Genomic DNA, 110443 nt, shown 5'->3' with positions numbered 1-110443 from the left:
CGCGCGACTTCTACTACAAGCTCGGCGAGCTGGGCGTCTTCGGCATCAACGTCCCCGAGGAGTTCGGCGGCGCCGGCCTGGACACCCACAAGTTCGAGGCCGTCCTGTACGAAGAGACCTCCCGCGCGGGCGTGAACTTCGGCGGCTCCGGCGTGCACGTGCTGCTCGCCCTCCCCTACATCAAGATGCTGGCCGACGACGAGCAGAAGAAGCGCTACCTGCCGAAGTTCGTCTCCGGCGAGGAGATGTGGGCCCTCGCGATGACCGAGCCGGGCACCGGCTCCGACGTCGCGGGCATGAAGACCACCGCCAAGCTCTCCGAGGACGGCACGCACTACGTCCTCAACGGCTCCAAGACCTTCATCACCGGCGGCGTGCACGCCGACCGTGTGATCGTCTGCGCCCGCACCGCCGCACCGCGCGAGGACGACCGCCGCTACGGCATCTCCCTGTTCGCCGTGGACACCAAGTCCGAGGGCTACTCCATCGGCCGCAAGCTCGACAAGCTCGGCCTGCGCACCTCCGACACGGCCGAGCTGGCCTTCGTCGACGTCAAGGTCCCGGTCGAGGACCTGCTCGGCGAGGAGGGCAAGGGCTTCTACTACCTCGGCCACAACCTGGCCTCCGAGCGCTGGGGCATCGCGTTCGGTGCGTACGCCCAGGCCGCCGCGGCCGTCCGGTTCGCCCAGCAGTACGTCACCGACCGCACCGTCTTCGGCAAGCCGGTCGCGCACTTCCAGAACACCAAGTTCGAGCTGGCCGCCTGCCAGGCCGAGGTGGACGCGGCCCAGGCCGTCGCGGACCGCGCCCTGGAGGCCCTGGACGCCGGCGAGCTGACCCCCGCCGAGGCCGCCTCCGCGAAGCTGTTCTGCACCGAGGTCGCGCACCGGGTGATCGACCGCTGCCTCCAGCTGCACGGCGGCTACGGCTACATGAACGAGTACCCGATCGCCCGTCTGTACGCCGACAACCGCGTCAACCGCATCTACGGCGGCACCAGCGAGATCATGAAGTCCATCATCGCCAAGTCGATGGGCCTCTAAGGGCCCTTCGGGACAAGGGACTTACCCTTCCCCTCATGAACGAGGCACTGACGACGCTCCTCGATCTGCTCGACCTCGAGCAGATCGAGGAGAACATCTTCCGCGGTACCAGCCGTTCGGCGCTGGTACCGCGCGTCTTCGGCGGACAGGTCGCGGCCCAGGCCCTGGTCGCGGCCGGCCGTACCGTTCCCGAGGACCGCACCGCGCACTCGCTGCACTCGTACTTCCTGCGCGCCGGGGACCCGGGCGCGCCGATCGTGTACGCGGTCGACCGGATCCGCGACGGGCGCTCCTTCACCACCCGCCGGGTCGTCGCCGTCCAGCACGGCCAGCCGATCTTCCACCTCTCCGCGTCCTTCCAGACGTACGAGGAGGGCCTCGACCACCAGGTCGCGATGCCGGACGCGCCCGATCCGGAGACCCTGCCGACGGCCGCCGAGTCCCTGCCCGCGTACCGGGAGATCTTCCGCGACCCGGGCACGGTGGAGCGGCTGATCGAGGCGCGCGGCGCGGTGGACCTGCGGTACGCGACCGTCCCGCCCTGGGGCAGCGTCGGCGAGCCGGTCGAGCCGCGCTCGCAGGTGTGGTTCCGTACGGCCGGCAAGCTGGAGAGCGACGACGCGCTCCTGCACACCTGCCTGGCCACGTACGTCTCGGACATGACCCTGCTCGACTCGGTGCTGCTCGCGCACGGCCGGGGCGGGTGGGCCGTCGGCGACGTCGTCGGCGCCTCGCTGGACCACGCGATGTGGTTCCACAGGCCGTTCCGCGCCGACGAGTGGCTGCTCTACGACCAGGAGTCCCCGTCGGCGGCCGCCGGGCGCGGCCTCGGGCAGGCCCGCATCTGGACGCAGGACGGGCGGCTCGCCGTGACCGTCATCCAGGAGGGCGTGGTGCGCGTCCCGCGCGCCTGACCCCGGATCACGACGTGGGCTCGGCCACAGTGCGGAACTGACCGCGCGGGCGGGGCGTCGGCTGGAAGCATGATCGCTTTGCTCTTCACCCTCGCCCTGGTCTCCCCGTTCGTGGGTGTCCTGATCCTCGGGCGGCTCGCCGTCCACCTGGTGGTCACGGTCCGGCGGCGCTCCGCCCCGGACCTGCTCGGCGCGGGCACCTTCCTGCTGGCCGCCCTCCTCGCCCTGTGCGCCGCGGGCTCGGTCTACATCTGGGGCGTGTCGTACGGGGTGTACGTCCTCGATCCCGACGAGGTGTGCGGGTACGCCCAGTGGGGCGAGCACGAGAAGACGGTCGTCTGGGAATCGTCGTTCCCGCTCTCCGTCCACTGCGCCGACCACCCCGGGGATCCGGGCGGGCGACAGCTGATCCCCGACTGGGTGAACCCGGCCTTCGTGGCCGCCGCCGTGACCGCCGCGGCCTGCACGTGCGCGGCGCCGTTCGCGGCCCTGCTGCGGCGCAAGGCGCTCGGGGGCCGGACGGCGGTCCCGTCGGGTGTCGCTGACCCCTCGGCCTGAGCGTCGGCCCTACCGTCACCTCATGCCCGAGGAATCCGAAAGCGTCGGTACGGTCGTCGTCGCCGTGGTCACCAATCTGGGGATCGCGGCGGCCAAAGCGTTCGGCGGCATCGTCAGCGGGTCGAGCGCGATGCTGTCGGAGGCCGCGCACTCGGTGGCCGACACGGTGACGGAGGTCCTGCTGCTGACCGCACTGAAGCGGAGCGCACGGCCCGCGGACGAGGCCCACCCGCTGGGCTACGGGCCGGAGCGGTACATCTGGGCGCTGCTCGCGTCGATCGCGACGTTCGCCGGCGGCGCGGTGTTCGCCGTGTACGACGGGATCCACACGCTGGTGCAGGGCGAGGAGCCGGGCGACCCCGCGCTCTCGTACGTGATCCTCGCCGTGGCGTTCGTACTGGAGGGCTATTCGCTGCTGGTGGCCTGGCGGCAGATGCGGGGCGAGGCGGCCCGGATGCGGGCCCCGCTGGGCGTGTACGTGAAGCACACCCCGGACACGGCGGTGAAGGCGGTGCTGCTGGAGAACGTGGCCGCGCTGATCGGGCTCGTCCTGGCGGCGGGCGGCCTGCTGGGGGCGCAGCTCACCGGGTCGGGGGTGCCCGACGGGATCGCGTCGCTGCTGATCGGGCTGCTGCTGGTGGCGGTGGCGTGGGAGCTGGGCCGCTCGAACGCCCAGTACCTGATCGGGCGGCCGCTGCCTGCGGCGATGCGGGCCGAGGTGCGGGAGGAGCTGCTGACCGTGCTGCACATCGAGGGCGTGCTGGAGCTGACGACGCTGGTGCAGGGGCCGTCGGAGGTGCTGATCGCGGCGAAGATCGACTTCCACGACCTGGCATCGGCCCGGCAGGTGGAGGCGGCGTGCGAGGACGCGGAGGACCAGCTGCGGGAGCGGTGGCCGGCCATCCGCCGGGTGTACCTGGACCCGACGCCCGGCCCCGGCCCCGACGCCGGCCCCGACGCCGGCCCGGACGCCGGCCCGGACGCCGAGGTCCGGCCCTAGGGCTGCTGTTCGTTCTCCGGGCGGGCCTTGAGTTTGGCCCAGATCGCCTCCAGTGCGGCTATGTCCGCGGCGTCGAGGCGGTCGTCGAAGACCTCGGCGAGGGCCTCGCGGCGGGTGGCGTCGGCTTCCGCGAAGGCGCGGCGGCCCGCCTCGGTGAGGGCGATCCCCACGGACCGGGCGTCCGTCGGGGACGGGACCCGTTCGACCAGGCCGCGGGCCCGGAGCGAATCGGCGACGCGGGAGACCTGGCTGCGGCTGAGCAGGGTCCTGGCACCCAGCTCCGAGGGCGCGACCGGCTCCTGCTGGACGCTCAGCCACAGCATGACCTCGAACCACGACAACGGCAGGTCGTGGCGGCGTGTGAGCACCTGGTCGACCCGGGCGGTGAGGGTGGTTCCGGCCCAGACCAAGCCGTAGAAGGCGTGGTCGCGGGGGGTGAGACCGTCCAAGTTGAGATTCGTGTGCGCCATACAGGAAGGATACCGGGTTGCGTGCACACGCACACATCGTTAATGTGTGTGTGCACGCACAAATCTAAAGGAGCCTTCAATGAGCACCAACACCGCCGCCAAGACCGTCCTCATCACCGGCACCTCCTCCGGCATCGGCCTGGCCGCCGCGGTCGCCGCCGCCCAGGCCGGCTGGCACACCGTCGCCACCATGCGGGACACCACCCGCGCCGACGCCCTGAACAAGGCCGCCGCCGTAGCCGGCGTCGCCGAGCTCGTCCAGGTCAAGCGGCTCGACGTGACCGACGCCGAGTCCGTGGCCGCGTGCGTGGCCGAGGTCGTCGCCGAACACGGGCACCTCGACGCTGTCGTGAACAACGCGGGCGCCGGCTTCGTGGGCACGATCGAGCAGCACGGCATGGAGCAGCTGCGGAACGTCATGGAGGTCAACTTCTTCGGCGTGGCCGAGCTCACCCGGGCGGCGCTCCCGCACCTGCGCGCCTCGGGCGGCCGGGTCATCACCGTGACGAGCGTCGGCGGCATGATCGGCCAGCCGTTCAACGAGTCCTACTGCGCGGCCAAGTTCGCCGTCGAGGGCTTCATGGAGTCCCTGGCTCCGGTCGCCGCGTCCGCGGGCGTCCAGGTGGCCGTCGTCGAACCGGGCGCCGTAGCCAGCGAGTTCGTGAACAACGTCGGGCTCGACATCCCGGCGCTGACCGCCCAGGTGGGTCCGTACGCCCCGGCGCTGCAGGGCTACATCAACCACGTCCTGGAGGTCTTCGGCAGCGACACCGCCCAGACCTCGGAGCAGGCGGCGGCGCCGGTCATCGAGGCGCTGACCGCCGAGAAGATGCCGTTCCGGATCCAGACCTCCGACTGGGCCCGCGACTTCGTGGGCATGAAGCTCGCCGACCTCGACGGCTCGGCCGTCCAGACGGAGATGACCGGCTGGCTGCGATAGCCCGACCGCGAACGCCGGCGGGGCCGGGACGAAGCCCCGCCGCGCAGGCTAGCGCAGGCCCGCCGCCGACAGCAGGTACGCCACCATCGGGTCGTAGAAGCGCGGGTCGCGGACGTGGTCGTCGAGCGGGACCGCCACCTGGAGGGTGCCCTCCGCCTCGCCCAGGAACAGCGCGGGGTCGTTGCAGTCCGCGTACCCCACCGCGTCCAGCCCGCGTTGCGCCGCGCACCCCGCCCAGCCGTGGTCGGCGACGACCAGGTCCGGCTGGGGGCGGTTCGCCGCCGCCAGGCCGTCCAGGATCGCGGCCATCGGCTCCGGGGAGTGCGTGTGCCACAGCGTGGCCCCGCGCTCCAGCACGGCGACGTCCGCGAACTGCCACACCGAGCCCTCGTCCGCGACCAGGCCGGGCGGGATCACCACGATCTCGCAGCCCGCGGCGCGCAGCGCGGCCGCCGTCGCCCGGTGGACGTCCAGCAGGCCGCCCGGGTGCCCCGTGGCCAGCAGCACGCTCTGCCGGTCCAGGGCCGCCTTGCGCAGCCGCGCCGCCATCCGGTCCAGGCCGGACACCGTCAGCTCCGGGTCGATCGTGTCCTGACCGAACCGGTACGCGGCGTCGTCGACGACCCCGCACCGCTCCGCCATCACGGCGAGCACGTCCTGCTCGTCCGCCCAGCGGTCGCCCAGCTCCAGGCCCAGCCAGTAGTGCCGGTCGCCGTTGGCGAGCTTGCGGTAGTGCGACAGGTTGTTCTCACGGGGCGTGGCGACCTGGCCCGAGATCCGGGTGCGGACCAGGTGGTCGACGAGTTCGGCGCGGCTCGGCGGTTCAACTGACAGGGCGGGCGTCTCTATCGGCTTCGGCATGCGGCCCATTCTGCCGCCGCCGGGCCGCAGGCGCCGGTTCCATTCCGACCAGCGGACGCGTCGTGTCACCCCGACAGCGCCCCGAACGCCCCGTGCGCCAGGCGCCGCAGCAGCGATTCCGTCGCCTCCCGGCCGAGCGCCGCCAGGTGCGGGGTGGAGTTGAGCAGGCCGAAGACGGCGTGGACGGACACCCGCACCTCCGCCTCGCCGACCTCCGGGTGCAGTTCCCGTACGACCTCCACCCACAGCTCCACGTACTTGCGCTGGAGCTGCCGTACGAGCTTGCGGTCGGTCTCCCGCAGCCGGTCCAGCTCCCGGTCGTGCAGGGTGATCAGCGCCCGGTCGTCGAGGGCGAAGTCGATGTGGCCGTCGATGAGCGAGGCCAGTACGCCCTCCGGGTCGCCCGCGGCCTCGGCCACCCGGTGGCGGCCGCCGGTCAGCAGCCGCTCGCTGATCCCGACCAGCAGCTCGGCGAGCATGGCGTCCTTGCCCGCGAAATGGCGGTACAGGCCGGGGCCACTGATGCCCACGGCGGCCCCTATCTCGTCCACGCCGACGCCGTGGAACCCGCGCTCGGCGAAGAGGCGGGCGGCCTCACTGAGGATCTGCTCGCGACGGGTCGGGGCAGCGGCTCTGGTGCTCATGGGAATCCATTCTAGACAGGGCCGTTAGCGCTCGTTAACCTAGGCGGTACATGCGTTAACGCTCATTAACAGCGTGCACCGAGCAAGGGAGCTCGACCGATGCAGCAGGCACCAGTGCTGACGAGCGCCGCGGACCCGGCGTCCGAGGCCTGGCGGACCAACGAGGCCGCCCACCGCGAGCTCGCCGAGGGGCTGCGGGCCCGGCTCGAAGCGGCCCGGCTCGGCGGCGGCGAGAAGGCCCGCGCCCGCCACACCGCCCGCGGGAAGCTGCTCCCACGCGACCGCGTGGACGCCCTCCTGGACCCCGGGTCCCCCTTCCTGGAGCTGGCCCCGCTGGCCGCCGAGGGCATGTACGGGGGCGCGGCCCCGGCCGCCGGAGTCATCGCAGGCATCGGCCGGGTCAGCGGCCGCGAGTGCGTGATCGTCGCGAACGACGCCACCGTCAAGGGCGGCACGTACTACCCGATGACCGTGAAGAAGCACCTCCGCGCCCAGGAGGTGGCCCTGGAGAATCGTCTCCCCTGCCTCTACCTGGTCGACTCGGGCGGCGCCTTCCTCCCCATGCAGGACGAGGTCTTCCCCGACCGGGAGCACTTCGGCCGCATCTTCTACAACCAGGCGCGCATGTCCGGCGCCGGCATCCCGCAGATCGCCGCCGTCCTCGGCTCCTGCACGGCGGGCGGCGCGTACGTCCCGGCGATGAGCGACGAGGCCGTCATCGTCCGCGGCCAGGGCACCATCTTCCTCGGCGGCCCGCCGCTGGTGAAGGCCGCCACCGGCGAGGTGGTCACGGCCGAGGAGCTCGGCGGCGGCGAGGTCCACTCCCGGGTCTCGGGCGTCACCGACCACCTCGCGGAGGACGATGCGCACGCGCTGCGGATCGTACGGAACATCGTGGCGACCCTGCCGGAGCGCCAGGCCCTGCCCTGGTCGGTCGAGGCGCCGGAAGAGCCGAAGGTGGACCCGTACGGGCTGTACGGCGCGGTCCCGGTCGACTCGCGCACCCCGTACGACGCCCGCGAGATCATCGCCCGCATCGTGGACGGGTCCCGCTTCCAGGAGTTCAAGTCGGAGTTCGGGCAGACGCTCGTCACCGGTTTCGCCCGGATCCACGGCCACCCGGTCGGGATCGTCGCCAACAACGGCATCCTGTTCTCCGAATCCGCCCAGAAGGGCGCGCACTTCATCGAGCTGTGCGACCAGCGCGGGATCCCGCTCCTCTTCCTCCAGAACATCTCGGGCTTCATGGTCGGCCGCGACTACGAGGCCGGCGGCATCGCCAAGCACGGCGCCAAGATGGTCACGGCCGTGGCCTGCACCCGGGTCCCGAAGCTGACCGTGGTCGTCGGCGGCTCGTACGGCGCGGGCAACTACTCGATGTGCGGGCGGGCCTACTCGCCCCGCTTCATGTGGATGTGGCCCAACGCCAAGATCTCGGTGATGGGCGGCGAGCAGGCCGCCTCCGTACTGGCCACGGTCAAGCGGGACCAGATCGAGGGCGCCGGCCAGGAGTGGCCGCTCGAGGACGAGGAGTCCTTCAAGGCCCCGGTCCGCGCGCAGTACGAGGAGCAGGGCAACGCCTACTACGCCACCGCGCGACTGTGGGACGACGGGGTCATCGACCCGATGGAGACCCGGCAGGTGCTGGGACTGGCCCTGACCGCGTGCGCGAACGCCCCGCTGGGCGACGCGGGCTTCGGCATCTTCCGAATGTGACGTGTGACGTGAGGACTTCTTCGATGTTCAGCACTGTTCTGGTCGCGAACCGGGGCGAGATCGCGGTCCGGGTCATCCGCACGCTGCGGGAGCTCGGGGTGCGGTCCGTGGCCGTCTTCAGCGACGCGGACGCGGACGCACGGCACGTACGGGAGGCCGACACGGCCGTCCGGATCGGCCCGGCGGCGGCCGCCGAGAGCTACCTGTCGGTGGAGCGGCTCCTCGACGCGGCCCGCCGCACGGGGGCCGAGGCCGTCCACCCCGGCTACGGCTTCCTCGCGGAGAACGCGGCCTTCGCGGCCGCCTGCGCGGAGGCGGGCCTGGCCTTCATCGGGCCGCCGGCCTCGGCGATCTCCCTGATGGGCGACAAGATCCGCGCCAAGGAGACCGTGAAGGCGGCCGGGGTCCCGGTCGTGCCCGGCTCCTCGGGCAGCGGCCTGTCGGACGCCGAACTCGTCGCGGCCGCCGAGGAGATCGGCATGCCGGTGCTGCTGAAGCCCTCGGCGGGCGGCGGCGGCAAGGGCATGCGGCTGGTCCGCGACGCCGGCCTGCTGGGCGAGGAGATCGCGGCGGCCCGCCGCGAGGCCCGCTCCTCGTTCGGCGACGACACGCTGCTCGTGGAGCGGTGGGTGGACCGGCCGCGGCACATCGAGATCCAGGTGCTGGCGGACGCGCACGGGAACGTGGTGCACCTGGGCGAGCGCGAGTGCTCGCTGCAGCGGCGCCACCAGAAGGTGATCGAGGAGGCCCCGTCGGTCCTGCTCACGCCGGAACTGCGGGCCTCGATGGGCGCGGCGGCGGTGGAGGCGGCGCGCTCGTGCGGGTACGTCGGCGCGGGCACGGTGGAGTTCATCGTCCCGGGCGGGGACCCGTCCTCGTACTACTTCATGGAGATGAACACCCGGCTCCAGGTGGAGCACCCGGTGACGGAGCTGATCACCGGGCTGGACCTGGTGGAACAGCAGCTGCGGGTCGCCTCCGGCGCCGAGCTGGGCTTCGACCAGTCCGGGGTCCGGCTGACCGGGCACGCGATCGAGGCCCGCGTCTGCGCGGAGGACCCGGCGCGGGGGTTCCTGCCGTCCGGCGGTACGGTCCTCGCGCTGTCCGAGCCGTCGGGTGGCTCTGTCCGTACGGACTCCGGCCTGACGGCGGGGGTGGACACCGGGTCGACGTACGACCCGATGCTGTCGAAGGTGATCGCGTACGGTCCGGACCGGGCCGCTGCCCTCCGGGTGCTGCGCAGTGCCCTCGCCGACACCGTGATCCTGGGCGTCCAGACCAACACCGGTTTCCTGCGGAGGCTGTTGGCGCACCCGGACGTGGTGTCCGGGGACCTGGACACCGGGCTGGTGGAGCGGGACCTGGCCGGCATGCTGCCGGAGGGCGTCCCGCCGGAGGTGTACGCCACGGCTGCGCTGCTGGCCAAGGACGGTGCGGCAGCGGCCGTGGACGGGTGGGTCGACCCGTTCGGGGCGGCCGACGGCTGGCGCCTCGGCGGTACCCCCGCCTGGACGGTCCACCACTTCCGTCTCCCGGGCCAGGACCCGATCATCATCCGCACCCGCCCCTCGGGCACCCAGACGGAGCTCCTGCTCACCGACGACGGGGACGATGCAGCCCCGCCGGCGAACGAGGCGCGGGGTCCGGGGCAGGGCCCCGGCGCACCGGCCCGCGGGCGGATCGTGGCCCGGACCGCCGACCGCGTCACCGTCGAGCTGGACGGGGTCACCCACACCTTCAGCCACGCCCGCTCCCCCGAGGGGACCTGGCTCGGCCGCGACGGCGACTCCTGGCACGTCCAGACCCACGACCCCGTCACGGCGAAGGGCGCGGCCGGCGCCGGCGCCGACACTCTCGCCGCCCCCATGCCCGGCACCGTCACCGTCGTCAAGGTCGCCGTCGGCGACCACGTCGTCGCCGGGCAGAGCCTGCTCGTCGTCGAGGCGATGAAGATGGAGCACGTCATCTCCGCCCCCCACTCCGGCACGGTCACCGAGCTGGACGTCTCCCCCGGCACGACCGTCGCCATGGACCAGGTCCTGGCCGTCGTCACCCCGGACGAGGAAGAGGAAAAGGAAGAAGGGGAGGCCAAGTGAACGGGCTGCCCATGACCGTCCCGGCCCCCGAGCTGCCGGCCCGCGTCCGCATCCACGAGGTCGGCGCCCGCGACGGGCTGCAGAACGAGAAGACGGCCGTACCCACCCACGTCAAGGCCGAGTTCATCCACCGGCTGGCCGCGGCCGGGCTGACCACCGTCGAGGCAACCAGCTTCGTGCACCCCAAGTGGGTGCCCCAGCTGGCGGACGCCGAGGAGCTGTTCCCGCAGCTCCGGGACCTGGCCGGGGTCCACCTCCCCGTCCTGGTCCCCAACGAGCGCGGGCTCGACCGCGCCCTGGCCCTCGGCGCGGGCCGCATCGCGGTCTTCGGCTCGGCGACCGAGACCTTCGCCTCGCGCAACCTCAACCGGACCGTCGCCGAGTCCCTCGCCATGTTCGAGCCCGTCGTGGCCCGCGCCAAGGAGGGCAAGGCGCATGTCCGCGGCTATCTCTCCATGTGCTTCGGCGACCCCTGGGAGGGCCCCGTCCCGGTCCACCAGGTGGTCCGCGTGGCCAAGGCCCTGCTCGACCTCGGCTGCGACGAGCTCAGCCTCGGCGACACCATCGGCGTCGCCACCCCGGGCCACGTCCAGACCCTGCTCAGCGAGCTCAACGAGGAGGGCGTGCCGACCGACCGGATCGGCGTGCACTTCCACGACACCTACGGCCAGGCCCTGTCCAACACCCTCGCCGCGCTCCAGCACGGAGTGACGACCGTCGACGCCTCCGCAGGCGGCCTCGGCGGCTGCCCGTACGCGAAGAGCGCCACCGGCAACCTCGCCACCGAGGACCTGGTGTGGATGCTCGACGGCCTCGGCATCGAGACAGGCGTCGACCTGGCCGCCCTCACCGCCACGAGCGTGTGGATGGCCGAACAGCTGGGACGCCCCAGCCCCTCCCGTACCGTCCGCGCCCTCTCCCACAAGGAGTAACGAAGACATGCCCCTCGACCACCGGCTCACCCCCGAGCACGAGGAACTCCGCCGTACCGTCGAGGCGTTCGCGCACGACGTCATCGCCCCCAAGATCGGCGACCTGTACGAGCGGCACGAGTTCCCGTACGAGATCGTCCGCGAGATGGGCCGCATGGGCCTGTTCGGCCTGCCCTTCCCGGAGGAGTACGGCGGCATGGGCGGCGACTACCTCGCCCTCGGCATCGCCCTGGAGGAGCTGGCCCGCGTCGATTCCTCGGTCGCCATCACCCTGGAGGCGGGCGTCTCGCTGGGCGCCATGCCCCTCTACCTCTTCGGTACCGAGGAGCAGAAGCAGCAGTGGCTGCCGAAGATGTGCGCCGGCGAGGTGCTCGGCGCCTTCGGCCTGACGGAGCCGGACGGCGGCTCCGACGCCGGCGGTACCCGGACGACGGCCGTCAAGGACGGCGACGAGTGGGTCATCAACGGCTCGAAGTGCTTCATCACCAACTCCGGTACGGACATCACCGGTCTGGTCACCGTCACCGCCGTGACCAGCCGCAAGGCGGACGGCCGCCCGGAGATCTCCTCGATCATCGTCCCGTCCGGCACCCCCGGCTTCACGGTGGCCGCCCCGTACTCCAAGGTCGGCTGGAACGCGTCGGACACCCGCGAGCTGGCGTTCGACAACGTACGGGTGCCGCTGGCCAACCTGGTCGGCCAGGAGGGCCGCGGCTACGCCCAGTTCCTGCGGATCCTCGACGAGGGCCGCATCGCGATCTCGGCGCTCGCCACGGGCCTCGCGCAGGGCTGCGTGGACGAGTCGGTGAAGTACGCGAAGGAGCGCAAGGCGTTCGGCCGGCCCATCGGCGACAACCAGGCCATCCAGTTCAAGCTGGCGGACATGGAGATGCGCGCCCACATGGCGCGGATCGGCTGGCGTGACGCGGCCTCCCGCCTCGTGGCCGGGGAGCCGTTCAAGAAGGAGGCGGCGATCGCGAAGCTGTACTCCTCGACGGTCGCCGTCGACAACGCGCGTGAGGCCACCCAGATCCACGGCGGCTACGGGTTCATGAACGAGTACCCGGTGGCGCGCATGTGGCGGGATTCCAAGATCCTGGAGATCGGCGAGGGCACCAGCGAGGTGCAGCGCATGCTCATCGCCCGTGAGCTGGGCTTCGCCGGCTAGGCACCGCAGATCGCAGTACGCACGAGGGGGCCCTGAGGAAACTTAGGGCCCCCTTACCGTTTTCGGCCAAGGTTAGGCTAACCTTCCCTCCGAACGGCCCAGTGGCCGCCCGGCGCGCACGAAAGCGGACATCGACATGCCCAAGTCCCGTACCTCCTACCTCTCCCGCCGCGGTCTCATCGCCGCCGGCGGCGCCCTCGGCCTCGTCGCGGCCCTCACTGCATGCGGCGGCTCCGACTCGGCGAAGAGCGGGGCGGGCGACAAGGACAAGGGCGCTGCGACCTCGGGCGCCTGGACCTTCAAGGACGACCTCGGCAAGGACATCGGCCTCAAGGCCAAGCCGAAGAACATCGTGGCCTACACCGGCACCGCCGCCGCGCTCTACGACTACGGCATCCAGGTCAAGGGCGTCTTCGGCCCGACCAGGACCGCCGACGGCAAGGCCGACACGATGGCCGGCTCGATGGACATCTCCAAGGTCGAGATCCTCGGCAACGTCTACGACGAGTTCAACGTCGAGAAGTACGCGGCCCTGCAGCCCGAGCTGCTGGTCACCAACACCTGGGACGGCAGCTACTGGTTCGTCCCGGAGGCCTCCAAGGACAAGATCCTGAAGCTGGCCCCGGCCGCCGCGATCGGCGTGGGCGGCGACGCCTCCCTCGACAAGGCGCTGGAGCGCACGGCCGACCTCGCCAAGTCCCTGGGCGCCGACCTGAACACCAAGAAGACCGCCGACGCCAAGGCCCGCTTCGAGTCGGCCGCCACCAAGGTCCGCGAGGCCACCAAGGCCAACCCGGGCATCAAGGTGCTCGTCGGCTCCGGCTCCGACGCCCTGTTCTACGTCTCCACCCCGAAGACCTCGGCCGACCTGAAGTACTTCGAGACCCTCGGCGTCGAGTTCGTCACCCCGGAGCAGGGCAAGCTGGACGCGGGCGGCTTCTTCGAGAGCCTCAGCTGGGAGAACGCCGGCAAGTACAAGGCCGACCTGGTCCTGCTCGACAACCGCACCGGCACCCTGCAGCCGGAGGAGCTGAAGGCCAAGCCGACCTGGGCCGAGCTGCCCGCCGTCAAGGCCGGCCAGGTCGCCCCGCGCGTGACCGAGCCGATCTACTCGTACGACAAGTGCGCCCAGATCCTCGAGGACCTCGCGAAGTCCATCCAGAACGCCAAGAAGGTCGGCTGACCCTCGGCGCCCCGACCAGGCGCCGTTTCCACTGACGAGGGGGGACTCTCCGCATGACCGCCACCGCACCCGACGCCATGGTGTCCGACGCCACCGCATCCGACACCGCCCCGGCCGCCGCCCACTTCCGGTTCTTCGCACTCGAAGTGCTGCGCACGCGCCGGCTCGGGCACTCGTTCCTGCGGGTCACGTTCGGCGGGGAATCCCTCTCGGGCTTCCGCTCGGGCGGCTACGACCAGAGCCTCTCGCTCTTCCTGCCGCCCGCCCACCAGCAGCACACCCTGCTCCCGTCCACGGACGAGGACACCTGGTTCGCGGCCTGGCGCGGAATGCCGGACGAGGAGCGGCCGGTGATGCGGTCGTACACCGTGCGCGAGCAGCGCCGTACGCCCGAGGGCGCCGACGAGGTCGACATCGACTTCGTGCTCCACGGGGACCCCGCCGCGGCAGCGGCTGATGTCACGGCTCCGGCCTCGTACTGGGCCGGGCGGGCGGTCACCGGCCGCCGGATCATGGCGATCGGCCCGGCCGTCGTGGAGAACAAGTCCGTACGGTTCCAGCCGCCGGCCGGCACCGACGCGCTGCTCATGTACGCGGACGAGACGGCGCTCCCCGCGGCCGCCGCGATCCTGGACCGGCTCCCCGCCGGGACCCGGGTCGCCGCGTGGTTCGAGGTCCCGCACGCCGCCGACCGGCTCGTCCTGCCGACGCTCGCCGACGCGGACATCACCTGGATCGTGCGGGAGAGCGGCGCGGGCAAGGAGCGCACCGAGCGCGTGCTGGAGGCACTCCGGGCGGCCGAACTGCCGGTCGCCGAAGCTCCGTACGCCTGGCTCGCGGGCGAGGCCGGCACGATTCGGGCGGTCCGCCGGCATGTCGTACAGGAACGTTCCATCGACCGGCGTGCGGTGCGTTTCACCGGTTACTGGCGGCTCGGCGCGAGCGAGGAGGAACTCCTCGCCGAGGCGTACGCGGGCCAGGCGGCCAGCGAGGAACCCACGTCCGAGCTGTAGCAACTCCCGCTCTCCCCAACCCTCTTCAGCGATGGGCCCCGGCTTCCGGCCGGGGCCCATCGCTATTTGGCCGAAAGATTAGGTTAGGCTAACCTAATAATCGCCTTCCCCACCCGCCTCTTTCCCTGCCCGGAGGAACGTTGATGCGCTCGCATCTGCTGAATGAGACGACCGCGGACCTGTACCGGCGTGCCGTCACCGAAGGCGTCGAGCGCATCGCTGCCAAACTCGCGACCACCGAGCGGCCGCACACCGGTATATCCGTCGATGAACTCGCCCCGGTCATCAACGGGATAGACCTGGACCGGCCCCTCGAAGACCCGGCCGCCGTCCTCGACGAGCTGGAAGAGGTCTACCTGCGCGACGCGGTGTACTTCCACCACCCGCGCTACCTGGGCCATCTCAACTGCCCTGTCGTCATCCCCGCCGTCCTCGGCGAGGCCGTCCTCTCGGCCGTCAACTCCTCCCTGGACACCTGGGACCAGTCCATAGGCGGCACGCTCATCGAGCGCCGCCTCATCGACTGGACCGCGCAGCGCATCGGTCTCGGCCCGGACGCGGACGGCATCTTCACCTCCGGCGGCAGCCAGTCCAACTTCCACGCGCTGCTGCTGGCCCGCGACGAGGCCTGCCGCAAGGTCATGCAGAGCAGCGAGCGGACGCTCCCGAAGTCCCAGGTCCTGCCCAAGCTGCGCATCTTCACCTCCGAGGCCAGCCACTTCAGCGTCAAGAAGTCGGCCGCCATGCTCGGGCTCGGCTACGAGGCCGTCATCGCCGTCCCCGTCGACCGGGGCCGCCGCATGGACACCTCCGTGCTCGCCCTCGAGCTGGAGAACTGCGCCGCCGAGGGCCTGTTCCCGATGGCCGTCGTCGCCACCGCCGGCACCACCGACTTCGGGTCCATCGACCCGCTCCCCGAGATCGCCCGCCTGGCCGCCGAGCACTCCGCGTGGATGCACGTGGACGCCGCGTACGGCTGCGGACTGCTGATCTCCCCCACCCGGCGGCACCTGCTCGACGGCATCGAACTGGCCGACTCGGTCACGGTCGACTACCACAAGTCGTTCTTCCAGCCGGTCAGTTCCAGCGCGATGCTGGTCCGCGACCGCGACACCCTCAAGCACGCCACGTACCACGCGGACTACCTCAACCCCCGCCGCATGGCGGAGGAGCAGATTCCGAACCAGGTCGACAAGTCCATCCAGACCACGCGCCGCTTCGACGCGCTCAAGCTCTGGATGACCCTGCGCACCATGGGCGCCGACGGTCTCGGCTCGCTCTTCGACGAGGTCATCGACCTGGCCGCCGCCGGCTGGGACATCATCGACGCCGACCCGCGCTTCGAGGTCGTCGTCAAGCCCCGGATCTCCACCCTGGTCTTCCGCTATGTGCCCTCCGGCGACGTCCGCAAGGACCTCGTCGACGAGGCCAACCTGCACGCCCGCAAGGCGCTGTTCGCCTCCGGCGAGGCGGTCGTCGCCGGCACCAAGGTGGACGGCGACCAGTACCTGAAGTTCACCCTCCTCAACCCGCAGACCACGACGGCCGACATCGCGGCCGTCCTCGACCTTCTCGCGTCCCACGCCGAGCAGTACCTGGGAGAATCCCTTGTCCACGCCTCGTGAGCCCCGCCGGCCGCTCGACTTCATCGGTATCGGCCTCGGTCCCTTCAACCTGGGACTCGCCTGCCTGACCGCTCCGATCGACGAGCTCGACGGCCTCTTCATCGAGACGAAGCCGCACTTCGAGTGGCACGCCGGGATGTTCCTGGACGGTGCGCACCTGCAGACGCCGTTCATGTCGGACCTGGTCACGCTGGCCGACCCGACCTCGCCCTTCTCCTTCCTGAACTACCTGAAGGACAAGGACCGGCTGTACTCCTTCTACATCCGGGAGAACTTCTACCCGCTGCGGACCGAGTACAACGACTACTGCCGCTGGGCCGCCGACCGCCTCGACAACGTGCAGTACTCCACCTCCGTCACGGAGGTCACGTACGACGAGCAGGCCGGCCTGTACGAGGTCCACACCGACCGCGGCGAAACCCACCTGGCCCGCCGCCTGGTCCTGGGAACCGGCACCCCGCCGTTCGTCCCGCAGGCCTGCGCCGGGCTCGGCGGCGACTTCACGCACAACTCCGCGTACATGCGACACAAGCCGGAGCTCCAGCAGAAGAAGTCGATCACGCTGGTCGGCTCCGGCCAGAGTGCGGCGGAGATCTACTACGACCTGCTCGCCGAGATCGACGTGTACGGCTACCAGCTCAACTGGGTGACCCGCTCCCCGCGGTTCTTCCCGCTGGAGTACACGAAGCTGACGCTGGAGATGACCTCCCCGGAGTACGTGGACTACTTCCACGCGCTGCCCGAGGAGACCCGCTACCGGCTCGAGCACCAGCAGAAGAACCTCTTCAAGGGCATCGACGGCGAGCTCATCAACGCCATCTTCGACATGCTCTACCAGAAGAAGGTCACCTCGCCGGGCCCGGTCCCGACCACCCTGTTGACCAACACCTCGCTGAACTCCGCGGCATACGACACCACCACGGGCACGTACACCCTGGGGCTGCGCCAGGAGGAGCAGGAGCGCGACTTCTCCCTCGCCACCGAGGGCCTGATCCTCGCGACGGGCTACAGGTACACGCTCCCGGAGTTCCTGAACCCCGTGCGCGAGCGCCTGTCCTTCGACGGCCACGGCCGCCCCGACGCGGCCCGCAACTACAGCATCGACGTGACCGGCCGCGGGGTCTTCCTGCAGAACGGCACGGTCCACAACCACTCCATCACCGCGCCCGACCTGGGAATGGCCGCATACCGCAACGCGTACATCATCGGAGAGCTCCTCGGCCGCGAGTACTACAAGGTCGAGAAGTCCATCGCGTTCCAGCAGTTCGCCGCCCCGGAAGGCCCGCACGCATGAGCACCACCGAAATCCTGTACAGCCGCGTCGACGGGGACCTCGGGGCCTTCTCCGTGAGGCCCCTGGATCCCTTCGCCGACGCGGAGCTGCTGCACGGCTGGGTCACCCACCCGAAGGCCTCGTTCTGGATGATGCAGGACGCCTCGCTGCCGGACGTCGAGCGCGAGTACATGCGGATCGCCGCCCATGAGCACCACCAGGCCTTCATCGGCCTGCACGAGGGCCGCCCGGCCTTCCTGATGGAGACGTACGACCCGAGCGAGCTGGAGCTGGTCGGCCTGTACGACGCCCGGCCCGGCGACGTCGGCATGCACTTCCTGGTCGCCCCGAGCGACCGGCCGCTGCACGGCTTCACGCGTGCGGTCATCACCACCGTGATGGCGGCCGTGTTCGCGGACCCGGCGACCGAGCGCGTCGTGGTCGAGCCGGACGTCGCCAACACCGCCGTGCACGCCCTGAACGAGGCCGTCGGCTTCGTATCGGAGCGGCAGGTCACCAAGCCGGAGAAGGAAGCCCTGCTGAGCTTCTGCACCCGCGCGCAGTTCGAGGCGGCCACCGGCCTGACGGGAGCCTCCATATGAGCCTCGCCGACGCGATCTCGCACCTCTCCCCCGAACTGTGGGCCCGCGCGAACCGCGCACTGGTCCGCAAGGCCCTGGCGGAGTTCTCGCACGAGCGCCTGCTGACCCCGAAGCCGCTCGGCGACTCGAGGTACGCGGTCCTGAGCGACGACGGCACCGTGGAGTACCGCTTCACCGCGGCCCTCCACGCCCTGGACCACTGGGCGGTCGACGAAGCCTCCGTCACCCGCCACCGGGACGGCGCCGAGCTGCCTCTGGACGCGATCGACTTCCACATCGAGCTGAAGGACGCCCTCGGTCTCAGCCCCGAGGTCCTGCCGGTGTACCTGGAGGAGATCTCCTCCACCCTGGCGGGCTCGGGCTTCAAGTACACGAAGCCGCAGGTCCCCGCCGCCGTCCTGGCGACGTCCTCCTTCCAGGACATCGAGACCGGCATGACCGAGGGCCACCCCTGCTTCGTCGCCAACAACGGCCGGCTCGGCTTCGGCGTGCACGAGTACCTCTCGTACGCCCCGGAGACGGCGAGCCCCGTCCACCTGGTGTGGGTGGCGGCCCGCAAGGACGTCTCCACCTTCACGGCCGGCGCCGGCCTGGACCACGACTCGTTCATGCGCGACGAGCTGGGCGAGGCCGCCATCGCGGGGTTCGAGGCCAGGCTGTCCGCCATGGGCCTGGACCCGGCGGACTACCACTTCCTGCCGGTCCACCCCTGGCAGTGGTGGAACAAGACCACGGTCACCTTCGCGGCCGAGATCGCGTGCCGCCGTCTGGTGCTGCTCGGAGAGGGCGAGGACGCGTTCCTCGCCCAGCAGTCGATCCGTACGTTCTTCAACACCACGACGCCGACGAAGCACTACGTGAAGACCGCCATCTCGGTCCTCAACATGGGCTTCATGCGCGGCCTGTCGGCGGCCTACATGGAGGCCACCCCGGCGATCAACGACTGGCTGCACCAGCTGATCGAGGGCGACGAGGTCCTGCAGTCGGTGGACTTCTCGATCATCCGCGAGCGCGCGGCCATCGGCTACCACCACCGCCAGTACGAGCGCGCCACCGACCGCTACTCCCCGTACCGCAAGATGCTGGCCGCCCTGTGGCGGGAGTCCCCGGTCAACCACCTCCGGGAAGGCGAGCGCCTGGCGACGATGGCCTCCCTGCTGCATGTCGACTCCGAGGGCAAGTCCTTCGTCGGCGCGCTCATCGAGGAGTCGGGCCTCACCCCGTCGCAGTGGCTGAAGCCGTACCTGAAGGCCTACCTCCTCCCGCTCCTGCACTGCTTCTACCAGTACGACCTCGCGTACATGCCGCACGGCGAGAACACCATCCTCGTCATCGAGAACGGCGTGGTGAAGCGGGCGATCTTCAAGGACATCGCCGAGGAGATCGTGGTCATGGACCCCGACGCGGTGCTCCCGCCTGCCGTCGAGCGCGTCAGGGCCGACATCCCGGAGGACATGAAGCTCCTGTCGATCTTCACGGACGTCTTCGACTGCTTCTTCCGCTTCCTGGGCTCGATCCTGGTCTCGGAGGGCATCTGCGAGGAGGAGACCTTCTGGAAGGCTGTCGCGGACTGCGGACACGACTACCAGGAGTCGATGCCGCAGCTCGCGGAGCGCTTCGAGCGGTACGACCTGTTCGCCGAGGAGTTCCAGCTGTCCTGCCTGAACCGGCTCCAGCTGCGCAACAACAAGCAGATGGTGGACCTCGCCGACCCGGCGGCCGCCCTCCAGCTGATCGGCACCCTCAAGAACCCCGTCGCGCCTCACGCATCGCGGCGGTGATCAAGGGGGTGGGTGCGCTGCCGAATACGGTCCCTCGGCAGCGCGCCCGCCCCTCCTGCCCGAGGTGTGTCCGCGAAGCCCTGACCGGCCCTCTTCGCGGACACGCCTCGGGCAGTCCCTTTTCCCGGCTACGGCCAGGGGACGTCCGGGGCCCGGTAGTACGTGATGTCCTGGGCCTCCAGCCTCGGGCCCTGGGCCGCCACGCGCTGCCGGTACTCGCTCCAGTTCCGCGGGCCCGGGCTCCAGCCCAGTTCCGCGAGGCCCAGCACCCGCGGGAACGCCATGAACTCCAGGTCGGACCGGGTCGCGATCGTCTCGGTCCACAACGGCGCCTCGACCCCGAGGACCGCGGACTCCGGGACTCCGGCCGCGGCCAGGTACGTCCCCGGGTTCCAGTCGTAGGCCCTGCGCACCGGGACGAAGCCCGCCCAGGCCAGTCCCGGCTTCGTCGTCAGGTCGTACTTCATGTCCAGGTACAGCCGGTCCGCCGGCGACAGGATCAGCGGGTGGCCCGCCTTCGCCGCCGTGGCCACCGCCGACTTCTCGGCGGCCGGGGTCCTGTCGTGGCCCCAGTACTGGAGCACCGCTCCCGGCGCCGGGCGGGCCGTCGCCAGCTGGTGCCAGGCCACCACCGTCTTGCCGTGGCGCCCCACCACCTCCTGGGCCCGGTCCATGAACGCCGCGTAGTCCGCCGCCGGAGTCGAGAGCGCCTCGTCGCCGCCGATGTGCAGGTAGCGGCCCGGGGTCAGTTCGGCCAGCTCGCCGAGCACCTCGTCGATGAACTCGTACGTCCGCTCCTTGCCGACGCACAGCGAGCTGAAGCCGACCTTGATCCCGGTGTAGCGCTCGCGCGCCTTGCCGTCGCAGTTCAGCTCCGCGTACGAGGCCAGGGCCGCGTTCACGTGCCCCGGCATGTCGATCTCCGGGACCACGTCCACGTACCGCTCCGCCGCGTACGCCACGAGGTCGCGGTACTGGTCCTTCGTCCAGTACCCGCCCGGCCCGCCGCCGACCTCGCTGCCGCCCCCGTACTCCGCCAGCCGGGGCCAGGAGTCGATCGCGATCCGCCAGCCCTGGTCGTCGGTCAGGTGCAGGTGCAGCGTGTTGACCTTGTACTGGGCGAGCTGGTCGACGTACCCCTTGACCTGCTCGGCCGTGAAGTGGTGGCGGGCGATGTCCAGCATGGCCCCCCGGTACGCGAACCGGGGCGCGTCGGTGATCTCGCCGCCGGGCACCGTGCCCGGACCGGCCACCGGCAGCAGCTGCCGCAGCGTCTGCCCCGCGTGGAAGAGCCCCGCCGGGGTCCGGGCGGTCAGCGTGACCCCGCCCGGGCCGGACTCCAGCCGGTACCCCTCGGCGCCGACGCCCTCGGCCGCCCCGTCCAGGCGCAGCCGGATCCCGTCGCCGTCGGCCCCGTCGACCACCGGCAGCGGGAGCCCGCTGGGGCCCCGGAGCTGCTGCGCGAGGAGCTCGCCGACCCGGCGGACCTCCTCGCCGCCGCTCGCGCCGGTACGGATGACCGTGCCCGCCCCGACGGCGTACCCGGGGCCTTCGGCGCGTGCGGATGCGGGCGCCGGCAGGAGCTGTTCGTAGGGGGCGAGGACGGCGGGGCGCTCGTCCCCCGGTCTGGCGTCGGCGCCGGGGGACGTTGCGCAGGAGACGGCCACGCCGAGGACGAGGAGGGTGCCGAGCGTGCGTCGCAGGACTCTCATAGGGCAGGTATAGGCCAACTGGCGTGCTGTGGCCGGTGCGAGAATCGATGGATGGCGGAAATCATCCAGAAGGACGGCACATGGACCTTCGACGGGGACGCGGTGCGTATCGTGCCCGGTCGCGACAAGGGGGTGGGGCTGCTGCGCCAGACGCTGGGCGAAGTGGTCGTACCGCTGCCCGCGCTCGCCGGGGTCAGCTACGAACCGGGCCGCAAGACAGGCCGGTTGAGGCTGAAGCTGCGTGACGGCGCCGACCCGCTGCTCCAGGTGACGGGCGGGCGGCTGCCGGAGGCCTCCGACCCGTACCGGCTGACCGTGGAGGCGGACCGGACGGGGGTGGCGGAGTATTTCGTGGACGAGGTCCGCAATGCGCTGCTGCTGGACCAGGTGGACCCCGGCCCGGCGGACGTGTACCTGCTACCGGGGCCGGCCGTGCCGATCACGGTGGCCGCGGGGGACGGCACGGTGGCCTTCGACGGGGACCGGGTGGCGCTGGACTGGAACTGGACGACGGAGGAGGCCAAGAGCTCCGGCGGACCGCGCGAGTTCCGGCTCGCGGACCTGCGGACGGTGGAGTGGTCCCCCTCGAAGGGCCTGGACAACGGATGGATCCGGTTCACGCTGGCAGGCGCCCCGGCGGCTCCGGCGCCCAAGTACGACCCGTACACGGTGGAGCTGTTCGGTTTCAAGAAGGACCCGCTGATGGCACTGGTCGCAGCGGCCGTGGCGGTGCGGATGCCCCATCCCCGCGGTGCCTCGGCGCCGGCCGAGGCCGCCACGGTCCGGTCCGCGGTGCCGGTGCCGGAGCTCGCGGCCTCGGCCCCCGAGCCGACGGCCCCCGAGGACCACGACGCCCTGCTGCGCCGGCTGCGCGAGCTCGGCGATCTGCATCAGGGGGGCATCCTCACGGCCGAGGAGTTCGCCGCAGCCAAGCAGGCCATTTTGCGTCGTTTCTAACCGCTTGGTGAGCGGATTTACGCATTCCGCTGGTCTGGACCAGATAGATCCTGCCCGATTCCGGGCAGGATCTTTGCGTTCCCGGCCGCGGCCCGTCAGTATCTACGAGTGCTCGACCGCCGCCCGTCTCATGACGATCTTGTCGACCACCTGGTGCGCAGCACCGCGCTGCAGCGCGGCGAGGCCGCCCGGGTGGTGCTCGACGTCCTCGCGTACTTCGATGAGACGACCGAGGAATTCGTGCGCCGCCGCCACCGGGAGCTCCAGTCCGGTGGCGCGGTCAACGCGGAGATCTTCGAACGGATCGCGGCCGAGCTGCCGCACCGCGCCGTGGCGCCGCCGGAGCTCTCGCTCCGGCAGCTGCGCCGCATCGTCTACGGCTGAGCAACAGGGCCTGCCGACGGCAGGGCGCGGCGACAACAGCGGCAAGAGCAACCGAACTTCAGGAGGGGCAAGACTTTATGTGCGGAATCGTGGGTTACATCGGCAAGCGTGACGTGGCACCGCTGCTGCTGGAAGGCCTGCAGCGACTGGAATACCGCGGATACGACTCCGCGGGCATCGTCGTCAACAGCCCGAAGTCCCCCGCGCTCAAGGTGGTCAAGGCCAAGGGTCGCGTCCGCGAGCTGGAGTCCCGGGTACCCAAGCGCTTCACCGGCACCACCGGTATCGCCCACACCCGCTGGGCCACCCACGGCGCGCCGAGCGACATCAACTCCCACCCGCACCTGGACGCCGAGAGCAAGGTCGCGGTCGTGCACAACGGCATCGTCGACAACGCCGACGAGCTCCGCGCCAAGCTGGTGTCCGAGGGCGTCGTCTTCGTCTCGGAGACCGACACCGAGGTGATCGTCCACCTGGTCGCCCGCTCCCAGGCCGACACCCTCGAGGAGAAGGTCCGCGAGGCCGTCAAGGCCATCGAGGGCACCTACGGCATCGCCGTCATGCACGCCGACTTCGCCGACCGCATCGTCGTGGCCCGCAACGGCTCGCCGGTCGTCCTCGGCATCGGCGAGAAGGAGATGTTCGTCGCCTCGGACGTCGCCGCGCTCGTCGCCCACACCCGCCAGGTCGTCACCCTCGACGACGGCGAGATGGCCACTCTCAAGGCCGACGACTTCCGCACCTACACCACCAGCGGCGCCACCACCACGGCCACGCCGGAGACCGTGGAGTGGGAGGCCGCCTCGTACGACATGGGCGGCCACGACACGTACATGCACAAGGAGATCTCCGAGCAGCCCGACGCGGTCGACCGCGTGCTGCGCGGCCGGATCGACGACCGCTTCAACACCGTGCACCTGGGCGGCCTGAACCTGGACCCGCGCGAGGCGCGCGGCATCCGCCGGGTCAAGATCCTGGGCTGCGGCACCTCGTACCACGCGGGCCTGATCGGCGCCGGCCTCATCGAGAGCATGGCCCGTATCCCCGCGGACGCCGAGCCGGCCTCCGAGTTCCGCTACCGCAACCCGGTCGTGGACCCCGACACGCTCTACATCGCCGTCTCCCAGTCCGGTGAGACGTACGACGTACTGGCCGCCGTGCAGGAGCTCAAGCGCAAGGGCGCCCGCGTCCTCGGCGTCGTCAACGTGGTGGGCTCCGCGATCGCCCGCGAGGCCGACGGCGGCGTGTACGTGCACGCCGGTCCCGAGGTCTGCGTCGTCTCCACCAAGTGCTTCACCAACACGGTCGTGGCCTTCGCGCTGCTCGCCGTGCACCTGGGCCGGATCCGGGACCTGTCGGTCACCGACGGCAAGCGGATCATCGAGGGCCTGCGCAAGCTGCCCGCGCAGATCCAGGAGATCCTCGAGGGCGAAGAGGACATCAAGAAGCTGGCGGCCGAGTACGCCGAGGCCAAGTCGATGATGTTCATCGGCCGGGTCCGCGGCTACCCGGTGGCCCTGGAGGCCTCCCTCAAGCTGAAGGAGATCTCCTACATCCACGCCGAGGCCTACCCGGCCTCCGAGCTCAAGCACGGTCCGCTCGCGCTCATCGAGCCGGCGATGCCGACGGTCGCGATCGTCCCGGACGACGACCTGCTGGAGAAGAACCGCGCGGCGCTGGAGGAGATCAAGGCCCGCAGCGGCCGGATCCTGGCGGTCGCCCACCGCGAGCAGGAGAAGGCCGACCACACCATCCTCGTGCCCAAGAACGAGGACGAGCTGGACCCGATCCTGATGGGCATCCCGCTCCAGCTGCTGGCGTACCACACGGCCCTGGCCCTGGGCCGGGACATCGACAAGCCGCGCAACCTGGCGAAGTCGGTCACGGTCGAGTAGTCGCACCGAGCACGCAGAACGGCCCCCGGGGGGATTCCCCCGGGGGCCGTTCCCGTATGTCCCTCAGCCCGCGGCGACCGCGCCGCTGCCGGAGGCCTTGCCCAGTGCGGTGGGCCAGTGGGCCAGCGCCGCGGTGGCGCCGTACCAGAACAGCAGCCCGGAGACCGCGGCCACCCAGCCGGCGACCTTGGCGAGCCCGCCGCTGTCGGCGAAGGAGCCGACCGCGAGGAGCAGCAGGGAGAGGGTGAGCAGGGCGTACGCGCCCTGACCGAACAGTCCGCTCGAGGCACTGACCGTGAGGGTCAGCGCGAGCAGGGCGAAGAGGACCAGGAACAGTCCGGCTGCGTGTGCCGAAACCTTTCCGTCCGCCCCTGAGGCCCAGGTGAACCAGAAGGCGCCGAGGCCCGCGTACGCCGTGCCGTTGAAGCCGTTGCCGCCGCGGAACTCGAGGATTCCGAGGACGAACAGGGCGAGACCGCCGACGTAGGTCGCGAGTGACACGGAGTTGGCGACGGACACGCCGCTGACGACGGCGGTGTGGCCGATACCGAATGCGAGAAGGGTGAGACCCAGGGCTATGTTCCCGAGGGTCGAAGTCGAGGCCGTGCTTCCCGCAGAGACACCATTGTCCACGGCGGGCTCCCTTCGATCTGCAGTTGTTTGCTGCGTCCCAGCAGCATTTATCTACCCTTTACATGAGGGTTCACAACCGCACAACCGAAGTACAGTGGGTTACGGAATGACAACAACCGGTCGCTGCGCCCGCTTGGCCAGCCGGCCCGCCACGGACCCGAAGATCCGGCCCACGATCCCGTGCGTGGAGCCCACCACGATGGCGTCCGCCGAGTACTCCCGGCCGACCTCCTCCAGCTCGTGGCAGATGTCCCCGCCCCGCTCGACCAGGATCCACGGCACCTCGGCCAGATAGTCCGCGCAGGCGAGCTCCAGCCCCAGCACCTCGGTGCGGTGGTCCGGTACGTCCACGAAGACGGGCGGCTCGCAGCCGGCCCACACGGTGGTGGGCAGCCGGTTGGCCACGTGCACGATGATCAGGCCGGATCCGGACCGGCGGGCCATCCCGATCGCGTACGCCAGGGCGCGCTCACTGGACATGGAGCCGTCGAACCCCACCACGACCCCGTGCCGGAAGGCCGGGTCGCAGGGATGACGTGTCTGTTCCGCCGCGCGCAGGTCGCTCGACGCGTGGTCGGCGAGGGGTTTGCGCTTGCGGTCCGCGGGTTCGGGGGATTCGTGACCGGCCATGGATGTCTCGGCGAAGGGGTCCTCGGGGGAAGGGACAGGGCGACGGGGCGACATTGGGCGTAAGCGACGATTGAAAAATGACGACTCAGGGTGACGGAGCTCTGTCCGGGAAGTATCTTTCCAAGCCCATACCCACCAGGGTACGGCGACACTCCTGTCCTGCACAGGGCATGCCGCCCTTGGAGAGCGTCCCAGGGAGCATGCCGGAGCGAGGGCTCCTTGGCAATGGCCGCTGGCCCCTACAGCCAGTGACGAGTGGCGACACGCGCCACCCGTGCGCGCAGTGACCGAGCACAGCCGCGCACCGTTGGACACGCGTCCGACCGTCCAGGAAGAGCCCGCAGGGAGCACGCCGTGCCCGGCCATCCGGTCCACCCCGTCCAGCCCGCTCAGCCGACCCAGTCCGTCCGCTCCGTCCGGACCGCGCAGCGCAACGACACGACCGCGCATTTCGCCCCCGCCGCCGTTCACCCGTCCGTGCACCCCGGCAGACGCCCCCATGACGACCCCGCGGGTGACGTGGTGCGCTGGGCCGCCTTCAGCTGCCTGCTCGTTCCCGTGGTCCTCGTCGTCTACGGGACCTCCTTCGACGGGGCCGCCGTCGCGACCCTCGGGCTGGCCGCCGTCACGGCCGCGTGCCGGGCGATGCTGCGCTACTCGGAGAAGGCGGAGCGGGCCGCCCTGGTCCTCGCCGAGGACCGGCTGCCGCGGGGCGGACACCGCCGGCGTTCGCGCGCCGGGGCCGGCGCCGGGGGCCGTGCACACCGCGGTTGTCACACGTCTGGTGGAATCTCCCCTGAGGACTGACTGATTCGTACACCCACACCCGCATATTTTCAGCCAACTTCCCGGCACAGTGGTGTTCTTGCCGGAATGCCCCGTCAACCCCCCTACCACCAGCGACTACACCGCCAGGGGGGCTCCGAGACCCTACGGGTACTGGCCATGGCCGGACGGCGAGCTTCCCACTCCGGTAGCGGAGTGGAACGCTTCCTGATCGAATGCTTTTCGCCAAGTTGCCAAGTCGACATAGCGCTGCGTGCTGAACTTGTCACGCCGACACCACGGGACGCAGTAGATTCGATCATGTATTTACGGCGGGGGATCCACGTGCAAGGCCGAGGGGAAACGTGCAGGTGCGACCAGACCAAGGAGTCGCGACACCCAAGGGGGGCTTAGCCATGAGCCAGGATTCCACCGCCGTCGTCGCGGACGCCGGCAGGAAGCTCGCGGGGCGTCGCCGCAGGGAGATCGTCGCGGTGCTGCTGTTCAGCGGCGGGCCGATCTTCGAGAGCTCCATTCCACTTTCCGTGTTCGGCATCGACCGGCAGGACGCGGGAGTTCCACGCTATCGACTGCTCGTGTGTGCCGGGGAGGACGGTCCGCTGCGGACCACCGGCGGACTCGAGCTCACCGCGCCGTACGGGTTGGAGGCGATCGCCCGGGCAGGCACGGTCGTCGTTCCGGCCTGGCGCTCGATCACTTCACCGCCGCCTCCGGAGGCGCTCGACGCACTGCGTCTGGCGCACGAGGAGGGCGCCCGGATCGTCGGACTGTGCACGGGAGCCTTCGTGCTCGCCGCCGCCGGTCTGCTGGACGGCCGGCCCGCGACGACGCACTGGATGTACGCGCCGACGCTGGCCAAGCGGTACCCGTCCGTCCATGTCGATCCGCGCGAGCTGTTCGTCGACGACGGCGACGTACTGACGTCCGCGGGCACCGCGGCCGGAATCGACCTGTGCCTGCACATCGTGCGCACGGACCACGGCAGCGAGGCGGCCGGGGCACTGGCCCGCCGGCTCGTCGTCCCGCCGCGCCGCACGGGCGGCCAGGAGCGCTATCTCGACCGGTCGCTGCCGGAGGAGATCGGCGCCGACCCGCTGGCCGAGGTCGTCGCCTGGGCGCTTGAGCACCTCCACGAGCAGTTCGACGTGGAGACCCTCGCCGCCCGCGCGTACATGAGCCGGCGCACGTTCGACCGGCGGTTCCGCTCGCTGACCGGCAGCGCGCCGCTGCAGTGGCTGATCACCCAGCGGGTGCTCCAGGCGCAGCGGCTGCTGGAGACCTCCGACTACTCGGTCGACGAGGTCGCCGGGCGCTGCGGGTTCCGCTCGCCGGTCGCCCTGCGCGGGCACTTCCGGCGGCAGCTGGGGTCCTCCCCGGCCGCCTACCGCTCGGCCTACCGGGCGCGCCGGCCGCAGGCCGACGTGTCCCAGGTGGCCGAGATCCAGGGGAACCCGGTACCGCACCAGCGCACTGCGCAGCCCCAGCGGGCCGCGGCGGCCCTGGCCGCGGCCGGCCCGACGGTGACCGAGCTGTACGCCCCGAACCGGGTCCTGCGCGAGCACGCGTAGCTCCCGCGACGGGCACTGCCTGACGAAGGTCTCCCGCATCGGTCGTCACCGATGCGGGGGACCTTCCGCGTAATCCGCATAAGCTGGGCCGCATGAACGATCGCATGGTGTGGATCGACTGCGAGATGACCGGGCTCTCGTTGACGGACGACGCACTTATCGAGGTGGCCGCACTGGTCACCGACTCGGAGCTCAACGTGCTCGGCGAAGGCGTGGACCTCGTGATCCGCCCGCCGGACGCAGCCCTGGAGACCATGCCCGACGTGGTGCGCGAAATGCACACCGCCTCCGGCCTGCTCGACGAGCTGGCCGGCGGGATCACGCTCGCGGACGCCGAGGCGCAGGTCCTGGCGTACGTACGGGAACACGTGAAGGAGCCCCGCAAGGCTCCGCTCTGCGGGAACTCGGTCGGCACCGACCGCGGCTTCCTGCTGCGTGACATGCCGGCGCTGGAGAGCCACCTGCACTACCGGATCGTGGACGTGTCCTCGGTCAAGGAGCTGGCCCGTCGCTGGTACCCGCGGGCCTACTTCAACAGCCCGCCGAAGACCGGCAACCACCGGGCGCTCGCGGACATCAGGGAATCCATCGCCGAGCTGCGCTACTACCGGGAGGCGGTTTTCGTGCCGCAGCCCGGGCCCGACTCGGACACCGCCCGGGCCATCGCCGCCAAGCACACCCTGTCCGCCGAATAGGACCCGGCAGGACCCTCCGGAGACGGGTCGGGGGAAAGGAAGGCGCGAGCACCCTCCCGGACCCTGTACCCTTTTCTTCGGCCGGTCGGTTCTCCGACCGGACATGGTGGGTGTAGCTCAGTTGGTAGAGCACCTGGTTGTGGTCCAGGTGGCCGCGGGTTCAAGTCCCGTCACTCACCCTGCGAGAGGGCCCCGGTACGCGAAAGCGGACCGGGGCCCTCTGCGTTTCCCGTGCCGCATCTCCCGGCACCCTGCGCAGGGGATCGCGGCGGTCAGGCGCGGAAGGCGTCCGCGTGGTCCTCGGCCCAGGTTTCGAAGGAGCGGGCCGGGTGGCCGGTGAGGCGCTCGACGGCGTCGGTGATCTCGACCGGGAGCCCGTCGCTCGCGGCCCAGTAGTCGAGGAGCGCATCGGCGTAGGGGCCGGGTATGTAGCCCTCGACCGCGGACTTCCACTGCTCGGCGGTGACGGACTCGAAGGGCACCGGGGCACCGAGTACCCCGCCGAGTATCGCCAGTTGGGTCGCGAAGGTCAGAGAGTGCGGGCCGGTGAGGTGGTACGCGCGGCCGCCGAGGGCGGGGTCGGTGAGGACGGCGAGGGCGGCCTCGGCGAGGTCGGCCTCGTGGACCGGGTCGCAGTGGGCGCCCGGGTAGGGCAGCTGGACCGCGCGGCCGGACTTCAGCGACCAGGCCCAGCCGAGGGCGTTGCTCGCGAACGAGCCGGGGCGCAGCAGGGTGGTGCGCAGCGGGGAGGCCAGCAGGGCCTCCTCGACGGCGAGATGGGAGGCCGACAGAGGGCTGTCGGCGGCGCCCGGCCCGAGCACCGACGAGGAGGACAGGAGCACGACGTGCTCGACTCCGGCGGTGACGGCCTCCTTGACGAAGGCGCCGATCGCGGCGGCCTCGGCGTAGAGGAAGACGGACCGGACGCCGGCCAGGGCGCCGGGGAAGGTCGAGGGATCGGTGAGGTCGCAGTGGACGGCATCGGGCGTGTCCGGCTCGCGGGAGGCGAGGCGGTGGGGGATGCCGCGGGCGGCGAGGAGGGAGACGAGGCCGCGGGCGACGGCGCCGCGGGCACCGGTGACGAGGATCGACATGGCGGGTTCCTGTTCCTGTTCTTGCTCGCTAGGATGGATACGCGGCGCAGATTCTGCACGATCAATATTCTGCGTCACGCAGATAAACTTCAGGCATGGAGAAGCCGATGTCAACCGATTCCCCTCGTTCGAGTGCGGCCCGTGCTGCTGAGTGGAGCCGCGCCGAGCTGCTCACGCGCATCGTCACCGAGAGCCAGCGGCACTACGCCGACTACTCGCTCTTCAACCAGGCCATGGCCGACCACGTCGGGCTGCACCCCACCGACATGCAGTGCGTCGCCCTCCTCGACATGGAGCCCGGCCCCGTCAGCACCGGCGACATCGCCCGCCTCACCGGCCTGACCTCCGGCTCCGCCACCCGCCTCGTCGACCGGCTGGTCAAGGCAGGCATCGTCGAGCGGAACGCCGACCCCCACGACCGCCGCCGCTCCCTCGTCTCCCTCGCCCCCGAGGCCCGCCGGCGCATCGGCGAGGCCTGGGACACCCCCGGCCGGGCCTTCGGCGCGGTCCTGGAGAGCTACTCCGACTCCGAACTCGCGGTCATCGCCGACTACCTGCACCGCGCCGCCGAGGTCGGCCGGTCCCAGGCCCAGCGCCTGAACTCCGGCGGCTGACCTCCGGGCCCCACCTCCCCGGCGAACACGCGGGTCTGCCGAAGCCCGCATTCCGCGGCTACCGTCCTGTCCGACGGGCAACGGTGCGCGCCGGAGACACGGGAGGGTCGGCGTGCGGATGGAGGTTGTCCGTGTCCCGATCCGACGCCGCCCCCGGCGGCTTGCGCGGAGTGCTCGCACTCGGCGGCAGCGCCCTGCCCGTCTACGCCTTCCTCGCGCGGCTGCCCGCCGCGCTGTGCCCCATCGGGACGCTCCTGCTCATCAACGAACGCGACGGCATCGGCGACGCCGGTACCGTCGCGGCCGCCCTCTGGCTCGGCCAGGCCGGCGGCGGCCCGGTCATCGGCCGGCTCGCCGACCGGCACGGCCACCGCCCCGTGCTCCTCGTCGCCTGCGTCGCGAACGCCGCCGTCCTGGCCGCCCTCGTCGCGGCCGTCCTCGGCGGGCTGCCGCTGCCCGCCCGGCTGTCCCTCGCCGTCGCCGCCGGGCTCACCGTCCCACAGGTCGGCCCGCTGGCCCGGGCCCGCTGGGCGCACCTGGCGGGCGGGGACAAAGCCCTGGTCGGTACGGCCCTGTCCTTCGACACCACCCTCGACGAGGTCGGGTTCATGGTCGGGCCCGCGCTCGCCGGGATCCTGGCCGTGACCGTGCACCCGGCCTCCGCGCTCGCGCTCGCCGCCGCCCTGATCCTGCTCTTCGGGACCCTGTTCGCCGTCCACCCGACCGCGCCCGGCCCCCTCGGCGCACCGGATGCCGGTGCACGTGCCGACGTACGACTGTGGTCGCCGGACCTCGTGCTGCTGTGCGCGATGGCCGTGCTGCAGGGCGCCGCGTGGAGCGGGGCCAACACCGGGGTCAACGCGCTCGCCGAGTCGCTGGGCGAGCCGGGAACGGCCGGGCTGGTGTGGGCGGCCATGGCCGTGACCAGCTCGATCGCCGGCTTCGTGACGGTCGCCCGCCCCGGGTCCGCGGACCTCGCCGTACGGCTGCGCCGGACCATCGGTGTACAGGCGCTGCTCACGCTGCCGCTGCTCGCCGTGTCGGGGCTGCCCGGCGCCGCCTTGGCCGTCGCCGGGATCGGGCTTGCCGTGGCCCCGCACCTGATCGCGCTGTTCGGGCTCGTCGAGCGGGCGGGCCCGGCGCAACGCATGGGCGAGGCCATGACCGTGGTGGGCAGCGGCCTGATCGTCGGTCAGGCACTGGCCGCGGCGGCCGCCGGACCGCTGGCGGGGGCCTACGGCCACCGGGCCGCGTTCGCCGTGTCGTGCACGGCGGCGGCCGCCTCCGCGGTGCTCGCGTGGGCGGCCGCCGGCCGGGGACGGGGCGGGGTACGGGGGCTGCCGACCCGCCCTACGAGGACTTCATCGCCCCGAGACCCTTCGCCAGGTCCTCGGCGTTCATCACCGGACCGACCTCGAGCTCGGCGTTGAACTGCAGGAACAGGTCCTCCATCAGCGGCGGCATCTGCGAACTGTCCTGGAGGTCGAAGACGATCCAGCAGGACCTGACGCCCTCGTGGAGCCCGAAGTAGGCGGCCTCCGGCTTGATGGTGTCCGTGAGCTTCTTCATGGCCTGTTGCAGGGTGCCGCTCTTGATGCCGTCATTCGTGGCCGCCGTGTCCAAGTGGGCCCGGAGCATGACTCTCATGCCTGACTCCTTCCGTCAGGCCCACACTCGGTGCGCCCACGACGACCGGCAACATCTCGGCGCCCATCCGGGACGGGCCCTCAGCCGCCCTGCTGCGTGCTCTGCTGCGCGCCCTGGATGTGGAAGTTGAAGTCCGTGTGGCCGAGGGCGCCCATCAGGCGGAGCCAGATGGGGAGGAGCATCTCGGTGCCGCGGGCCGTCTCGATGCCGCCGAGGTCCAGGACGCTCGCCTCCGGCCAGCCGAAGGAGTACAGCAGCTCGCGTACGGACTTCTTGGCGTCGGCGTCCTCGCCCGAGAGGAACACCGTGTGCTCGCCCGGCACACGCGCCGGGTCGACCATGATCCGGCAGTTCATCGTGTTCAGCGTCTTGACCACCCGCAGCCGCGGGAACGTCCGCTGGAGCAGCTCGCCCAGGCTGTCGTCGTCCACCGGGTCGAGGGTGGGCGGGAAACCCTGCGAGAGGTCCAGCGGGTTGGCGATGTCGATCAGCACCTTGCCATCCAGGTGCGCGGCGTCCGCCTCCGTCAGGGCGGCGACGCTGACCTGCCCGCCGGTGGCGTTGACCAGGGCTTCGCCCTGCCTGGCGGCTTCCGGGAAGGAGGCGAGGCCGACCTGCGGATGGGCCTCCTGCCATTCGGCGTACTCGGCACGGGCGAGGGTGGCCCCGGGGTCCCGGGTGCCGATGACCACCTCGTGTCCGAGCGAGACGAGGCGGCCTGCCACCGTACGGCCGACGATCCCGGTGCCGAGGACTACGTAGCGCATGACCAGTTCCATTCCGTTCGGGGGAAGGACAACCAACCACCCCGTACGGTATGCCGCCCGCGCCCGCCGTGGGCGAAGGCCGGCGAACCGGGCGAACCGGCGAACCGCCCGTCAGCCGCCGCGCCGCTTGCGGCGGCCGCGGCGCGTCCGCACTCCGCCCGCGCCGCCCCGCGCCCGGTCGTCGAGGGCGATCCACAGCCTGACCTCGGTCCCGCCGAGCATCGAGCGGCCGATCCGCACGTCGCCGCCCGTCGATTCCGCGACCCGGCGCACGATGTCCAGGCCGAGGCCCGTCGAGCCGTCCCGGCCGCCGTCGTTGCCGCGCCGCAGCGCCGCGTCCGGATCGGCGATGCCGGGCCCTGCGTCCGAAACGAGCACGATGACCGCGTCCCCCGCGTCGTGGACGTCCACCGCAAACGGGGTGCCCTCGGGGGTGTGCCGGAACACGTTGCCGAGCAGGGCGTCGAGGGCGGCCGCGAGCTCCGGCCGGGCGACCGGGAGCCGTACCGTACGGTCCACGCCCGCGAGCCGCACCTCGCGGCCCTCGTCCTCCGCCAGCGCCGACCAGAAGTCCATCCGGTCGCGGATCACCTCGGAGGCGTCGCAGCCCGCCCCGGCCCCGCCCGTGGCTGCCGCGGGTGCGCGCTGCTCGCGGGCCGTACGGATGATCGTGTCGACCTCCCGTTCCAGCTGCTCCACCGCTGCCCGGGTCTGCTCCGCGGCCGGCCCGTCGCCGAGCGAGGCCGTGTTGAGCCGCAGCACCGTCAGCGGCGTCCGCAGCCGGTGCGAGAGGTCGGCGGCCAGCTCCCGCTCGTTGGCGAGGAGTTCCACCACCTGGTCCGCCATCGAGTTGAACGCGACGGCCGCCGACCGGAGTTCCTTCGGCCCGTCCTCCGGCACCCGCGCCCCCAGCCGGCCCTCCCCCAGCTGGTGCGCGGCGTCCGCGAGCCGCTCGGCCGGCCGCACCAGCCGGGCGCCGAGCCGGTCGGCGACCGCCACGGAGCCCACGATCAGCGCCAGGCCGACGCCCGCGAGGACCACCCAGGCCGTCGCGACGCCGTTGCTGACCTCGCTCTCCGGTACGAAGATCTCCACGACGGCGATGTCCCCCGACCCGAGGGCGGTCGGCTGGAGCAGCGCCGAACCGCCGCCGGCCAGCGGGGCCGTCATCGCCCGGCCCATCCGCCGGGTCTCCGCCACGGCGTGCGCCCCGGCCCGGCCGGTGCCGATCTCCACCGGCGCGCCGCCGCCGATCGCGGGCACGTGGACCGCCATCCGCTGGGCGGCGCCCATCTGCGTGGACTCCACGGCCTTGCGCAGCTGCACGGGGTCGGTGGTGATGGACAGGGTCGGCCCGATGGTGGCCGCCTGCCGCTCGGCGTTGGAGAAGGCCCGGTCGCTGGCCATCTCCTGGACGACCAGCCCGAGCGGCACGGCGAAGGCCACGACCACCATGGCCGTGACCGCGAGGCACACCTTGACCAGCGCCCATCTCATCGCGCGCCCACCGCGCCCACCGTGTTCACCGCGCTCACCGGGGCGGCTCCAGCTTGACGCCGACCCCCCGCAGGGTGTGCAGATAGCGGGGGCTGGCGGCCGTTTCGCCCAGTTTGCGGCGCAGCCAGGACAGGTGCACGTCGATGGTCTGGTCGTCCCCGTACGACTGCTGCCAGACCTCGGCGAGCAGCTCGCGCCGGGCCACGACCACCCCTGGCCGCCCGGCGAGGAAGGCCAGCAGGTCGAACTCCCGCCGGGTCAGGTCCAGCACGGCCCCGTCCAGCTCGGCCTGCCGCCGCAGCGGGTCGATGGCCAGCCCGCCCACCCGCAGGACCCGCGAGGGCGGCTCGGCCCCGGCGGCCGCGCGGGCGCGGCGCAGGACGGCGGACATCCGGGCGGAGAGGTGCTCCACGGAGAAAGGTTTGGTCAGGTAGTCGTCGGCGCCGTCGTTGAGGAGCCGGACGATCTCGGTCTCGTCGTCGCGCGCGGTGGCGATGATCACCGGTACGTCGGTGATGCCGCGCAGCATCTTGAGCGCCTCCGACCCGTCGAGGTCGGGCAGCCCGAGGTCGAGGATGACCACGTCGAACCGGTGGTGGGCGACCTCGCGCAGCGCCTCGAGGGCCGTGCCGACGCTCCGCACGGTGTGCGAGGCCTCGGTCAGGTGCCGGATCAGGGCGGAACGTACGAACTGGTCGTCCTCGACCACGAGCACACTTGCCATGGGCGGCACCGTAGTCCATTCGGGGGACCACGCGGGTGTCGGGACGCCTCTGGGGCGAGTGGTGCAGTATGTGCCCTGATGCACCGAGGACTTGTTCATGCTCTCGCCTGGACGCTGGCGACCGGGGCGGCGGTGACGCTGTCCTGGTGGGGCGTGCACACCGTCATGTCCGGAACGGCCTACGATCCGCCGCTGGCGGTGCCGCTGACGACGCAGCCGCTGTCCTCCTCGACGCACAGCGCGGCGGCGCCGTCGCCCGAACCGGCCCCGGACTCCCCCTCCCCGTCCCCCTCGGCCTCGCCCTCCGCCGCCGCCTCCTCCGCGAAGCCGCCGCAGAAGGCGGCCCCGCCGAGCCCGCGCCCGGAGGAGCAGCAGGGCGACGGCGGGGATCCGGGCAAGGTGAAGGCCTACCCGGTCACGGGTGGCCGGGTGGTCTTCGACCTCGGAACGACCTCGGCCGAGCTGGTCTCGGCGACGCCGGACGCCGGCTGGCAGATGCAGGTGTGGAAGCAGCCGTACTGGATCCGGGTCACCTTCACCAAGGCGGGCCGGGAGATGTCGGTCTTCTGCACCTGGAACGGCCACCCGCCGCTGGTGGAGACGTACGAGGGCTAGCCGGCGCGCGTCAGGACATGACCTTGATGTTCGTCGCCTGCGGGCCCTTCGTGCCCTGGCCGAGGTCGTACTCGACCTTCTGGTTCTCCTGGAGCTCCCTGAACCCGCCCGACTGGATCTCGCTGTAGTGGGCGAAGACGTCCGCGCTGCCGTCCTCGGGCGCGATGAACCCGAAGCCCTTCTCCGCGTTGAACCACTTGACGGTGCCGTTGGCCATGTCCGTGTCTCCCTGCTGCCTGCAGATATCCGCTCGCCCCGACGGGGCGCTCAAGACGAAGGCCTACCCGCCCCCGCGGCGTTCGGAGCGCAAGGTCATCCGAACGAGGGCGTGTCGCGGCAGGTCACGACCCCTCAGTGGAAGACCGACGGCGGGGGTTCGGGCGAGGCCACCGCCGAGGCGTCGGCGACCGGGGCCGCGCCGCCCGCGAAGTCGGCGAGGGTCCTGCCGTGCTCGACCCGGCCGGGATGCGGGTCGCTCGCCACCCGGCGGGTGAACTCGGCGACCGGCAGCTCCCGGTCGGCGGCTGCCAGCACCGCATTGCCGAACCGTTTCCCCCGCCACACCACCGGGTCGGCGGCCAGCGCCAGGTGCTCGAAGCGGGACGCGGCCGTCGCGATCTGGCCCTTCAGATGCGCGAGCGGCGGGCCGTCCGCGAGGTTGGCCACGTACCACCCGCCGGGCGCGAGGGCACGGCGTACGTCGTCCAGGAACTCGGCGCTGGTCAGGTGCGCAGGGGTGCGCGCGCCGCTGAACACGTCCGCGATCACCAGGTCCGCCCAGCCGTCCGCAACCTTGGCCAGGCCCGCCCGCGCGTCCACCGCCCGGACCCGGACCCGCGCCTGCGGGTCCAGCGGCAGGTGTTCCCGTACGAAGGCCACCAGCGCGGCGTCGATCTCCACGACCTGCTGGGTCGAGCGGGGGCGGGCGGCGGCCGTGTAGCGCGCGAGGGTGAAGGCGCCGCCGCCCAGGTGCACCACGTTCAGGGGCTGCCGGGCGGGCGCGACGAGGTCGATCAGGTGGCCGATCCGCCGCTGGTACGCGAAGTCCAGGTACCCCGGATCGGCCAGGTCCACATGCGACTGCGGGGCCCCGTCGATGAGCAGGGTCCAGGCGTCCGCACGCTCGCGGTCGGGAGCCAGCTCCGCCGTGCCGCCGGCCACCTGCCCGACGACCGCCTCGGAGGTACCGCGCCCGCGCTGTCTGCTGCTGCCTCTGCCCTTGCCTGCCACCACCCCATTGTCGCCGGTCAGCGGCAGTTGTCCGCCGCCTCGATGAGGCGGGCCGCCTCGCCGAGCGCGGCACGCAGCACCTCCGGGTCCGTGACCGGACCGACGGCCTCCGGGGGGAGCAGCCAGCCGGTGTCGCCGGCGGTGGGCGACACGTCGACGTCGCCGAAGCGCATGCCGCGCCCGTTGGTCTGGGTGCACGCGCTGCCCGGCAGGTCCCAGGCGTCGGCGGTGCCGGGCGGGACGAGGAAGCCGAGGGTGTCGCCGGACCCGTCGTGCAGCACCGGTCCGACCCCGCCGGCCAGGCTGGCGGCGCGGCGGATGATGTCCACGGCCTCCAGGCCCTGCCGGGTGGGCACGGTCACCAGGTCCGGCGCCTCCGCCGGGACGGCGACCGCGACGGCCACGACGCCCGGGACGACCGCGGCGATCGCGACACCCGGGACGACCGCGACGGGGGTCGCGTCCGAAGACGCGGGCGCGGTGTTCATTCCAGTGCTCTCCATGCCGCCCTCCACCAAGGGAACCCCTCCTCGATCCGCGTACGAGCGGGGCGGGAATCAGCTCACACCCCGCATGGGCTCAACGCGCCAAAACGTCAACGGGTGCGGCGGCAAGACGCTGCAAAGGATGGCAGTTCATGGCGGATCGCGGGTGAGATATCCCTTTTGTAGCCAAACACCGCATGAGCCGTCCGCCGCTGGCGGTACGTTCATGCGCGCCGGGCCCGGCTCCATCCCGCGGAACCGGCGGTGCGTCCCTTGCCAGAGAGGCCACGTCCATGGCGGCGTTCCCCCACTCACCCAATCAGACGTTCCGGCGGCTGCGCGGGCAGCACTCCCCGGCCGAGTTCGCGGCCATGGTGCGCCGAGCCGCGAAGGAGATCGGAGAAACGGTTTCCTGCGACGCCCGCTACATCGGCCGGGTCGAGTCCGGCGAGATCCGCTGCCCCAACTACGCGTACGAGCGGGTCTTCCTCCACATGTTCCCCGGCCGGACTCTGGCCGACCTGGGCTTCTCCCCGCGCGAGGCGGTGCGCGGCCGGTCGGCGCAGCGCACCGGCCCCTTCACCCACAAGGAGAGCGACGTGCTGCGTCGCGCGTTCATGGCGGGCGGCTCCGCGACCGTGGCGGCCGCGACCATCGGCCTCCCCCTGCTCGGCGACACCCGCCGGACGCCCTCCCGGGCCGGCGAGTCCGAAGCGGCGGCGGTCGAGGAGGCCGTACGCCAGATCCGGCTGCTGGACGACCGGCACGGCGCCGACGCCCTGTACCGCAGGGCCGCCGAACCCCTGCGCGCCGCCTACGCGCTGCTGGATGCGGGAGCCACCCGGCAGTCCACCGAGGACCGGCTGCACGCGGGCGCCGGTGAACTGGCCATCTCGGTGGGCTGGCTGGCCCACGACTCCGGCCGCTTCGAGGACGCCCGCTCGCACTACGCGGAGGCCCTGGCGACGGCCCGGGTCTCGGGGGACGCGGGCCTGGAGGCGCACGCGTTCAGCAACATGGCCTTCCTGGCCCGGGACTGCGGGCGGCCGCGGGAGTCGGTACGGGCGGCCCAGGCGGGCCGCCGCGCCGCCCGCTCCCTCGGTTCCCCCCGGCTGCTCTCGCTGCTCGCCCTGCGCGAGGCGGGCGGCTGGGCGGGCCTGGCGGACCGCAAGGCCTGCGAGGAGGCGCTGACCCGGGCGCACACGGAGTTCTCCCGCGGCGAGGCGGGCGCGGACCCGGAGTGGATGTCCTTCTTCGGCGAGGCCGAGCTGGAGTCCCTGGAGTCGCGGTGCTGGGCGGCCCTCGGGGAGCACGCCCGCGCGGCCCGGCACGCCCGCCGCGCGGCGGACCTCCAGGATCCGCACTTCGCCCGCAACGTGGCCCTCTACGCCGCCGAGCTGGCCGACGACCTGGCCCGGGCCGGCGCCCCGGACGAGGCGGCCTGGGCGGGCGGGCGGGTCCTGGACCTGCTCACCGAGGTCCAGTCCACGCGCGTGCGGTCCATGCTGTCGGGGACGGCCCGCACCCTGGTCCCGCATCAGCGCAGCCCGCGCGTGGCGGAGTTCCTGACCCGCCACGCCACGGTCTGACGGGCCTCGCCACGGTCTGACGGGCCTCGCCCCGGCAGGACTGCCCGGTCCGGTCAGCCGCTGACGTACTCGTACACCGCGCCGTCCGGGTGCCGGAGCACCGCCCGCCGCCCGTTCGGCGTCTCGGCGGGCGCGGCGACGACCTCGGCCCCGGCCGCCTCGCCCTGCGCGACCGTCGCGTCCAGGTCCGCCACGCCCAGGGTCGCCGCCACCCCCGCGAACCGCTCCGCGACCGCGTCCGGTCCGCTGAAGAGGAGGAAGGGGCCGACGGCCGCCAGCTCCAGGCCGGCGAACGCGAACCGGTTCACCGGCTCGCCGGTCAGCTCTTCGTAGAAGGCCGAGGCCGTGTCGAGGTCGTCCACACGTCGTCGCAGCACCACGGAAGTGATCGTCACGGCCTCATCCTCGCAGCCACCCCGATTGCTCAACCACCCACCCTGATACGGGACTTCGGGCTGCGGTCAGAGGTCCAGGTGGCCCGTGTCGTTCCAGCGCTCCAGTGCGGGCGCCCCGTACGCCCAGCCCAGGACCGAGAGGGAGGTGGGCTCCAGGCGGATGCGGGCTCCGAAGGAGGCCTCGAAGCCGAGCCAGCGGGCGGCCAGGGTGCGCAGGATGTGGCCGTGGGCGAAGACCAGCACGTCACGCTCCGCCGCACGGGCCCAGGCGACCACCTCGTCCGCGCGGGCCGCGACGTCGGCGACGGACTCGCCGCCCGGGACGCCGTCGCGCCAGATCAGCCACCCCGGGCGGACCGCCTGGATCTCGGCCGGGGTCATGCCCTCGTACTCGCCGTAGTCCCACTCCATCAGCGCGTCCCACGGCTCCGCCCGGGCGCCGAAGCCCGCCAGGTCGCAGCTCTCGCTCGCGCGGGCCAGCGGGCTGGTGCGGACCTCCACGCCCGGCAGGCCGTTCCATGGGGCGCGGGCCAGCCGCTCGCCGAGCAGCTTCGCGCCCCGCTTGCCTTCCTCCAGCATGGGCACGTCCGTGCGTCCGGTGTGCTTGCCGAGCTGGGACCACGCCGTCTGGCCGTGACGGGCCAGGAGGATTCGGGGGGCCATAGGAGATTCTCCCGGTACGTAAGGGCGTAAGGGTTCGCGTGCTTATGCGACGGTTCGGGCGATTACGTCGTCCGTCCATCATCCATCACGTGAACACCAGGCAACCCACCCTGTCGCACAAGCGTCCTACACCGTATGACTGATCGGCAGAAGCCCACCCGCTGGTGGGCCGAACTGCTGCTCCTGGGGCTCGTCTACGGCGCGTACACCGGTGGCAGACTCCTCGCCCGGGGCGACGTGCACCTCGCCGTCGGCCACGGCCTCGCGATACTCCGGGCGGAGGAGCTGCTGGGGATCGACTTCGAACGGCCGCTCAACCGCCTGTTCTCCCACGAGGGACTGCTCGGCATACCCGCCGACTTCGTCTACGCCTCCCTGCACTACCTCGTCACCCCGGCCGTGCTGGTCTGGCTGTACCTGCGCCGGCCGCAGCACTACCGCAGCGCCCGCACCTGGCTGGTGGTCTCCACCCTCCTCGGGCTCGTCGGCTTCACCCTGATGCCCACCTGCCCGCCCCGGCTGCTGGACGCCGCGCACGGGTTCACCGACACCATGGCCCAGTACAGCGCGTACGGCTGGTGGGGCGCCGAGGCCAGCGCGCCGCGCGGGCTCGGGGGCCTGACCAACCAGTACGCGGCCATGCCGAGCCTGCACGTCGGCTGGGCCCTGTGGTGCGGGATCCTGCTGTGGCGGCACGGGCGCCACCCGCTGCTGCGAGCGCTCGGCATCGCCTATCCCGCCGTCACCACGCTCGTGGTCATGGGCACCGCCAACCACTACTTCCTGGACGCGGCCGCCGGGGCCGCCGTGATGGCCGCCGGGTACGCGATCTCGCGCCGGCTGTCCGCCCGTACGGCCGGATTCCGCGGTAAGACCACGATTGTCAGTGGCGGATGGGACACTTCCGCCCGTGAGCTCCTACCCGCCCAGCGGCCCGCCCCGGAAGACGACTCTGCGGCAGCGGCTCGCTGACCTGCGCGGCCCCGCCGTGCCGCCCCGCCCGCTCGACGCCCGCGCGCTGGCGGCGCTCGCCGCCAACCCCGGATGCGGCAGACGAGCCCTGCTCGACGGCGCCGGTGTGGACAAGACCGCCCTGGCCGCGGCCCTCGGCTCGCCCGCCGCCTTCGGCCAGTCGCAGTTCGCCATCGTCCGCGGGAACTCCTTCGAGGCCAGGGTCAAGGGCGACGGCGGAGCCGCCCTGCTGGAGCTGGTCCACCGGCACCTGGACGCCGGGGCCGAACCGCCCGGCCCGGGCGCCCGCGTCCCCGACCTGACCGCCGCCGGGCCCGAGGGCCGCGCCGCTCGCACCGCGCTCGCCCTGCGCGAGGCCACCGCCGCCGGGGCCGCCACCGGGGCCTGGACCCTGCTGGACCACCCGATGCTGGCCCTGGAAGTGGCGGGCACCCCCGCCTATCTGGAGCCGGATGCCGTCGTGGTGCACCCCGACGGCCGCTGGACCGTCGTGGAGATCAAGTCGTTCCCGCTGATCGACGGGGCGGCCGATCCCGCGAAGGTGGGCGCCGCCGCCCGGCAGGCCGCCGTGTACGTCCTGGCCCTGGAGAACACCGCCGAGAAGCTGGCCTCCGCCGTCGTCGGGCACACCGTGCTGCTCGTCTGCCCGAAGGACTTCTCCAACCTGCCGACCGCCGCGCCCGTCGACGTCCGCCGGGAGCGCGCCGTGACCCGGCGCCAGCTGGAGAGGCTGACGCGGGTCGAGGAGCTCGCCGCGGCCCTGCCCGAGGGGCTCAGCTTCGACCCGGCGCGGCCCGCCGAGGAGCTGACCGAGGCGGTCTCGGCCGTCTCCGCCGCCTACGCCCCCGAATGCCTCGCCGCCTGCGAACTGGCCTTCCACTGCCGGGAGCGGGCCCGCGCCGCCGCCGAGGTGACCGCCCTCGGCCGCTCCGTACGCGGGGAGCTCGGCGCGCTCACCACCGTCGAGGAGGCCCTCGCGGCCGCCGCCGGCGACGGGTGCCCCGACGACCCGACCGCGGCCGCGCTGCACCAGGCGGCCCGGCTGCGCGCCGAGGCGCTGGAGGCGGCCGCATGTCCCTCCTGAACACCCTCGCGCGCCTCGAAGCCGTCCGGACCGGCCGGGCCCGGGAGCTGGCGACCGTACGGCACCGGCATCTGAGCGAGCGCCCGCTGGTCCTCGTACCCCTGACGACGGCGGGCGAGGCCGGGGCCCCGCTCGGCGCGCTGATCGGCACCGATCCCGCGGAGCCGCGGCTCTTGGTGGTGGCGCAGCCGCGCGACCGGGACCTGCGCTGGACGTTCCTGGCGGAGCTCGCGGACGTGGTCCTGCCGTACGTGGACGGGTACGCCGACGACGTCGAGTACGTGGAGCGGACCGAGACCGATCCGGAGACCGGCGCGAAGAGCAAGGTCTCCGCCGAGCTGTGCCTGGACGCGCCCCAGGTGATCGTGCCGAGCCGGGCGGGCATCGAGTACGTCCGGCTGCTGGGGCGGTCGATGCGGTTCCGGCGGACGGCCGAGGAGGATCCGGAGAACCCGTATCCGGCGCCCACCCGGGTCCCGCTCCTGGGCCGCTGGTTCACGCACCTCGGCGAGCGCTCCCGGGTCCCGGGGGCCTCGATGCTGCTGTCGGCGACGGAGCTGCTGGGACGGCACTGGGCCACCGGCCAGAGCAACCTGGAGGACCAGCACCTGGGCGCACTGCTGTCGTGGATAGCCCCGCCGGAAGGGGAATCGGGCGCGGAGGCGGCCCTGCGGGCCGAACTGGGCCGCGACCGGGACGGACAGCTGCTGGTCCCGCCCGCCGGACCCGCCACCGACCCGGCCTTCGACAACAAGCTGCTCGCCCCGGCGATGGCCCGCTACGACGCGGCGCGCACCGCGGGCGACGGGCCGGCCCTGGACCGCGCCGAGGCAGCCGTCCGGGAGCTCGTCGCCGAGCAGATGCGGCCGACCTGGCGGGCGGTGTGGCAGTCGCTGGAGCTGCTGCGCGCGCTGCCGCCCGGAGAGCGGGCCGAGGAGCGCTGGACCCGCGACCGCTGGTCGTACACCGGCCACCGGGACCGGGTCCGGGCGGGCGAACCCCCGCAGCCGCGCCGCGACGACGCGGTGACGGCGGCCCGGAAGCTGGCGACGCGGGAGACCGAGCAGGTACGGCTCGACGCCCAGGAGGCGCTGGACGATCCGCTGGTGATGGCGGGCCGGCGGCTGTCGGGCGAGGCGTTCGCGGGCGAGGTCACCGAGGTGGTGATGGAGTGGACGGAGTCGAAGCGGCCGAGTCCGCGCCCGCTGGTGACGGTGGCCACGGAGGACCGTCCGCAGCTCGCGGAGGGCGGCGGGGGCAAGGTGTTCCGTTCGCTGGAGGGCCGCCCGCAGGCGGCGCAGTTCGTCCGCTTCGAGGAGGACGGCCGGCTCGTGCTGCGGCTGCTGGACAAGATGGGCCGCGGCCGGGAGCCGGAGCCGGGCTCGGTTCCGGAGAAGGGCGACCGGGTCTGCTGGACGCTGTTCGAGCACGACGCGCGCGGCGGCCCGAAGCTGCCGGAGCCGGAGCAGACCCCGTGGACGCACGGCGGACCGCCGGGATCCGCGACCGCCGCCGTGCTGCCCGACGCCGCGCCCGACCCGGTAACCGCTGAGGACATCCTGTGAGCACCGCTTTCGATCCGGGCGCGGCCGCCGCCGAGGCGACCGCCGCCATCCTGCGCGACACCCTGCACGGCAGCGAGCGCGGCGTGGTCGTCGACTCCCCGCCGGGGGCCGGCAAGTCCACGCTCGTGGTGCGGGCCGCCCGCGAGCTGGCCGCGGCCGGGCGCCGGCTGATGGTGGTCGCGCAGACCAACGCGCAGGTCGACGACCTGGTGCTGCGGCTCGCCGACAAGGACCCGGAGCTGAAGGTCGGCCGGCTGCACAGCAGCGACGGCGACGCGTACGACCCGGCGCTGCGCGAGCTGCCCTCGGTCACCCTCTCGGCGAAGCCGGGGGACCTGGCCGAACTGCCGATCACCATCTCGACGGCGGCGAAGTGGGCGTACGTGAAGGACACGGAGCCCTGGGAGCACGCGATCGTCGACGAGGCGTACCAGATGCGCTCGGACGCGCTGCTGGCCGTGGCCGGGCTGTTCGAGCGGGCGCTGTTCGTCGGCGACCCGGGGCAGCTGGACCCGTTCAGCGTGGTCGGCGCCGAGCAATGGGCGGGGCTGTCGTACGACCCGTCGGCGTCGGCGGTCAGCACCCTGCTGGCCCACAACCCGCAGCTGCCGCAGCACCGGCTGCCCGTGTCCTGGCGGCTCCCGGCGACGGCCGCGCCGCTGGTCTCGCAGGCGTTCTACCCGTACACGCAGTTCCGCAGCGGTACGGGTCCGGGCGAGCGGCGGCTGTCGTACGGGGTCGCGGGCGACGGCTCGGGCCCGGACCGGGTGCTGGACGAGGCCGCCGAGTCGGGCTGGGGCCTGCTGGAGCTGCCCGCGCGGCACACCCCGCGCACCGACCCGGAGGCCGTGCGGGCGGTGGCCCTGGTGGTCCGCCGGGCGCTGGACCGGGGGGCCGTGACGGCGGACGAGCAGTCCGAGGTCCCGGCCCCGCTGACCGCGGACCGGATCGCGGTCGGGACGGCGCACCGCGACCAGGCGGCGGCGGTCCGCGCCGCCCTGGCGGAACTGGGCGTCACCGGGGTCACGGTGGACACCGCGAACCGGCTCCAGGGCCGGGAGTACGACCTCACGGTGGTGCTGCACCCGCTGTCGGGCCGCCCGGACGCGACGGCGTTCCACCTGGAGACGGGCCGCCTGTGCGTACTGGCCTCGCGGCACCGGCACGCCTGCGTGGTCGTGGCCCGGGCGGGGATAGCGGAGCTGCTGGACGACCATCCGTCCACGGAACCGGTCCAGTTGGGCGTAACGGTGAAGTTCCCGGACGGCTGGGAGGCGATGATGTCCACGTGGGATTTCTGGTCCAACCACCGCGTCTCTTGGCGGCCGTAGCCCGGCACCGGCCTCAGGATTCCGCCTCCAGGGCCTCCTTGAAGGTCTTCAAAGCTTCAAGGTTCCACGCTTCTTCGTCACTCGGCTCAACGGATCCGGCCAAGGCATCACTCGCCCTCTCGGCGACGTCTTTCGGAGAGATGACGTAGACAGCCATGTCTTGCCCCTTCGCCCCGGGGCGGCCGCAGATGAAGAGTCGAAAGCCCGCTTTCCGAAGGAAGGGCCCCTGTTCCTTCCATCCCGTCATTGCAGACCACTTCTCGGCGTAGGTCTGGCCGGTGCCGGTGACCTCCCACCGACCAGGAACGAAAGGTTCAGCCATCAACTCCTCAAGGTTGGCCGCATGCCGCTCCATTGTTCCGGTCAGAGAGGCGACCACCGCCGGAGAGGCGGCCAAGGCGATTGATTGCGAAAGATTGTCGATGGCGCGCTCTAGCTCCTTGACTTTCTTCCTGCTGTCCCTACCCGGAACATACTGGCGCTCGGTGATTTCTTCGCCACCCAGCTTGACCAGGAATACATGCTCCGCAGTCGCGTACACCTGATTCTGAGACCAGGAAACGGAGAAGTCACACGCCTTGCCGTTGGACCAGGAGGAGCAGCGGAAGTACTTGTGCTGCCGGATCTCTCCCGTGTTCAGCTTCCCGATCGAGCCGTTCTCGTACATCTTCCTGCCGCACGGACAGTAGAGCACGCCCGCCATGGGAGATGCATTGGGCTTGATTCCGGCACGATGCCGACCCAGCGTTGTTAACGCCGCCTGCAACTTGTCGAATTCCTCATCGCCGAGTATGGGATCAGCCCATCGAACAGGAACTCCGTCACGAAGAAGCGGCTCGCCTTTGTGCATGGCGATCCCCTTGAGGGTCGGCTTCTTCAGCATCTTTCCCAAGGTGGACGTGGTCCACTTGGATCCCTTGACGGCTGTCTTGACCCCGGCCTTCCTCTCGGCTCCGTTGACGCTCCGCTGATAGTCCTGCGACGTGAGGACACCGCGTTCGTTCCAGTCCTGACAGAGACGGCTCATGGACCACCCCTGCTCCGCGATTCGCTCGTACGCCTCACGGATCAGCGGGCCCGTCACGCGGTCGATGAGCAGTTTGTAGCGCTGCCGGCCTTGATAGTCCGTGAGGACCGGTCGATAGCCGAAGGGCCAAGTACCGCCGCCCCAAAGGCATTCTTCGCGGTAGTACTGCGTCTGGTTCCGACGCTTCTGCACGATGGCTTCCCGGTACTCCTGCGCTTGTGTCGCCTTGATGTAGGCAATCATCCGGCCATTGCCGGGAGTGATGTCCAAGGCCGGGTCATCAAGGCAGATGACGTCCTTGCCGTCCTGGTAGCACTTGTCGGCGAACATCTCCCAGTGCGTCTGGTTCCGAGTGATGCGGTCCAGGGAGGTGACCATGATCGCGTCCCACTCGTACCAGAGTGGCTCACGCATCCATCTGCCAAGGCCAGGCCGCTCCTCGGGGTGGACGGCACCCGAGATGAACGAGTCCTCTACGTCTCCCACCACATCGAACCGGCCCTCAGCGGCTGCGCCGTTCAGAGCTTCAGCCTGCCGCGCCAGAGCAGAACTGTCCTCAGAGTCTCGGCTGATGCGCCGCATCTTCAGGACACGAGTACCCGGTGACGGCCTGTACGACATTTCGTTACCCCCTGTGCAGTCCCTTCTGCACACAACGACATCACATGGTGATCCTGTTTTCTGAGGAATCAGAGGCGAACCACTCGTTCCGGGCACCGGGTGGCGTGGAAGCCCTGAGGGGCGGCGCTCTTGCGCGGCGTTGGACAATGGAGGGTGGCCCCGGAAGGATCCCGAACGCGCAGCAGGAGGACACGCATGGCAGAGCCCGAGCGGACGACCGAGCGGAAGCTGCGGCCCGCGCCGCTGCTCTTCGAGCCCTCGGAGGCCGCCACGGACCCGGAGCACTTCTTCGATCTGGAGTCGATCGAGGACCCGCGGGAGCTGCTGGCCCGCGCCACCGAGCTGACGCTCGCGTTCCGGGCGGCCCAGGACCGGGCGGTGGAGTTCCAGGCGCTGGCCGCCGCGCAGCTCGCCGATCCGCGCCGGTTCGACCGGCTGCCGCCGGCGGCGATCGCCGCGCAGGCGGAGTGGACCGAGGACTATGCGCGCAAGATGATCGAGTTCGGCGAATCCCTGCAGCGCGAGGCAGGCCCCGAGGCACCGTAGGCCGCCGCGGGCGGGACGGGTCGGCTACTGGGGGGCCGCGCGGCACGCCGCGGTCGCGACGACCCCCTCCACGCCGGCCTGGGTCAGTCCCTTGGTGCAGCCGTCCTCGTCTCCCACGAGACCCACGTAGCAGGCGATCCGGATGGCGTCCGTGACCTCGGCACCCTGCAGCTGGACGATGTTCTGGCAGGCCTCGATGTCGGCGTGGGCCGCCGGAGCGGCGACGGCGACGCCGCCCAGGGCGAGGGCCAGGGCGGCGAGGGCACCGGGGATGCGAGCCGAACGACGCATGGGAATGCACCTGCTCTCGGTCGGAACCGCGGTCCCGGGTGTCCCGGACCGCGCGCGGGGGCGGCGGCCGGGCCGGCGCCTGAGGGCGAAGGGCGGATTCCCCGGTACCGGAGAGCGGGCTCACCGGCGGGTCGAGCGGGCGAACCCCCGCCCATACGACGCTAGAACAGTTCCGGAACGCACGCACTCGCGACCGCCGGGGCCCGGCCGCGGGCCCGGTACGCCGACGCACCGGAAGGCGCAGCCGGCATATGCGGGGCGCAACATAGCCCACCATCCCCCGTCCTGTCCGGGTTTTCCGTAACTCCCGGAAACCAGATCACTACGCGCGGTAGACCGGTCCGCATGACGACGCTGACGACGGCACCCGCCTGCCCCGCCCCCGATGCACGCACCGCCACCCACGTCACCCCCCAGGGCGCCGCCTGGCTCGCCTCCGCGTCGGCGCACCCGCACAGCACCCTCGCCCTGTGGGAGGCCCGGGCCACCGCGCCCGCCACGCTGCCCTGCGGGACCGCCTTCGACGTCGTCAACGTCCCGCTCGTCCTCGGGCGCCGGATGCTCGATCTGCTCCGGACCGAGGGCCCCGGCTCCGGGCCCGTCGCCGTGCACCGCGGGCGGATGCTGCTCTTCGCCGCCACCGGGACCGCCCACCGGCTGCCCGCGCTGCTCGCCTGGGAAGAGTGGGGCGGCTCGGCGCCCGCACCCCTGTGCCACGGCCGCGGCGACGCCGTCACCGTGCCGCCGCTCGCGGCCACCCCCGGGCCGTCGCGCTGGCTCGTCGCCCCCGACAGCCGCACCCCCTGGCTCCCCGGACCCGAGGCCCTCCTGTGGGCGTACGTCCGCGCCGCCCGAGCTGCGGATATCGATTTTTCCTTCCGGCCGTCTCCCTGCTAATGTCTTCCTCGTCAGCAAGCGCCGCTAGCTCAGTTGGTTAGAGCAGCTGACTCTTAATCAGCGGGTCCGGGGTTCGAGTCCCTGGCGGCGCACAGACGGAAGAAGGCCTCCACGCAAGTGGGGGCCTTCTTCGTGTTCCGGCAGAGCTGCACTACGTGGTGATCTTGACCGTGTACGCGCCCGACGGGGTGCGGTCCGCCACCTCGATCCTGATCCGCTCCCCCGGCACCGTGTACGCCTGCCCCACCTCGAGCGGAGCGTCCGCCAGCGGCGGGTACACCGAGCGGTCCCAGCACGCCTCCGTGTCCGGATGCCCGTCGAGCACCTCGATCGGCCCGCCGCCCGACGCCGCCTCGTTGCGCACCCGGTAGACCAGGACCCCCTCCGTGCAGGTGTCCCCGTCGTTGCCGACGGACCCCCGCGCCTCGACGGCGATCGCACTGCCGGTGCCCGTACGGATCACCGCGAGCCGGGTCCCGCCCGTGGCGCCCGCCACCGGGGCCTGGGCCAGCGGCAGCAGGGTGTGCAGCGAGGAGCCCGACTGCACGCAGTCCACCTGGGACGCGTCGAGCCAGCCGAGCTTCCACTTGTGCCAGGCGAACAGGTCCGGGGCCATCCCGAACTGGCTGCCCATGACGTCCCAGTCCCCGACGTGCGTGTCCCAGTCGCCCTTGCCGTCCGTCGGCCGGTGGTAGAGGTCGGGCAGGTCGAAGACGTGCCCGGTCTCGTGCGCCAGCACGTTCCGGTCCGGCGGGTGCCGCTCGAAGACGGTCACGATCCGCCGCAGGTCCGTCCCGTCCGCCCTGATCGGCCGGTCGAAGTTGACGACCTTGGTGGCGTCCGAGTCCACTCCGGGCGCGTCCGGGTCGGCGACGAAGTACACGACGTCGTACTGGGAGAAGTCCACCTCCCGGTCGGCGGCGGCGACCGCGTCCCGCAGGTACGCGGCCCGGTCCTCGGCCGCCCAGTCGCGCTGTATCCCGTACGCCGTGGACGGCTTGGGCATCCGGATCCACTGCTTCTGCGGGTGCGGGACCAGGTGGAACCTCCCGTACGAGGCCCGCTCGAAGAAGTCGCCGGTCGCGGGGAAGTAGTCGCCGGTCAGCTGCTCGGTCGTCAGGGTGGTCGGGTGGTCGGGGAAGGAGAGGAAGACCATGACCGCGTCGAGGGTGCGCTCCGGCTTGGGGTAGGCGCGGTTCCAGGTGTCCAGGCCGAGGGAGTGGTGCGCGGACGTACGGGTCAGGGCGCACGGGGCGGCCCCCGGAACCGCGACCGCGGGACCCGCGACGAGCGACATGGCGGCGAGCGCCGTCAGGGAGGTGAGCGCAGCCGCCGTGCTTCTCATGCGGGAGCGTTCCACTCCCCCGGGTGTCTGCTGTCGCGGCACATCGACCTCCGGTGGTGGATTCGTACCATTTCGTTCCACCTTGGGGCGATTGTCTTACTAATGCCCTGTTCCGCTGCCCCACACGAGTGAGGACTGCGGCAAGTCGGTGACCCGGGGGGTCACCCACATGCCTACAGAACGTCACGACCGATCACGGGAGATCATCAGGAGCCTTCCGCTGCTCAGAGCTGTGCAGAAACGATCACCCGGGAGCCGGCCGGCGAGGCGTCAGCACGCCGAAGTCCCGTGCCCCGCACGGCGACGCAGCTGGATAGGGCCGTACGGTGCCTCTATGATCGGCACACTTTCCTGCACGGACACTCACGAGCACTGCGGGAGCCAACGGTGAGCGGAACCTCAGAGGGAACCGGTTCGGCGGCCGACAGCACCCGTTCGGCCATTACGGAGCGTCACCAAGCAGTGTCGGCCGTGCCGACGTCGCCGTCCCGCACCGACTCCGAGCTGCGCGATTACCGGGCCGCCTTCAACGCGGCCCACCTGGCGATGGCCGTCGTCGACCGTTCCGGCTACGTCGTCGCCGCCAACGCGGCGCTGGCCGGGCTGCTGGGCACCGAGCCGCACGCGCTCGTCGAGCAGTGCGCGGCCGACCTGGTCGACCTGGGCGCCGAGGCCCGCACCTGGCAGGCCTACCAGGAGGTGCTGCGCGGCCGGCAGGCCAGACTGCGCTGCACCCGCCGGCTCAAACATCCGGACGGGCACTCGTTGTGGACCGAGGTCACCCTCGGGCCCGTGCCCGGCACCCGGGACGTGCTGCTGTCCGTCGCCGACATCAGCGACCGCCGCGACCTCCAGGCCCGGCTGCGGCACCTCCAGATGCACGACCCGGTGACCCGGCTGCCCAACCGGGCGCTGTTCTTCGAGCGGCTCTCCGCCGCCCTGGAGGCCTCCTCGTACGAGCAGGGCGGCACCGGGCGGATCGGCCTGTGCTACCTCGACCTCGACGGGTTCAAGGCCGTCAACGACACCCTGGGCCACCGGGTCGGGGACCGGCTGCTGACCGCCGTCGCGTCCCGGCTGACCCAGTGCGCCGACCAGTCCGGGTACGGGCGCACCGGCGGGCACCTCGTGGCGCGGCTCGGCGGCGACGAGTTCGCCCTGCTGGTCGAGGACTCCACCGGCACCGAGCAGCTCGCCGACCTGGCGCGCAGCGTACTGGCCGCCGTGCAGGAGCCGTTCGACCTGGCCGGGCAGCGCCTGTCGGTCTCGGCGTCGATCGGCGTCGTGGAGCGGGCCACGGACGGGACCTCGGCGACCGGGCTGATGCAGGCCGCAGACACGACCCTGTACTGGGCGAAGGCGGACGGCAAGGCCCGCTGGACGCTGTTCGACCCGGAGCGCAACGCGCACCGCATGACCCGCCAGGCGCTCAGCTCGACGCTGCGGCCGGCCGTGGAGCGGGGCGAGTTCGCGCTCGAGTACCAGCCGCTCGTGGACCTGGAGAGCGGTGCGGTGCGCGGGGTGGAGGCCCTGGTGCGCTGGAACCACCCGCAGTTCGGCACGCTGACGCCGAATCGGTTCATCGGAATTGCGGAAGAGGACGGCTCCATCGTCCAGTTGGGGCGGTGGGTGCTGCGGACCGCCTGCCGGCAGGCCCGGCGCTGGCAGATCGAGCAGCCGAGCGACTGCCCGGTCTTCGTCTCCGTCAACGTGGCGGTACGGCAGGTGTGGGACTCGGACCTGGTCGGCGACGTGGCGGAGATCCTGGCCGAGACCGGGCTGGCCCCGCAGCTGCTCCAGCTGGAGCTGACCGAGTCGGCGGTGATGGGCTCCGCCGGGCGGCCGCTGCAGGCCCTACAGGCGCTGAGCGACATGGGGGTGCGGATCGCCATCGACGACTTCGGCACCGGGTACTCGAACCTGGCGTACCTGAGCCGGCTGCCGGTGTCGGTCCTCAAGCTGGACGGCTCCTTCGTACGGGGCTTCCGCTACGAGGAGGGCACCCACCCGAACCCGGCCGACGAGACCATCGTGGAGGCCCTGGTGCAGCTCGCGCACCGGCTCGGCCTGACGGTGACGGCGGAGTGCGTGGAGACGGCCGGCCAGGCGGCCCGGCTGCGCCGCGTCGGCTGCGACACCGGCCAGGGCTGGCTGTACTCGCGTGCGGTGGCTCCGGAGTTGATCGCCGAGATGATCGGCACCCGCCCCGGGGCCTGAACCGGCAGCAGGCCCGCCCCGCGCCCCGGTGCGGGGCGGGGCGGTTCTTCGTCCCCGACCCCCCGGCGGACGGGCGGCCGACGCGCCGACCCTCTGACGGCCGGGCCTCCCCCGCGCCCGGGTCGAAATGGCGGTCACAGCCGCTCACTTATGGCCAGAAAGCGCCCATCGGGACCGGCCCACGGGAATACCTTTGCAAGGATCTTGTCGCCGCCTCGAACAGGGGCGCGACCCGTTTGATCGAGGGGGAACCATGAATCCGACCCGAGCTGCGCTCGTCCTGACCGCGACCGCGCTGGCCCCGGTCCTGCTGCTTTCCACACCGTCCTTCGCCGCGGGCACAGCGGCCGCGCCGACCGCCGCGGCGGTGGCCGCGGTCGCGGACTCGGACGCGGACAACGCGGTCGCCATCGCCAAGCTGCTGGCGGACCCCGCCAGTGGCAGAGCCGTGAAGCGCGAGGCCCAGAAGGCCCTGGACGGCACCCCTGCCGACCGGGTCGCCTTCCTGACCACCGGCCTCGCGATCGCCCAGGACGAGGACAACATGGTCGCCATCCTGCGGATCCTGGGCGACCCGGCCACCGGTAGGAGCGTCAAGCGCGAGGCCAACATCGCCCTCGACGGTACGGCCGCCGACCGCACTGCCTTCCTGAAGACCGGCCTCGCAATCGCCCAGGACGAGGACAACAAGGTCACCATCCTGCGGATCCTGGCCGGCAAGCCGGGCAAGGCCGTGACCCGTGAGGCCAACAAGGCCCTCGACGGCACGGCCGCCGACCGCACCGCCTTCCTGAAGACGGGCCTGCGGCTCGCCCAGGCGGAGGACGACCGTGTCACCGTCGTCCGGATCCTGACCCGCCCCGGCATCAGCCCGGCCTTGTACGCGGCGGCCGAGAAGGCGCTGAACGGCACGCCGGAGGAGCTGCGGTACTTCATCACGGTCGGCCAGTACCAGGTCTGACCGCCTGCGGCAGCCCCCGCCGAGGGGGCTGCCGCTCCGGCGTACGGTCAGAGGCTCCGGACGAACGCGCCGAACGCCTCCGGGGCCACCGTGAAGACCGGCCCGTCGGGCCGCTTGGAGTCCCGAACGGCCACACCGCACGGCTGCGCGGCCACCTCGACGCACTCGCCGCCGTTGGTGCCGCTGTACGAGGCCTTGAGCCATGAGACGGCGCCGAGGGGTGCGCACTCAACGCAATCGCCGCCGGTGTTACCGCTGTACGACGACTTGCGCCATGTCTCGCCCGTCGGGTTCTGGCTGCTCCCCATAACGCTCCTCCATGACCCGCGTGATCAACGCCGCCGAGTCCTCTACGGAGAGTGCGGCGGCCTGCAAGTGAGCGTAACGAAGGGAAGCTTCCCTCACTACGTCGGGGTTGGCCGTCATGTGACCCGAGATGAGGTCCTCCGTGTAGACGATTTCCGGATCGCTGTCGAAGCGCAGCGCGTTGAACGAGCCGATGAGGCCAGCGTGTTGACCAGCCGAGCAGGGAAGCACCTGGATCTGCACCCACCGGTTCTCATGGAAGCTCAGCAGATGCGCGAGTTGCGAACGCATCACCTCTCGACCGCCTATCGGCCGGTTTAGCACGCCCTCGTCGAGCACTACCCACACCATCGGCGACTTCTCCCGATGCAGAATGCGGTGCCGTTCCATTCGAGCCGCAACCAACTCATCGAGCCGGTCCGGCATTCCGGTCGCCAGCACAGCCCGCGCGTACGCCTCCGTCTGGAGCAGTCCGTACACCACCTGAGCCTGGTACGTGGAGATAAACGTGGCCTGGGCCTCCATCTCCGCGTACGCCTGGAACCACGTCGGCAGCACGCTCCGCAGGACCAGCCCCACCAGGCGGGAGAAGTGCCCGTCCGTACCCAGCGCCGCGTCCACCCGTTCCGAGAAGTCCCGGGTCGGCACCCGCTTCGTGCACTCCACCTGGCCGATCAGCGAGCCCGTGCAGTAGATGATGTCGCCCAACTGCGCCTGTTTCAGCCCGGCGGCCTCCCTCAGGCGGCGCAGTTCGTAGCCGTAGTAGTCCAGCGGCGAGGCGCTGGGGTCGAGGTCGCGGGCCAGGACCATGGAACGGTCACCCCCATGGAGACGCGGGTCGGATTCACCTGTGGCCGAGCGTAGCGATCCCGACACGGAGCGATGTCCGGAATCCCGTAACCATGTGACACCTCCGCCCCGCACCCGGGATGCGGGGTGCGGGGCGGGGTGTCGCTCGGCGCGGGGTGGGGGGAGATCAGCAGGCGCCGAGGTCCTTCCAGACACCCCACTCACCCGTGGTGCCCGGGGTCTCGTTCTGCGTCCACCACTGGGCCTTGTACTTGCGGCCGTTGTACGCGACCTCGTTGCCCGCGGTGTAGACCGTGCCCGCGACGTACGCCGGGGTCGAACCGCAGCCCGTGGTCGGCGGGGTGGTCGGAGGCGTCGTGGGCGGAGTGGTCGGCGGGGTGGTCGGGGGCGTGGTGGGCGGAGTCGTCGGGGGCTGCGTGGTGCCGCCGAGGGAATCCGAGATCTGGTTCAGCAGCGTGGTGTTGTTGTCCAGGCCGAGCAGGGAGTACATCATCGCGCCGGCCAGGCCGCGCTGCTTGCCGTAGTCGACCCGGGCCTGGATCGCCTTCTGGTTCAGGCCGGTGAAGAACTCGCCGTCCTTGTAGAAGTACGAGGCCTTGGCCTGGTCGTCCCAGAAGGTGCTCGCCGGGTTGTCGACGATCCCGCCGAGCTCCTTGTAGTTGGCGATGCCGGCCTGCTGGCTGGTGGGCCGGGCGCCGGAGGGGCCGGTCGCGGACTGCGCGAGGCCGTTGTTCGCCCCGGCGGGGACGCCCTTCCAGCCGCGGTAGTAGAACTCGTAGCCCAGCGTCAGCTTGTTGGCCGGGAAGCCGCCGGCGATGCCGTAGGCCGGCTTGCCGTCGATCCAGGAGTCGATGGCGTTGTCGATGCTGTACTTCTCGGTGCCCGGGGCGATCGGGTCGGTCGGGTCGCCGGCCGGCGAGTACAGCGGGGACTGGTGGTACGTCGGCCCGTCGCCGTCCCAGGCGCCGTGCATGTCGTACGTCATGATGTTCGCGTAGTCGAGGTACGAACCGATCTTGTCCGTCTCGATGTACTTGATCTTGTCCTGGCCGGCCGGGAGCGCCGCGGTCAGCAGGTACTTCTTGCCGCCGTTGGCCGCGCCGTACGCGTCGAGCTGCTCGCGGAACTCCTTGAGCAGGAGCGTGAAGTTCTGCTTGTCCTCGGGGGCGTAGTGGTTGCCCAGGTGCCCGCCGGAGGAGCCGGGGTACTCCCAGTCGATGTCGATGCCGTCGAAGATGCCGGCCGCCGCGCCCGGGCCGCCGTAGCCGCCCTCGACCGGCAGGTTGCCCTTGATGTACTGGTCGATGCAGGAGGAGACCAGCTTCTTGCGGGAGGCGTCGGTCTTCGCCGCGTCGCTGAAGTACTTCGAGTACGTCCAGCCGCCGACCGAAATGTTGATCTTGAGGTTCGGGTACTTGGCCTTCAGCTGCTTGAACTGGTTGAAGACGCCGACGATCGGCTGGTCCCACTTGTCGGCGACGCCGCTGACGCTGTCCGCCGCGCTGAAGGACTTCTGGTAGTCGGCGTACGAGTCGCCCGCGCCGTCACCGGCGTTGGGGTTGTTGTCGTCGCCCGCCGCCTTGTTCGCCTCGAAACAGGTGAGGTTCGTGGGGTGGATGTTGCCGAACGAGTAGTTGATGACGTCCAGCTTGCCCGCTATGCCGCGGGTGTCGAGGTGCTTGGGGTAGAAGGCGTTCCCGTACACGCTCCACTGGTCGTAGTACGCGATCTTGACGTTGCCGCCGCCCGCGGTGGTGGCGGAGCCTGCGGCCTGCGCGGTGCCGAGCCCCGCGAAGCCTGCCAGCGCTCCGGCTGCCAGCGCGGCCGTGGCGGCGGCCGCGATGAGGGGTTTACGGAAGTGCATGAACTGTCTCCGGGGGGTGGGAGGGGGAAGCAAGAGGTTCGGGTGGGAGAAGTGATAGCGATCACCCGAGGGTCGCGTCAATGGTTTGGACCAAAGAAGGACTAGACCACTCGCCGAGCAAATCCCCTCGTCAGAGGCCTGGAAGCACAGCAAAAACCGCCCGCCACCCCGGGTGACGAGCGGTTTAAGGGTGCCTTAGGACACCCTCGCGCAAGGTTTCGGCAACAAACCAGCCGAACTCCGTTTGCGCGCGATCAATCAGCCGGCGGCGCCTCCAGAGGCATCCCGTACACATCTGCGACGAGCTCGTAGGAGCGCAACCGGGCCGCGCCGCTGTGTGCGTTGGACGTCAGCATCAGCTCGTCGGCACCCGTGCGCTTCGCCAGGCCGTCGAGCCCGGCACGGACCTCGTCGGGGGTGCCGTGGACGACGTTCGCGAGCCAGCCGTCCACGAACTCCCGCTCCGGCGGGGAGAAGTCGTACGCCGCCGCCTCCTCGGGCGTCGGGATCAGCCCGGGCCGGCCACTGCGCAGCCGCAGCATCGACAGCGCCCCCGTGAGCACCTGGGCGCGGGCCTGCCCGTCGGTGTCGGCGGCGAGCGCCGAGACGCCGATCACGGCGTACGGGGCGTCCAGTACGGCCGAGGGGCGGAAGGCCTGCCGGTAGAGCTCCAGCGCGGGCAGGGTGCCGGCCGCCGAGAAGTGGTGGGCGTACGCGAAGGGCAGGCCGAGCTCGGCGGCGAGGCGGGCGCTGAACCCGGAGGACCCGAGCAGCCACAGCGGCGGCCGCCCGGGGGGACCCTGCACGGGGCCGGGCACCGCGTGCACGCGGGCGTACGGGTGTCCGTCGGGGAAGTCGTCGTCGAGGAAGCGGGTCAGCTCCACGAGCTGGCGGGGGAACTCCTGCGCGGCCTCGTCGAGGCGTCCGGCCCCGCGCAGGGCCGCGGCCGTGCGGCCGTCGGTGCCGGGCGCGCGGCCGAGCCCGAGGTCGATCCGCCCGGGGGCGAGCGCCTCCAGGGTGCCGAACTGCTCGGCGACGGCGAGCGGGGCGTGGTTGGGCAGCATGACCCCGCCCGAGCCGAGCCGGATGCGGGAGGTGTGGGCGGCGAGGTGGGCCAGGATCACCGCCGGGGAGGAGCTGGCCACCCCGGGCATCGAGTGGTGCTCGGCGACCCAGTGGCGGTGGTAGCCGCGGGACTCGGCGAGCCGGGCGATCTCGACGCTGGTGCGCAGGGAGTCGTGGGCGGTGCTGCCGCTGCCGACGGTGACGAGGTCGAGCACCGAGAGCGGCACCGGCGCGCGGCCGCGTATCGCACCCCGGATCGGATCTCCGCGGCCGTCCCGGTCCGCACCCCGACCCGCGTCCCCGGTGTCACTCATAGTCGCTCCCGTCTCGGTTCGCCGTCCGTACGAAGAACTCGAACCATCGGCGGCCTGCGGTCATTCCCGGCATCCCGGGACAGCAGGCGTGACCTTGGCATATGCCTCCGGATTAGACACAGGCGGGGAGACATGATTGAGCCATCAATCTCATCAACAGGCGCTCCACGTGGGCCTCTTGATGGCTATCGTGGTAGGGCAAGCGGTAACAACCTGCTAGGGGGAAAACCGTGGCGCTGAAGCCCGAGCCGACCGCGCCGTTCCACTCGGTGCAGTACGCCCTGCGCGTACTTGAAACGATCGCCCGCCATACCGGCGGTGTGACCGATGTACAGATCGCGCGGGAGACCGGCCTGCCCGCGGTCCATCTCGCTCCCATGCTCCTCATGCTGCGCCGTGAGGGGTACGTCCTCCAGGTGGCGGACGGCGCCTATGCCATAGGGGACTCACTGGTCCTGCTCGGCTCCGGCATAGACAGGCAGCAGGCCCTCCAGAACAAGCTGCAGGACACCCTGGACCGGCTGCGGGACTCGGTGGGCGCGGCGGTCTACATCAGCCGGTACGTGGACGGCGAAGTGAAGATCACGCAGTTCGCGGACAGCCCGCGCACTCCCAAGGTGCACGAGTGGGTCGACTTCCGCTCCGCGGCGCACGCCAGCGCGGTCGGCAAGTGCCTGCTGACCCAGCTCGACCAGAACGGGCGGCGCGACCACCTCTCGCGGCACAAGATCGCCCGGCTCACGTCGAAGACGATCGTGAACGAGCGGATCCTGTTCTCGAAGCTCGACGCCCAGCCGGCCACGGTTCCGATGCTGGACCTGCAGGAGTACGCAGTCGGCACGGTCTGCGCGGCGGTGCCGATCACTGCGGGCGCCTCGGTGGGCTGCCTGGCCCTGTCGATGCCCGTCGAGCACGCACACCGGCTGCGGGCCGCCGCGGACGCACTGAACCGGAAGGCCGCGCCGTTGCTCCTGTCGCTCACCCTGTGACACCGGTCACGGACAGGCGTTGCGGGCGGCGCGGCGCGGCGGGAGAGGGGCCCCGGAAACACTTCGGGCGGTTCCCGGTGAACCGGGAACCGCCCGAAGTACAGGTGCGCCGCCAGGGACTCGAACCCCGGACCCGCTGATTAAGAGTCAGCTGCTCTAACCAACTGAGCTAGCGGCGCCTGACAAAGAAAATACTACCTGCTCCTCAGGGGTGCTCAAAACCAATACCCGTCGCCCGCGGATCAGCGGTCCAGGAGCTCGCTGCGGCCGTGTGCCGCGTACGCCGCCAGCAGGCCGGAGAGGTCCCCCGGACCCAGGAGGCGGTAGCCGGTGGTGCCCGGCGGGGACCACCAGACCGGGTCCGGGCAGCGGAAACCGGACCGGCGCAGGGCGACCCGGTGGACCTTGTTCGTCGCCGTGGTCGGCATGGACTCCACGATCCGGACGTAGCGAGGGGACATCTTCGTGCCCAGGTCCGGCTGGGCGGCCAGGAACGCGGAGAAGGCCTCCGGCAAGAACCGCTCCCCCTCCTCGAGGGCGACCGCCGCCATCACCTGGTCTCCGGCCGCCTCGTCCGGCACCGCGTACACGGCGACCGCGGCCGCCGGGGACCAGCGCGCCAGGATGTTCTCGATCACGGCCGCGGCGAGGTTCTCGCTGTCGACCCGCAGCCGGTCGTCGGTGCGGCCCGCGAAGTAGAGGAACCCGTCCGCGTCGCGGAAGAAGAGGTCGCCCGTCCAGTACCAGCCCTCCCGGGTCCGCGCGGCCTCCGCCCCGGGGTTGCGCCAGTAGCCCTCGAACAGGCTCCGGCCGCGGTTGACCAGCTCGCCGATCGCCGCCGTGCCGTTGAGCAGGCGGCCCTGCGCGTCCAGGACGGCCGGCGGGCACTGCGCGCCGGTCTCCGGATCGATCACGGCCAGGTCGTCCCCGGCCCCCGCCCGCCCCAGGGCGCCCGGCGGAGTGTCCGGCGTCCTCTGGACCGAGGCTCCGCCCTCGGTGGCCCCGTACCCCTCGATCAGCCGGACCCCGAACCGCTCGGCGAAGCGGGCCGCGTCCACCGCACCGGCCTCGGTGCCGAAGCCGAGGCGCAGGCTGTGCGAGCGGTCGTCGGGGCGGGGCTCGGTGGCCAGCAGGTACTGGACGGCCCGGCCGACGTAGGTGAAGTACGTCGCCCCGTACGCACGGACGTCGTCCAGGAACGCGGAGGCGGAGAACCGGGGGCGCAGCGCGACGGACGCGCCCCCGGCGAGGGCGGGCAGCCAGTCGGCGATCACCGCGTTGCCGTGGAAGAGCGGCATGCAGATGTAGTGGACGTCGTCCGGGGTGACCGAGAACTGCCGGGCCAGGGAGTCGCCGGCGGCGGCGATCCGGCCCTGGCTGCACAGGGCGGCCTTGGGGGCGCCGGTGGAGCCCGAGGTGAAGTAGAGCAGGAAGCGGGAGCCGGGACCGGGGGTACCGATCACCGCCTCGCCCGGCTTCGCGGCCGCGTACGGGGCGAGCAGGTCCGCGTACTCCTCGGTGTCGGTCACCAGGATCCGTACGCCCGGCAGGTCGAGCCCGCGCAGCAGCGGCAGGTGGGCGCGCTCGGTGACCAGGATCCGGCAGTCGGTGTGCAGGACGTCGCGCGCGAGCTCCGGGCCGCGCCGGGTGGGGTTGATCCCGGCGACGGCGGCCCCGGCGAGGGCCGCCGCGCCGAGCCAGAACGGGAACTCGGGGGTGTTGTCGAGCAGCACCCCGATGTGCGGTTCGGCGTCCGCCGGCAGCAGGTCGACGAGCAGCGCGGCGCGCGCGGCGGCCTCCTGGGCGGTCCGGTGGCGGCTGAGGACGGCGGTGTGCGTGCTGCCGCCGTACTGCAGCCCGGGGCGGTGGTCGCCCCATTGGCGTGCGATGAGCTCCGCGACGGTTTCGGGTGTCGTCCGCATGCCGCCGGAGATTAGCTGACGTGCCGCCAGAATTGAAGGTCAGAACTGGACGTCGGAGCAGGCGTAGAAGGCCATGGCGGTGTCGTTGACCGTCCAGACGGCCAGGATCATGTGCCGGCCGGTCTTGCCGCTCGGCATGGCGCCCTGGTGGACGGTGGTCATGGCGGGGCGGGCGCCGTTGTAGGCGACGGTGAGGAAGGGCTGGGACTCGAGGGCGGCGCGGGTGAGGGGCTTGGTGGGGTCCCAGCCGTTCTTGGTGACGTAGTACTTGAAGTCGGTGGTGGAGTGGTTGGCGGTGAACTGCCACCGGAAGCCGTAGCTCTGCCCGCCGGTCACCTTGGTGGTGGGCCAGGCCCCGCCGCGCGGGTCGTCGAGCTGCGCGAACTCGCTGTGCCCGCCGGAACATATCTGGCCGTCGGCCGGACCGGCGGCCGGGAAGCCCTTGTAGCCCTCGACGCTCTGCGGCTCCCACTGGATCGGGCCGCAGTCGGAGACCGTCTTGTTGGCGCAGAGCTTCTGGCGGCTGATGGGGGTGTCCGTGTAGCCGTGGCTGCTCGCGGTGGGGGCGGTGAGGAGCGCCAGGGAGGCGACGACACCGAGGCCGAGCGTGGCGGCGCCGGCTCGTCTGGGCAGGTGAACGGGCATGCGGATGGGACGCATGATGCTCCTTGAACGTGGGGGGAGTTCGGCGAGAGCGTGCGCACGCGTGGGGATCGAGCGTGGGGATTCAGGTCTAGACCAAGTACCAGACTATTGACGGGAGTTGGCCATGTCCAGACCAATGGGGGAACGGGTGGTCCGGTCGATTCCGGCCACCCGTTCCGTATGCGCTGCGTCTCTTGCCCCGTTGCTCCGCCCTACTCCGGACGTCCCGTGTAGAAGGCGACGGTGAGGTCCTTCACGAGCGCCTTGCGCTCGTAGTCGTCGAGCTCGACCAGCCCGCGCGAGGTCAGCCGGTGGACGGTGTCGTCGACGGCGTCCACGACCGAGGTCAGCACCGTGTCCCGGTGCTTGGCGTCGATGGCCGCCACCCGGCGCCGCCGCATGGCCTCGGCGACCTCGGGGGCGTACTCGATCCGGGTCGGCTGGGCCGAGTACACCTCGATCCCGACCGCCTCGGTCTCGGTCGCCAGCATCCGGGTCAGCGCGTCGCCGACGGCCTCGGCGTCGCGCAGCGTCGGGGCGTCCTCGTGGAAGGCGTCGGCGGGCAGCTGCGACAGGACGCGGGCCATCGCCGATTCGACCTGCTCGGCGAGGTAGTCCGTGTGGTCCTCGACGGCGAGCGTGGCCCGGGCGGTGTCCTTGACCTGCCAGACGACCTGGACGACGACCCGCAGGGCCAGGCCGCCGGAGTCCACGGCCGGCATGGGCTCGCTGCGCCAGTGCCGCAGCCGTACGTCGACGCGGCGGCGCAGCAGGAGGGGGCTGACCCAGGTGAGGCCGGTACGCCGGACCGTGCCGCGGTAGCGGCCGAAGAGGGTGAGCACCCAGGCGTGGCCGGCCTTCGCCCGACCCAGTCCGCCGAGTGCGAGCAGCGCGACGATGCCGAGGAAGGCGAGCGGCGGCCAGTGGGTGGCGCGGAGCCCCTGGTAGGCGCGGGGGGCCGCGCCGAACGCGGCCACGAAGGTGGCCGGGACCGCCCCGGCCCGCCAGAGCACCGCCAGGCAGCCGGCGAGGGCGAGCCCGCCGACGCCGACGCCGACCCAGCCGGGCAGCACGGGGCCGCGGTGTTCCCGGAGCCGGTCGTCGCCGAGCGGGACCCGGCGGCCGGGGGCGGGGCGGGGGGCACGGGGCCCCGGGGAGGCGGCCGGGGGCCGGGCCTGGGCCGGGGCCCGCCCGGACTCCGCGGGGAACGGCAGGTGCACCGGCACCTCGGTGACCGCGGCCCCGCGGCCGGGCCCGATGCGGGGGAGGCGCTGCCCGTCGGGCTCCTCGCGCTCCGCCCCCATCCCGCGGGCCACGGCCTGCGCGACGATGTCCGCGACCGCGGGTCCGGGCACCCCGGCGCGGCTGGCCTCGGCACCGAGCTCCGGCTCCGCGCCGTAGGCGCGAGCAGGCTCGGGATCGGCCTGGGGACCGGCCTGGCCGTACGCGTGAGCCGGCTCGGGATCGGCCTGGGGGCCGGCGGGCGGCCACTCCTCGCCGTACCGCTGCGCGGGGCTGTCCGTCGCCGACCGGGGCTCGGCGTCCGCCTCGGGACCGGCGGGCGGCCAGACCTGCCCGTGCGGGGGCAAGGGCTCACCCCCGCCGTCGAAGCCCCGCAGGCGCAGGGTGGCCACGCCCCCGTGCGCGGCTTCGTCCGGGCCGGGCCCCGCCGGGGCCGGTACGCAGACCAGCGGATCGGGTTCGTGGCCGTACGAGCCCCCGCCGGACTCGGCGCGGTCGACGGCCCCGGCCAGTGCGGGCACCGGCTCGGCCTCGGCCCGGTTCCGGGCCGCCGGGACCTCGCTCCAGGCGGCATCCGCCGCCGGACGCCCGTGCGGCAGGGCGACCTCACGGGGCGCGGCCAGCAGCCTGGCCGGAGTACCGGCGACCCAGGCCCGGCCGCCGGACCGGTCCGGCCCGGCGGAATCCGCGACCACGGCGGCCACGCCCGCAAGCCCGGCCCCCGGACCGGCCTGCGCCGCGTACGGGAGCGGGTCGGCGGGCCGCGGAGGCTGGACGGAAGGCTCGGACCCCGGCACCATCCCGGCCGCGCCCGGAAGCCCGGCCCCCGGACCGGCTTGGGCCGCGTACGGGAGCGCGTCCGCGGGCGGCGGGGGCTCGGCGGGAGCCCCCGCCGCAGCCGGATAGGGGGGCGGGTTCGCCGCCGCGTCGGCCACCCGAGCGGCCTGCACCGCGGGCGGGGCCGGGGGGTGGGGCGGGGCCGGGGGATAGGGCGGGGCCGGGTACAGGTCGCCCGTGACTCGCAGGGCCGGGGCGGTCGGGGTTGCGGCTGCCGCGGACGGCACCCGGAAGGTGCCCGTCGTCGAGGTGGTGTGCGTGGGGTACATCGTTGCCTCCGTCATGCGAACAGCCGGCGCCAGGTTTCCGGGCCCGGGTAGCCGTCGGCCGCGGCGCCGCGCCAGCCCTGGGCGCGCTGGAAGGCCTCGACGCTGCGGCGGTCGGCCTCGCTCCAGCTGGACCCGGGGCCGGACGTGTAGTTCTTGCCGAAGCCCTTCTTCACCAGTTGGCGGCCGAGGACGGCGACGAACGGGTGGGAGGACCCGGGGCGGAACGCCGACAGGCCCGGATAGGCCGGCACCCCGGCGGGGCCCGGTGCGGCGTCCACCGTCGGCCGGATGTCGTTGCCCTGGTGTTCGACGAGCAGTTGCCAGGTGTGCGCGCCCGGGATCCCGTCGGCGTCCGTGCCCGTCCAGCCCTGGGCGCTCTGGAAGGCCTGGGTGGCCACCCGGTCGGCGTCGCTCCACGCCGTGCTCGCGCCCTTGGGGTAGAAGCGGCGGCCGCCCCGCTCGATCAGCATCCGGCCCAGCTGGGCGACGTACTCGTTGTTCGCGCCCGGGCCGAACTGTGTGGCGCCGGGGAAGACCGTCGGGACCGCCGGCTTCGGGTCGGTCGCCGGGTCCGGCTCCGTGATGCCGCCCGTCACCCCGTTGAACCGGTACGGCAGGTACTTCGTCGCGTTGTTCCAGTAGCCGTACGGGGTGGCCCCCTTCCGCGTGGTCGGGCGGGTCTGCTCGTACGCGACGTAGTGCGTGCGCGTCTCGTCGACCCACCCGCCGAAGAGCACCACGTGCGAGCCGTTGGTGGGGTCCGACGGGTTGTGGAAGAGCAGCATGTCGCCCGGCAGCAGCTCCTCCTTGGTGATCTTGGTGGCGAATTTGTCGAGGCTGCCGGTCCACTCGTTCGTACCAAGGTTCCAGGCCATCGAGACGAAGCCCGAGCAGTCCTGCCGGTAACCGTCGGACCAGTACGTGGACATGCTGTACGGGACCTGCGCGTCCAGCCACAGCTTCGCCCGGGTGATGATCGACGTCCGGTCGATGCGCCTGACCGCCGACGGCGCCCCGGGCGTACCGGCCGGCTTCGCCGGCGCCGGGCGCCCGTGCAGCGGGGACCGGCCGCCCTGCGGGGAGCCGGGCGGGTCGAGGGAGCCCGGGGTGTCGAGGGAGACCGGCTCCGGGCCGGGGACCGGGGTGGCCGCCGCCAGTGCGGCCGAGCCGCCACCGCTCAGGACCACACCCGCCGCGGTGGCCAGCACCAGCGCCCGGCGGGTCCCGCGGGCGGCCGGGTGGCCGCCGTCACGGAGCGGTATGGCCCGCGCGCGGGCGAGGGCGCGACGGCGCTGCGTACAGCCGAGGCAGGCGCAGTCGCCTGTGGGCTCGTACTCCTCGAAAACGGGCATCGGCATCGGTGCAGGCATGGGTGCAGGCATCTGCACATGCATCGGCGGCTGGATCGTCATGCGGTTCCGTCCACTCCCCTGCTCGTCGCTGGTCCGGCGGGCCACGCATCTGTCGGGGCATCAGATTCGCCTCGGCCCAGACATATCGTGCACGATAAACCCCTCAAACATGGGTTAATCGGACAAGGCGGGCGCGGCTGGTCACGAGCACCACTCGAGGTGGGGTAGAGTTTTCCCTGTCAGCAAGCGCCGCTAGCTCAGTTGGTTAGAGCAGCTGACTCTTAATCAGCGGGTCCGGGGTTCGAGTCCCTGGCGGCGCACAGACAAGGAAAATCCCCTCGCAGCGAAAGCCGCGAGGGGATTTTTCGTCGTGTCGGTCGGCCCTGGAGTGTCGGGCGGGCCTCCCGCGCCGGTCCCCGGACTCCTCCCGCGGTCCGGGCGCGCCGCGCGGTCGAGGACCGGACGGCCGGCGGTGCCGGGGCCGGTGCGCGCGACCGTGCGCGTGTCACCTCACGCCGCCGCGCCCGGACCGGACTCCCGCTCCTGCGGCGCCACCGCCCGCGCCGGTACCCGTGCCCGCGCCCGTACCCGTACCCGGCCTCGCGGGCGGGGTCGTGCCCGTCAGGTAGGCCGAGACGACGACGTTGGCCGTGTACTCCTTCGCCGCCTTGTCGTACGTTCCCCCGCAGGTCACCAGGCGCAGCTCGGCCCGGCCCGGGACCCGCGGGCCGTAGGCCCGGTGCGCGTCGAAGCGGGCCCGCTCGTAGACCTGTACGTCCTCGATGGTGAACTCGGCGACCGACCCGTCCATCCGCACCACGCGCACCGTGCCGCCCGGGCGCGCCGAGCTCAGGCCGTAGAACACCGCCGGCTTGGACGCCGTGTCCACGTGCCCGACCAGCAGCGCGGTCCCGGCCTCGCCCGGCTTCGCGCCGCCGCCCCACCAGCCGACCGTGCCGGGGCGGTCGAACGGCGGCGGCTCGACGGCGCCCTGGGCGTCGAGGCCGCGGGAGATCACGGGAGCCTGGATGCCCATCGACGGCACGTCGACCCGTGCGGGTACGGACGCCACCAGCGGTGTGTGCGCGACGGGCAGCCCCGGGACCGGGATCGACGAGCCTGCGGCCGGTCCGGCGGACGGGCTCGGCGGGACGCCGGTGATCTCGCGGCCCCACAGCCACAGGCCGAGCACCAGTACGGACCATGCGGCGAAGGTCAGCAGCCGCCCGCTGCCGGAGGATCTGGGCTCCCCCGAGCCCGTCACCGGCGGGCCCTCACTCGCCGCTGCGGCGCCGGCGCAGCGTCAGCGCCCGGAACGCGACGGCCAGGGTGGCCGCGGCGGCGAGCACGGCGCCGATCACGGTGTGCGGGAGGCCGGGGCCGTCGCCCCCGTGGTTCTTCTTGGCCGCCGCTGCCTGGTCCTGCGCCTGCGCGGCGAGCTCCGCGGACATGCCGCCGCCGCCCGCGTGGACCGGCCGGACGGGAGACTGGTGGGGGTTCGGCCGGTCGCGCTCCTTCTCGCGCTCCTTCTCGCGGTCGTCGCGGCGGCGGACGACCTCGATGGAGCCGCGGACGCGATCCTCGCCTCCGTCGCACTTCACCCGGATGTCGTGCCATCCGGGCTGGGCCTGGGAGCTGACCATCGCGTCGCCCGTCAGCGTCTTGTCGCCGTCGCGGCCGGAGGACAGGTGGACCTCCGACACGAAGACGGCCGACTTGGCGGACGCCCATTTGTCCTCACACCCGCGGACGCGCAGCTTGACCTGCGCCCCCGGCTCGGCCTGGTGCGGATCGACCGAGACGTTGCCGCGGTTCTCCTCACCCGCCGCAAGGGCGGTGGGCGCGGACACGGCGGTGAGCGCCGTCAGGGCGACGGCCACCCCGGTGGCACGGAGAGCGATCAGAGCACTGCGCATGGTGAACCTCCTCAACAAGGAGGTTCACGCGCGGCGCGGCGCTCCGCATCCGGAGCGCCGGGGGCTTGACCCGTTCGGATCAGACGAGATCGACCAGGTCGGCGATGGAGGCGACGGTCTTGGTCGGGCGGTAGGGGAACTTCTCGGTGTCCGCGGCGGAGGTCAGTCCGGTCAGGACGAGGAAGGTCTGCATGCCGGCCTCGAGCCCGGCCAGGACGTCGGTGTCCATCCGGTCGCCGATCATCGCGCTGCTCTCGGAGTGTGCGCCGATGGCGTTCAGGCCGGTCCGCATCATCAGCGGGTTGGGCTTGCCGGCGAAGTACGGCTGCTTGCCGGTCGCCTTGGTGATCAGTGCGGCGACGGCGCCGGTGGCGGGCAGCGGTCCCTCGGTGGAGGGGCCGGTCTCGTCGGGGTTGGTGCAGATGAAGCGGGCGCCCGCGTTGATCAGGCGGACCGCCTTCGTCATCGCCTCGAAGCTGTACGTCCGGGTCTCGCCCAGGACGACGTAGTCGGGCTCGTGGTCGGTCAGGATGTAGCCGATGTCGTGCAGGGCGGTGGTGAGGCCGGCTTCGCCGATGACGTACGCGGTGCCGCCCGGGCGCTGGTCGTCGAGGAACTTGGCGGTGGCCAGGGCCGAAGTCCAGATGTTCTCGACGGGGACGTCGAGGCCCATGCGGGACAGCCGGGCCTGGAGGTCGCGCGGGGTGTAGATGGAGTTGTTGGTCAGGACCAGGAAGGGCTTGCCGGAGTCGCGCAGCCGCTTGATGAAGGCGTCGGCGCCCGGGATCGGGGTGCCCTCGTGGATGAGGACCCCGTCCATGTCGGTGAGCCAGGATTCGATCGGCTTGCGCTCTGCCACTGGACTGTTCTCCGCTCTCGGTGGCCGTGACCTCTGACCTGTCACCTTCGGCCTGTGACCCCTGGTCTTGACCACCCTATCGGGGCCGGGCCGTGGACGCTTCGGGCGTCCACAGCCCGGACCGCGGGGGCCTGGATCAGCCGAGCTTGACGTTGTCGACGGTCCAGTACCAGTTGTTGGTGCCGGCGTAGCGGAAGCGGATCTGGACGTCGGTGGCACCGGCCGGGACCTGGAGGGCCAGGGACTCCGCCTTGGCGACCGCGTCGGCGGTGTAGCTCTTCACGACCGTCGGCGTACCGCCGTTGTAGGAGACCAGGACCTGGGCGGTCTGGCCGGCCTCGTGGTGGTAGTGCGTCTGGAAAGTGAGGTTCTTCGTGGTGCCGCCGGTCACGGCCCACTTGGGGGTGATCAGGGTGGAGTCGTAGGAGCCGGTGTGGGACTTGTCGTCCCACTCGTCGGAGTCGGCGACGGCGAACACGTCACGGGAGCGGACGTTCAGCTCGCGCCACTGGTCGCGCTGGGCCTGGCTCCAGAACTCGTCGGTCGCGAAGGCCCAGCCGGCCCACTCGGTGACGCCGCCGGTGCCCATCTTGGAGTTGTCGACGGCCCAGCCGGCCGGCGGGGTGTGTGTGAAGCCCTTCACGCCCGCGGGGATGCCCGTCTCGTCCACGCGGCCCTGGAGGTTCGGCCGCAGGGTGTCGAACGGGTCGTTGTCGTCGGGGGCGTTCAGCGGGATGCCGTCGATCGCGGAGCCGGGGTCGACGCCGACCTGCGCCATCGCGGTGGCGGCCACGTCGACGAGCTTGACGTCGCCCCGGACCGAACCGGCCGGGATACCCGCGCCCTTGGCGATGACGAAGGTGCCGCGCTCCTGGATGGTGGAGCCGCCGTGGCCGCCCGCGTCGGTGTGCCCGTGGTCGGTGGTGACCAGGATCTTCCAGTTCTCCTGGGCGTACGTGGGGCGGTTCTGGACGGCGGTGAGCAGCTGGCCGACCATCACGTCGACGCGGCCGATCGCGTCGAGGTACTGCTGGCTGGCGGCGCCGTACGAGTGCCCGGCGCCGTCGACCTGGCCGAAGTACACGAAGGCGGCGTCCGGGTTCTGGCCCTGCAGCTCGGCGGAGGCCGCGGCGGCGATCTTCGGGTCCTCGGTGCCGTAGCCGTCGCGGTCGCCCTTGAGGCTGAGTCGCTTGTCGACCTTGGCGGAGAAGATCGGGCCGCCCGCGTCGGTGGAGGTGATGGGCTCCCAGTCGGCGGCCGCGTACGTGTTGAGCGCCGGCTTGGCGTTCTCGATGCGGGTCAGGAAGTCCGGGTAGGCCGTGTAGTTCTTGCCGGTGAAGGAGTTGTCCTTCACGCCGTGCTTGTCGGGCCAGACGCCGGTGGCGATGGTGGACCAGCCGGGGCCCGAGGAGGTGGCGGCCATCGGGTTCGCGTACAGGGTGCTCTTGGCGGTCAGGCCCTGGGCCATCAGGCCGTTCAGGTTGGGGGCGTTGGCGGCCTTGACCCGGTCCAGGACCGTGCCGTCGATGCCGATGACGAGGACCTTGTCGGTCGTGGCGGCCGCTTCGGCGGTGGCCGTGTGCGTTCCGAGGGCGGTGGCGAGCAGGGCCGTGGCGGTGGCGGTCACGGCGAGGGCGCGTCCTGACAGGACAGTGGGCACGTACTCCTCCGGGAGTAATCGTGGGGAAGGCGCAGGTGGACTTGCATGGGGGCGTACCTGAGGGCGTACGCCGCGAAGTGCGCGTGGACGTGCGCCGGGTCCGGACCGAAGGTGCGGCCTTCGGTCCAGACCCGTTATGCAAGCGTCACTTTCCTGGTCGTGGGTGACCAGGAGGCAACCAGTCAGCTTCCGGTTGCCGACTTCCACGCGTCCACGTAGCCCGCGAGGTTCTTGTCGATGTCGGCCCAGTCCGGCTCGAAGACCTCGACACCCGTCATCAGCTTGGTGAGTTCGACGGCGTTGGCGTCGGTCGGCTTGACGTCGGTGCGCGCGGGGAAGCCGCCGCCGACCTCGCTGACCAGCTTCTGGGCGTCCTCGCTGAGCAGGTAGTCGAGGAGCTTCTTGCCGTTCTCGGTGTGCGGGGCCTTGTCCACCAGGCCGGCCGCGTACGGGAGGGCGAAGGTGGTCGGCTTGCCGCCGTCCTTGGCGGGGAACCAGATGCCCAGGTTCGGCATGGACTTGGACTGCGCGAAGTTCATCTGGACGTCGCCGTTGGCGACGAGCAGCTCGCCCTTGTCGGTCTTCGGCGCGAGCTTGCTGGTGGAGGAGGACGGGCCGACGTTGTTGGCCTGGAGCTTCTTCAGGTACTCCAGCGCCGGCTCCTTGCCGCCGAAGTCGTGCATCGCCTTGATGAGGACGGCGGTGCCGTCGCCCGCGACGCCCGGGGTGGAGTACTGGAGCTTGCCCTTGTACGTGCCGTCCAGCAGCTCCTCCCAGGTCTTGGGCGCCTCCGTGAGCTCCTTCTTGTTGTAGACGAAGCCGAAGTAGTTGTTGACGACCGAGGTCCACTTGCCGTCGGCGGCCTTGTTGGCCCCGTTGACCTTGTCGGAGCCCTGCGGCTTGTAGGCCTGGAGCAGGCCCTTGCCGTTCGCCTGCTGGATGAACGGCGGCAGGGTGACCAGTACGTCGGCCTGGGTGTTGGTCTTCTCCCGGACGGCGCGCTGCACCATCTCGCCCGAGCCGCCCTCGACGTACTTGACCTCGATGCCGGTCTTCTTCGTGAAGTCGGCGAAGACCTTGTCGTACCAGCCGTCGCCCTTGTCGCTCTTGAGGCCGTCGGCGCTGTAGACGGTGACGATCTTCTCGCCGCCGCCCTTGGAGCCGTCGGAGGACGAGCCGCCGCAGGCGGTGAGGCCGGCGGCGAGGGCGAGGCTGCCGGTGACGGAGGCGGTGATGCGCAGGAGGCGACGATGGCTGTTGGCGGTTCTGAGGTTGCTGGACATGGAACTTCCTTACGGGGAAAAGGGAGTCAGCGGTACGTGGCTCTGGTGCGGATGCGGGAGACGGCCAGGAGGACCAGCAGGGTGGCGGCCATCAGGACCACGGCGACGGCGGAACCACCGAAGAGCGAACCGCGGTCGGTGGCGGTGAAGATCCGGACCGGGAGGGGCATCCAGTCCGGCGGGTAGAGCATCATCGTGGCGCTCAGCTCGCCCATGGACAGGGCGAAGCAGAGTCCGGCGGCCGCCGTCAGGGACGGCAGCAGGAGGGGGAGCTTGACCCGCCACAGCACGTACGCGGGACGGGCGCCCAGAGAGGCCGCCGCCTGTTCGTACGCGGGGTCGAGACGAACGATGGCGGCCGAAACCGACTGATGGGCAAACGCCGTGACAAGAATCGTGTGCGCCAGGATCACGATTGAGCTGGTGCCGTTGAGCAGCAGCGGGGGCTTGCTGAAGGCGACCAGGACGGCGAGGCCGACGACCACGGACGGCACGGCGACCGGCAGCATGAACAGGGCGTCCAGGGACCGCTTTCCGCGCCGCTTCAGCCCGGCGGCGGCCAGCGCGGCCCAGGTGCCGACGATGAGCGCGAGCAGGCTGGCGACGAGGGCGGTCACCAGCGAGGTGGTCAGCGCCTGGAGGGATTCGCCCTGCACGGCGGAGGCGTAGTTCCCGGTGGTCGGGCCGGAGGGGAAGGCGCCGGACCAGTGGGTGGAGAAGGACGCGGCCACCACGACGAGCAGCGGCAGCGCGAAGAGGGGGAGGAAGAAGAGCCCGAACAGGCCCCAGGCGGCCCAGCGGCCGGCCTTGCTATGCACCAGCACGCTTGCTCACCACCCGGTAGAGGCCGAACAGGCCGACGGAGATCGCGATGTTGACGACGGCGACCACGCAGGCGGCCGAGTAGTCGGATTCGAGTATCGCCTTGCCGTAGATGAGCATCGGGAGCGTGGTGACGTCCTTGGCTCCGGTGAACAGGACGATCCCGAACTCGTTGAGGCACATGACCAGGACGAGACTGCCGCCGGCGGCGAGCGCCGGGAGGGCCTCGGGGAGGATCACGCGCCGGATGATCCGGGCGGGCTTCGCCCCGAGCGAGGAGGCCGCTTCGAGCTGGGCGGTGTCGAGTTGGGAGAAGGCGGCGAGCAGCGGGCGCATCACGAAGGGCGTGAAGTACGTGATCTCCGCGAGCAGCACGCCCCACGGGGTGGTGAGGAAGTGGAACGGCCCGTCGGCGGCGCCGGTCACGTCGGTCCAGAGCCCGTTGGCCATGCCGACGGTGCCGTAGATGAAGAGGAGGGCGAGGGTGATGAGGAAGGAGGGGAAGGAGAGGAAGACGTCGATGAACTTCGCGACGCCGCGCGCCCCGGGGAAGGGGACGAAGGCGATGATCAGCGCGAGCGCGAAGCCGAGGACGAGGCAGCCGACGGTGGCGCCGGCGGCCAGCCAGACCGTGGTCCCGAGCGCCTCGCGGAAGGCGTGGGAGCGGAAGACGGAGGCGTACGCGTCGAAGGCTCCGCCGCCGTTCTCGGGGGTGAGAGACTGCTGGACGACCAGCGCGAGGGGGTAGAGGAAGACCAGCGCGAGCACGGCGACGGGCGGTATCGCCCATATTCCCCGCGGCAGGCGGACCAGGATGCCGGTCCCCGGCGGGGCGGTGCGGGAGCGGACGGTGGCGGCGCCGGGCCCCGCGCCCGTTCCGGGCCCGAGACCTGCCGCCGCGGCGGGGGCTTCGGCCGGGGGTCCCGGGGCCTCGGACGTCAAGCGCGCCGCCGGACCGGGCTCGGCGGGGGTCAGCCGGGCGGCCGGGACGGCCGTCGTACGCCGCGTCGCGGGACGCGAAGCCTCAGGCATCCGACACCCCTGCGGCCAGCAGCACCGCGTCCCGCGGTTCGAAGTGCAGCGTCACCGTGTCGCCCAGCGCGGGCGTCTCGCGCAGCTCCGGCAGGTCCGCCTTGACGCGGTGGCCGTCGACGTCGACGTACAGCCGGTGCGTCGAGCCCCGCCACTGCACCTCGGCGATCGTGCCGGTCAGCGCGTTGGGCCCGGCCCCGAGGCCGAGCAGGTGCGGCCGTACGCACAGGGTCGCGCTCGCGCCCGGCGCGGCCTGCCCCCGGTCCAGCTGCAGGGCCCGCCCGGCGAAGAGCGCCCCCGAGTCGGCGACGGTGACCGGCAGCAGGTTGGCGTTGCCGACGAACGACGCGGTGAACTCGGTGCGCGGCGCCCGGTACAGCTCCTGCGGAGTGCCGCAGTCCTGCAGCCGCGCCTTGTCCATGACCGCGATCCGGTCGGCGAGGGTCAGCGCCTCCACCTGGTCGTGCGTGACGTACAGAATCGATACGTCGGGCAGTTCGCGGTGCAGCCGGGCCAGTTCGGCGAGCATCCCGGAGCGCAGCTGCGCGTCGAGCGCGGACAGCGGCTCGTCGAGCAGGAGCACCCCGGGCCGGATCGCCAGCGCGCGGGCGATCGCCACGCGCTGCTGCTGTCCGCCGGACAGCTCGCGCGGGTAGCGCTTGGCGTACGCCGCCATCCCGGTCATCTCCAGCGCCTCGGCGACGCGCCCCGGGATCTCGGCCTTGGGGGCCTTCTGTGCCCTGAGGCCGAACGCCACGTTGTCCTCCACCCGCATGTGCGGGAAGAGCGCGTACTGCTGGACGACCATGCCGATGCCCCGCTTGTGCGGCGGGAGCGCGGTGACGTCCCGGCCGCCGATCAGCACCCGGCCCGCGGCGGGCCGTACGAAACCGGCGACCGCGCGCAGCGCCGTGGTCTTGCCCGAGCCGGAGGGGCCGAGCAGCGCCATGACCTCGCCCGGCTCGACGGTCAGGTCGAGCCGGTCCAGCACGGTGTTGCCGCCGTACGCGACGCTGACCCCCTCGAAGCGGATGCCGCTCACGCCGACTCCAGCAGGATCGAGGGCAGTTCGGCGATCGATTCGAGGACGTGGGTCGCGCCGTGCTCGGTGAGCGCGGCGAGGTCGTGGGCGCCGGTGAGGACGCCGGCCACGATCCCGGCGCCGGAGCGGCGGCCGCTGAGCATGTCGTACGCGGTGTCGCCGGCGACCACCACCTCCCGTACGTCGTCGGCGGCGCCGGTGCGCAGGAACGCGGCGAGCACCATGTCGGGGTAGGGCCGGCCGCGGCCGCCCGCGTCGGCGGGACAGAGGGTGAGGTCGGCCAGGCCCTGCCAGCCGAGGGCGTCGAGGATGGCGTCCTGGGTGACGCGGGCGAAGCCGGTGGTCAGGACGACGGTGCGGCCGTCGGCGCGGAGCTTCTCGATGGCCTGGCGGGCGCCGGGGACCGGGGCGATGAGCCCGCCGTCGACGAGCTCGCCGTACGCCTCCTCGAAGGCGGCGTTGGCGCGCTGGGCCATCTCCTCCGTGCCGAAGAGGTGGCGGAAGACGGAGATCTTCGACTCGCCCATGGTGTCGCGGACGTACTGGAGCTTGGCCGCGTGGTCGGCGTTGCCGGGCTCGACGTCGATGCGTTCGGCGGCGCGCTCGAAGGCGCGCTCGACGAGGCCGCCGTCGGCGACGGTGGTGCCGGCCATGTCGAGGACGACGAGGCGGTGGGACGCGTTGTTCGTGCTGCTTGCACTGCTCATGTTGCTCATGTCCTCTACCAGCCCAGTTCGTTCGCGGTGGTCTCGGCTATGGCGGGCGAGCAGGTCATCCCGCGGCCGCCGGGTCCGGTCACCAGCCATACGCCGTCGGCCACCTGCTGGCGGTGGACGACGCGGGTGGTGTCGGTGCACTGCGCGTACACGCCCGCCCAGCGGCGCCGGATCTCCGGCAGCGGGCGGCCCAGGAAGCCCTCGACGACCTCGGTGAGGTACGCGTACGGGTCTTCGAGGGTGTCGAACGCGAAGGGGTGCTCGTACTCGTGGGTGTCGCCGATGGTCAGTCCGCCGTCCTGGCGCTGGACCATCAGCAGCTGCATCTTGTGCGCGGCGGCGATCGGCGCCTGCGCCTGCTCGCCGTTGAGGGCGTCGAGCGCGTCGCTCTCGTACGCGGGGTAGTAGCGGAAGCTGTCCGCGTCCGCGATGGAGGTGGTGAGCTTCTCGCCGAGCGGGGCGGTCTGCATCATCTGGAGCCGGACGCGGCGCACGGGCAGGTCGGGGACCAGCTCGCGGACGAGTCCCGACAGCCAGGCGCCGGTGGCGAGGACGACGGCGTCGCCCCGGTGGACGTCGCCGTGGTCGTCGCGGACGGCGCCGTTGCCGACGACCTCGCGCACCTCCCGTCCGGGCAGGAAGGTGTAGCGGCCGCTCGACTCGAGGGCCTCGCGCAGGTGGAGCTGGGCCGTGCGCGGTTCGACGGCCGCGTCCCGCTCGCACCACAGGGCGGCCTCGAAGGCGCCGCGCAGGGCGGGGTTGATCTGCCGCGCCTCTTCGGCGGTGACCAGTTCGTAGCCCCGGGCTGCGGCGTCGGGGCGGGCGGCGGCCGCCTCGGCGACCGCGTACTCGCGGGCGTTGCGGACCGGGGTGAGGGAGCCGATCGCGCGGAAGCCCAGGCCGGGCACCTCCGCGCCGATCCGCTCCCAGAGCTCACGGGAGCGCAGGGCGGTCTCGAGCTCCTCGCCCCCGGCCCGTCCGCTGACCCAGATCTGGCCGAAATTGCGCAGTGACGCGCCTCTGGCCTCCGCCTCTCGCTCGATCTGGACGACCTCGTGGCCGCGTTCGACTGCTTGCCAGGCGTGCATGGTGCCGACCACGCCGCCTCCGACGACTATGACTCTCACGCGCTCCACGGTGGTGGCGGCCCGTGGACCGGGGGGATCGCGGTGGCAACGGGACGGTGAACAGCCCTCGACGCTTGGACTAGACCCGTTATCATCTAGTGATCTGGATATGCCTTGGATCCGTCCCTTTTCGGCGCCTTGGCGGTGATCCGCTCGTCACTGTTCGGGGCGCAGGTGGGTCGTGAAGCTGAACCGGTCACCACGGTAGAGCGAACGCACCCGCTCCAGCGGACGCCCGTCCTGGTCCCGGGAGAACCGGTGGATGAGCAGCATGGGGAGGGCAGGCGGGGTGCCGATCAGCAGGGCCTCGCGGGGGGTCGCGAGGACGGTCTCCAGCTTCTCGTCGGCGTCCCCGAACGAGATCCCGAGCCGGTCGAGGAGGTACCCGTAGAAGGACGAGTCCGGCTGGAACTCGGTGTCGAGGCGGGGCGCCCGTGCCACCCGGATGTACGTGCTCTCCAGGCCCACCCGCTCGTCGTCGGCGAGCAGGACGCGCTCCAGGTGCCAAACGGGCTCGCCGGGCTCGGCTCCGATGCCGGGGGCCAGCTCGGGAGGGCAGGGGAACTGCTCGAGCCCGATGAGGTTACGGCCGGGCCGGCGGCCCTGGCGCCGTACGCCCTCGGTGTAGCTCGCGAGAGAGAGGGGCTGTTCGAGCTTCGGACCGGCGACGACGGTACCGCGGCCGGAGCGGCGGAGGCGGCCCTCCAGGAGCAGCTCGCGCAGGGCCTGCCGCACGGTCTCGCGGGACACCTCGTACCGCTCGGCGAGATCCCGCTCGGTGGGCAGCAGCCCGCCCTCGCCGAGGTCGTCGAGGAGATCCGCGATGAGGGCCTTGACGGCGTAGTACTTGGGGATGCGGCCGTGCTCCGGAATCCCGGACCGGACGGGCGAGCCGGGGCGGTGATGCTGGTTCTGTTCTTCCACCCTCGGACTGTACGCGGACGGGGTGTACGCAGATCAGCGCGATGGGGTACGGGGGTGGGCGGGGTGCCGGGCGGGCCCGGGGTACCGACGGCGGCCGGGCTACGCGGGGGTCCGCAGTCGGCGGGCCGTCAGCAGGAGGCCACCGCCGACGGCGAGGGCGGCCGCCGCGCCGGTGGCGAACGCCCAGTCGCGGGGGCCGGTGTGGGCGAGGGAGCCCGCCGCGCCCGTCTCTTCCTCCGGGCCCCCGACGGAGAACCGGTAGCCGCCGGCCTCGCCGACCCAGTCGCCGTCGTCGGCCCGGCGCTGCACGAGGGCGGCGTCGGCCACGACCTCGCCGGCGGGGGTGCCGGGTGCGAACGCCAGGCGGACCGTGACGGTCCGGGAGCCGCCGCCGCGGACGGCGAAGCCGGAGAAGGCCTCGCCCCCGTCGAACACGGCGATGATCTCGTCGCGGTCACTCCGCTCGAGGCTGACGGGGAGGGTCCCGCCGGGCGTCTCGAACTCCATCCGGAAGTGGGCGGGGAGCAGGGCACGGGCCTTGTCCGTGAACACCACGACGGGGTGGATGGCGGTGCACTCGGAGTTCGTCGTGTTCGTGAGGTCCAGGAACCAGGTCTGCGGCCCGCCGCCGGCCCGGTACACGGCCGGCCCGCCGCGGATCCGCGCACCGATGGGGAAGGCGGTGCTCTTCCCGTCGCCGCAGGTGGCCTCGATCCGGGACGGCAGCGCGGGCGCGGGCCGGGCGCCGCCGCCGTTGCCGATGTCCGCGGCGGCGTTCGGCACGGAGAGGGCGACGGCGACCAGGGCGGCGGAGAGGGCAAGGGCTTTGCGCAGTCGCATGGAAGACCTTCGCTTCGCTGCTCGCCGGACGGGAGGATGGTCGGACGAGGCGACAATCACCCCGGCCTCCCCGCACCCTCCCACGCCCCCGCACCCCTCTCCCCCCGCCACGCCACCCCACCCCCCGCTTACCCCTGATCGGCCCACCGGGCCGGGCCGCCGCCCCCACGGGCTCGCGGCGGGCGACGCACCAACCGCCGGGCGGCACCCACACCGACACCGCACGCCCATCACCACAGCACCGGCTCAACCCCAACACGCAGGGCCGGCACGCTGCATGACGTCGCGCCAGAAATCTGCCGCCGCATCACGGCCCCGGGGGGCGAACGTGATGCACGGACGGCGGTGATGCACGCACGGCCGTGATGCACGGACGGGCACGTTGCACGCACGGCCGTGATGCACGGACGGGCACGATGCACGGACGGCCGCCGCGGAAGGCTGCGGATCGCGCCGGGCACCGCGCGCCGCGCCGGGCGGTGGAGCCTCAGCGCACGCGGCCGAACAGCGGGGCCAGGGCCAGTTCCGCCGCGCCCTCGGCGACGCCGTCCTCGGACGCGGCGACCTCGGGAATCGGGCCGCCCAGGGTGCGGGCCGCCAGGACGCGGCGGACGCCCTGCGCGAAAACCTCCGGGGCGGAGTCCACCACCCGTCCCCCGAGCCACACCCGGTCCACGTCCAGCAGCGCGACCACGTTCGCAGCGCCCTCGCCCAGGATCCGCGCTGCCTCCGGGAGGTCGCCGCGGGCCACCGCCGCGAGGCAGAGCACCTCCGCGCAACCGCGGCCTCCGCACCGGCAGGGCGGGCCGTCCAGGCTCAGGACCTGGTGTCCGAACTCCCCGGCCGTGGACCGCTCCCCCCGGTAGACCTCTCCGTTGAGCCGGAGCCCGGCCCCCAGGCCGGTGCTCAGGTGCAGGTAGAGCGAGGTTTCGAAGGCCCGGCGGCCGGGGGCGGCGGCGCCCGCGCTGGTGTCCTTGTCCAGCACCACCGGCGGGGCGTCGGGTCCGAGCCGCTCCGCCACCGCCTGCCGCAGCGGGAACCCGTCCCAGTCGGGGTGTCCCGTCACCCGCCCCAGTACGCCCGTCTGCCAGTCCAGCGGCCCCGGCGCGGCGACGCCCACGCCCAGCAGGGACCGTGTCCCCGCCTCCCCGCACAGCCCGATCACGGCGCGTGCGACCTCCTCCGCGGTGGCCTCCGGTCCGGCCCCGAAGTCCAGGGGGCCTCGGAGCCGGTCGACGACGGTGCCCGCAATGTCCACCCGTACCGCCCGCAGCTCGTCGCGGTCGGCGTGGACGCCGACGGCGTGCCGGGCACCCGAGACCATCCGGAGCAGCGTCCGCGGCTTGCCCCCGGTGGACGCGCCGCGCCCGGCTTCGGCGACCAGCCCCTCCGCCCGCAGCCGCGCCGCAATCTTGCTGACGGCCTGCGGGGTGAGACGTGTGAGGGCCGCGAGGTCGGCGCGGCTGAGGCCTTCGATGCCCGCCTCGCGCAGCAGGCCCAGCACCAGCGCGTCGTTGTGCCCGCGCAGCGCCGGTAGGTTCACGCCGCTTCCGTTGCCCTTGCTCTCCCGGTCCACCTCTCCATTGTCCACCCTCCTTGCACTTAGGCAACGCTGTTGCCAAAGTGGAGCCATGACCGCCATCTCCTCCCCCTCCCCCTCCGCCTCCTCCGCCCCCCTCCGTGTCGGCCTCGTCGGCTACGGACTCGCCGGTTCCGTCTTCCACGCGCCGCTCGTCTCGGCCACGGACGGGCTCGTCCTCGACACGGTCGTCACCTCCGACCCCGGCCGGCAGGCCCAGGCGCGCGAGGCGTACCCCGACGTCCGGATCGTCGGCTCCGCGCAGGAGCTCTGGGACCTCACCCCCGCCCTCGACCTGATCGTCGTCGCCTCCCCCAACAAGACCCACGTCCCGCTCGCCACCGCCGCACTCAACGCCGGCATCCCGGTCGTCGTGGACAAGCCGCTCGCCGCCACCGCCGCCGAGGCCCGCGAACTCGCCGCCCTCGCCGACAAGACCGGCACGTTCCTGTCCGTGTTCCAGAACCGCCGCTGGGACAACGACTTCCTCACCCTGCGCCGCCTCCTCGCCGACGGCGAGCTCGGCGAGATCCAGCGCTTCGAGTCCCGGTTCGAGCGGTGGCGTCCGCAGCTCAAGGGCGGCTGGCGCGAGTCCGGGGCCCCGGAGGAGATCGGCGGCCTGCTGTACGACCTCGGCAGCCATGTCGTCGACCAGGCGCTCGTGCTGTTCGGCCCGGCCGTGCGCGTGTACGCGGAGACCGACGTGCGCCGCCCCGGCGCCGAGGCGGACGACGACACCTTCATCGCCGTCACGCATGCGAACGGGGTCCGCTCCCACTTCTACGTCAGCGCGACCACCGCGCAGCTGGGTCCGCGCTTCCGCGTACTGGGCTCCCGCGCGGGCTACGTGAAGTACGGGCTGGACCCGCAGGAGGCGGCCCTGCGCGACGGGCAGCGGCCGGGCGTCGGGGAGAACCCGTGGGGCGAGGAGCCCGAGCACCTGTGGGGCCGGGTGGGATCCGGCGAGTCCCCGCTGACCGGTGGCGGGGCCCCGGTGCCGACCGTGCCGGGCGACTACCCCGCGTACTACGCGGCGGTGGCGGCGGCCCTGCGCGAGGGCGGCCCGGCGCCGGTCACCGCGCACGAGGCGGCGCAGTGCCTCGCCGTGCTGGAGGCCGCGCGGACGTCTTCCCGGGACGGGGTGGCCGTCGAGCTGAGCACGGGCGCGGGCACTGCCTTGTCCTGAAAATGGACAGTTTGCGGGTCGCGGGCGATCTATCCTGCACAGGTTGAAGATCGTCACGCATGTAAAGAATGGAATCTGTCTGTGAAGCTGCCCCGGATCGCATCGGTCGTCGCCACCGCCGCGATAGCCCCGGCCGTCCTGCTCGCCTCGCCGGCCTTCGCCGCCGACGCCTCGTCGCCGGCCACGCCGGCCACGCCGTCGGCTCCGAGCGTGCCGGACCAGGGGGCCGAGGACCAGGGGCCTGCCGGGAAGCCTGCGGACCCGGCTGCGGCCGGGCCGACGGAGAAGCAGGCGGACAAGCCCGCGGACAAGCCGGCCGAGAACCCGGCCGAGGGCCCCCAGGCCGCGAAGGACCGGGCAGCCATCCAGGCGATCCTCGCCGACCCGGCGAGCGGGCCGGGCGTACGCGAGGCGGCCGAGAAGGCGCTCAAGGGATCGGCCGCGGAGACGCGGAAGTTCCTCGAGGTGGAGTGGGCCCGGGAGCAGCTCACCGACGACCGGGTACGGGTCTCGCAGATCATCGGCGTCGGCGGCCCGGCCGTGCAGAAGGCCGGCAAGGCCGCCCTGAGGACGGACACCCAGGCCGCGCTGACCGAGTTCCTCAAGAACGGGCAGCACACGGCCCGCTTCGAGGACGACAGGGTCGAGCTGGCGCGGATGCTGAACGGGGCGGGCCGCGGTATCACCGAGGCGGTCAACCGGCTGCTGGACGGCGGGACGCCCGAGCAGGTCCGCGAGTTCGTCGCGACGGGGCAGCACAAGATCCGGGCGGTGGACGACCGCGTGGCGCTGCTGACGATGCTCGACGGCGCCGGCCCGGGCCTGAAGGAGGGCATCCTCGCGCTCCTGAAGGGGAACCCGAGCCCGGCGGAGCTGCGCACGTTCGTGACGACCACGCAGCACGAGCTGCGCGACGACGACAACATGGTCCTGATCTGGGCGATGCTCAACAAGGCCGGCCCGGAGCTGAAGAAGGCCGCGATCATCGCGATCAACGGCACGCCCGCGGACCGCGTCGAGTTCCTGAAGACCGGGCAGTTCACGGCACGCGACAAGGACAAGGCCGCCGACGCGCAGACCGGCAAGCCGGAGGCGGGCAAGGACGGCGGCGTCCAGCAGACCGTGGCCACCGGCACGACGTCGCGCGGCAACACCCAGGTGACGGCGACGACGGGCGGATCGGGCGCGCTCGCGAGCACGGGCACCCAGACCGCCCTGATCGCGGGCGGCGGCGCCGCCGCGCTCGGCGCGGGCGCCGGCCTGGTCTTCGCCGGCCGCCGTCGCCGCGGGTCGGCGAAGGGCTGACCGACCCGACCGGCACGGCGTACGCACGCATCCGCATACGACCGGATGCAGGAGAGGGGGGCGCCAAAGACGGCCCCCCTCCCTCGCTTCGCCCGCCTGCCCGCCTGCTCGCCTGCTCGCTCGCGGCTACGCGCTCTTGAACTCCTGGCGCTGACGCCCGAGGCCCTCGATCTCCAGCTCCACGACGTCACCGGCCCGCAGGTACGGCTTCGGCTCCGGCTGGCCCATGGCCACGCCCGCCGGGGTGCCGGTGACGATGACGTCGCCCGGGTACAGGGTCATGAACTGGCTCAGGTACCGGACGACCTCGCCGACCGGGAAGATCTGGTCGGCGGTGTTGCCGTCCTGCTTGAGCTCGCCGTTGACCCACAGCTTCACGTCCAGGACCTGCGGGTCCTCGACCTCGTCGGCGGTGACCAGCCACGGGCCCAGCGGGGTGAACGTCTCGCAGTTCTTGCCCTTGTCCCAGGTTCCGCCGCGCTCGATCTGGAACTCGCGCTCCGAGACGTCGTTGACCAGCGTGTATCCGCCCACGTGCGCCAGGCCCTCCGCAGCGGAGGACAGGTAGCGGGCGGTGCTGCCGATGACGACGCCGAGCTCGGCCTCCCAGTCGGTCTTCACGCTGCCGCGCGGTATCAGCACGGTGTCGTCCGGGCCGACCACGGTGTCCGCGGCCTTGAGGAACAGGATGGGCTCGGCAGGCGGCTGCGCACCGATCTCGGCCGCGTGCCCGAAGTAGTTCAGCCCGATGCCCACGATCTTGCCGATCCTGCCGACCGGCGCACCGATCCGCAGGCCCTCCGCGTCCAGCACCGGGAGCTGCCCGGCCGCCGCCGCGTCCCGTACCCGGGACAGTACGGAGACGTCGGCGAGCAGAGCGCCGTCCACATCCGTGATCAGGCCGGACAGGTCGCGCAGGGTCCCGTCCTGGTCGAGCAGCGCGGGACGCTCCGCTCCGACCGGTCCGACACGCAGCAGCTTCATGGGCATTCTCCCCTGGTCGTGGGTGGTCGGCCCATGGGCAAGCCCGGGCCTGCCGATGGGTTGCGGCCATCGGAGAATTGGTTGATCCTCCAAGATGGCCGCCCAATCCGCAAGACCCTGTTCACAGACTGGAACGCTCGCGCCCTTCGGCCGCCTCCTTGCGGTACTGGAGCCAGGCCCGCTCCGCCACGGACCATGCGGTGGTGGTCACCAGGTACAGCCCGGCGGCCAGCGGCACCACGGCCGCCGTGATCAGCGTCCCGAACGACAGCAGCGGCAGTACGCCGCCCAGCTTGCGCAGCATCGCCTGCTGCTCGGCGCTCACCTCGGCGGCGACCCCGGACTTGCCCTTCGCGCGGGAGACCGCCGCCACGGGAGCCGAAGCGGCCGCGGCAGCAGCCAAGGCGGCAGCCTGCCGCCCCCGTACGGCGCTCCACGCGGCGACCGCCGCAATCGCCGCGAACAGCCCGAGGAAGACCAGCCCCTGCGCCCCGAGGAAGCCGCCGTCCCCGAGGACGTCGCCCCACCGGGCCCCGAGCGGGGCGGCGAACAGCCGGTGGTCCAGCAGCTCGCCGGACGAGGAGAAGGCCTGGTACATGAGGAAGAACACCGGCAGCTGGAGCAGCACGGGCAGACAGCCGGCCACCGGGGTCGCACCGCGGAACGCGGCCCGGTTCAGCGGATGCAGGGCGAGCCGTACGAGCACGGTGAACAGCACGATCGCGGCAGCGGTCGCGGACTCGGCCAGTACCGGCTCCAGGAACCGGCCCAGCTCGACAACAAGAGAGGTGAAAACGGACACGCGGGCCCTCCGAGGGGTCTCGTCGAACGTCGAAAGAACTGCATTTCGGCGCGACGACCCACGAGGGGCACGACAGCAAGGAACTACAAAAGGGACAGAAGAACTACTGCGCGCCCCTACGCGGCCGTCAGGACGGGACGGCCGGGCGCCCTGGGCCGCGACCGGCCCGAGGCGTCGGGATCACGCTGCGGCAGGAACGCCGTGCGCTGCTCGCGATCACGGATCGCGGTGCGTATGCGGTGGGGCGGCACAGGCCGTACCAGCCGGGCGGCGAGGGCCGCGGCACCCACGGCGACGGTGGCGGCGAGGGCGATCACGACGGCGCCCAGCCCGCCCTCCCCGGCGAACAGCCCGAGGAACCCGAGAATCCCGGCGAACAGCAGAAGGGACATCAACAGTCGCCCACGATCGTGCCGAGGCATCCGGCGTCCCCCCTTCCAAGATCCGTACTCACCACATACAAGAACGCGGGCTATCTCCTCAAGGTTCCCCACACCACGAGCCGATATTTGGACGTGTACTCGGGCGTGCAGGTGGTGAGCGTGATGTACGCGCCGGGCTCGCTGTACCCGTACTCCGGCCGGACCGTGCTGCGCGGCACGGGCGCGATCACCCCGGTGTCCCGCTCGCCGGTCTCCCCCAAGACCTTCCCCACCACGTACGTGTACCGCTGCCCCCGTACATCGACGATCAGCTCGTCCCCGGCCCGCAACCGGTTGATGTACCGGAACGGCTCGCCGTGGGTGTTGCGGTGCCCGGCGAGTGCGAAGTTCCCCTCCGCCCCGGGCTGCGCGGTCCCCGGGTAGTGCCCGACGTACCCCTTGTCCAGCACGGCCCGCTTGTCGACCCCCTGCGCGATGGGCACGACGACACCGAGCCGCGGGACGCGCAGCACCCCGTACGCCGACTCCTGCGCCGGCGGCGGCTTCGCACCGGCGGGCGGGACGGCAGGGCTCCCCGAGGAAGCCGAAGAAGAGGCCGAGGAGGGACCGGCAGCATCGGAGGAAGAGGACGAAGAAGGCGAGGGCAAGGACGAGGGCGAGGGTGAGGGCGAGACCGGAGGCGAGGAGTTCCACTCCCTCTCCAGTTCCCGGACCTGCTCGTGCGCGGCGGCCAGGGCCTGCCGGTTGGTCCACCACACCTGGTGCACCACCAGCAACAACACCACCACGCCTACGGTGACGGCCAGTTCGGCGGCGCCCCACAGCACCCCGGCAAGACCGGCCCGCCGCCCGCGCCGGCCGCCCCCCTGCACCACCACACGCATCTGATCCCGCACGGGCCGCACCTTAAGTCCTCCCCCGTCAACAGACCAGCCGCAGTACGGTGTGACCCATGCGCCCTGACACGCCTGCCGAGCACATCGCCGAAGCCGAGCGCCTCATCCGCACGGCGACCCGTTACCCCGAGGACCAGGAGCCTTTGCTCCTCCAGGCCGCGGCCCACCTCGAACTGGGTGACGCCCGGGACCGCGCCAGCGCGCTGTACGACCAACTCCTCGCCGCCTCCCCTGCCGACCCGCACCTGATCAAGGCGCTCCAGGCCGCGAACCTGTGGGAGTACGGCCACGAGCCCGAGGCCCGCGCCCTCATCCAGGGCATCCGCGCGGCCGCGCCCGCGGACCCGGCCCCCTGGGAGGTCATCGCGGAAGCCCTCGAGGCCCACGACGAGTTGACCACCTCGGAGGAGTGCTTCACCCAGGCGGCCACCCTCCTGATCACGGAGAGCGCACCCCTGACCCCGGCCACGACAGCCCTCCTGACGGGACGCCACCGGGTCCGCCGCCTCCTCGGACTCCCGCACGACGACTGGGACATGGTCGCCGACACCCGCCACATCGGCCCGATCCCGCTGGACGAGCTCCACGACCCGAAGCGCATCTGGGCCCTCGGCTCAGACGACCCGGCCGAGCTCCGCGCCGAGATCGCCCGCCTCCGCGCCGAACTGGGCGACCGCCGCGCCGCCCTCTCCCGCCCGTTCCCGGTGGCCATCCTCCACTGGCCCCAGCGGGAACTGGCCGAGCTCCTCACGTCGTACCCCACCCTGGCGGCGGAATACCCCTCGCACGCTGCGCACCTCGCGCACATCGAGACGTCCCTGCGCGCCCTGGCGGCCTCGGGCACGACGAACCTCGGCATCGTGACGGCGAGCGTCCCCTCGTACGAGGCCTTCGCGGCATCCGAGAAAACCTCCCCGGCCTCCCCGTCCCTCCTCCCGGAATACGCCACGACCCTGGCAGCCCGCGGCAAAGCCACCCCCTGGCCCCCCACCCCCACGTCCCCGTGCTGGTGCACCTCGGGCAAGCCGTACGTCGAGTGTCACGGCTCCGCCGATTGATCGGGCGATGACCGTTCACGGGGCGGCCGGGCGCGCTCAACGGGCGGCGGTGCCCGGCCTCTTGGCGGCCAACTCCTGACGTCGTTCTCGAACGACCCCGACCACGCGCCCCGCCGCTTCCTCCGCCGTCTCGTGTTCCCAGACGCGGACCGCCAGCCAGCCGGAGTCCGCGAGTCGGCGGTCCGTGTCGTGGTCGCGGACTCGATTGCCCTCGATCTTCGCGCGCCAGAACTCCGCGTTGCGTCGCGGCCATGTCGCGTGCTCCGGGCATCCGTGCCAGAAACAGCCGTCCACGAAGACCGCCACGCGCGCCGGCCCGAAGAGGATGTCGGCCTCGCGGCGCACACCCTTCACCGGACGGCGGTGCACTCGGTAGCGCAGCCCCGCCGCATGCAGTGCGCTGCGCAAGGCCATCTCGATGCTGGTGTTCTTGTTCTTCTGCCGGCTCATGCGCGCGCGTACTTCGGGAGTGCTCTCCAGGGCTTCCACCCCCTCATTGTCACGCGGCGGGAAGCTCCAATTGCACGTGGCCGCGGGCTTGGGCCGTGGGTGGGGTGGGGCGGGTGGTGCCCAGGGTGAGGAAGGTGCGGAGGGCGGCGGTGACCTGGGTGGGGGTGTCGCGGATCATCGACGGGGTTGCGCTGACCACCAGGATGCCGTGGGACTCCAGGCGCAGGCGGCGCAGGAGGGTGGCGTGCCAGGCGTCGCGCGTGTAGTGGTACTCCGCCGAGTCGATCTCCAGGGCGACCCCCTCGTCGGGCCAGTACGCGTCCGGGCTGGCCAGGAACGTGCCGTCCGGGGTGTACAGGCGGGCGTTCCACAGCGGGGTCGGGAGGTCCGTCGCCGTCAGGGTGTCCCGGGCCAGGGCCTCGGCGATCGAGCGGACCCCGGCGACGAGTTCCGACGCGGCGGCGCGGATCGCCGGGCGGGAGAGGAGGCGGGCCGCGCGGAGCTCGGCGTGCAGGTCCTGCGGGTGGCACCAGCCGGCCTGGACGACATGGGCCAGGGTCGAGCGGATCCGCGCCGGATCCTCGGCGCGGGAGGCGAAGTCGGCCGCCGCCCGCACCGGGCGGGTGCTCGGGATGCCGGACACCGCGATGGTGCGCGGCCAGCGGGCGGTGGCCAGCGGGCGGACCTCCGGGGTCCCGGTGAGCCGGCGCGGGGCACGGACCAGGACATCGGCCGGGGTGTACGGGACGTCGCGGATGCCGAGGAGGGCCAGGGCGGCGCCGCCGGTGAGGACGGCCGTCTCGCCGGACAGCGGGTCCGCGGCGGGCTCGGCGGCGTACAGGACGGCGGCGAGGGCGCGTTGGCGGTGGTCCGGTGGCCCGGTCTGCAGGAGGTAGACCCGGGGAAGTAAGCGTTGCCAGGGCCCGCCCGGGCGGGTGCGGGAGGTGATCGTGCCGTCGGGCACCCCTGCGCTGATGAGCTGGTGGCGGGTGGCCAGGTTGAGCTGCCGGCGGGCCGCGTGGGCGGCGGCCGTTTGCCCGGTCGCCTTCCCGGGCCTGCGGTCATTCATCGTCTGCCCGGCCGGCTGCGCGGGCCTCCGGCTGCTTGTCGTCCGGCCGGGGGGCCTGTGGGTCGCTGGCCGGGTGTGGTCTGGCGTCTGTTGCGTAGTGATCATGTCGGCGGTATGCCCGGCTCCGGGCCGGGGACACCTAGGGGGACACCCCCTAGCGGCCCGGGTGGTCCGGGGACAGGAAGACGATCACCCCCGTCTGCGTACCCGGCCGGGCGGTGACCTCGTGCCAGCCCAGGCGCCGGTACGTGGCCACCGTGTCGGTCGCCAGGCGGGAGGTCAGCAGCCAGGCCCGCCGGTCCGGGGCGTCGGCGGTGATCTCGGTGAGGAGGGCCCGGCCCGTGCCGTGGCCGCGCGCGTAGGGGCGTACGGCGAGCTCGTCTATCTCCAGCGCACCCGTCAGGAGTTCCCGCACCCGCTCCGCGCCGAGCTGCGCCGCGACCTGGGCGTACCCGCGGGCCTTGGGGAAGGATGCCGGGGTGAGCCAGCCCGTGGCGAAGCCGTCGATGCCCGCCGCGGACTGGGCGAGCGCCGTACGGAAACCGCGGCGCCGGGCGTCGACCGGGAGGCGGGCCGCGAACTGGCGAATGGTTTCTTCGTCTTCGTTCCACGGCGGGGCGGAGAAGACGTCGGCATAGGCGTCGACCAGTTCGTCCGCGAGGTCGAGGACGGCCTGTCCGTAGCAGATCACGATGTCCGAGCTCCTCTTTTTCCCGTTTGGGATGGGAGAGTCAACTTATGCCGGACCGGTTCCTGGAGCACGTATCGCACGGATCCGGCGAGTGTGCGACAAATCCCCTCCCCGTACTCCGTGTCGGGGGAACCCGCGGCGCGTTGAGCAGCCCGTGGACAGACTGCTTCGGGCCACCGGCCGGTGCGCGCTCGCCTTCCTTCTCGTCCTGGGTGTGGTGGCGCTGCTGCCGCGCGCCGTCAAGGACGCCGTGCCGGACGGTGTGATCGGCGGGGCCGTGCTCGTGCTGGGGGCGCTGGGGGCCCGCCGGGTGGTCAAGCCCCCGCGTTAGCCTCGTAGCACTCGCAGTAGTAGTACAAGTGAGATCCGTCAGATCAGACGACTTGAGGAGTGGGCAAGTGGGCATGGCGCGCGTACCGAGTTCCGCAGTGGCGGCCGCCGGACTGGTCGGCGGGTACGCCGTCGCCCGGTGGACCAAGAAGCGTCCGCTGGGCGGTGTCGTGCTCGGCGCCGCCGGGCTCGCCGCCGGGCGGGAATGGCACCGGCGCGGCGGCACCCCCGCGGCGGCCGGGCTCGGCGCGCTGTACCTCGCTGGCTTCGCGGGCGCGCACCCGCTGGCCAAGAAGGTCGGGGCGTGGCCGGCCGTCCTCGGGGCCGCGGCCGTCGTGGCGACCGCGTCCTGGGTCGTCGCCGACCGCGGCTGAGGCAGCCGGGCCGGGGGCCGGGCAGGCCCGGTGGCAGGCACGGCTCCCCGCGTCGAGCCCGCATGCCCGCCGGGCCGCCTCGCCGCCCGGCCGCCTGCCCGCCTGCCCGCCTGCCCGCTGGCCGCTGCCCGCCTGCCCGCCTGCCCGCCTACGCGCCGAACGCCTGCGACACCACGTAGATCAGGAGTCCGGCCAGGGCGCCGACCACCGTGCCGTTGATGCGGATGAACTGCAGGTCCCGACCGATGTGGGCCTCGATCTTCCGCGACGTGTGCTCGGCGTCCCACCCGGCCACCGTGTCCGTGATCAGCGAGGTGATCTCGGCCCGGTAGGTGGTCACCACGTACACCACCGCGCCCTCGATCCAGCCCTCCACCTTGTCCTGGAGCCGGCCGTCCGTCGCCAGCCGCGCCCCCAGCGACAGCAGCGAGGACCGGACCCGCAGCCGCAGCTCGCTCTGCTCGTCCTCCGCCGCCGAGATGATCATCGACCGGATCGCGGTCCAGGCAGAGGCGATCACGTCCTGGACCTCCTCACGCTGCAGGATCTCGGACTTCAGGCGCTCCACCCGGGCCCGGGTGTCCGTGTCCGACTGGAGGTCGGCCGCGAAGTCCGTCAGGAACCGGTCCACCGCCCCGCGCGCCGGGTGCTCCGGCATGTCCCGCATCTCGGTCAGGAAGCGGAGCAGTTCCTTGTACACGCGCTCGCCGACCTTGCGGTCCACGAACCGCGGGGTCCAGCCGGGGGCGCCGCCCTGGACGGCGCCCATCACCGACTCCCCGTGCGTCACCAGCCAGTCGTGGGCCTTGACGCAGACGAGGTCGACGACGCGGCGGTGCCCGCCGTCCACGACGACCTTCTCCAGCGTCTTGCCGATCCCCGGCGCGATCTCGGCGGTCTCGGCTCGCCGGGTGATGGCCTCGCCCACGACGGCCTGCACATCGGAATCGCGCAGTACGGTCAGGGCTCCGCGCAGCGCGGTGGCCAGCTCGGCCGTGACCCGGTCCGCGTGCGCGGGCTCGGCCAGCCAGGCTCCGAGGCGGCTGCCGATACGGAGGGCGTGCAGGCGGGCGCGGACCACGTCCGGGGAGAGGAAGTTCTCGCCGACGAACTCTCCGAGGGAGACGCCGAGCTGGTCCTTCTTGGTCGGGATGATCGCGGTGTGCGGGATGGGCAGGCCGAGCGGGCGCCGGAACAGCGCAGTGACGGCGAACCAGTCCGCGAGCGCGCCGACCATGCCGGCCTCGGCGGCGGCCCGGACGTAGCCGGCCCAGCCGCCGGCTCCGGAGTGCTCGGCCCAGGTGGTCAGTACGTAGACCAGCGCGACCAGGATCAGGAGGCCGGTCGCGGTGGTCTTCATGCGGCGGACGCCGCGGCGGCGCTCCTCGTCGGCCTCGCTGAACACGAAGCCGCCAGTTCCAGTGCCATTGCCAGTGCCTACGGCGTCGGTGCTGTTGTCCACGTGCTCCTCCCTTCCCCCGGGCGCCGGTTTTGTCTGCATAGCATCCGACTCCCAGGAGGCCCGAGGAGTTCCCGGCACGCCGATTCGCTGCCCGCGAGGGGCCCGGCGTCCCGTACGACGCGACCGAGCCCGGAGGCACACGCCCCCGCCGGACCTACCGCCGCCGGACGACCCGTGCGGGCCGGCCGGGCTCCGTCGGGCCTCGCGTACCGGCCAGGGCTCGGTCCGGGGTGTCCGGGCCGTCCAGGCCCGGAGGCCTGTACGGGCCCGCTACAGCTCCTTGCGGAGGTTCGGGCCGCCGGGTAGGGGTTTGGGGCGCTTGGGGGATTTGGTTTTGATTTCGACGCCGCCCCAGAAGGCGAAGCCCGTCACGACCACCCGCGGGGCGCCCGGGACGACCGGACCCGGTGCGTCGCGCTGGTCGAAGGCGCCCATGAAGCCGAAGCCCCGGACGTCGACCTCCACGCCCGGCGGGACGGTGATCTGGATCCCGCCCATGATCGCGACGCAGTTGATGACCACCTCCCGCTGCGCGAAGTTCGCCTCGCGCAGGTCGAGCTCGCCGCCGCCCCAGAACGCCACCGCGTCCAGGCGGGCGGGCACCGTCCAGTTGCCCTTGCGCTGGAACGACGACATGACCGCGACGGCCGGCGAGGTTCCCGCGGGCAGACCGACGCCGCCGCCGATCCGGGACGACCACGAGCTGTCGGAAGGCACCGGGGCCGGGGCCGGACCCGACGCCGCAATCGGCATCGGGGCCGCGCCCGGCGCAGGCAAGTCGCGGGTCAGTGGTTCCAGTTCGGCGTACGTCTTCGACTTGTACGCAGCCTCCAGCCGCTCCTCGAACTCCTCCATGTCGATCCGGCCCTCGGCGACGGCGTCCCGCAGACGCTCCACCACCCGGTCACGGTCGGCGTCCGACGCCCTCAGCTCCGGCAACGGCTTCTCCGGCCGCTCGTCAGTCATGGGGAACAGCCTATGCAGCCACGCAAGGGAGTTGTATGGCCCAGCCCTGGCTCCGACCCCGGCTCGCCCCTGATTTATCCCTTATCCCTGATCCCTTATCCGTGATCCCTTATCCGTGATCCCTTATCCGTGACCCCTGATCCCTTATCCCTTGTCCCCCTGTCCCTGGCCCCGGGGCGCCCCGGGCCGCCCGGCCCCCTGGAGCGCCCGCCCCCTCACCCCCGCCCCGCGTACATCCGCGCGATCACGTCCTCGATGTCCGGCTCCCGTACCGACAGGTCCAGCAGCGGGTACCGGGCCGCCACCTCCGCCACCAGTGGCGCCGCCGACGTCCCCGCCGGGAACGCCAGCCACTGCCGCGGGCCGTCCACCTTCACCACCCGCGCCCCCGCCACGCTGATCTCCGGAAGCTCCCGCTCCAGGTCCACCACCAGCGTCCGCTCGCCGCCGCCCTCCCCCATCGCGTGCAGACCGCCCAGCGGCCCGTCGTACATCAGCCGCCCGTGGTCGATCACCATCACCCGCTCGCACAGCTGCTCGATGTCCTGGAGGTCGTGCGTGGTCAGCAGTACCGTCGTGCCGAGCTCCGCGTTCAACTGCCGCAGGAATCCCCGTACCTTCGCCTTGCTCACCACGTCGAGCCCGATCGTCGGCTCGTCCAGGTACAGCACGTCCGGATCGTGCAGCAGCGCCGCCGCGATGTCCCCGCGCATCCGCTGGCCCAGCGACAGCTGCCGTACCGGCACGTCCATCAGCTCGGCCAGGTCGAGGCGGTCCACGCAGCGCTCCAGGTTCTCCTTGAACCGCGCCGCCGGGATCCGGTACATCCGCCGCATCAGCCCGTACGAGTCCTTCAGCGGCAGGTCCCACCACAGCGTGGTCCGCTGCCCGAACACCACCCCGATCCGGTGCGCCAGCCGCATCCGCTCCCGCGCCGGGTCGATGCCCGCGACCCGCAGCCGGCCGCCGCTCGGCGTGAGGATGCCGGTCAGCATCTTGATCGTGGTCGACTTCCCGGCGCCGTTGGGCCCGATGTAGCCGACCACCTCGCCCCGCGCCACCTCGAAGCTGATCCCGTCAACCGCCCTGACCTGCCGCTTCTCCCGCCGCATCAGGCCCACCCGGCGCCGTACGTCGAAGACCTTCTCGACCCCGTCCAGCTCGATCAGCACATCCGTGCCCACAGCCGCTCAGCTCCCCGTACTCCGGTACGAACGAAGACCCGCACGCCACACCAGCGACGCGGGTACGAACACCACCACCGCCACCAGCGGGCTCAGGAACGCCACCCACCCCGGCAGCCCCAGCGGATCGGGCCGCCCCAGCACGTACAGGGCGGGCAGCCAGTTCACGAAGGCCAGCGGCACGACGAAGGTGACCCCGCGCAGCAGGTCCTTCCCGAACACCGCCGGCGGGTACTGGAGCATCGTGTTCCCGCCGTACGTGAAGGAGTTCTGCACCTCCGCCGCGTCACCGGCGACGAACTGGAACGCCGCCCCGGCCACCATCACCGCCCCGAAGATCGCCGCCCCGGCCACGACCATCACCGGCATCAGCCACACCTTCCCGGCCGTCCACTCCACGTCCAGCGCCGAGACCGCCCAGACCAGCACCGCCAGGCCCTGCCCGATCCGCCCCACCCGCCGCAGCGCGAAGCGGTCCGCCGCCACCTGCGCGAGCACCGGGACCGGACGCACCAGCATGGTGTCGAGCGAGCCGTCGCGGATCCGGACGCCGATCCGGTCCGTATTGCCGAGGAGCAGGTCCGCGAGCCCCAGCGAGGCCGAGGCGGACCCGTACAGCAGGGCGATCTCCGGCAGCGCGAAACCGCCGAGCACGTCCACGTGCGAGAACATGATCCAGATCGCGACGAAGTCGAGGAGCGTGATCGCCGCGTTCCCGAACGTGGAGAGCAGGAAGGACGTCCGGTACGTCATCGTCGACCGGACCCACATCGCCACGATCAACCCGTAGCCGCGCAGCCCCTCCACCGCCCGGTTCCGCGGCGGGACGTCCACGAGTCCTCCGGGCCGCCGCGCCGGAGCCACCACCGCCTCAGCCACCCTGGACCACCACCTTCCGCGTCGCCGCCGACTGCAACAGCCGCCCCGCGCCCAGCAGTACGATCGCCCACCCCGCCTGGAAACCCAGCGCCCGCACCGCGCCCCCCGCGCCGGCGTGCACGCCCATCAGCACGTCCAGCGGCACCTGGATCATCGCCGCCCACGGCAAGGCGCGGACGATCTCGCCGAGGCCGCCCGGGAACACCGTCAGCGGCAGCAGCATCCCGGAGCAGAAGATCGTGACGACGACGGCCATCAGGTTGACCCCGGCCCCGTCCATCAGCCAGAACGCGGCCAGCCCCAGCAGGTAACGGATCCCGAAGCTGACGACCAGCGCCAGCAGTACGGACACCAGGAACAGCAGCCAGCGCACCGGATCGGCGGGCAGCGCCAGCTCGAACGCCAGCGCCCCCGCGAACAACGGCACCACCCCGCGCCCGAGCAACTGGAAGCCCGCGCGCCCCAGATCGGCCGCGAGCCACCACATCTGCAGATCGGCCGGCCGGTACAGGTCGACGGCGATGTCACCCGTACGGATACGCTCCTGCATCTCGTCCTGGAAACCGCCGCCGATGAGCGCGCCCGCGGCGAGCAGCGACTGGCTCACCCAGACGAAGGTCAGCGCCTGCGCCTGGTCGTAGCCGCCGAGTCCGGGCCGCTCGTCCCACAGCGCGACGTAGGTGTACGCCAGGATGAAGCCGAAGACGGTGTTGGTGAACACCCCTGCCGCCGTCGCCGTCCCGTACGTGGCGTAGCGCCGGAACCCGCCGGCCGCCACGGCCGGATAGAGCCACGCTCTGCGAGCCGTTGCCTGGCGCACCGTATCCCTCCGTTTTCCCCGGTCGTTCCTACGTCGGCCAAAGCGCGCGAGCTTAGTGCGGAGGGGCGATCCACGCGACCGATTTACGCCCGTCCGAAGCGGAACGAGCGGTCATCGGGTAGACAGCACGGAGTACAGATGTGGTTATTTCGTACGGCGTCGAGGAGTCCTGGCGATGAGCGACCAGTCACCACCACCGGGCTGGACCCCTCGTGACCCGGACACCCCCGCAGGACCTCCCGCGCAGCAGCCGTCAGCACAGCAGCCGCAGAAGCCGCAGAAGCCGTCCGGCGAGAAGCAGTCGCGCCGGGCCGCCGACAAGGCCGAGCGGAAACGGAAGCGGACCGGCTGGCGCCGCCTCGTCCCCACTTGGCGCATGGTCCTCGGCGCCGTCCTGCTGCTCGCCCTGCTGGTCATCGGTGCCCTCATCGCCGGCTACCTGCTGGTCCGCATCCCGCCCGCCAACGCCGCCGCCACCGCCCAGTCCAACCTCTACCTCTACGCCGACGGCTCCCAGCTCGCCCGCGACGGCGAGGTCAACCGCGTCAACGTCCCGCTCTCGCAGATCCCCCGCACGGTCCAGGAAGCCGTACTGGCCGCCGAGGACCGGGACTTCTACTCCGAACGGGCGGTGGACCCCAAGGCGATGATCCGCGCCGCCTGGAACACGGCCACCGGCAAGGGCACCCAGTCCGGCTCGACCATCACCCAGCAGTACGTCAAGAACTACTACCTGGGCCAGGAACAGACGATCACGCGCAAGGTCAAGGAGTTCTTCATCGCGATCAAACTCGGCCGCGAGAAATCGAAGGACTACATCCTCGAGGGCTACCTCAACACCAGCTACTTCGGCCGCAACGCCTACGGCATCCAGGCCGCCGCCCAGGCCTACTACGGCAAGGACGTCGGCAAACTCACCACCGCCGAAGGCGCCTACCTCGCCACGCTCCTCAACTCCCCCAGCGCCTTCGACGTCGTCGCGCACCCCCAGAGCCGCGCCCGCGCGGTCGCCCGCTGGAACTACGTACTCGACGGCATGGTCAAGAAGCAGTGGCTGCCCGCGGCCGAGCGGACCACGACGCGGTTCCCCGAACCCGGCAAGGTCCGCCCGGCCGCCGGACTCTCCGGGCAACGCGGCTACCTCGTCGAGGCCGTCAAGGACTACATCGTCGAGCACAAGATCCTCGACGAGAAGACCCTCGCCGAGGGCGGCCACCGCATCACCACCACCATCGACAAGCGCCGCCAGAACGCGTTCGTCGACGCCGTCGACGAGAAGATGGCCGGCAAACTCGACCCGGAAACCCGCAAGGCCGACCGCGTCGTACGGGCCGGCGGGGTCTCCATCGACCCGGCCACCGGCAAGGTCGTCGCCATGTACGGGGGCATCGACTACACCAAGCAGTACGTCAACAACGCGACCCGGCACGACTACCAAGTGGCCTCCACCTTCAAGCCGTTCGTGTTCGCCGCCGCCGTCGAGAACGACTCCCGCACCCAGGACGGCCGCCTGATCACCCCCAACACCGTCTACAACGGCGACAACAAGCGCCGCGTCGTCGGCACCCGGACCCCCTACGCCCCCGAGAACGAAGGCCAGTTGTCGTACGGGAACATCCCCGTCACCACCGCCACCGACCTCTCCGTCAACGCCGTCTTCGCCCAGATGGCCGTCGACGTCGGCACCGCCAAGGTCAAGAAGACCGCCATCGACCTCGGCATCCCCGAGAACACCCCGAACTTCGTCGCGAGCCCCGCCATGGCCCTCGGCACCATGCAGGCCAGCGTCCTGGACATGGCCCAGGCCTACGCGACCCTCGCCGACCACGGCCGCTACACCCCGTACACCCTCGTCGAGAAGATCACCAAGGGCAGCGACAGCATCCACTTGCCCGACCGCACCCCGAAGCAGGCCGTCAGCCGCGAAGCCGCCGACACCACCACGTCCATGCTGGTCAGCGTCGTCGACAACGGCACCGGTACGGCCGCCCTCGCCGCCGGGCACCCGGCAGCCGGCAAGACGGGCACCGGCGAACTGGACCGCTCCGCCTGGTTCGCGGCGTACACCCCGGACCTGGTCACGGTCGTCTCGATGATGGGCCAGGACCCCGACACCGGGGCCCTGGAATCCCTGTACGGGGCACTCGACGAGGCCCGGATCGGGGGCGGCGGCTACCCGGCCCGGATCTGGGCGCAATACACCAAGACCGCCCTGGAAGGCAGCGACCCGCTGGACTTCGACCTCGAACTCCAGCCGGGCGCCGCCCCGTCCCCGCCGCCGTTCATCCCGAGCAGCCCCGAGCCGACGCCGGACGAGAGCACCCCGGAATCCCCGGCACCGCCGAGCCGGCCGAACCGCCCGAACCGCCCGACACCGCCGGACGGCGAACAGGACCAGGGCGGCCGGAACCAGGGGCAGGACACCGAGGGCGGCACCACGGAAGGCGACACGACCGAAGGCCAGGGCAACGAGGGCACCACCGGCGGGACGACCACCGGGACCACCGGCGCAGCCACATCGGGCACCACGGCCGGCACCACCGCCGGCGTCCTGGGCGGCGTCACCGGGGGCCGCCCGCGCAGCCGCCCCCCGTCGGCTTACCTGGAATAGCCGCCATCGCGGAAGTAACCCGAACGAGGGGGGAGAGATCAGTGACCGGATGTCGCCTTCAGCCCCACCACGGCGACCAGCAGCAGGCAGATGAAGAAGATCCGCGCGGCGGTGACGGGCTCACCCAGCACCGTCATCCCCAGCACCGCGGCCCCGGCCGCGCCGATGCCCACCCACACGCCGTACGCGGTACCGATCGGCAGGGTCTTGGCGGCGTAGGAGAGCAACACCATGCTGGCGACGATCCCGGCTCCGGTGAACACGCTCGGCCACAGCCGGGTGAACCCCTCCGTGAACTTCATACCGATCGACCAGCCGACCTCGAGCAGACCGGCGACGAGAAGCAGAACCCAGGCCATGACAGGCACCTCCGGAACGAGAGCGAACGGGGTGCGTCGTCTTGTCGTACAGCCACGGCTACCCGGTACGGCGCGTCTCGTCGGGGGTTCCCCACCACCGTAGCAAAGCGCAGGCAAAAGGGCCGGTGACCCCGGTCACCGGCCCTTCGACGATCGATCCGCATCGATCCACTACAGGTATCGATCCGCTACAGGTACAACCCGGTGGAGTCCTTGGACCCCTCCAGCCGCTCCGCGGCCACGGCATGCAGATCCCGCTCGCGCATCAGCACGTACGTCGCACCCCGCACCTCGACCTCGGCCCGGTCCTCCGGGTCGTACAGCACCCGGTCCCCCGGCTCCACACTGCGTACGTTCTGCCCGACCGCGACCACCTCGGCCCAGGCCAGACGCTTGCCCACGGCAGCGGTCGCCGGAATCAGGATGCCGCCGCCCGAGCGCCGCTCACCCTCCGGCAAGTCGGACTTCACGAGCACACGGTCGTGCAGCATGCGGATGGGCAGCTTGTCGTGGGTGGTGGTGTTGGTGTTGTCGCTCACGCCACGAACCTACCCGTCCGCGCCCCGCCTGTACGCCGCAGGGTCATCAGCGCTTGCGCCGCGCCGACGCCACGAGCAGGCCGATCACACCGACCGCGACCAGAGCGACGGGCGCGATCCGCTCGAAGCGCGGGGCGCCGTCCTCGTGGCGCAGGCTGTCCCGTACATCCGTCAGGAGGCGGTTCACGGCAACGACGGCACGCCCGGCGGTGTGGTCCACGGTCGAGGCGACCCTGGCCTTCGCGTCCCCGATGATCGTCTTCGGGTGCATGCGCACGCCGATCTCGTCGAGCGTCTCGGCGAGCTGCTCGCGGCGGCGGACGATGTCCGCCTCGATCTGTGCGGGGGTCCTGGCTTCGGGCACGGGCACCGCGCTGCCTCCGTCGTCGTCGGGTTCGAATAGGGGGCGTAGCCCACCATGAACAGTCTGTCAGCTTAGTCTCGGACCGTACCGATCCCCTCCCGAGGAGACTGTTGACATGAGCGAGCGACTCCAGCCGGGCGACACCGCCCCCGCCTTCACCCTGCCCGACGCGGACGGCAACGAGGTCTCGCTCGCCGACCACAAGGGCCGCAAGGTGATCGTGTACTTCTACCCCGCTGCGCTGACGCCGGGCTGCACGAAGCAGGCCTGCGATTTCACGGACAACCTGGCGGTGCTGGCCGAGGCCGGCTACGACGTGATCGGGGTGTCCCCGGACAAGCCGGAGAAGCTGGCGAAGTTCCGCGAGAAGGAGCACCTGAAGGTCACCCTGGTCGGCGACCCCGAGAAGAAGGTCCTCGAGACCTACGGCGCGTTCGGCGAGAAGAAGCTGTACGGCAAGACGGTGACCGGGGTCATCCGCTCCACGGTGATCGTCGACGAGGAGGGCAAGGTCGAGCGCGCCCTCTACAACGTCAAGGCCACGGGCCACGTAGCCAAGATCATCAAGGACCTCGGCATCTGACCCGGCCCTGCCCCACAAGCGGCCCGCACCGAATACCCGGTGCGGGCCGCTCCGCTTATCGGACGTAACCGTCCGCATATCGCTTCGTTAGGCCGTACGAGGTACGAACGCCGTGCCGGACCGGAGGGGCGACGATGGCGGTGAGCCCGTACACGCGGGAGCGACTGGCGGAGGCGGCGCAGACGTCGCGGACGCTGACCGAGGCGCTGGAAAAACTGGGGGCGGACCCGAAGAGCGGCTCCCGCCGCTACCTCCATGAGCGGATGCGGCGCCTGGGGGTGGACGTCTCGCACTTCGAGCAGGAGGGCGCGAAGTGGACGAAGGAGGTCCTCCAGGAGGCGGTGTCGACCTCGACGAACATGTGCGAAGTGCTGCGGCGCCTGGGGCTGGAGAACGTGGGCGGCCACCACACGCACATCAGCCGCAAGGTGAAGGCCCTGGCGCTGGACACCTCGCACTTCACGACGGCTTCCGGTGCAGGCCGGTACCACCCCCGCAGGACGCCGGAGTCGCTCCTCGTGGAACAGACATCCGAGCGGGCTCGCCGGGTCCCCGGCGAACGGCTCAAGCGGGCCATGGTCGCGCTCGGCGCCGAGGAGCGCTGCGCCGATTGCGGCACCGAGCCCGTCTGGCTGGGCGAGCCGCTCCCACTGGAGGTGGACCACATCAACGGCGACTGGCGCGACAACCGCCCGGAAAACCTGCGCCTCCTGTGCCCCAACTGCCACTCCACGACGGACTCGTACCGGGGGCGCGGGAAGGTCGGCCGATGAGCCGCAGCAACGGCTACACGCGGGACGTGCTGGCCGATGCCGCCGCGCGATGCGGCGGCATCGACGAGGTGATCGCGCACCTCGGCACACCGCCGTACGGGTACCTCGGGCGATACCTGATGAAGCGCTTCGCCCACTTCGGCATAGACGTCTCCCATTTCCGGCCGTCGGGCGTTCGCGACCGCCCTTCCAAGGAGCAACTCCGGCAGGCGATAGCCGAGTCCCTCAGCATCGCAGGAACCCTTCGACGACTTGAGTGGCCGGACACCAGCCGACAACGCACACGCCTGCGCGAATGGATCACGGACGACGACCTGGACACGTCGCACTTCCTGGGGCAGGCACACCAGCGCGGAAAGCCCGGCCCCACACCGGTCAAAACAGCGGAAGCCGTTCTCGTCAGGCATGAGGGCAAGCAACGCACCAAGACGCGACTGCTGCGCCGGGCCCTCCACGAGATCGGCGTCCCCGAACTGTGCGAGCGGTGCGGTACGGCTCCGGAGTGGCGGGGGCGCCCCATGACGCTGGAGGTGGACCACATCAATGGCGACTGGAGGGACGACCGTCGCGAGAACCTGCGACTGCTCTGCCCCAACTGCCACGCCATCACCACCACATGGTGCCGGGGCGGCCGGCGGCGCAATGATGTCGACCGCCAGACCTCCGCAGTCGTAGACTGAGCGCAGCCAGTTTGACCCAATGTCCGAATTGGTCAGATATGGGCGGCCGTGGTGGAATTGGCCTACACGCAACTTTTAGGTAGTTGTGGGAGAAATCCCTTGAGGGTTCGAGTCCCTCCGGCCGCACCCTGAACGAAGGCCCCGGGCGCGAGTACCGCGTGCGGGGCCTTCGGCGTGTTCGGGGGACGGGCTCAGCCCAGCAGGGCGCGGATGAACGGGACCAGGGCGCGGAAGGCCTTGCCTCGGTGGGAGATGGCGTTCTTTTCCGCCGGGGTGAGTTCCGCGCAGGTGCGGGTGTCGCCCTCGGGCTGGAGGATCGGGTCGTAGCCGAAGCCGCCGCTGCCCGAGGGGGCGTGGCGGAGGGTGCCCAGGAGGCGGCCTTCGACCACGCGTTCGGTGCCGTCCGGGAGGGCCAGGGCCGCCGCGCACGCGAAGTGGGCTCCGCGGTGTTCGTCGGCGATGTCGCCGAGCTGGGCCAGCAGCAGGTCCAGGTTCGCCTTGTCGTCGCCGTGCGTACCGGCCCACCGCGCCGAGAAGATGCCGGGGGCGCCGTTCAGGACGTCCACGCAGAGGCCGGAGTCGTCGGCGATCGCCGGCAGACCGGTGGCCTGGGCCAGGGCGTGGGCCTTGAGGAGGGCGTTCTCCGCGAAGGTGACGCCGGTCTCCTTCACGTCCGGGATCTCCGGGTACGCATCCGCGCCGACCAGCTCGTGCGGCAGGCCGGCGTCGGACAGGATGGCGTGGAGCTCTGCGATTTTGCCCGCGTTGCGGGTGGCGAGGATCAGGCGGCTGGTCATGCCGCCCATTATCCGGCCCCCTCCGAGCGGGTGGCGGCTCAGCCCGGGGTGCAGACCTTCGACAGCTCCTTCGCCGCGTCGGCGACCGGCTGGATGTCCGGGGTCGGGTTGCCGTTCTCGATGGCCGTGCGGACGTTCTTCACCGCCGTGGTCATGGAGGAGACGGCCTTGCTCAGGTCGGCGTTGTCCGTCTGGTCGCCGACCTTCTTGAGGTTCGTCTCGATCTGGTTCAGCGCGTTCTGGGCGTCCTGCGGGCTGTTGCCGGCCTGGGAGACCGCCTGCTGGAGGTCGTTCGCGCCGTCCGTGATGGCCACCGCCGTGTTCGCGCAGTCCATCGCCGTCGAGATCGCGTCACAGGACGTCAGCGCCGGGACGGCGAGCGCCGCAGCCAGGACGACCGCCGCTATGCGGTGCTTCGGGTTCATGTTCGGGTCTCCCAGAAATCGACGGATGCGAGGACGGGCGCACGGCTTTGACACCGTGCGCCCGTAACCAGTGGGACGCAGGAGCGCGCCCTGTGGTTCTGTCTAGAGCTGGAGCGCGCCGAGCTGGATGGCTTCGAGGTCGGCGCAGCCGCCGGCGGCCAGGTCCAGGAGGGCGTTGAGTTCCTTGCGGTCGAAGGGCTCGCCTTCGGCGGTGCCCTGGACCTCGACGAAGCGGCCGTCGCCGGTGCAGACCACGTTCATGTCGGTCTCGGCGCGCACGTCCTCCTCGTAGCAGAGGTCGAGGAGGGGGACGCCGTCGACGATGCCGACGCTGACGGCGGCGACGGTGCCGGTGAGCGGCTTGCGGCCGGCCTTGATCAGCTTCTTCTGCTGGCCCCAGGCGACGGCGTCGGCCAGGGCGACGTAGGCGCCGGTGATGGCGGCGGTGCGGGTGCCGCCGTCGGCCTGGAGGACGTCGCAGTCCAGGACGATGGTGTTCTCGCCGAGGGCTTTGTAGTCGATGACGGCGCGCAGGGAGCGGCCGATGAGGCGGGAGATCTCGTGGGTGCGGCCGCCGATCTTGCCGCGTACGGATTCGCGGTCGCCACGGGTGTTGGTGGAGCGGGGCAGCATCGAGTACTCGGAGGTGACCCAGCCTTCGCCGCTGCCCTTGCGCCAGCGGGGGACGCCTTCGGTGAAGGAGGCGGTGCAGAAGACCTTGGTGTCGCCGAAGGAGATGAGGACGGAGCCCTCGGCGTGCTTGCTCCATCCGCGTTCGATGGTGACCGGGCGGAGCTGTTCGGGCGTGCGGCCGTCGATGCGAGACATGCGTCCGAGCCTAGTCGGTGCGCGGATACGCGAAGACCCCGTCCGGGTACGTGCGGGACGGGGCCTCGTGGAGGGTTGTGCGAGCGGGAGCTCAGCTCACCGCGTGCTCATACCGTGTTCACATCATGTCTTCGATGTCGGCGGCGATCGGGTCGGCGTCGGTGCCGATGACGACCTGGATCGCGGTGCCCATCTTGACGACGCCGTGGGCGCCGGCGGCCTTCAGGGCGGCCTCGTCGACCTTGCTGGGGTCGATGACCTCGGTGCGCAGGCGGGTGATGCAGCCCTCGACCTCTTCGATGTTCTCGATGCCGCCGAGCCCGGCGACGATCTTCTCAGCCTTGGTGGCCATGTGTTTCTCCCTGAATTCTACGAAGAACGAGTCTCGGCGGCCCTGTTCCAGCCAGCGCGGTCCGCTTTGTCACGGTAGCCCACTGTTGGCCCAGCTACGCGAGCGCGGGTCCAGCTTCTGCCGAATGATGACGATCAGCAGCAACCCGCCCTCCGGGCGGGTGAATGCGACCGCATCATAAGTGGTCTACACCAGTGTGCCGCACCGGACGCACGTGCCCAAACGGGCCTGCCAGGGAGGACGCCGATGAGCGCGAGCAGCGCCGCAGCAGCACCGCAGCCGAAGTGGTGGAGCGGCTTGTACCCGGGGCTGCAGAAGATGGGGCGCAGTCTTCAGCTGCCGATCGCGGTGCTGCCCGCGGCCGGGCTCCTCAACGGGCTGGGGCAGCCCGGCGTGTTGGGTGAGGAGGGCCTGAACTGGACCATCGTGTCCAAGGTGATGGTGGCCGCGGGCGGCGCCCTGCTGAACGCGGACATCGGGCTGCCGCTGCTCTTCTGCATCGGTGTCGCGATCGGCATGGCCAAGAAGGCGGACGGTTCGACGGCCCTCGCGGCGGTGGCGGGCTTCCTCGTCTACCGGGGCGTGCTGCACGCCTTCCCCAACGACTGTCCGATCGGCACCAAGGCCATCGGCGGCGGCTGCATCGGGCCGAACAACACCTTCGTGGAGTTCACGTACCAGAACCCCGGCGTGTTCGGCGGCATCGTCATGGGCCTGCTGGCCGCCTGGTTCTGGCAGCGCTTCCACCGGGTGAAGCTGGTCGACTGGCTGGGCTTCTTCAACGGCCGCCGGCTGGTGCCGATCATCATGTCGTTCGTGGCGATCGGGTTCGCCGCGCTCTGCCTGTGGGTCTGGCCGCCGGTCGGCAGCGCGCTGGAGAGTTTCTCCGACTGGCTGGTGGGGCTGGGCTCCTGGGGTGCCGGCATCTTCGGCGTGGCCAACCGCGCGCTGCTGGTGATCGGCTTGCACCAGTTCCTGAACGTGCCGGTGTGGTTCCAGTTCGGCAGCTACACCAAGCCGGACGGGACGACGGTGCACGGTGACATCAACATGTTCCTGGCGGGCGACCCGGATGCCGGGCAGTTCCTGACCGGCTTCTTCCCGATCATGATGTTCGCGCTCCCTGCGGCGGCGCTGGCGATCACCCACTGCGCGAAGCCGCAGCGGCGCAAGGAGGTCGCCGGTCTGATGCTGTCGGTCGGCCTGACTTCGTTCGTCACGGGCATCACGGAGCCGATCGAGTACTCGTTCCTCTTCGTCGCGCCGGTGCTGTACGCGATCCATGCGGTGCTGACGGGTGTGTCGATGGCGGTGACGTGGGCGCTGGGCGTCCACGACGGCTTCAGCTTCTCGGCGGGCCTGATCGACTACCTCATCAACTTCGGCCTGGCGACGAAGCCGTTGTTGATCATTCCGATCGGCCTGTGTTTCGCGGTGGTGTACTACGCCGTATTCCGCTTCGCGATCACGAAGTTCGACATCCCGACGCCGGGCCGGGAGTCGGACGAGGAGATCGCGGCGATGGAGGCGGACAACACCAAGGCGTAGAGCACGAAGAGGTAACGAAGCCGGCGCAGCGCGAGGCCCTCGGATCCACGGATCCGGGGGCCTTCCGCTTGCCCCCTGCCCGTCCTCCGCTTGTCGCGGGCTCCCGGTCGGCCCCGCGGGCGAAGTGTGGCGTAGACCACAGGAAATCGAAGGTTCCTTATCTATCCCCGACCATGCTACAACTGGTCTACACCACGGATTGGTGTAGACCACGCAGGCCCGGTTCGGAGCTCGCGTACCCCCATTTTGAGACGCCGCCATCCCCCGTTTGTACTCCCTGGGCGGCGCCTTGCCTTCTGGAGGAACCTCATGTCCACAGCCACCGCTGCGGAAAAGAAGAAGGGCGCGGGCGTGATGGCCGTCATGCAGCGCATCGGCCGGAGCCTCATGCTCCCCGTTGCGGTGCTCCCGGCCGCCGCGTTGCTCGTCCGCCTCGGCGACAAGGACATGCTCGGCGACCCGTCGCTCCCGGGCTTCCTCACCAAAATAGCCGGTTACATGTCGGCCGGCGGCGGCGCGATCCTCGACAACATGGCGCTGCTGTTCGCCGTCGGCATCGCGATCGGCTTCGCCAAGAAGTCCGACGGCTCGACCGCGCTCGCCGCGGTGACCGGCTACCTGGTCTTCAAGAACGTGCTCGCGACGTTCACCGACTCGAACCTGCCGAAGATCGCCAAGGCGGTCGACGGCAAGGTCGTCATGATCGACGCCCCGGTCGACGCCAAGGTGCTCGGCGGTGTCGTCATGGGCATCGTGGTCGCCCTGATCTACCAGAAGTTCTACCGGACCAAGCTGCCCGAGTGGGCGGGCTTCTTCGGTGGCCGCCGTCTGGTCCCGATCCTCTCGGCCTTCGCCGGACTCCTGATCGGTATCGTCTTCGGCCTGATCTGGCCGGTCCTCGGCACGGGTCTGCACAGCTTCGGTGAGTGGCTGGTCGGCTCCGGCGCGGTCGGGGCGGGCATCTTCGGTGTCGCCAACCGTGCGCTGATCCCGGTCGGCATGCACCACCTGCTGAACTCCTTCCCGTGGTTCCAGGCCGGCGAGTTCCAGGGCAAGAGCGGCGACATCTCCCGCTTCCTGGCCGGTGACCCGAGCGCCGGACAGTTCATGACCGGCTTCTTCCCGATCATGATGTTCGCCCTCCCGGCCGCCTGCCTCGCGATCGTGCACTGCGCCCGCCCCGAGCGCCGCAAGGTCGTCGGCGGCATGATGTTCTCCCTCGCGCTGACCTCCTTCGTCACCGGTGTGACCGAGCCGATCGAGTTCACGTTCATGTTCATCGCCCCGGTGCTGTACGCGATCCACGCGGTGCTGACCGGTGTCTCCATGGCCCTGACGTGGGGTCTCGGCATGAAGGACGGCTTCGGCTTCTCCGCCGGCGCCATCGACTACCTGCTGAACCTGGGCAAGGCCACCAACCCGCTGGGCCTGGCGGTCGTGGGCCTGTGCTTCGCGGCGGTCTACTACGTGGTCTTCCGCTTCGCGATCACGAAGTTCAACCTCCCCACGCCGGGCCGTGAGTCCGACGAGGAGCTCGCCGAGCTGCTCAAGGCCGAGGCCAAGTAGGCATCGCGCACGAGAAAGCCCCCGCTCTCCCTTCCGGGAGGGCGGGGGCTTTCTCGTACAGGGGTTCTCAGACCTGGTAGACGGCGCCCGCGTACGCGAGGTCGACCGGGCCGTCGTAGGCCGCGCGGGCGTCGGCGAGGTTCTGGCGGGCGTCCGTCCACGGCGGGATGTGCGTCAGGACGAGCCGGCCGACCTTGCCGCCGCGCGCGAACTCCCCGGCCTCGCGGCCGTTGAGGTGGAGGTCCGGGATGTCCTCCTTGCCGTGCGTGAAGGAGGCCTCGCACAGGAACAGGTCCGTGCCCTCGGCGAGCATCCCCAGCTCGGGGCAGACGCCCGTGTCGCCGGAGTACGTGAGGGAGCGGCCGCCGTGCTCGACGCGGATGCCGTAGGCCTCGACGGGGTGGCTGACCCGCTCGGTGCGGACCGTGAACGGGCCGATCTCGAAGCTGCCGGACTTCAGGGTCCGGAAGTCGAAGACCTCGCTCATGGAGCGCTCGTCGGGGACGTCCTCGTAGGCGGTCGTCAGGCGCTTCTCGGTGCCTTCGGGGCCGTAGACGGGGATGGTGCCGCAGCGGCCGCCCTCGTGCCGGTAATAGCGGGCGACGAAATAGGCGCACATGTCGATGCAGTGGTCGGCGTGCAGATGGCTCAGGAAGATCGCGTCGAGGTCGTAGAGACCGACGTGGCGCTGCAGCTCGCCGAGGGCGCCGTTGCCCATGTCGAGGAGCAGCCGGAAGCCGTCGGCCTCGACGAGGTAGGCCGAGCAGGCCGATTCCGCGGACGGGAACGACCCCGAGCAGCCGACGACGGTGAGCTTCATGGAGCGAGAACCTCCGGGGACGGTCCGTGGACGGAATGCGGGCCGTGCGTGGGTCGAGCGTAAGGCGCGAAACGTCAGGTCGCTCCTCCGCGGCAGGCCGTTGTGGGGGGAATCACCTGTGCTGTCACCCGGGGGAGCGACGGTGGGCACGGGCGTGCCGGTGCACTGCCGTGCTGAGGGGTCCGGGCGCGGCTACCTTCGGAATATGGACACGTCCTGGTGGCCCGCGGCGGCCGCGGTGGTGGCCGTGGTGCTGGTGGTGCTGGTCGTGGGGCGCCGGCCCGGGATGCCCCGGCGGGCCCCGCCGCCGCACGGGCCGGGTGCGCCGCCGCGGCCGCGGGCGGGTGAGCTGTGGTGTCTGGCGGACGGGCGGCTGTGCCTGGTGCTGGCGGTGCCGTCCGTCCGGGCCCATCGGGCGCGGGTCGCGTGGATCACCGGGAAGTACGACGACCGGCGGGCCGGGGTGATCCCGCTGCCGCCGGGGACGGTGGGGGCGCAGGGCCGGGCGAGCTTCCTGGAGGCGGACCGGCCGGCGGATGTGTGGGTGTGGGAGTTCCGGAGCCGGCTGGGGGTGCTGGATCCTGCGGTGTGGGACGAGGTCAAGGGGCTCGGAGGCGGCGGCTGATGGGGCGGGTGGCGCGGGTGGTGCGAGTGCGGCGGGTGTACGACCCTCCGGAGCCGGAGGAGGACGGCGTACGGGTGCTCGTGGACCGGCTGTGGCCGCGGGGCCTGGCGAAGGCGGTGGCGGGGGTGGACGAATGGCCCAAGGCGGTGACGCCGTCCGGGGAGCTGCGGAAGTGGTTCCACGGGGGCGGGGGCACGGCGCAGGAGTTCCGGGCCCGCTACGAGGCGGAGCTGGCGGCGCCGGAGGCGGTGGCGGAGCTTCGGCGGCTGCGCGGCCTGGCCGAAGCGGGGCCGGTGACCCTCCTGACCGCGGTCAAGGACCCCGCGTCGAGCCATGCCGCCGTCCTGGCGGAGCTGCTGTCCGGCTGACGCCCTGGCCCCGGACGCGGGGCCGGGGTGCCCGGGCCGCTGCGCGGTGCCTTCTCCCCGCCCCGCCCTTTCACCGTTTCTCCCCCGGCTACCGCTGGGAGGTGCCCCCAGCCACCAAGGCTCCGCCCGGACCCGTTGCTGGGGCGCTGCCCCCGCGCCCCCGCGCCCCCGCGCCTCAAACGCAGGCGGGCTGGACCTACGCCCAGAGTTGGCCGTGGAGGGTTTCGATCGCTTCCTCCGTCGTGGCGGCCGTGTAGACGCCCGTCGAGAGGTACTTCCAGCCGCCGTCGGCCACGACGAAGACGATGTCCGCCGTCTCGCCGGCGGCCACCGCCTTGCGGGCCATGCCGATCGCCGCGTGCAGGGCGGCGCCCGTGGAGACGCCCGCGAAGATGCCCTCCTGCTGGAGGAGTTCCCGGGTACGGGTGACCGCGTCCGCCGAGCCCACCGAGAAGCGGGTCGTCAGGACCGAGGCGTCGTACAGCTCCGGGACGAAGCCCTCGTCCAGGTTGCGCAGGCCGTAGACCAGGTCGTCGTACCGCGGCTCCGCCGCGACGATCCGTACGCCGGGCACGTGCTCGCGCAGGTAGCGGCCGACGCCCATCAGGGTGCCGGTCGTACCGAGGCCCGCCACGAAGTGGGTGATCGAGGGGAGGTCCCGCAGGATCTCGGGGCCGGTCGTCGCGTAGTGGGCGCCCGCGTTGTCCGGGTTCCCGTACTGGTAGAGCATCACCCAGTCGGGGTGCTGCGCCGCCAGCTCCTTGGCCACCCGGACCGCGGTGTTCGATCCGCCCGCCGCCGGCGACGAGATGATCTCGGCTCCCCACATGGCCAGCAGGTCACGCCGCTCCTGCGACGTGTTCTCCGGCATGACGCACACGATCCGGTAGCCCTTGAGCTTGGCCGCCATCGCGAGCGAGATGCCGGTGTTGCCCGAGGTGGGCTCCAGGATCGTGCAGCCGGGGGTCAGCCGGCCGTCCTTCTCGGCCTGCTCGACCATGTGGAGCGCGGGGCGGTCCTTGATCGAGCCGGTCGGGTTCCGGTCCTCCAGCTTGGCCCAGATGCGGACGTCGTCCGAGGGCGACAGGCGGGGCAGCCGGACCAGCGGCGTGTTGCCGACCGCGGCCAGCGGGGAGTCGTAGCGCATCAGACGGAGCCGCCGGCGACCGCCGGGAGGATGGTGACGCTGTCGCCGTCCTTGAGGGCGGTGGAGATGCCGTCGAGGAAGCGGACGTCCTCGTCGTTGAGGTAGACGTTCACGAAGCGGCGCAGCTTGCCGCCGTCGACGATGCGCTCCTCGATGCCCTTGTGGCGCGTCTCGAGGTCCGCGAAGAGCTCGGACAGCGTGGCGCCCTCACCGTTGACGGCCTTCTCGCCGTCGGTGTAGGTGCGGAGGATGGTCGGGATGCGGACCTCGATGGCCATGGCAGGCTCCAGTTGTGAAGTAATGCGGGAGGGGCTTAAGGGCGCGCGGCGCATGGGCCCCCGCGCGAGGGCCTGTGGTGCTCAGGCGGCAGGACAGATGCTGCTGGCGAGGCGGCACAGGTCGACGTGCAGCCGCGCCACAAGCAGCAGCCTGCTGGGCGTCTCGATGCTCACGTCGTGGGGAACCATGCGGTCATGTTAACGATTCCCGGTCCCCCGTTTGGAGTGTGATCCCGCATCGTGGACGGAATCCGCTCGCATCGTGGTCAGTAGGCCTCGACGACCCGTACTTCCTCCTCGGTGATGACGCCGTCGACGATCCGGTACGAGCGGAACTGGAACTCCCCGAGGCCGTCGGTGTCCGCCGTGGAGACCAGCACGTAGTGCGCGCCCGGCTCGTTCGCGTACGTGATGTCGGTACGGGAGGGGTAGGCCTCGGTCGCGGTGTGCGAGTGGTAGACGATCACGGGCTCTTCGTCCCGGTCGTCGAGCTCGCGGTACAGCTTCAGCAGATCCTTCGAGTCGAACTCGTAGAACGTGGGCGAGCGGGCCGCGTTGAGCATCGGGATGAACCGCTCGGGGCGGTCGGTGCCCGCCGGTCCGGCCACGACACCGCACGCCTCGTCCGGGTGGTCCTTGCGGGCGTGCTCGACGATCTGGTCGTACAGCGCCTGGGTAAGGGTCAGCATGAGCGACAGGATAAGCAGACGGGCCCTCCCGTACCGAGGTGTGGTACGGGAGGGCCCGGATGCTGGACACGGGGTCCGTGGGACCCGGTGGGGCGCCGGTCAGGCGGCCGGCTCGGAGGCGGGCTCGTCGGCCTGCCGGGAGACCTTGTTGAAGGCGGCTCCGCGCGGGTTGCGCTTCTTGAGCACCAGGTAGGAGACGCCCAGGATCAGGCCCCACAGCGGCGCGCAGTACAGCGAGACGCGGGAGTCCTTGTCGATGCCCATCATGACGATGACCATGCCGATGAACAGCAGCGCGAACCAGCTGGTCCACGGGGCGCCGGGGGCGCGGAACGGGGACTGCGGCAGCTCGCCGCGGTCGGCCTTGGCGCGGTAGCGGATCTGGCAGACGAGGATCATGATCCAGGCCCACATGCCGGAGATGGTGGCGAAGGAGACCACGTAGTCGAAGGCCTTGCCCGGGGCGACGTAGTTGATCCAGACGCCCACGAGCATCAGCGCGGCAGAGAACGTGGTGCCCGCGAGCGGGGTGCCGCTCTTGGTGAGCTTGGTGAAGAACTTCGGGCCCTGGCCGTTGAGGGCGAGGTCGCGCAGCATGCGGCCGGTGGAGTACATGCCCGAGTTGCAGGAGGACAGCGCGGCGGTCAGGACGACGAAGTTGACGATCGCGGCGCCGACGCCGAGGCCCATCTTCTCGAAGGCCAGCACGAACGGGCTCTCGCCCGCCTTGAAGTTGGACCACGGGATGACCGACATGATCATGATGAGGGCGCCGACGTAGAAGACGGCGATGCGCCACGGCACGGTGTTGATGGCCTTGGGCAGGGTCTTCTCGGGGTCCTTGGACTCGCCGGCGGTGACGCCGACCAGCTCGACCGCCAGGAAGGCGAACATGACGATCTGCAGCGTCATCAGCGTCTCGCCGATGCCGTTGGGGAAGAAGCCGCGGTCGCTCCACAGGTTGGAGACGGAGGCGGTCGCGGCGGCGTCGGAGAAGCCGACGGTGAGGATGCCGGCGCAGATCAGGATCATGCCGACGATGGCGGTGACCTTGACCATCGAGAACCAGAACTCGAGCTCGCCGAAGAGCTTCACCGAGATCAGGTTGGCGGCGTAGAGGATGACCGTGAAGATCAGCGCGTAGGCCCATTGCGGGAAGCTGTCGTGGGTCCAGTACGACATGTACTTGGCCGCCGCGGTCACCTCGGTGATACCGGTGACCACCCAGAAGAGCCAGTACGTCCAGCCGGTCGCATACCCCCAGAAGGGTCCGAGGAACTCTCTGGCGTAGTCCGAGAAGGAGCCCGAGACCGGGCGGTACATCAGCAGCTCGCCCAGGGCGCGCATGATGAAGAAGATGACCAGGCCCGCGATGGCGTAGGCCAGGATCAGGCTCGGGCCGGCCTTCGAGATGGCCTTGCCGGCGCCCAGGAAGAGGCCGGTGCCGATGGCTCCGCCGATCGCGATCATCTGGATCTGGCGGGCTCCGAGTGCGCGGTGGTAACCCTCGCCGCCCTCGGCCGCGGCGCCCTCGCCGGGCGTCCTGTCGTGCTGCTCGACCTGCACAGAGGTCATGTCTTG

At 71.7% G+C, this 110443-nt stretch carries 111 protein-coding genes, 5 tRNA genes, 1 pseudogene and 1 riboswitch (1 of these 118 cut by a window edge); of the genes and pseudogenes, 51 read left to right on the top strand and 66 right to left on the bottom strand.

Translation table 11 applies throughout. The features are described from left to right. From OHT74_RS24815 to OHT74_RS24800, 4 genes are all read left to right on the top strand, one after another. Positions 1–1043 carry the 3' portion of an acyl-CoA dehydrogenase family protein gene (locus OHT74_RS24815; protein ID WP_266666858.1) on the top strand. 115 nt of this gene lie to the left of the window's left edge, so the window shows 1043 of its 1158 coding nt (coding positions 116–1158); its start codon lies beyond the left edge, outside the window; it ends in the stop codon at positions 1041–1043. A gap of 35 nt (positions 1044–1078) precedes the next feature. Further along, positions 1079–1957, top strand: a complete 879-nt coding sequence (tesB, locus tag OHT74_RS24810) for an acyl-CoA thioesterase II (protein WP_266629104.1) — start codon at positions 1079–1081, stop codon at positions 1955–1957. Positions 1958–2026: 69 nt separating this feature from the next. After that, on the top strand, positions 2027–2515 hold the full coding sequence (locus OHT74_RS24805; protein ID WP_328621426.1) for a hypothetical protein: 489 nt from the start codon (positions 2027–2029) through the stop codon (positions 2513–2515). 22 nt (positions 2516–2537) lie between these two features. After that, on the top strand, positions 2538–3515 hold the full coding sequence (locus tag OHT74_RS24800) for a cation diffusion facilitator family transporter (protein ID WP_328621425.1): 978 nt from the start codon (positions 2538–2540) through the stop codon (positions 3513–3515). Here OHT74_RS24800 and OHT74_RS24795 read toward each other — a convergent pair. Continuing rightward, positions 3512–3985, bottom strand: coding sequence for a MarR family winged helix-turn-helix transcriptional regulator (locus OHT74_RS24795; RefSeq protein WP_266666852.1), 474 nt, complete (start codon positions 3983–3985; stop codon positions 3512–3514). The two genes, OHT74_RS24800 and OHT74_RS24795, sit on opposite strands and share 4 nt — an antisense overlap. Positions 3986–4064: 79 nt before the next feature. On the opposite strand from OHT74_RS24795, the gene OHT74_RS24790 reads away from it, so the two are divergent. Beyond that, positions 4065–4925 (top strand): SDR family NAD(P)-dependent oxidoreductase, encoded by an 861-nt coding sequence (locus OHT74_RS24790; protein ID WP_328621424.1) that lies wholly within the window; start codon positions 4065–4067, stop codon positions 4923–4925. A 48-nt stretch (positions 4926–4973) separates the two neighbouring features. On the opposite strand, the gene OHT74_RS24785 is transcribed toward OHT74_RS24790, so the two are convergent. Continuing rightward, positions 4974–5795, bottom strand: coding sequence for a phosphatase (locus tag OHT74_RS24785; protein WP_328623382.1), 822 nt, complete (start codon positions 5793–5795; stop codon positions 4974–4976). Positions 5796–5851: 56 nt separating this feature from the next. Further along, on the bottom strand, positions 5852–6430 hold the full coding sequence (locus OHT74_RS24780) for an SACE_7040 family transcriptional regulator (RefSeq protein WP_266666848.1): 579 nt from the start codon (positions 6428–6430) through the stop codon (positions 5852–5854). Between the two features lie 99 nt (positions 6431–6529). Between OHT74_RS24780 and OHT74_RS24775 the strand changes: the two genes are divergently transcribed. The 10 genes from OHT74_RS24775 (at position 6530) to OHT74_RS24730 (ending at position 19819) form a co-directional block, all read left to right on the top strand. Further along, entirely contained in the window at positions 6530–8146 is a 1617-nt protein-coding gene (locus tag OHT74_RS24775; RefSeq protein ID WP_328621423.1) for a carboxyl transferase domain-containing protein, read from the top strand. 23 nt (positions 8147–8169) lie between these two features. Then, positions 8170–10242 carry an acetyl/propionyl/methylcrotonyl-CoA carboxylase subunit alpha gene (locus tag OHT74_RS24770; protein ID WP_266666844.1) on the top strand — a complete coding sequence of 691 codons (2073 nt, stop codon included), beginning with the start codon at positions 8170–8172 and terminating at the stop codon, positions 10240–10242. Between the two features lie 11 nt (positions 10243–10253). Continuing rightward, on the top strand, positions 10254–11174 hold the full coding sequence (locus tag OHT74_RS24765; RefSeq protein WP_266673022.1) for a hydroxymethylglutaryl-CoA lyase: 921 nt from the start codon (positions 10254–10256) through the stop codon (positions 11172–11174). A gap of 7 nt (positions 11175–11181) precedes the next feature. Next, positions 11182–12342, top strand: a complete 1161-nt coding sequence (locus OHT74_RS24760) for an acyl-CoA dehydrogenase family protein (protein WP_266666842.1) — start codon at positions 11182–11184, stop codon at positions 12340–12342. 136 nt (positions 12343–12478) lie between these two features. Further along, on the top strand, positions 12479–13525 hold the full coding sequence (locus OHT74_RS24755; RefSeq protein ID WP_266666840.1) for an ABC transporter substrate-binding protein: 1047 nt from the start codon (positions 12479–12481) through the stop codon (positions 13523–13525). A gap of 53 nt (positions 13526–13578) precedes the next feature. Beyond that, positions 13579–14538: a siderophore-interacting protein gene (locus OHT74_RS24750; RefSeq protein WP_328621422.1), complete on the top strand. Its 960-nt coding sequence runs from the start codon at positions 13579–13581 to the stop codon at positions 14536–14538. Between the two features lie 143 nt (positions 14539–14681). Further along, the gene (locus tag OHT74_RS24745; RefSeq protein ID WP_266666836.1) at positions 14682–16163 is read left to right on the top strand and encodes a pyridoxal phosphate-dependent decarboxylase family protein; all 1482 of its coding nucleotides are present in this window, start codon (positions 14682–14684) and stop codon (positions 16161–16163) included. After that, positions 16147–17457 (top strand): lysine N(6)-hydroxylase/L-ornithine N(5)-oxygenase family protein, encoded by a 1311-nt coding sequence (locus tag OHT74_RS24740; RefSeq protein WP_328621421.1) that lies wholly within the window; start codon positions 16147–16149, stop codon positions 17455–17457. The genes OHT74_RS24745 and OHT74_RS24740 overlap by 17 nt, the downstream gene beginning before the upstream one ends. After that, a complete protein-coding gene (locus OHT74_RS24735; RefSeq protein WP_328621420.1) occupies positions 17454–18038 on the top strand; it encodes a GNAT family N-acetyltransferase in 585 nt (194 codons plus the stop codon). The genes OHT74_RS24740 and OHT74_RS24735 overlap by 4 nt, the downstream gene beginning before the upstream one ends. Next, entirely contained in the window at positions 18035–19819 is a 1785-nt protein-coding gene (locus OHT74_RS24730; RefSeq protein ID WP_328621419.1) for an IucA/IucC family protein, read from the top strand. The genes OHT74_RS24735 and OHT74_RS24730 overlap by 4 nt, the downstream gene beginning before the upstream one ends. Positions 19820–19947: 128 nt before the next feature. Here the strand turns inward: OHT74_RS24730 and OHT74_RS24725 are convergent, their stop codons facing one another. After that, a complete protein-coding gene (locus OHT74_RS24725; protein WP_328621418.1) occupies positions 19948–21531 on the bottom strand; it encodes a beta-N-acetylhexosaminidase in 1584 nt (527 codons plus the stop codon). Between the two features lie 51 nt (positions 21532–21582). Between OHT74_RS24725 and OHT74_RS24720 the strand changes: the two genes are divergently transcribed. From OHT74_RS24720 to glmS, 3 genes are all read left to right on the top strand, one after another. Then, entirely contained in the window at positions 21583–22488 is a 906-nt protein-coding gene (locus OHT74_RS24720; RefSeq protein WP_328621417.1) for a DUF4429 domain-containing protein, read from the top strand. A 108-nt stretch (positions 22489–22596) separates the two neighbouring features. Further along, the gene (locus tag OHT74_RS24715; RefSeq protein WP_030008735.1) at positions 22597–22872 is read left to right on the top strand and encodes a hypothetical protein; all 276 of its coding nucleotides are present in this window, start codon (positions 22597–22599) and stop codon (positions 22870–22872) included. A gap of 77 nt (positions 22873–22949) precedes the next feature. After that, positions 22950–24767 (top strand): glutamine--fructose-6-phosphate transaminase (isomerizing), encoded by a 1818-nt coding sequence (glmS, locus tag OHT74_RS24710; protein ID WP_266666824.1) that lies wholly within the window; start codon positions 22950–22952, stop codon positions 24765–24767. Between the two features lie 63 nt (positions 24768–24830). Here glmS and OHT74_RS24705 read toward each other — a convergent pair whose 3' ends face one another. Then, positions 24831–25400, bottom strand: coding sequence for a GPR1/FUN34/YaaH family transporter (locus OHT74_RS24705; protein WP_328621416.1), 570 nt, complete (start codon positions 25398–25400; stop codon positions 24831–24833). 99 nt (positions 25401–25499) lie between these two features. Then, the gene (locus OHT74_RS24700; protein WP_266666820.1) at positions 25500–26030 is read right to left on the bottom strand and encodes a universal stress protein; all 531 of its coding nucleotides are present in this window, start codon (positions 26028–26030) and stop codon (positions 25500–25502) included. Between the two features lie 354 nt (positions 26031–26384). On the opposite strand from OHT74_RS24700, the gene OHT74_RS24695 reads away from it, so the two are divergent. The 4 genes from OHT74_RS24695 to OHT74_RS24680 all read left to right on the top strand — a co-directional run bounded on the left by OHT74_RS24695 (position 26385) and on the right by OHT74_RS24680 (position 29258). Further along, positions 26385–26837: a hypothetical protein gene (locus tag OHT74_RS24695; protein WP_328621415.1), complete on the top strand. Its 453-nt coding sequence runs from the start codon at positions 26385–26387 to the stop codon at positions 26835–26837. A 374-nt stretch (positions 26838–27211) separates the two neighbouring features. Further along, positions 27212–28384 carry a helix-turn-helix domain-containing protein gene (locus OHT74_RS24690; RefSeq protein WP_266666818.1) on the top strand — a complete coding sequence of 391 codons (1173 nt, stop codon included), beginning with the start codon at positions 27212–27214 and terminating at the stop codon, positions 28382–28384. A gap of 92 nt (positions 28385–28476) precedes the next feature. After that, positions 28477–29079, top strand: a complete 603-nt coding sequence (gene orn / locus OHT74_RS24685) for an oligoribonuclease (RefSeq protein ID WP_266666816.1) — start codon at positions 28477–28479, stop codon at positions 29077–29079. Between the two features lie 106 nt (positions 29080–29185). Further along, a tRNA-His gene (locus tag OHT74_RS24680) sits at positions 29186–29258 on the top strand. Between the two features lie 93 nt (positions 29259–29351). On the opposite strand, the gene OHT74_RS24675 is transcribed toward OHT74_RS24680, so the two are convergent. Beyond that, complete coding sequence (locus OHT74_RS24675) at positions 29352–30173, bottom strand: NAD(P)H-binding protein (protein ID WP_328621414.1); 822 nt, start codon at positions 30171–30173, stop codon at positions 29352–29354. Between the two features lie 107 nt (positions 30174–30280). Between OHT74_RS24675 and OHT74_RS24670 the strand changes: the two genes are divergently transcribed. Beyond that, positions 30281–30787, top strand: coding sequence for a MarR family winged helix-turn-helix transcriptional regulator (locus OHT74_RS24670; RefSeq protein WP_266666812.1), 507 nt, complete (start codon positions 30281–30283; stop codon positions 30785–30787). 131 nt (positions 30788–30918) lie between these two features. After that, the gene (locus OHT74_RS24665; RefSeq protein ID WP_328621413.1) at positions 30919–32217 is read left to right on the top strand and encodes an MFS transporter; all 1299 of its coding nucleotides are present in this window, start codon (positions 30919–30921) and stop codon (positions 32215–32217) included. Here the strand turns inward: OHT74_RS24665 and OHT74_RS24660 are convergent. The 4 genes from OHT74_RS24660 to OHT74_RS24645 form a co-directional block, all read right to left on the bottom strand. Then, positions 32138–32434 carry a hypothetical protein gene (locus tag OHT74_RS24660; RefSeq protein ID WP_266666808.1) on the bottom strand — a complete coding sequence of 99 codons (297 nt, stop codon included), beginning with the start codon at positions 32432–32434 and terminating at the stop codon, positions 32138–32140. The genes OHT74_RS24665 and OHT74_RS24660 overlap by 80 nt on opposite strands. An 80-nt stretch (positions 32435–32514) precedes the next feature. Beyond that, positions 32515–33201 carry an NADPH-dependent F420 reductase gene (locus OHT74_RS24655; protein WP_328621412.1) on the bottom strand — a complete coding sequence of 229 codons (687 nt, stop codon included), beginning with the start codon at positions 33199–33201 and terminating at the stop codon, positions 32515–32517. A gap of 111 nt (positions 33202–33312) precedes the next feature. Continuing rightward, positions 33313–34698 (bottom strand): sensor histidine kinase, encoded by a 1386-nt coding sequence (locus OHT74_RS24650; RefSeq protein WP_266666799.1) that lies wholly within the window; start codon positions 34696–34698, stop codon positions 33313–33315. 34 nt (positions 34699–34732) lie between these two features. After that, positions 34733–35422, bottom strand: coding sequence for a response regulator transcription factor (locus tag OHT74_RS24645; protein ID WP_266666796.1), 690 nt, complete (start codon positions 35420–35422; stop codon positions 34733–34735). A 78-nt stretch (positions 35423–35500) separates the two neighbouring features. On the opposite strand from OHT74_RS24645, the gene OHT74_RS24640 reads away from it, so the two are divergent. Beyond that, a complete protein-coding gene (locus tag OHT74_RS24640; protein WP_266666794.1) occupies positions 35501–36037 on the top strand; it encodes a hypothetical protein in 537 nt (178 codons plus the stop codon). A gap of 10 nt (positions 36038–36047) precedes the next feature. Here OHT74_RS24640 and OHT74_RS24635 read toward each other — a convergent pair whose 3' ends face one another. From OHT74_RS24635 to OHT74_RS24625, 3 genes are all read right to left on the bottom strand, one after another. Then, complete coding sequence (locus OHT74_RS24635; RefSeq protein ID WP_266666792.1) at positions 36048–36254, bottom strand: cold-shock protein; 207 nt, start codon at positions 36252–36254, stop codon at positions 36048–36050. A gap of 134 nt (positions 36255–36388) precedes the next feature. Beyond that, complete coding sequence (locus tag OHT74_RS24630) at positions 36389–37267, bottom strand: spermidine synthase (protein ID WP_443047515.1); 879 nt, start codon at positions 37265–37267, stop codon at positions 36389–36391. 17 nt (positions 37268–37284) lie between these two features. Further along, entirely contained in the window at positions 37285–37770 is a 486-nt protein-coding gene (locus tag OHT74_RS24625; RefSeq protein ID WP_266666789.1) for a hypothetical protein, read from the bottom strand. Between the two features lie 275 nt (positions 37771–38045). On the opposite strand from OHT74_RS24625, the gene OHT74_RS24620 reads away from it, so the two are divergent. Then, a complete protein-coding gene (locus OHT74_RS24620; RefSeq protein ID WP_328621411.1) occupies positions 38046–39341 on the top strand; it encodes a tetratricopeptide repeat protein in 1296 nt (431 codons plus the stop codon). Positions 39342–39394: 53 nt separating this feature from the next. Here the strand turns inward: OHT74_RS24620 and OHT74_RS24615 are convergent, their stop codons facing one another. Further along, entirely contained in the window at positions 39395–39736 is a 342-nt protein-coding gene (locus OHT74_RS24615; protein ID WP_328621410.1) for a VOC family protein, read from the bottom strand. Positions 39737–39802: 66 nt separating this feature from the next. Further along, positions 39803–40399 (bottom strand): histidine phosphatase family protein, encoded by a 597-nt coding sequence (locus OHT74_RS24610; protein WP_266666784.1) that lies wholly within the window; start codon positions 40397–40399, stop codon positions 39803–39805. A 135-nt stretch (positions 40400–40534) separates the two neighbouring features. Here OHT74_RS24610 and OHT74_RS24605 point away from each other — a divergent pair, with 135 nt between their 5' ends. The 4 genes from OHT74_RS24605 to OHT74_RS24590 are packed head-to-tail and all read left to right on the top strand — an operon-like array spanning position 40535 to position 45351. Beyond that, entirely contained in the window at positions 40535–41371 is an 837-nt protein-coding gene (locus OHT74_RS24605) for a phosphatase PAP2 family protein (RefSeq protein WP_266666782.1), read from the top strand. Beyond that, positions 41280–42455 (top strand): hypothetical protein, encoded by a 1176-nt coding sequence (locus OHT74_RS24600; RefSeq protein ID WP_443047514.1) that lies wholly within the window; start codon positions 41280–41282, stop codon positions 42453–42455. Before OHT74_RS24605 ends, OHT74_RS24600 begins: the two co-directional genes overlap by 92 nt. Beyond that, positions 42443–44020, top strand: coding sequence for a hypothetical protein (locus OHT74_RS24595; protein WP_328621409.1), 1578 nt, complete (start codon positions 42443–42445; stop codon positions 44018–44020). Before OHT74_RS24600 ends, OHT74_RS24595 begins: the two co-directional genes overlap by 13 nt. Continuing rightward, on the top strand, positions 44017–45351 hold the full coding sequence (locus OHT74_RS24590; RefSeq protein ID WP_328621408.1) for an AAA domain-containing protein: 1335 nt from the start codon (positions 44017–44019) through the stop codon (positions 45349–45351). Before OHT74_RS24595 ends, OHT74_RS24590 begins: the two co-directional genes overlap by 4 nt. Positions 45352–45364: 13 nt before the next feature. On the opposite strand, the gene OHT74_RS24585 is transcribed toward OHT74_RS24590, so the two are convergent. Next, the gene (locus OHT74_RS24585) at positions 45365–46960 is read right to left on the bottom strand and encodes a recombinase family protein (protein WP_328621407.1); all 1596 of its coding nucleotides are present in this window, start codon (positions 46958–46960) and stop codon (positions 45365–45367) included. A 234-nt stretch (positions 46961–47194) separates the two neighbouring features. Here OHT74_RS24585 and OHT74_RS24580 point away from each other — a divergent pair, with 234 nt between their 5' ends. Continuing rightward, positions 47195–47545 (top strand): hypothetical protein, encoded by a 351-nt coding sequence (locus tag OHT74_RS24580; RefSeq protein ID WP_266629035.1) that lies wholly within the window; start codon positions 47195–47197, stop codon positions 47543–47545. A 24-nt stretch (positions 47546–47569) separates the two neighbouring features. Here OHT74_RS24580 and OHT74_RS24575 read toward each other — a convergent pair whose 3' ends face one another. Then, a complete protein-coding gene (locus OHT74_RS24575; RefSeq protein WP_266666774.1) occupies positions 47570–47836 on the bottom strand; it encodes a hypothetical protein in 267 nt (88 codons plus the stop codon). Positions 47837–48181: 345 nt separating this feature from the next. Here OHT74_RS24575 and OHT74_RS24570 point away from each other — a divergent pair. Together OHT74_RS24570 and OHT74_RS24565 are read left to right on the top strand one after the other, a co-directional pair. After that, positions 48182–48761 (top strand): annotated as a pseudogene (locus tag OHT74_RS24570) (bifunctional DNA primase/polymerase). Then, positions 48752–48825, top strand: a tRNA-Lys gene (locus OHT74_RS24565). Before OHT74_RS24570 ends, OHT74_RS24565 begins: the two are co-directional and overlap by 10 nt. Before the next feature lie 59 nt (positions 48826–48884). Here the strand turns inward: OHT74_RS24565 and OHT74_RS24560 are convergent. After that, a complete protein-coding gene (locus tag OHT74_RS24560) occupies positions 48885–50078 on the bottom strand; it encodes a M6 family metalloprotease domain-containing protein (RefSeq protein ID WP_443047512.1) in 1194 nt (397 codons plus the stop codon). A 387-nt stretch (positions 50079–50465) separates the two neighbouring features. Here OHT74_RS24560 and OHT74_RS24555 point away from each other — a divergent pair, with 387 nt between their 5' ends. Beyond that, positions 50466–52295 (top strand): putative bifunctional diguanylate cyclase/phosphodiesterase, encoded by a 1830-nt coding sequence (locus tag OHT74_RS24555; RefSeq protein ID WP_443047510.1) that lies wholly within the window; start codon positions 50466–50468, stop codon positions 52293–52295. Between the two features lie 253 nt (positions 52296–52548). Beyond that, a complete protein-coding gene (locus OHT74_RS24550; RefSeq protein WP_328621404.1) occupies positions 52549–53256 on the top strand; it encodes an ALF repeat-containing protein in 708 nt (235 codons plus the stop codon). A 47-nt stretch (positions 53257–53303) separates the two neighbouring features. Here the strand turns inward: OHT74_RS24550 and OHT74_RS24545 are convergent, their stop codons facing one another. The 4 genes from OHT74_RS24545 to OHT74_RS24530 form a co-directional block, all read right to left on the bottom strand. Then, the gene (locus tag OHT74_RS24545) at positions 53304–53564 is read right to left on the bottom strand and encodes a DUF397 domain-containing protein (protein ID WP_328621403.1); all 261 of its coding nucleotides are present in this window, start codon (positions 53562–53564) and stop codon (positions 53304–53306) included. After that, positions 53506–54372 carry a helix-turn-helix domain-containing protein gene (locus tag OHT74_RS24540; protein WP_328621402.1) on the bottom strand — a complete coding sequence of 289 codons (867 nt, stop codon included), beginning with the start codon at positions 54370–54372 and terminating at the stop codon, positions 53506–53508. Before OHT74_RS24540 ends, OHT74_RS24545 begins: the two co-directional genes overlap by 59 nt. 166 nt (positions 54373–54538) lie before the next feature. Continuing rightward, entirely contained in the window at positions 54539–56236 is a 1698-nt protein-coding gene (locus OHT74_RS24535) for a glycosyl hydrolase family 18 protein (protein ID WP_328621401.1), read from the bottom strand. A gap of 254 nt (positions 56237–56490) precedes the next feature. After that, the gene (locus tag OHT74_RS24530) at positions 56491–57615 is read right to left on the bottom strand and encodes an LLM class flavin-dependent oxidoreductase (RefSeq protein WP_328621400.1); all 1125 of its coding nucleotides are present in this window, start codon (positions 57613–57615) and stop codon (positions 56491–56493) included. A gap of 230 nt (positions 57616–57845) precedes the next feature. Between OHT74_RS24530 and OHT74_RS24525 the strand changes: the two genes are divergently transcribed. Then, positions 57846–58604 carry an IclR family transcriptional regulator gene (locus tag OHT74_RS24525; protein WP_266666760.1) on the top strand — a complete coding sequence of 253 codons (759 nt, stop codon included), beginning with the start codon at positions 57846–57848 and terminating at the stop codon, positions 58602–58604. A 105-nt stretch (positions 58605–58709) separates the two neighbouring features. Here OHT74_RS24525 and OHT74_RS24520 read toward each other — a convergent pair. From OHT74_RS24520 to OHT74_RS24500, 5 genes are all read right to left on the bottom strand, one after another. Continuing rightward, a tRNA-Lys gene (locus tag OHT74_RS24520) sits at positions 58710–58783 on the bottom strand. A gap of 63 nt (positions 58784–58846) precedes the next feature. Beyond that, entirely contained in the window at positions 58847–60526 is a 1680-nt protein-coding gene (locus tag OHT74_RS24515; protein ID WP_328621399.1) for an AMP-binding protein, read from the bottom strand. Positions 60527–60565: 39 nt separating this feature from the next. Then, positions 60566–61159: a lytic polysaccharide monooxygenase auxiliary activity family 9 protein gene (locus tag OHT74_RS24510; RefSeq protein WP_443047727.1), complete on the bottom strand. Its 594-nt coding sequence runs from the start codon at positions 61157–61159 to the stop codon at positions 60566–60568. Positions 61160–61383: 224 nt separating this feature from the next. Continuing rightward, a complete protein-coding gene (locus OHT74_RS24505) occupies positions 61384–63534 on the bottom strand; it encodes an SPFH domain-containing protein (protein WP_328621398.1) in 2151 nt (716 codons plus the stop codon). After that, positions 63531–64877, bottom strand: coding sequence for a peptidoglycan-binding protein (locus tag OHT74_RS24500; RefSeq protein ID WP_328621397.1), 1347 nt, complete (start codon positions 64875–64877; stop codon positions 63531–63533). Before OHT74_RS24500 ends, OHT74_RS24505 begins: the two co-directional genes overlap by 4 nt. A 240-nt stretch (positions 64878–65117) precedes the next feature. On the opposite strand from OHT74_RS24500, the gene OHT74_RS24495 reads away from it, so the two are divergent. Continuing rightward, positions 65118–65191 (top strand) — tRNA-Lys (locus OHT74_RS24495). A gap of 185 nt (positions 65192–65376) precedes the next feature. Here the strand turns inward: OHT74_RS24495 and OHT74_RS24490 are convergent. The 13 genes from OHT74_RS24490 to OHT74_RS24430 form a co-directional block, all read right to left on the bottom strand. Next, positions 65377–66135 carry a class F sortase gene (locus OHT74_RS24490; protein ID WP_328621396.1) on the bottom strand — a complete coding sequence of 253 codons (759 nt, stop codon included), beginning with the start codon at positions 66133–66135 and terminating at the stop codon, positions 65377–65379. Between the two features lie 10 nt (positions 66136–66145). After that, positions 66146–66787, bottom strand: coding sequence for a hypothetical protein (locus OHT74_RS24485; protein ID WP_328621395.1), 642 nt, complete (start codon positions 66785–66787; stop codon positions 66146–66148). Positions 66788–66866: 79 nt separating this feature from the next. Then, positions 66867–67646 carry an HAD-IIA family hydrolase gene (locus tag OHT74_RS24480; protein ID WP_266666746.1) on the bottom strand — a complete coding sequence of 260 codons (780 nt, stop codon included), beginning with the start codon at positions 67644–67646 and terminating at the stop codon, positions 66867–66869. A 136-nt stretch (positions 67647–67782) separates the two neighbouring features. Further along, the gene (locus OHT74_RS24475) at positions 67783–69306 is read right to left on the bottom strand and encodes an alkaline phosphatase family protein (RefSeq protein ID WP_328621394.1); all 1524 of its coding nucleotides are present in this window, start codon (positions 69304–69306) and stop codon (positions 67783–67785) included. Between the two features lie 182 nt (positions 69307–69488). Further along, on the bottom strand, positions 69489–70589 hold the full coding sequence (locus OHT74_RS24470; protein WP_328621393.1) for a 2-aminoethylphosphonate ABC transporter substrate-binding protein: 1101 nt from the start codon (positions 70587–70589) through the stop codon (positions 69489–69491). A 26-nt stretch (positions 70590–70615) separates the two neighbouring features. Next, positions 70616–71413 carry an ABC transporter permease gene (locus OHT74_RS24465; RefSeq protein WP_328621392.1) on the bottom strand — a complete coding sequence of 266 codons (798 nt, stop codon included), beginning with the start codon at positions 71411–71413 and terminating at the stop codon, positions 70616–70618. Beyond that, positions 71400–72443, bottom strand: a complete 1044-nt coding sequence (locus tag OHT74_RS24460) for a 2-aminoethylphosphonate ABC transporter permease subunit (protein ID WP_328621391.1) — start codon at positions 72441–72443, stop codon at positions 71400–71402. Before OHT74_RS24460 ends, OHT74_RS24465 begins: the two co-directional genes overlap by 14 nt. Next, a complete protein-coding gene (locus OHT74_RS24455) occupies positions 72436–73485 on the bottom strand; it encodes an ABC transporter ATP-binding protein (protein WP_328621390.1) in 1050 nt (349 codons plus the stop codon). The genes OHT74_RS24460 and OHT74_RS24455 overlap by 8 nt, the downstream gene beginning before the upstream one ends. Beyond that, positions 73482–74192: a phosphonatase-like hydrolase gene (locus tag OHT74_RS24450; RefSeq protein ID WP_328621389.1), complete on the bottom strand. Its 711-nt coding sequence runs from the start codon at positions 74190–74192 to the stop codon at positions 73482–73484. The genes OHT74_RS24455 and OHT74_RS24450 overlap by 4 nt, the downstream gene beginning before the upstream one ends. A gap of 14 nt (positions 74193–74206) precedes the next feature. Further along, the gene (locus OHT74_RS24445; RefSeq protein ID WP_328621388.1) at positions 74207–75328 is read right to left on the bottom strand and encodes a TIGR03364 family FAD-dependent oxidoreductase; all 1122 of its coding nucleotides are present in this window, start codon (positions 75326–75328) and stop codon (positions 74207–74209) included. 156 nt (positions 75329–75484) lie between these two features. Further along, positions 75485–76252 carry a GntR family transcriptional regulator gene (locus OHT74_RS24440; RefSeq protein ID WP_266666730.1) on the bottom strand — a complete coding sequence of 256 codons (768 nt, stop codon included), beginning with the start codon at positions 76250–76252 and terminating at the stop codon, positions 75485–75487. A gap of 99 nt (positions 76253–76351) precedes the next feature. Beyond that, positions 76352–77092: a hypothetical protein gene (locus OHT74_RS24435; RefSeq protein WP_328621387.1), complete on the bottom strand. Its 741-nt coding sequence runs from the start codon at positions 77090–77092 to the stop codon at positions 76352–76354. Between the two features lie 487 nt (positions 77093–77579). Then, entirely contained in the window at positions 77580–78734 is a 1155-nt protein-coding gene (locus tag OHT74_RS24430) for an ROK family transcriptional regulator (RefSeq protein WP_443047506.1), read from the bottom strand. Here OHT74_RS24430 and OHT74_RS24425 point away from each other — a divergent pair. Further along, positions 78724–79857, top strand: coding sequence for a Gfo/Idh/MocA family oxidoreductase (locus OHT74_RS24425; RefSeq protein ID WP_328621385.1), 1134 nt, complete (start codon positions 78724–78726; stop codon positions 79855–79857). The genes OHT74_RS24430 and OHT74_RS24425 overlap by 11 nt on opposite strands. Before the next feature lie 81 nt (positions 79858–79938). Beyond that, complete coding sequence (locus OHT74_RS24420; RefSeq protein ID WP_328621384.1) at positions 79939–81162, top strand: ALF repeat-containing protein; 1224 nt, start codon at positions 79939–79941, stop codon at positions 81160–81162. A 126-nt stretch (positions 81163–81288) separates the two neighbouring features. On the opposite strand, the gene OHT74_RS24415 is transcribed toward OHT74_RS24420, so the two are convergent. The 4 genes from OHT74_RS24415 to OHT74_RS24400 form a co-directional block, all read right to left on the bottom strand. Then, positions 81289–82146: a fumarylacetoacetate hydrolase family protein gene (locus OHT74_RS24415; protein WP_328621383.1), complete on the bottom strand. Its 858-nt coding sequence runs from the start codon at positions 82144–82146 to the stop codon at positions 81289–81291. Positions 82147–82267: 121 nt separating this feature from the next. Next, the gene (locus OHT74_RS24410; RefSeq protein WP_328621382.1) at positions 82268–82948 is read right to left on the bottom strand and encodes a YidC/Oxa1 family membrane protein insertase; all 681 of its coding nucleotides are present in this window, start codon (positions 82946–82948) and stop codon (positions 82268–82270) included. Positions 82949–83064: 116 nt separating this feature from the next. Beyond that, positions 83065–83340: a DUF6412 domain-containing protein gene (locus OHT74_RS24405; protein WP_328621381.1), complete on the bottom strand. Its 276-nt coding sequence runs from the start codon at positions 83338–83340 to the stop codon at positions 83065–83067. Positions 83341–83420: 80 nt separating this feature from the next. Then, positions 83421–84215 carry a class E sortase gene (locus tag OHT74_RS24400; RefSeq protein WP_443047726.1) on the bottom strand — a complete coding sequence of 265 codons (795 nt, stop codon included), beginning with the start codon at positions 84213–84215 and terminating at the stop codon, positions 83421–83423. Between the two features lie 68 nt (positions 84216–84283). On the opposite strand from OHT74_RS24400, the gene OHT74_RS24395 reads away from it, so the two are divergent. Beyond that, positions 84284–85285: a hypothetical protein gene (locus OHT74_RS24395; RefSeq protein ID WP_328621379.1), complete on the top strand. Its 1002-nt coding sequence runs from the start codon at positions 84284–84286 to the stop codon at positions 85283–85285. 36 nt (positions 85286–85321) lie between these two features. On the opposite strand, the gene OHT74_RS24390 is transcribed toward OHT74_RS24395, so the two are convergent. The 3 genes from OHT74_RS24390 to OHT74_RS24380 all read right to left on the bottom strand — a co-directional run bounded on the left by OHT74_RS24390 (position 85322) and on the right by OHT74_RS24380 (position 87495). Further along, positions 85322–85774 carry a very short patch repair endonuclease gene (locus OHT74_RS24390; protein ID WP_328621378.1) on the bottom strand — a complete coding sequence of 151 codons (453 nt, stop codon included), beginning with the start codon at positions 85772–85774 and terminating at the stop codon, positions 85322–85324. A 10-nt stretch (positions 85775–85784) separates the two neighbouring features. Next, a complete protein-coding gene (locus OHT74_RS24385) occupies positions 85785–86804 on the bottom strand; it encodes a hypothetical protein (RefSeq protein ID WP_328621377.1) in 1020 nt (339 codons plus the stop codon). A 154-nt stretch (positions 86805–86958) separates the two neighbouring features. Beyond that, a complete protein-coding gene (locus OHT74_RS24380) occupies positions 86959–87495 on the bottom strand; it encodes a GNAT family N-acetyltransferase (protein ID WP_266666708.1) in 537 nt (178 codons plus the stop codon). A gap of 154 nt (positions 87496–87649) precedes the next feature. Between OHT74_RS24380 and OHT74_RS24375 the strand changes: the two genes are divergently transcribed. Next, on the top strand, positions 87650–87826 hold the full coding sequence (locus tag OHT74_RS24375; protein ID WP_328621376.1) for a hypothetical protein: 177 nt from the start codon (positions 87650–87652) through the stop codon (positions 87824–87826). Positions 87827–87899: 73 nt separating this feature from the next. Then, a complete protein-coding gene (locus OHT74_RS24370) occupies positions 87900–88199 on the top strand; it encodes a hypothetical protein (protein WP_030297991.1) in 300 nt (99 codons plus the stop codon). A gap of 148 nt (positions 88200–88347) precedes the next feature. On the opposite strand, the gene OHT74_RS24365 is transcribed toward OHT74_RS24370, so the two are convergent. The 5 genes from OHT74_RS24365 to OHT74_RS24345 form a co-directional block, all read right to left on the bottom strand. Further along, positions 88348–89700, bottom strand: a complete 1353-nt coding sequence (locus OHT74_RS24365; protein WP_328621375.1) for a DUF445 domain-containing protein — start codon at positions 89698–89700, stop codon at positions 88348–88350. A 231-nt stretch (positions 89701–89931) separates the two neighbouring features. After that, positions 89932–90627, bottom strand: a complete 696-nt coding sequence (locus OHT74_RS24360) for a DUF1707 SHOCT-like domain-containing protein (RefSeq protein WP_328621374.1) — start codon at positions 90625–90627, stop codon at positions 89932–89934. 215 nt (positions 90628–90842) lie between these two features. Further along, the gene (locus OHT74_RS24355; RefSeq protein ID WP_266666699.1) at positions 90843–91811 is read right to left on the bottom strand and encodes an ABC transporter ATP-binding protein; all 969 of its coding nucleotides are present in this window, start codon (positions 91809–91811) and stop codon (positions 90843–90845) included. Between the two features lie 6 nt (positions 91812–91817). Beyond that, positions 91818–92690 (bottom strand): ABC transporter permease, encoded by an 873-nt coding sequence (locus OHT74_RS24350; protein ID WP_266994699.1) that lies wholly within the window; start codon positions 92688–92690, stop codon positions 91818–91820. After that, positions 92683–93510: an ABC transporter permease gene (locus OHT74_RS24345; RefSeq protein WP_328621373.1), complete on the bottom strand. Its 828-nt coding sequence runs from the start codon at positions 93508–93510 to the stop codon at positions 92683–92685. The genes OHT74_RS24350 and OHT74_RS24345 overlap by 8 nt, the downstream gene beginning before the upstream one ends. Positions 93511–93685: 175 nt before the next feature. On the opposite strand from OHT74_RS24345, the gene OHT74_RS24340 reads away from it, so the two are divergent. Further along, on the top strand, positions 93686–96121 hold the full coding sequence (locus OHT74_RS24340; RefSeq protein ID WP_328621372.1) for a transglycosylase domain-containing protein: 2436 nt from the start codon (positions 93686–93688) through the stop codon (positions 96119–96121). Between the two features lie 38 nt (positions 96122–96159). Here OHT74_RS24340 and OHT74_RS24335 read toward each other — a convergent pair whose 3' ends face one another. The 3 genes from OHT74_RS24335 to OHT74_RS24325 form a co-directional block, all read right to left on the bottom strand. Further along, on the bottom strand, positions 96160–96480 hold the full coding sequence (locus OHT74_RS24335; protein ID WP_266666693.1) for a DMT family transporter: 321 nt from the start codon (positions 96478–96480) through the stop codon (positions 96160–96162). Positions 96481–96510: 30 nt separating this feature from the next. Further along, positions 96511–96589, bottom strand: a riboswitch (guanidine-III (ykkC-III) riboswitch). A 79-nt stretch (positions 96590–96668) separates the two neighbouring features. Next, positions 96669–96971 carry a GroES family chaperonin gene (locus OHT74_RS24330; protein WP_124289437.1) on the bottom strand — a complete coding sequence of 101 codons (303 nt, stop codon included), beginning with the start codon at positions 96969–96971 and terminating at the stop codon, positions 96669–96671. A gap of 94 nt (positions 96972–97065) precedes the next feature. After that, positions 97066–97383, bottom strand: coding sequence for a DUF3618 domain-containing protein (locus OHT74_RS24325; protein WP_266673009.1), 318 nt, complete (start codon positions 97381–97383; stop codon positions 97066–97068). Positions 97384–97498: 115 nt separating this feature from the next. Between OHT74_RS24325 and bcp the strand changes: the two genes are divergently transcribed. The 4 genes from bcp (at position 97499) to OHT74_RS24305 (ending at position 99545) form a co-directional block, all read left to right on the top strand. Further along, a complete protein-coding gene (bcp, locus tag OHT74_RS24320; RefSeq protein ID WP_266628944.1) occupies positions 97499–97966 on the top strand; it encodes a thioredoxin-dependent thiol peroxidase in 468 nt (155 codons plus the stop codon). Between the two features lie 134 nt (positions 97967–98100). Next, a complete protein-coding gene (locus OHT74_RS24315; RefSeq protein WP_328621371.1) occupies positions 98101–98739 on the top strand; it encodes an HNH endonuclease signature motif containing protein in 639 nt (212 codons plus the stop codon). Then, entirely contained in the window at positions 98736–99419 is a 684-nt protein-coding gene (locus OHT74_RS24310; RefSeq protein WP_328621370.1) for an HNH endonuclease, read from the top strand. The genes OHT74_RS24315 and OHT74_RS24310 overlap by 4 nt, the downstream gene beginning before the upstream one ends. A 42-nt stretch (positions 99420–99461) precedes the next feature. Continuing rightward, a tRNA-Leu gene (locus OHT74_RS24305) sits at positions 99462–99545 on the top strand. 65 nt (positions 99546–99610) lie between these two features. Here OHT74_RS24305 and rdgB read toward each other — a convergent pair. The 4 genes from rdgB to OHT74_RS24285 all read right to left on the bottom strand — a co-directional run bounded on the left by rdgB (position 99611) and on the right by OHT74_RS24285 (position 101821). Then, positions 99611–100216 (bottom strand): RdgB/HAM1 family non-canonical purine NTP pyrophosphatase, encoded by a 606-nt coding sequence (gene rdgB / locus OHT74_RS24300; RefSeq protein WP_328621369.1) that lies wholly within the window; start codon positions 100214–100216, stop codon positions 99611–99613. Positions 100217–100254: 38 nt separating this feature from the next. Further along, the gene (locus tag OHT74_RS24295) at positions 100255–100641 is read right to left on the bottom strand and encodes a hypothetical protein (RefSeq protein ID WP_266666685.1); all 387 of its coding nucleotides are present in this window, start codon (positions 100639–100641) and stop codon (positions 100255–100257) included. Positions 100642–100743: 102 nt separating this feature from the next. Continuing rightward, positions 100744–101469 (bottom strand): ribonuclease PH, encoded by a 726-nt coding sequence (rph, locus tag OHT74_RS24290; RefSeq protein ID WP_030299875.1) that lies wholly within the window; start codon positions 101467–101469, stop codon positions 100744–100746. Positions 101470–101587: 118 nt separating this feature from the next. Then, positions 101588–101821, bottom strand: a complete 234-nt coding sequence (locus OHT74_RS24285; RefSeq protein WP_112449866.1) for a glucose PTS transporter subunit EIIB — start codon at positions 101819–101821, stop codon at positions 101588–101590. A 246-nt stretch (positions 101822–102067) separates the two neighbouring features. On the opposite strand from OHT74_RS24285, the gene OHT74_RS24280 reads away from it, so the two are divergent. Both OHT74_RS24280 and OHT74_RS24275 read left to right on the top strand, forming a co-directional pair. Further along, positions 102068–103369: a PTS transporter subunit EIIC gene (locus OHT74_RS24280; RefSeq protein WP_328621368.1), complete on the top strand. Its 1302-nt coding sequence runs from the start codon at positions 102068–102070 to the stop codon at positions 103367–103369. A 309-nt stretch (positions 103370–103678) separates the two neighbouring features. Next, entirely contained in the window at positions 103679–104935 is a 1257-nt protein-coding gene (locus OHT74_RS24275) for a PTS transporter subunit EIIC (protein WP_328621367.1), read from the top strand. A 67-nt stretch (positions 104936–105002) separates the two neighbouring features. On the opposite strand, the gene OHT74_RS24270 is transcribed toward OHT74_RS24275, so the two are convergent. Beyond that, positions 105003–105755 (bottom strand): MBL fold metallo-hydrolase, encoded by a 753-nt coding sequence (locus OHT74_RS24270; protein WP_266666678.1) that lies wholly within the window; start codon positions 105753–105755, stop codon positions 105003–105005. Between the two features lie 205 nt (positions 105756–105960). Between OHT74_RS24270 and OHT74_RS24265 the strand changes: the two genes are divergently transcribed. Together OHT74_RS24265 and OHT74_RS24260 are read left to right on the top strand one after the other, a co-directional pair. Continuing rightward, entirely contained in the window at positions 105961–106380 is a 420-nt protein-coding gene (locus tag OHT74_RS24265; protein ID WP_328621366.1) for a hypothetical protein, read from the top strand. Further along, on the top strand, positions 106380–106748 hold the full coding sequence (locus tag OHT74_RS24260; protein ID WP_266666674.1) for a DUF488 domain-containing protein: 369 nt from the start codon (positions 106380–106382) through the stop codon (positions 106746–106748). The genes OHT74_RS24265 and OHT74_RS24260 overlap by 1 nt, the downstream gene beginning before the upstream one ends. A gap of 196 nt (positions 106749–106944) precedes the next feature. On the opposite strand, the gene OHT74_RS24255 is transcribed toward OHT74_RS24260, so the two are convergent. The 5 genes from OHT74_RS24255 to OHT74_RS24235 all read right to left on the bottom strand — a co-directional run bounded on the left by OHT74_RS24255 (position 106945) and on the right by OHT74_RS24235 (position 110437). After that, entirely contained in the window at positions 106945–107895 is a 951-nt protein-coding gene (locus tag OHT74_RS24255) for a PLP-dependent cysteine synthase family protein (protein ID WP_266666672.1), read from the bottom strand. Next, the gene (locus OHT74_RS24250) at positions 107895–108173 is read right to left on the bottom strand and encodes a MoaD/ThiS family protein (RefSeq protein ID WP_136225447.1); all 279 of its coding nucleotides are present in this window, start codon (positions 108171–108173) and stop codon (positions 107895–107897) included. Before OHT74_RS24250 ends, OHT74_RS24255 begins: the two co-directional genes overlap by 1 nt. An 81-nt stretch (positions 108174–108254) precedes the next feature. Then, on the bottom strand, positions 108255–108362 hold the full coding sequence (locus tag OHT74_RS24245) for a putative leader peptide (protein WP_311318620.1): 108 nt from the start codon (positions 108360–108362) through the stop codon (positions 108255–108257). A gap of 77 nt (positions 108363–108439) precedes the next feature. Beyond that, positions 108440–108862 carry a M67 family metallopeptidase gene (locus OHT74_RS24240; protein ID WP_266666668.1) on the bottom strand — a complete coding sequence of 141 codons (423 nt, stop codon included), beginning with the start codon at positions 108860–108862 and terminating at the stop codon, positions 108440–108442. A gap of 99 nt (positions 108863–108961) precedes the next feature. Continuing rightward, complete coding sequence (locus OHT74_RS24235; RefSeq protein WP_266994720.1) at positions 108962–110437, bottom strand: amino acid permease; 1476 nt, start codon at positions 110435–110437, stop codon at positions 108962–108964. Positions 110438–110443: the final 6 nt, after the last annotated feature.

The sequence above is a fragment of the Streptomyces sp. NBC_00354 genome, from assembly GCF_036106915.1.
Classification (GTDB): Bacteria; Actinomycetota; Actinomycetes; order Streptomycetales; family Streptomycetaceae; genus Streptomyces.
The sequence above is the reverse complement of the archived record's forward strand: the minus strand, read 5'-3'. Positions and strand labels throughout refer to the sequence as shown.

Excerpts from the sequence above, each read along its gene's own strand:
- tesB (WP_266629104.1), top strand. The coding sequence starts at position 1,079 with ATGAACGAGGCACTGACGACGCTCCTCGATCTGCTCGACCTCGAGCAG.
- OHT74_RS24805 (WP_328621426.1), top strand. The coding sequence starts at position 2,027 with ATGATCGCTTTGCTCTTCACCCTCGCCCTGGTCTCCCCGTTCGTGGGT.
- OHT74_RS24800 (WP_328621425.1), top strand. The coding sequence starts at position 2,538 with ATGCCCGAGGAATCCGAAAGCGTCGGTACGGTCGTCGTCGCCGTGGTC.
- OHT74_RS24795 (WP_266666852.1), bottom strand. The coding sequence starts at position 3,985 with ATGGCGCACACGAATCTCAACTTGGACGGTCTCACCCCCCGCGACCAC.
- OHT74_RS24790 (WP_328621424.1), top strand. The coding sequence starts at position 4,065 with ATGAGCACCAACACCGCCGCCAAGACCGTCCTCATCACCGGCACCTCC.
- OHT74_RS24785 (WP_328623382.1), bottom strand. The coding sequence starts at position 5,795 with ATGGGCCGCATGCCGAAGCCGATAGAGACGCCCGCCCTGTCAGTTGAA.
- OHT74_RS24780 (WP_266666848.1), bottom strand. The coding sequence starts at position 6,430 with ATGAGCACCAGAGCCGCTGCCCCGACCCGTCGCGAGCAGATCCTCAGT.
- OHT74_RS24775 (WP_328621423.1), top strand. The coding sequence starts at position 6,530 with ATGCAGCAGGCACCAGTGCTGACGAGCGCCGCGGACCCGGCGTCCGAG.
- OHT74_RS24770 (WP_266666844.1), top strand. The coding sequence starts at position 8,170 with ATGTTCAGCACTGTTCTGGTCGCGAACCGGGGCGAGATCGCGGTCCGG.
- OHT74_RS24765 (WP_266673022.1), top strand. The coding sequence starts at position 10,254 with ATGACCGTCCCGGCCCCCGAGCTGCCGGCCCGCGTCCGCATCCACGAG.
- OHT74_RS24760 (WP_266666842.1), top strand. The coding sequence starts at position 11,182 with ATGCCCCTCGACCACCGGCTCACCCCCGAGCACGAGGAACTCCGCCGT.
- OHT74_RS24755 (WP_266666840.1), top strand. The coding sequence starts at position 12,479 with ATGCCCAAGTCCCGTACCTCCTACCTCTCCCGCCGCGGTCTCATCGCC.
- OHT74_RS24750 (WP_328621422.1), top strand. The coding sequence starts at position 13,579 with ATGACCGCCACCGCACCCGACGCCATGGTGTCCGACGCCACCGCATCC.
- OHT74_RS24745 (WP_266666836.1), top strand. The coding sequence starts at position 14,682 with ATGCGCTCGCATCTGCTGAATGAGACGACCGCGGACCTGTACCGGCGT.
- OHT74_RS24735 (WP_328621420.1), top strand. The coding sequence starts at position 17,454 with ATGAGCACCACCGAAATCCTGTACAGCCGCGTCGACGGGGACCTCGGG.
- OHT74_RS24730 (WP_328621419.1), top strand. The coding sequence starts at position 18,035 with ATGAGCCTCGCCGACGCGATCTCGCACCTCTCCCCCGAACTGTGGGCC.
- OHT74_RS24725 (WP_328621418.1), bottom strand. The coding sequence starts at position 21,531 with ATGAGAGTCCTGCGACGCACGCTCGGCACCCTCCTCGTCCTCGGCGTG.
- OHT74_RS24720 (WP_328621417.1), top strand. The coding sequence starts at position 21,583 with ATGGCGGAAATCATCCAGAAGGACGGCACATGGACCTTCGACGGGGAC.
- glmS (WP_266666824.1), top strand. The coding sequence starts at position 22,950 with ATGTGCGGAATCGTGGGTTACATCGGCAAGCGTGACGTGGCACCGCTG.
- OHT74_RS24700 (WP_266666820.1), bottom strand. The coding sequence starts at position 26,030 with ATGGCCGGTCACGAATCCCCCGAACCCGCGGACCGCAAGCGCAAACCC.
- OHT74_RS24690 (WP_266666818.1), top strand. The coding sequence starts at position 27,212 with ATGAGCCAGGATTCCACCGCCGTCGTCGCGGACGCCGGCAGGAAGCTC.
- orn (WP_266666816.1), top strand. The coding sequence starts at position 28,477 with ATGAACGATCGCATGGTGTGGATCGACTGCGAGATGACCGGGCTCTCG.
- OHT74_RS24675 (WP_328621414.1), bottom strand. The coding sequence starts at position 30,173 with ATGTCGATCCTCGTCACCGGTGCCCGCGGCGCCGTCGCCCGCGGCCTC.
- OHT74_RS24670 (WP_266666812.1), top strand. The coding sequence starts at position 30,281 with ATGTCAACCGATTCCCCTCGTTCGAGTGCGGCCCGTGCTGCTGAGTGG.
- OHT74_RS24660 (WP_266666808.1), bottom strand. The coding sequence starts at position 32,434 with ATGAGAGTCATGCTCCGGGCCCACTTGGACACGGCGGCCACGAATGAC.
- OHT74_RS24655 (WP_328621412.1), bottom strand. The coding sequence starts at position 33,201 with ATGCGCTACGTAGTCCTCGGCACCGGGATCGTCGGCCGTACGGTGGCA.
- OHT74_RS24650 (WP_266666799.1), bottom strand. The coding sequence starts at position 34,698 with ATGAGATGGGCGCTGGTCAAGGTGTGCCTCGCGGTCACGGCCATGGTG.
- OHT74_RS24645 (WP_266666796.1), bottom strand. The coding sequence starts at position 35,422 with ATGGCAAGTGTGCTCGTGGTCGAGGACGACCAGTTCGTACGTTCCGCC.
- OHT74_RS24640 (WP_266666794.1), top strand. The coding sequence starts at position 35,501 with ATGCACCGAGGACTTGTTCATGCTCTCGCCTGGACGCTGGCGACCGGG.
- OHT74_RS24635 (WP_266666792.1), bottom strand. The coding sequence starts at position 36,254 with ATGGCCAACGGCACCGTCAAGTGGTTCAACGCGGAGAAGGGCTTCGGG.
- OHT74_RS24625 (WP_266666789.1), bottom strand. The coding sequence starts at position 37,770 with ATGGAGAGCACTGGAATGAACACCGCGCCCGCGTCTTCGGACGCGACC.
- OHT74_RS24620 (WP_328621411.1), top strand. The coding sequence starts at position 38,046 with ATGGCGGCGTTCCCCCACTCACCCAATCAGACGTTCCGGCGGCTGCGC.
- OHT74_RS24610 (WP_266666784.1), bottom strand. The coding sequence starts at position 40,399 with ATGGCCCCCCGAATCCTCCTGGCCCGTCACGGCCAGACGGCGTGGTCC.
- OHT74_RS24605 (WP_266666782.1), top strand. The coding sequence starts at position 40,535 with ATGACTGATCGGCAGAAGCCCACCCGCTGGTGGGCCGAACTGCTGCTC.
- OHT74_RS24595 (WP_328621409.1), top strand. The coding sequence starts at position 42,443 with ATGTCCCTCCTGAACACCCTCGCGCGCCTCGAAGCCGTCCGGACCGGC.
- OHT74_RS24585 (WP_328621407.1), bottom strand. The coding sequence starts at position 46,960 with ATGCGGCGCATCAGCCGAGACTCTGAGGACAGTTCTGCTCTGGCGCGG.
- OHT74_RS24580 (WP_266629035.1), top strand. The coding sequence starts at position 47,195 with ATGGCAGAGCCCGAGCGGACGACCGAGCGGAAGCTGCGGCCCGCGCCG.
- OHT74_RS24575 (WP_266666774.1), bottom strand. The coding sequence starts at position 47,836 with ATGCGTCGTTCGGCTCGCATCCCCGGTGCCCTCGCCGCCCTGGCCCTC.
- OHT74_RS24560 (WP_443047512.1), bottom strand. The coding sequence starts at position 50,078 with ATGAGAAGCACGGCGGCTGCGCTCACCTCCCTGACGGCGCTCGCCGCC.
- OHT74_RS24550 (WP_328621404.1), top strand. The coding sequence starts at position 52,549 with ATGAATCCGACCCGAGCTGCGCTCGTCCTGACCGCGACCGCGCTGGCC.
- OHT74_RS24545 (WP_328621403.1), bottom strand. The coding sequence starts at position 53,564 with ATGGGGAGCAGCCAGAACCCGACGGGCGAGACATGGCGCAAGTCGTCG.
- OHT74_RS24540 (WP_328621402.1), bottom strand. The coding sequence starts at position 54,372 with ATGGTCCTGGCCCGCGACCTCGACCCCAGCGCCTCGCCGCTGGACTAC.
- OHT74_RS24535 (WP_328621401.1), bottom strand. The coding sequence starts at position 56,236 with ATGCACTTCCGTAAACCCCTCATCGCGGCCGCCGCCACGGCCGCGCTG.
- OHT74_RS24530 (WP_328621400.1), bottom strand. The coding sequence starts at position 57,615 with ATGAGTGACACCGGGGACGCGGGTCGGGGTGCGGACCGGGACGGCCGC.
- OHT74_RS24515 (WP_328621399.1), bottom strand. The coding sequence starts at position 60,526 with ATGCGGACGACACCCGAAACCGTCGCGGAGCTCATCGCACGCCAATGG.
- OHT74_RS24505 (WP_328621398.1), bottom strand. The coding sequence starts at position 63,534 with ATGACGGAGGCAACGATGTACCCCACGCACACCACCTCGACGACGGGC.
- OHT74_RS24500 (WP_328621397.1), bottom strand. The coding sequence starts at position 64,877 with ATGCCGATGCCCGTTTTCGAGGAGTACGAGCCCACAGGCGACTGCGCC.
- OHT74_RS24485 (WP_328621395.1), bottom strand. The coding sequence starts at position 66,787 with ATGCGCAGTGCTCTGATCGCTCTCCGTGCCACCGGGGTGGCCGTCGCC.
- OHT74_RS24470 (WP_328621393.1), bottom strand. The coding sequence starts at position 70,589 with ATGTCCAGCAACCTCAGAACCGCCAACAGCCATCGTCGCCTCCTGCGC.
- OHT74_RS24460 (WP_328621391.1), bottom strand. The coding sequence starts at position 72,443 with ATGCCTGAGGCTTCGCGTCCCGCGACGCGGCGTACGACGGCCGTCCCG.
- OHT74_RS24450 (WP_328621389.1), bottom strand. The coding sequence starts at position 74,192 with ATGAGCAGTGCAAGCAGCACGAACAACGCGTCCCACCGCCTCGTCGTC.
- OHT74_RS24435 (WP_328621387.1), bottom strand. The coding sequence starts at position 77,092 with ATGCGACTGCGCAAAGCCCTTGCCCTCTCCGCCGCCCTGGTCGCCGTC.
- OHT74_RS24425 (WP_328621385.1), top strand. The coding sequence starts at position 78,724 with ATGACCGCCATCTCCTCCCCCTCCCCCTCCGCCTCCTCCGCCCCCCTC.
- OHT74_RS24430 (WP_443047506.1), bottom strand. The coding sequence starts at position 78,734 with ATGGCGGTCATGGCTCCACTTTGGCAACAGCGTTGCCTAAGTGCAAGG.
- OHT74_RS24415 (WP_328621383.1), bottom strand. The coding sequence starts at position 82,146 with ATGAAGCTGCTGCGTGTCGGACCGGTCGGAGCGGAGCGTCCCGCGCTG.
- OHT74_RS24405 (WP_328621381.1), bottom strand. The coding sequence starts at position 83,340 with ATGTCCCTTCTGCTGTTCGCCGGGATTCTCGGGTTCCTCGGGCTGTTC.
- OHT74_RS24400 (WP_443047726.1), bottom strand. The coding sequence starts at position 84,215 with ATGCGTGTGGTGGTGCAGGGGGGCGGCCGGCGCGGGCGGCGGGCCGGT.
- OHT74_RS24395 (WP_328621379.1), top strand. The coding sequence starts at position 84,284 with ATGCGCCCTGACACGCCTGCCGAGCACATCGCCGAAGCCGAGCGCCTC.
- OHT74_RS24385 (WP_328621377.1), bottom strand. The coding sequence starts at position 86,804 with ATGAATGACCGCAGGCCCGGGAAGGCGACCGGGCAAACGGCCGCCGCC.
- OHT74_RS24370 (WP_030297991.1), top strand. The coding sequence starts at position 87,900 with ATGGCGCGCGTACCGAGTTCCGCAGTGGCGGCCGCCGGACTGGTCGGC.
- OHT74_RS24365 (WP_328621375.1), bottom strand. The coding sequence starts at position 89,700 with ATGCAGACAAAACCGGCGCCCGGGGGAAGGGAGGAGCACGTGGACAAC.
- OHT74_RS24360 (WP_328621374.1), bottom strand. The coding sequence starts at position 90,627 with ATGACTGACGAGCGGCCGGAGAAGCCGTTGCCGGAGCTGAGGGCGTCG.
- OHT74_RS24340 (WP_328621372.1), top strand. The coding sequence starts at position 93,686 with ATGAGCGACCAGTCACCACCACCGGGCTGGACCCCTCGTGACCCGGAC.
- OHT74_RS24335 (WP_266666693.1), bottom strand. The coding sequence starts at position 96,480 with ATGGCCTGGGTTCTGCTTCTCGTCGCCGGTCTGCTCGAGGTCGGCTGG.
- OHT74_RS24330 (WP_124289437.1), bottom strand. The coding sequence starts at position 96,971 with ATGCTGCACGACCGTGTGCTCGTGAAGTCCGACTTGCCGGAGGGTGAG.
- bcp (WP_266628944.1), top strand. The coding sequence starts at position 97,499 with ATGAGCGAGCGACTCCAGCCGGGCGACACCGCCCCCGCCTTCACCCTG.
- OHT74_RS24315 (WP_328621371.1), top strand. The coding sequence starts at position 98,101 with ATGGCGGTGAGCCCGTACACGCGGGAGCGACTGGCGGAGGCGGCGCAG.
- OHT74_RS24310 (WP_328621370.1), top strand. The coding sequence starts at position 98,736 with ATGAGCCGCAGCAACGGCTACACGCGGGACGTGCTGGCCGATGCCGCC.
- rdgB (WP_328621369.1), bottom strand. The coding sequence starts at position 100,216 with ATGACCAGCCGCCTGATCCTCGCCACCCGCAACGCGGGCAAAATCGCA.
- OHT74_RS24295 (WP_266666685.1), bottom strand. The coding sequence starts at position 100,641 with ATGAACCCGAAGCACCGCATAGCGGCGGTCGTCCTGGCTGCGGCGCTC.
- rph (WP_030299875.1), bottom strand. The coding sequence starts at position 101,469 with ATGTCTCGCATCGACGGCCGCACGCCCGAACAGCTCCGCCCGGTCACC.
- OHT74_RS24285 (WP_112449866.1), bottom strand. The coding sequence starts at position 101,821 with ATGGCCACCAAGGCTGAGAAGATCGTCGCCGGGCTCGGCGGCATCGAG.
- OHT74_RS24280 (WP_328621368.1), top strand. The coding sequence starts at position 102,068 with ATGAGCGCGAGCAGCGCCGCAGCAGCACCGCAGCCGAAGTGGTGGAGC.
- OHT74_RS24275 (WP_328621367.1), top strand. The coding sequence starts at position 103,679 with ATGTCCACAGCCACCGCTGCGGAAAAGAAGAAGGGCGCGGGCGTGATG.
- OHT74_RS24270 (WP_266666678.1), bottom strand. The coding sequence starts at position 105,755 with ATGAAGCTCACCGTCGTCGGCTGCTCGGGGTCGTTCCCGTCCGCGGAA.
- OHT74_RS24265 (WP_328621366.1), top strand. The coding sequence starts at position 105,961 with ATGGACACGTCCTGGTGGCCCGCGGCGGCCGCGGTGGTGGCCGTGGTG.
- OHT74_RS24260 (WP_266666674.1), top strand. The coding sequence starts at position 106,380 with ATGGGGCGGGTGGCGCGGGTGGTGCGAGTGCGGCGGGTGTACGACCCT.
- OHT74_RS24255 (WP_266666672.1), bottom strand. The coding sequence starts at position 107,895 with ATGCGCTACGACTCCCCGCTGGCCGCGGTCGGCAACACGCCGCTGGTC.
- OHT74_RS24250 (WP_136225447.1), bottom strand. The coding sequence starts at position 108,173 with ATGGCCATCGAGGTCCGCATCCCGACCATCCTCCGCACCTACACCGAC.
- OHT74_RS24245 (WP_311318620.1), bottom strand. The coding sequence starts at position 108,362 with ATGGTTCCCCACGACGTGAGCATCGAGACGCCCAGCAGGCTGCTGCTT.
- OHT74_RS24240 (WP_266666668.1), bottom strand. The coding sequence starts at position 108,862 with ATGCTGACCCTTACCCAGGCGCTGTACGACCAGATCGTCGAGCACGCC.
- OHT74_RS24235 (WP_266994720.1), bottom strand. The coding sequence starts at position 110,437 with ATGACCTCTGTGCAGGTCGAGCAGCACGACAGGACGCCCGGCGAGGGC.